Origin of the sequence: Acinetobacter sp. AOR12_HL (genome assembly GCF_027855275.1) — a bacterium.
GTDB classification, from domain to species: domain Bacteria; phylum Pseudomonadota; class Gammaproteobacteria; order Pseudomonadales; family Moraxellaceae; genus Acinetobacter; species Acinetobacter baumannii.
In genome coordinates, this window is record NZ_JAKTIJ010000010.1 from 1 (window position 1) to 115,343 (window position 115,343).

Below are 115,343 nucleotides of genomic sequence, written 5' to 3' on the forward strand. Positions count from 1 at the left end.
CAGGACCAGTTTGCCTTGGTGAGCCAACAACGCACCGCAAGCGCGCAAGCCAAAGGCTTTTTTTCTAAAGAAATCGTGGCAGTTGAAATCCCTCAGCGTAAGGGTGATGCTGTTGTGATTGATACTGATGAACATCCACGTGCATCAACCACCCTTGAAGGTTTAAGCAAACTTAAACCTGTTGTGAAAGCAGATGGCACAGTCACTGCGGGTAATGCTTCAGGTATTAACGATGGTGCAGCGGCTCTGCTGATTGCTTCTGATGATGCAGTTCAGGCCTACAATCTCAAACCACGTGCCAAGATCATTGCTTCAACAGCAGTGGGTGTAGAGCCACGTATTATGGGTTTTGCTCCAGCGCCTGCAATTAAAAAATTACTTAAACAAGCTAACCTGACTTTAGATCAGATGGATGTGATTGAGCTGAATGAAGCCTTTGCTGCACAGGCTTTGGCTGTCACCCGTGATTTAGGTTTGCCAGATGATTCTAACAAGGTAAACCCAAACGGTGGAGCAATTGCTTTAGGTCATCCACTGGGTGCATCAGGTGCACGTCTTGTAACGACAGCCCTAAACCAGCTTGAACAAACAGGTGGTCGTTACGCTTTGTGTTCAATGTGTATTGGTGTAGGCCAAGGCATTGCTTTGATTATTGAACGTGTTGAAGCACTTTAAGGAGAAACAAATGCCATCTTTTCAATCTGCCGATGCACAAATTAACTATCAAACTTTTGGCGAACCGTCGTCCCCTGCTCTGGTGTTTTCCAATTCTTTGGGCACCAATTATGGTATGTGGCAAAAACAGTTTAATGAGTTAAAAGATCAATTTTTTGTGATCTGCTATGACACTCGTGGTCACGGTTCATCATCTACGCCTGACGGTCCATATACTGTAGAGCAATTAGGTGAAGATGTTGTCCGTTTACTGGATCATCTGAATATTAGTAAAGCTGCTTTTTGTGGTATTTCCATGGGCGGTTTAACCGGTCAATGGCTGGCGATTCACTACCCTAACCGTTTTAGTCATGTCATTGTGGCAAATACTGCCGCTAAAATTGGACAAGAACAGGCATGGCTTGACCGTGCAAAATTAGTACGTGAGCAAGGTTTACAACCAATCGCAGCTACAGCAGCTTCGAGATGGTTTACAGATCCCTTTATCCAAAGTCATCCTTCAATTGTCAACAACCTGTGTAACGACTTAAGTGCTGGCAGCGCAATGGGTTATGCCAATTGTTGTGAGGCTTTGGCTAAAGCGGATGTCCGTGAGCAGTTAAAAGACATCAAAATTCCAGTATTAGTGATTGCTGGAACCCAAGACCCTGTAACGACAGTTGCAGATGGCGAGTTTATGCAGCAACGTATTCCGCAATCACATCTTGAAGAAATAGATGCCTCTCATATTTCTAATGTCGAGCAACCCGAAGCTTTTAATAAAATCTTAAAGGATTTTTTAGTGAACTAATTTCGCTATCAATAAACTTTATTCATCTCTAAAAAGGCCAATCATGGCCTTTTTTATTCTCTCAAAATAGAAAATTAAATAACTTGTTCGAGAAGGTATAAATATATACCTCAATTGTAATGGAAAATTACATGGATAAATAACAGTATTTAAACTTCATGAACAGGGCTGTTCATCTGTGACGTGAATCTAAGTTGATTCTTAAATCGCTCACTTCTATTCATAATGAAAGTAAGGATATCTAAATTGAACATATCTATGCTGAACTCTCGGCCTCACCCTACACGTCCTTTAATTAAATATGGAACATTACTTTTAGGTGTGCTTTTAGCGGGTTGTAATTCCTCATCAAGTTTAGCCCCCACACCGACACAAAAGCAGATCACAATTAAGCGCGATAAATTCGGTACACCACATGTATATGCAAATGATACCTATGGACTTTTTTACGGCTATGGATATTCGGTAGCGACTGATCGATTATTCCAGATGGAAATGTCGAAACGTACAGGACAAGGTACAGTTGCCGAGGTGCTCGGTCCCGACTATCTTCAATATGATATTGCAACACATAGCCGTTTTGACCCAGAAAATATTAAGCAACAACTCGCCGCACTCTCACCAGAAGACCGAGCAATTTTTGAAGGTTATGCCGCAGGTTTTAATAAGCGTGTTAAAGAGGTTTTAGCAGATCCAGCTCTTATGCCTAAAGAGTTCACAGATCATGGTTTTAAACCATCAACATGGCAACCGGAAGATATTGCTATGGTTTGGGTTGGCTTAATTTTAAATCGCTTCTTTTCAGCAAGTTCGGAAGTATCAAATTTAGATTTACTCACGCAACTGCAAAAAGAAAAAGGTCAAGAAGAAGGCCTTAAGGTCTATCAACAATTACGTTGGCTAGATGACCCAAGTGCCCCAACTATTATTCAATCTGCACAAAAAACTCAGCTTTTAGCACATCAACACCAAATACTTAAAGACATTAGCCCTATTTCAAATAAGGCAGCCAAAACCTATTTAGCTCAAGCTCGCATTGCTTTAGGCAAAAGTGTGGTAGATGGTGTACCTACCGCCAGTAATGCATGGGTCTTAAAAGGTGATAAGACTATTGAAGGCCAAGCTGTTTTATACAATGGACCACAACAAGGATGGTATACACCAGCAATTACTTACAGTATTGGTTTACATGGGGCTGGCTATAATTTGACAGGTATTACACCAGTTGGCTTGCCTGCAATTTTATTTGGAACTAATGGCAAAATCGCATGGGGTTCGACGGTAGGTTCACTCGATACTAACGATGTTTATCAACTCACCCTAAATCCAAGTAATTCAAAAGAATATTTATATAAAGGGGTTTATATTCCATTTGAACACAAGCAAGTAAAAATAAAAGTTAAGAATCAAGCCGACCATGTTTTAGATGTTTATAAGAGTAAACAAGGTTTTGTAAGTACATGGGATGAAAATAACCATACGGCGTATGCACAAAAACGTAGCTGGGAAGGTGTAGAAATTGAAACCTTATTAGGATGGGCAAATGCAGCGAAAGCCTCAAATTGGGATGAGTTTCTTGCTCAAGCCAAACGTGTCGCGGCCTCTATCACTTGGTTCTATGCCGATACTAAAAATAATATCGGTGTGGCGGCTTTAGGCCGTTTACCTATTCGCCCTGAAAACCAGCATATTCAGCTTCCAGCTAAAGGTGATGGTTCAATGGAGTGGCAAGGTTTTTATGACTTCTCACACAACCCTAAAGAATACAATCCGCAAAAAGGTTATGTCACAAGCTGGAATAACAAAGCCTATGCAGATTTACGCTCAGATTCGTCAAACTTTTCTTATGTAGATCGGGTCAATGAACTAATTGAACCTTTAGAAAGTAAAGCAAAACTGAGTCAGCAAGAAATTTGGGAAATTAATAAAACGGCTGCATGGTCTGATTTAAATGCGCGTTATTTTGTTCCTTATATGATTCAAGCTGCACAAAGTCCTAAGGCAACACCGTTAGCTAAAAAAGTCGCTCCCTTACTTGCCAATTGGGATCTTAAATTACGCCCTGATAGCGAGGCGAAATATTATCAAGGTGCAGCACCAGCAATTACACGTACATGGCTTAATCAAATGATTGAACTGGTACTCAAACCAAACCTTTCAGAAAATATTTATAAGCGTTATACCGATACGCTTTATCCGGTAAATAATGATCCACGAAGTGCACAGCCAGCGAGTGCATCAAAATTAATCTGGAATGCACTGCAAGGAAAACAGGCAAGCGTTCCTCAGAATGTTGATTTCTTAAAAGGACAAACAGCAGATGAGGTCGTATTAAAAGCTTTAGAAAATGCACTGACTGAACTTTCAAATCAATATCACTCTACCGACCCGAACGACTGGAAAATTCCGGTCGCAACCATGGGCTTTTCCAGCAAAAATTCGGTAGGCATTCCCTGGGCTGATCCATCGCATGAACAAAAGCTTAGTACTTATGGAAATACGGGAAGTGCTACTTTTAGAGTGGTCTTAAATCCAAATCAAGTCACCATGTGTTCGATTTTGGCCCCAGGACAAAGTGGTTTTATCAATCAAAATGGAAAACCTGATGCCCACTTTGCAGATCAGCTCTCTTTATTTGAAAGTTATAAATGTAAAGATGATGCGGTGAGTCAAAAAGAAATCGACCAATCAACTCAACAAAGCATCACTTTAAACTACTAACTTTTTAGCCCAATTTTTATGTTAAAAGACTGAGGTTTGTTATTTATAAAATGACAAACCTCTTTATTGGCTTAATACCGAATCATCACCGATTTTAATTCGGTGTAATCTTCGATAAATGCATCTGAAAACTCTCTGCCAATTCCTGAAGCTTTCACCCCACCAAATGGCACTGATGGGTCTAAGAACGTATGCATATTGACCCATAAGGTCCCTGCTTCAATTTTAGGAATTAAACGCAAAGCTTTCGATAAGTCATTTGTCCAGATACTTGCGGTTAAACCAAAGCGCGACTGATTCATAAGCTGAATAAGTTCTTCATCAGTGTCGAATGGCATTATCCCGACCACTGGACCAAAAGTTTCTTCTGAAAATAAAAGATCATCCGTATTTTTAAAGGAAATTAAAGTCGGTTGTACAAAATATCCGGTCTGATCTAAAGCCTCCCCCCCTGCAATAATCTGGTTGTTGGCTTTAGCCATATCTAAATAATGTTTCACTTTATTAAAATGTGGCTGATTAGAGAGTGGACCGAACATACTTCCCTCATCCATGGCCGAACCAATTTTGAAACCAGAGAGAGCTTTAGAGAGTTTTTCTACCAATTCATCATATTTTGTACGGTGTACAAAAAACCGTTCTGGAGATGCACAAACTTGCCCTTGATGCACAAAAGTTGCTTGCAACAAAGTCGGTAAAATCTCATCAATATTTGCATCGGCTAAAACGGCTATTGCATTTTTACCACCCAGCTCCAGACTTACACGGGTTAAATCACTGCTCATCGCGAGCTTACCAATCGCGATACCCGTTGGTACTGAACCTGTAAATGAGACTTTCTTAACGAGCGGCGACTCAATTAAATATTGCCCTGTATCGCCCTTACCTGTCACTACATTAATTACACCAGCCGGAATACCTGCCTCAATAGCAAGTTCAGCTAAACGTAATAATGATAAACTGGCGAACTCACTTGGTTTAAGCACAATGGTACAGCCAGTTGTTAAAGCTGAACCGATTTTCCAAACGCCAATCATCAGTGAAAAATTCCAAGGCACAATCCCTGCAACTACACCCACTGGTTGCCTTAAAGTAAAGGCCGTATATTTCTCACCTTGCATAGAAGGAATAGAAGGTTGCATGGTTTGACCATTAATTTTGGTTGCCCACCCTGCAAAATATCTTAAGAAAATAACGGATTGTGCGACCTCAAGATGACGGGAAATATTGATAAGTTTTCCTGTAGACAACGTCTCGAGCTGTGCAAGTTCTTCACCATGTTGCTCAATTAAATCTGCTAACTTATTTAGTTTAACGCCACGTTCATACGGCGTAGTTTCAGCCCAAGCATTTTGAAAAGCATGTTCAGCACTCTTGACGGCGCTTGCGACATCTTGTTGACTACCAATACTAATTTGAGCAACCACTTGTTCAGTCGACGGATTAACAATATCCACTTTATCTAAAAGCTCGGCAGCAACTAACTTTCCATCAATAAAATGTCCATGTTGACGTGCCATAAATTGCTGTACGCTTTGTAAAATCTTAACTTCACTCATTTTTTATTTCTCTCAATTCATTTAAAAGGATTTATTAATAGATGTATTGCAAAATTAACTGCGCATAGACATTGGTTTTGTCATCGTAGTTTTGAGTGCCGCCACTATGGATATCGTGTTTTGGTTTATAAAGTCCCACTAAAGGAATCACGTTGAATTTTTTATTAACTGACCAGACCGAAAAGACATCCAGCTCATGTCCATCTACATTAGTTAAAGATTTATTAACTGTTTTGAACTTATAGGCCAAAGCACCCAACATAAAATTTTCTTTCAAATTCATCATGTAAGAAAGTTGATGAATGTCGGCATTTTTATTGAATGGTCCAGCATAGTTTCCGGCAACTTCACCCTGAAACCATGTACCAAAGCCGACCGTATTTCCATAAAACATAGGGTCGTATTGGTCTGAAAAATGACTAAAACGGTACCCTAATGAAGGCGTATATTTTGAAGATAAAAAGTTATAGTTCAGCGCTAAGTAGCCAGCATTTTCGTCGCCATCTTTTTTATCTTGAACTACAAACTCAGTTTTAACTTGTAGTTCTGGTAAAGGTTGATAATTCAAGCGTAAAGCATAATTTTTAAGATCTTCGCGCCCTGAAACGTGTTCAGCATCTTCAAGGTCTAATACATTTAAGTAAGTAAATCCAACACCTTTATCTTTAAGCTGATACATCAGATCAGTCACAAACAGTTCTGGTGAAAATTGTGCTTTATTGTCCGATTTTAAATAAGCCAGTTTTAGCGTGGTATTCTCTTGCGGTTTGTACTGAAGCAAACTTGTAAAATCAAAGCTTCGACGGGCTGCCAGATAATATGCGCCGCCCCGATCGAGTGCACCATCCGCCGGCACTTTACCGAGGTTTAATGCATCACCCGCAATAAAGAACCCATCACCAATCATGATATTTTGTCGACCGATACTTAAATCATAGGTCGTTAACTCATCTTTATTGGTGCCGTCTTTAAAACCAATGACCCATTCATTTACATCTGTTTTGCGTTCTTTACCATTACTATTTTGGCCTGCGTCACCATCACCAAATGTAGCCGAACTAATACCACTCAAACTTGCATAGAGCTGATTGCCTTTAAAGGTATATTGTCCTTTAGCACCATATTTAAGATGGCCTTCTTGCCAATTGATTCTTTCATCCTCTAGGTTTTCGCCGTTATAGCTTTTACCGCTACTAAAAGCCCCAAAAGTTGCTTCAAAAGTTGGCTTAATTTCTAGCTCACTAGCATGCACAGTTGAAAAAAATGAGACAAAGAAAGCCCCTCTCATAACCTGAGAAAATAAATTTTTCATTGAGAAATTCCTTTTTGCGAACGGCCTAACCGTGCTCAGGTATGGGTAACTTATTCGTTACCCATCCTCGTCATGTTGGTCTTTAGTGATGGTCGTGCTGCGTACTTTGCCCTTCTTCACCCAAGTTTAAAGTCGGGGTGTTGTCAAAGAAGTTCCAAGGTTTGATTAGGGTATAAACCCATTCTGTCGGCATAATTGGCCATTCTTCAGCACGTGCCACATGGGTTGTGCCTGTTGTCATCCACACCACAAGGTCTTTATTTTCAATATTTTCGTTGTTGCCAATGAACTGTCCTAAGCCTGTATCATGAGTCGAACGGTTTGAATATTTCCCTTCAGGATAGCGTTCATCCGGATTGTATTGAGTCACCCAAATTTGCTTATCCATAAAGTTCAAACGTTTAAATAACCATTCATCTTTAGAAAAATTGGCTCCTTTCGCCACAGGGTGTGTTCCACCTGCAAAAGGAATGAGCTGGTAAGAAACCGGATTACCTAATTTATTTTCCTTGTTGAAATTCGTGAGTAAGCGAATGGTAGACGGATCAAATTTTTCAGCTGCATTTTGCTCATTGGTAATGACTTTACTGTCAATTTGCATTGAGCTTGTACGAACGCCACCTTTGTCATTGGCTTTCACCACAGGGTCCATATGCATAAAGCTGTTGTTTTCTCCATCGACATCCATGTCTAAGCGGAAGTTATAGATGTGCTGATGGGTTGTACCCACAATATTATGGTCAATTAAAGTTCCATATTTGGTGTCTTCTTTGGCGGTACTGTCATGCATGGTGCGTGATTTAACGCCTTTAACAGCTTCAATACCCGTTGCACCCGCATTAATTCCAATTACACCATTTTGGGCAAATACCCAGTCAAACATATAATCGTAGTTTCCAACCGTACTAATCCAGCGGATGACAAGTTCACGGCGGGCTTCACTGGCATCCTGATTGCCAAAAATTTCGTGATGTTTATATTCAGGTCCTGCATAACGTTCAAATACAGCAATGGCATTTGGAATTACTTGTGGCTGGCCTTTGTAGTCTGCAATCACGGCATCAAGTAAAACAGCGTTGTCGGGTGCATCTGTTCCCGGAATAATAGATGAGGTAAGTGTTCCCATACCATATTCGCCAGAGTCCAAATAAGATTTGAAGTACCAACCGATATCAGGGTCACCATATGGAACCACCATTCCACCCAAGTTACCTTCATACATGACTTTACGCTTCACACCTTTATCTTTATAGGTCACTGTTGAAAGCTGTAAGCCAACACGAGAATCTAACGCCACATGCAAACACCAGTTCCCCCAATGTATGGTTTGGCCAGTAATGCTAAAGTTCTTACCCTCAGGTTCAGTAATATTGAGTGGTTTTAACTTACTTGCTACGGGCTTATTCGACATATAAGGTCGATTTGCCATCGGCACAGGAATGATCGCACCTTCTTCAATCTTGATAATTTTTTCTTTATCTAAATCGACTACAGCAACTAAATTTTCAATTGGATGCGCCCAGTAGTTACCATCCCCAACATCGAGGTAAGCAACGACTTTTAATATATTGAGTTGTTTATCCAGACCATCTTTACCGCCAAAATATCCAACAGTTAGCGGAGTAGCGATCACTTTCTTCACATCGGTAATACCGCGTTTGCGTAACGCATCTTGATATTCTTTACTCGTCTCAATTACGCGCTGTACGGCTTCAAAATTATCAAGCAAAACCATACCGTGAGTATCTTTAAGTACATTCCATTTTGTGACTTGTTGAGTATTAAGATTAACTTCACCTTCAATCGCTTGATTGCCCTTTAATAAAATAAATGAGGCAATACGATCTTCTTTAAAATCTTTATGATTAATAAAGTAATCCCATACTTTGGCTTTTTCAGGTTCTTTAAGCTTTAACTCGGCAAAACGCATATTTTTATAGGCGTATTTCGAGCGATTAATCACATCAAATGTCTTTTTGATTTCGTCAGAATTTAAGCTATTGAGCGGGTGAAAGGTATTTTCAACTTTAAAAGTTTGATCTAACCCCGACTGGAAGACTTCGTTAAAAAAATCTTTTCCAATAACAGGTTTACCATCTTTGATTAATAACGGGACACTGAGTTTTAAAGGTTTGCCATTCACTAAAACCTGATTTGAGTTTGGCTTGGCTCTAACCACCATAGAGCCTTTGGTAATTGTATACGTATTGGTAAAATCGTCTTTGACAATTTTAGCGCCTTGCTCACTCATGTTTTGATAAAGTGAGACCATTTCGGCCTTTCCACCATGAGCAAACGCTTGAGTATTGAGTCCCCAAAAGCTTGCAGCGATTGATAAGTTAAGTGCCAGTATTTTTTGTATGTCATTCAATAATCGTTGTTTACGCATTGGTTTCATCCTTTTCATCTATCCCTGAACTATCTGAATCAGACAGTTAAAATGCACTTTCCTGTGAGTGAAATTCATTAGACCAACTTAATAGTTCTATGGTTATTAAGCTTATCTAACCTGCTCTGATGAATTTAATTTCAACACAGTTACATAGGGCTAGCTTGTTCAAGAATGACGTCGAATTTGTCTAAAAATGACATTAAAAGAAGAAGTATTTTAAACTGACATACCCTCTCTAAATTCTTTAGGAGAGATACCATAGGTCTTTTTAAAGATTTTTGAAAAATGAGCACCATCCCAAAAACCCCACTTTAAGGCAATTTGGGCAATCGAATTCTGTTTGTTCTTTTTATCGAGTAAATCTGCTTTGACTTTTTCTAGGCGTTTGAGCTGTATGTATTTGTTAATAGATAAATTTTCTTGAAGGAATAAACGGTAAAGATGTCGTAGTGATACTCCAATATGCTCTGCAATTAATTTAGGGGTTAAATCTGGTTTTGCTAAGTTCTCAATAATAAAACGCTCGGCTTTTTCCATCAGGTTATTTGAACTATTAATATTTTTATAATTGATTGTGGGTTTGATTAAAGCAATCAGCGCATCTTCAAAAGCATTACCATCTTCCGTTGCATACCAAAGTTTGATGTTTTCAGCAGACATATTTTTCAAAATATTCTTGAGTAAAAAACCACTCATATTTTGCGTAATCAGTTTTCCAAAATATTCGGTACTAATATTTTCTTTAAGTAATTTTTCACGCGACAGGTGCACTGAAATCTGACTCACCAAACCTTGCGGATACATCGAAATAGTTTCGACCGGGTCTACCAACACAATATCGCCTTCATTCAGACTTAGAGTCTCATTCTTATACTCGAGCAGCATTTTTCCCGAATACTGCAAAATCAAAAAACAAAAACGATTATTCACTCGATCTATTTCATCGGCTTTTCGGACAATTTTATTGGCATTATTTTTAATAAAAGCAATTTCGGTATCGCCCAATAAAAAGCACTGAACCTCACCAATGAATAAATTACGGGTTCCATCAAAATCGGTTTCAAAATTGCCGCACACATTTTTAATATGGTGCGTCCATGTGAGTAATGCATCACTTACATATTGGTTCATCCCTTACCTCTCTATACATGTGCCACCGCTCAAGATTTTGCGCTTGTGGTGGTTCACTGTCTTGGCATATTTGCAATCATGTTTTATTGATAAACAAATTGTGTGCCAAAAATTCCTTATCCGTGGAATTGTTTTGATGATAGTCAGCTAGATGTAAAGAAGCTGATAAATCAATTCAATTTATCAGCTTAATGGGGCTTATGCTACTCCCGCAAAATCTCGCAGCATGGTTATAAAAATATTCTTTTGTTCCTCAGAATACTTTTTAAACACCTCATTTTGGTGGCTATCGGCAATATCAAATAAATACTGCGCTGTTTGTTTGCCTTTTTCGGTCAGGGCGTACAAATTATCGTGATCGACTAGTAACCCTTCAAATTTTAGAATTTCAGCCGATCTTTCTACTTCTTGCATTGGCATAGCAATATCGCGTGGTAAATCTTCTTTACTTGAAGCAGTACCACTGGCTAAAACGAGCAAAAGACGTGATTCACTGGTACGGAAACCCGAAGCCATTTGCTTTGGAATATAGTCAGTTTGATAAGCTTTAAAAGCACGGCTCATTAAGTAGCAGACATTATTATATAAGTGCCCATAATGTGTTTGGTCTACGCCGTTCTGTTCCGTTTGTTTAACTTGAAGGCTTGGATGCGGCATGACACAAGAATATGCACCTTGATGGTAAACCAGCGGGCTTCGGCCTTGATCATGGAAACGAACCACTTTACCAATAATAATCCAGTGGTCACCACCTTCGATCACTTGATAACGTTCGCACTCAAACACCGCAGAACAATTTTCTAAAATAGGTGCGCATCCTGCGCCAAGTTGAAAATTTGTGTCGGCAAATTTATCAATATTGCGTCTCGAAAACTTATTAGACAGCTCAATTTGCGTGCCCGATAAAATATTGACTGCAAAATGTGTTGCTTCTTCAAATACTGAAAAACTTGACGATTTTTTATCAATGCTCCACAAAATAAGCGGTGGATCGAGTGATACTGAATTAAAACTATTTGCGGTTACACCGACTTTCTCACCTTGTGCATTTTGTGCAGTAACAATGGTAACGCCTGTTGCAAAATTTCCTAATGCTCGTCGGAACTGTAGTGGATCGACCGTAAACTCATCTATTTGTTGTAATACATTCATCATCTTTCTCCTAAACCTTCTCTTACATCCATATAAATCGCGAGAGCATTAGATATCTAAAACTAATCTCGGTGTTTTAGAGCGTGAACAGCACACTAATATTTGCTCATTGCTGGCTTTTTCTTCGTCAGTAAAATAAACATCTCTGTGATCTGGTTCGCCTTCAATCACATCGCACATGCAGGTTCCACATACGCCTTGCTCGCAAGACATTTCAATGTCGATGCCTTCTTTAGCCAAAGCCTGCAAAATGGTTTCGCCCGCTTCGACCATAATGATTTTTCCGCTTCGCTCAGCCACCACCTCAAATGAATCTCCTGACGTGTCAGTTTCGACTTGGAAATACTCTTTATGGATTTGCTGCTCAGGAAAATCATGAGTTGTGGCGAGGTTAATCACCCAATCCATGAAACCGACTGGACCACAGGTATAAATATGACTTTCAGGATTAATATCTTTAATGGCAGATTCAAAAAATGCTCTGTGGCTTGCGCCTTCAGATTTAAAATGGAAAGTTGTGTATTGTGCTAACACACCATTTTTAATTTCATCAACAAAAGCACATTTTTCAGGGCTAGCACCACAGTAGTGAAGCTCAAATGATGCGCCTTCATGTGCAAGTTGATATGCCATCGTGATTAACGGCGTAATCCCGATTCCACCGCCAATCAAGACACTGTGTTTGGCTTTTAAAAGTGGAAATAAATTTTTTGGCTCACTGACCTGAATTTGCATGCCATCTTTAATTTCATCAAATGCAGAAATTGAGCCGCCACGTGATTCAGGGTCACGTAAGATTCCAAGGCGAAACTTTCCTTCGTCATTTGGATTTTGGCAAAGCGAATATTGGCGTACCATACCATTCGGTAAGTGCACATCAATATGTGCACCGGGTTCAACCTTTGGTAATGCAGCAGAAGTTGCAGATTCAAACTCCATAACTGCAATATTTCCACCTTCCACATGGCGATTTTTAACGACAACATCATAAAGTGTAGTCATGATTTAGCTCCCTTTTCATGCCTAAGCGTGTGGCTTAACGCATGAATAAACCACCGTTAATATCCCATGTTGCACCAGTCACAAAACTTGCATTTGGACTCGCAAGCAACCCACAAGTTTCAGCAATAAAATGCATACTTCCTAAGGCTTTAACCGGAATATTCTGGATGAACTGTTCCATTTTTTCGTCTGGCACCACACTATGAACGATCGGGGACTCCATCGGTCCCGGTGCAATCGCATTGACCGTAACACCTTTTGCCGCAAACTCTTTGGCAAAAATTTTGGTTAACGTCACAATGGCCCCTTTGGTTGCCGCGTAGTGTGCACCCGTTGCAGTACCGCCGTTTTGTCCCGCTAAAGACGCCATATTAATGATGCGTCCATAACCTTTTTTGGCCATATATTGACCAATAATTTGACAAGCCTGAAAGGTGCCGCGTTGGTTAACTTGGGTCACCCAATCAAAATCGGCTGCGGTAATTTCTAATACAGGCGTTGCTTTGGTGACGGTGGCATTGTTAATCAACACATCAAGTTTAGAAAATTTCTCTTCAATCCATTGCACCGCTGCATGAAAATCTGCCTCGACCGAAATATCCAGCTTTAAAGGAAACATATTTTGGGCATACTGACTTTGTTCCTTAGCATTTTCGGCTTTTTCAAGCGTACTGGCTGACAAAATCACTTGATGGCCTTGGCTCGCAAAATATTCAGCAATGACATTACCGAGTCCAGAAGCAGCACCTGTCACTAAAACAACCTGTTTCATGTTACCGCTCCTAAAGAATGTAGCTAATACCAGCCAAGGTATCGGTTGAGTTAACCAAGTTAATGATTTTACGGTTAATTTTAAAACCAGTATCAGCATCACGGGTTAGATGGTACGTAATATCGGCTGTGTAATGCTTGAGGTTTTCTTTACGAAATTCACGTAGGTTTTGAGCACAGCGTAAAACGATTTCATCATCTTGATCTTGAACAATACGTATACGAGAAACACTACGCACAGTATTTGCTTTAGGCGCTGTAGAAATCGCTTCACCATTTTCGAGTCGTTCTACCCGTAACTTACGCATATGATTATCGTCATAGGCATAATTTAAGTTGTTTTCGTAGTCTGTGAGGTTCGGGTCAATCGGAATGATATAAACGCCCTTTTCATTCCATAAATTGAGCCATTCACGGTACTCGCTGTGGTCTAACATATCTGCTTCGGCCCAGATGAAAGCAGTGACTTCATTTAATAATTGCAGATTCATATTCATTGCTCTCTCCTTAAGCTGTCATCATCTTTTTCCATTGCTGATATGCTGCACGCATACCTGTTTCAGCACTGACATCACTTTTTAAGCCATCTTCAGTTTTAACTTCGCCCGGTAAACCGCGGTTGAGCATGATCCATAAATCATTACCGGCATTGGCACCGTGTTGCACGCGTTCCCAAGCCTCAGAATCATCTGGCGTACCAAAACCAAATGGGCCTTGGAAATGTTCATGCAAACGTAAGCGATATTGATTGGCAATTTGTGGACCACCATCCATCGTAATCACCGAGTGATGAATTTCTGTTTCAGCAACTGAAATTGGCTGTAACACACGGAAGAACGCCATTGAACATGCAATATTCGGGAATAAATTTAAGTTAAAGCCCGAACCACCAACTGCTCGAACAATACGGCGTACTTCTAATTCTTCATGCCCTTCGTCACGTAAAGCTTGAGCCAAGTCTTCGAAACGCTCTTGAATTGGACGCTCCATTAAGTCTTCTTCTAAATCGACCAGTTCAGGAATCATCACCATGACACTGTGACCGTTTCCTAAGTCTTCAACAAAGCCCGGCTGGTTTTCGAAGTTAAAGAGTTCTTCGGTTTTTTCATCGACAGAACTTAAGAATGACTTGTGTACCAACGGGAAGTGATATGCATCGGTGGTATTTTCAAGCTGGATTTTCCAGTTACCCGGGAAACGGAAACGGTGTTCGCCCAACACTTTAATTGGATAACCTGCGCCTTGTTTCATAAACAGATCAATCCATTTTTTCGCAGGCCCAAGGAACTCTTCAAGCGGTTGAATGTCTTCTTTAAATGAAGCGAAGATCATGCCGTTATATTCTTCTACCCGTAGACTCACCAGCGGTAATTCTGACTTATCTAAACAATCGCCGTAACTTTCCGGAGATGGCACGCCACGTAAACTGCCATCAAGTGCATAACTCCAACCGTGATATGGGCATACAAAACTGTTAGTTTTTCCTTTTTTATGTTCACATACGGTTGCTGCACGGTGACGGCAACGGTTCAAAAGTACATGGACTTTCTTTTTACGGTCACGCACCACTACAACAGGCTGTTTACCGATATTAATGGTTTTATAGCTTCCGGCTTCTGGAATTTCGCTAGCATGCGCAACCCACACCCAAGTGCTATAAAAGATTTTTTCCATTTCTTCATCAAAAATGCGTTCATCTTTATAAAGAGAAGTATGGGCACGGTCACTTTTAACTAAAGCATCGTAATCAATGCCAATGTTATGCGTTGGGATAATACTGTTCATATCAATAGTCCTTTTAAATATGTCCTGGGTCATTCCTGGGAAGGTACCGGCAACTCGGCTTCACTGTGCCAATGCGATACCGGACGACTGAAAATATTCTGTGTTTGGAAATTTTTAATTTTCCATGTTCCATCTGCTTGCTTCTGAAACTTCACCTTGAGCTTTGCCGCATTCAGATGACTACGGCCATCTTGAAAAGTTGAAGTTTGCAACATCAGCCATGAAGCATTTGCATCATTTTGATTTACATAAATTTGTTCTGAATTTACAAAGTGTGCATTCATGACAAAGTGAGATTCTTTTTGTGTATAGCGTTTGAACATGTCGTAAATCGACTGCCAAGAATCATAACGGCCAAAAGATTTGGCATATTTCTCACCAATACCTTCCCAAATACAGTCTTGATCAAAAAGATTCATCAACTCATAAAGATCTGTATTTGCATTGAGCTCGTCGCAGATTTCCATATAACGGTTTATGCAGTTACGAATGGCATTGTGTGCTTCCAACTGTTCTAGCCGTTCTATAATTTCTGCAATATTCACTTTGTCAGTCATTGCGGTCGCCCTAACGTTGAATAATCAATTCACGCCCAACACGAGCTTCAACTTTGCAATATTTCCAAAGTTTGTATGGCCCTTCACCCACCACGGTCGTTCTAAACAAGTTACAAGCTGCATGTACTGTCTCAATATCCGGAACATCTGCAAGCAAATAAGTGGTCCAAGGCCAGCCCGTACTTGCACCCACCATGCTTTGGTCATCATCAAGATTCCCAAAAATATGCACACCAGGTAGGTCATGAATGCCATTCCACATTTCACCAAATGCTGCCCAAACCGCTTTTGCTTCAGCAGGTTCTGCATCAAAAAAGTTCTGGTTAATACCCATGCAAAACAACACGCGTAATGGTTTTTTAGCTTCCATCTCAATATTCCTTTTTAAAATTTAAACTTATAGATAACCTGGGGCTGGCTTTAACCCGAAACTGACTAAACCTGCATTTTGTAAAGTTGCATCACCCATAAAGGCATGTTGGGTCACCACGTTGGTGTCATTTACAAAACGGCTAAATGGATTGTTGGTATAAATCGCTGTCATACCCGCGAGCATTTGCATTTTTCGGGTCACTTTGGCGCAAACGCGAGCTGCATGTGTACATGCCAGACGCATATCACTAATCTGTTCAGCAGTTGCTTCACGACCAGCAATAATTTCATTCCAGACAATATCCATGGTTTGATAAAACCAAGACTTTGCCGCCTGAAACTCTGCATCAGCTTGAGCAAACTCATATTGAGTCACTGGGCGGTTTGCAATTTCTGACCCACCCGTAATAGATGCTTTACCCGGTGCTAATTTTTCAAATTCTTCTAATGCGGCAGCTGCAACACCAATACCCACCACGGTTAATACTTGAGTCGCTAAAGACAGTGATGGATATTTAAAAAATGGCTCGCTGAGTTTTGAAGGCTCACCCCGTACAAAGGTCCATTTCTTTTCGACCAATACATCTTCAACCACCAAATCATGGCTTCCGGTACCTTTTAGGCCAACTGTGTCCCATGTCATTTCGATTTTGGCTTTGTTGGCAGGCATCACGGCCATGCGTGGTAAACCTTGCATTTCATTATTTTTAAGGGGTGAAATCCCCACGCCAACAATGTCAGCGCCCATACAGCCGCTTGAAAATTTCCAACGTCCGCGCACCACCACACCTTCATCGGTAATTTCGGCAGGCTGAGGTGGGAAAATACCTCCGGCAAATACAACATCTGGCCCGTTTTGGTACAACTCTTTCAGCGTTTCTTCCGGCAAACTTCCTAAATACGCAGGACTCATACCGAAACTTGCTACCCAACCCACTGAACCATCAGCTTTAGATAAAGTTTCGATCAACTCACAAAACTGCCGCGGTGACCATTCTTCACCACCAAAACGTTTAGGCACTAAGGCACGGTAAACACCAATTTTTTTAAGTTTTTCGATAATGTCTTGGCTCACATAGGCCTGATTATCAAACTCACCTGCACAGGCACGCTCACGAATTTCTTGGCACAAAGCATCTAAATCAACTGCTTTGTCTTGAGAAGCAAACTCCATTTTAGACAACTTATTCATCATCTAACTCCTTGTAATTTATTGCATTGCATCAACACAAAATTTAGCTATTGCACATAATTGCTCATCTTTTTGATGCTTTGATACGATCTGTAAGCCCACAGGCAAACCTTCACTGGTTTCAAGTGGCACTGAAATAGCTGGATGTCCTGATAAATTAAATGGTCGAACTAAACTGGTTAGGTTCAAAAAAGCGACCGTATTTTCAGCTTCAGAAACTTTTGGTGGAATTTGTGGAAGTGTCGGCAGAACCAATGCATCATATTTTTCTAATAAAGCATCGAGTTCCTTTGTCAGCTGCGCTTTCACAACTTCTGCTTGCTTTACTTGCTCTAAAGTGGTGTGGGCTGCTTTTAATAAACGATTATTTACATCAGAACCAATTAAGCCTGTTTGGGTTAATTCACCAAAAGCTTGCCAGTTTTCATAGTTAATAATCTGCATGCCTGCATCATAAGCTGCTTCAAAATGTTCAACCTTTTCTAAAACGGTCTCTAAATTTGCTTTTTGAAGTGCTTGATAAATACAGTTCCAAATAATCTCATCTGCACTTACATCTAAAACCGCAAGTTTTGGTGTATGCGTACATTCAGCCGGCTTAAAAGTTGGATCAATAATTTGCATGGCTTTTTCAATCATCTCGACTGAATTTGCAAAAGGACCAACGCAATCTAAAGAACTTGACGGCGGGTATACGCCTTGGCGACTTACCCGACCAAAAGTCGGTTTTAAACCAAAAACTCCGCAGCACGCAGCGGGCATACGGATAGAGCCACCCGTGTCTGTCCCTAAAGTAAAGTCAGCTTGTTTAGCTGCAACTGCTGCGGCTGAACCACTTGAAGAGCCACCCGGAATAAGTTCAGGATATTTAGGATTGATAGGTGTACCAAAAGCGTGGTTAATGCCTGTAATTCCAAAAGCCAATTCGTGCAAATTTGTCTTGCCAATAATTTCGCAATCAGCTTTTAAGATGTTTTTAACCACCTCTGCATCATCGTGCGCAGGTTCAACTTCTAATAAAGCTCTACTGCCAGCAATGGTTTTTAGACCTTGAATATCTATAGTGTCCTTCACCATCACCTTAAGTTTGCCGCTTCCTTTTTGCACACTTTGGCTAATAATATTCATTCACTTTTCCATGTATTTTTATCCATTAATTAAAATATCAGAAAATTTAATGGAATTGTCAAGTAATTTTTCTAATGTGTGTTCAAGGAAATATGCAAAATTTTGTTTATAATAGAATTACCCTTTTTTTACTAAGTTATTGCTTAGCTATGCTTGATCATTTAGAACAATTTCTTCCCAATAAAGAACCGTCGAGTATTCAAAACTTCCCCTTTTTCTGGATTTCCCAAGTTAATGGTAAATATTCACAACTTATTGAAAAATCTATAAAGAAACTTGGCATTGATAATACTCGCCGCAAAATTATTTTAAGTACCAATGCGCTTGGGGAAGCCAGTATCACTGACATTGCCAATCTTTCTACTTTAAAACTCACAACAGCAACAAAGGCTGTATATCGATTGGTAGAAGATGGCATTGTGGAAGTCTACTCTTCTACCGCTGATGAACGGATTTCGATGGTGAAATTAACGGCCAAAGGTGTTGAGCTGGTTGAACAGATTAACCAAATTAGTGTGGTTACCTTAGCGGGGATCCTCAATGCTTTTTCAGAAGATGAACTGCATAACCTAAATCATCAGTTAAAAAAATTATTTGATCTCATGCCATCAAGTTAATTATTTCCATCGACACTAAATTAACTGGGCTCTAGAGCAGTTAAAGCTAGTCTTAGCTGCTCACTATAAAAAATCTGCCATCAATAATAAAATTTATTAAATTCAAATATTTATAATAATTAAACCCTCCTAATAGCTCACTTAACATACTTTTTAGGTATCTAAACATACTCAACAAGTAATGGAATTTTACATATAAAAAGAAAATAATAATTCAATAATCTAGTCAGCATTACTATTTCCGTTTGTGTTAAGTCACCTTCTTTAAGGCCCCTTACCAAACCAAATTCAATCATTTCTAGCCGTTTCATTATTCATTTCAAATGGGGACGTATCAAAAATTTTGAGGATGAATAGAAGCTAGAGATCAATTTCTTTAAAGCGTTTTATACATAAGGATTAAGTGTATGAACCAAAGTAATATCGCTGTTGAAAGGACACAAAAGAAAACCAATGCATATGCATGGTATGTGGTCATACTTTGTATGTTGGCCTATATTTTTTCATTTATTGACCGTCAAATTCTGGCCTTGATGATTGAACCCATCAAAGCAGACCTTCAACTTTCAGATACTCAATTTAGCTTGTTACATGGCCTTGCCTTTTCACTATTCTACGCTGTGATGGGCTTACCATTAGCCTATATTGCCGACCGTTTTTCCCGACCAAAACTGATTTCAATCGGGATTATTGTCTGGAGCTTAGCAACAGCAACTTGCGGTTTAAGTAAAAACTTTATTCAACTATTCCTAAGCCGTATGGCTGTGGGCGTTGGTGAAGCAGCTTTATCTCCAGCGGCCTATTCAATGTTTAGTGACATGTTCAGTAAAGACAAACTAGGCCGCGCGGTCGGGATCTATTCAATTGGTGCTTTCTTAGGTGGAGGTATCGCCTTTTTAGTTGGCGGTTACGTGATTAACCTGCTTAAAGGCGTGACACTCATTGAAGTTCCTTTATTAGGTGCACTCAAGGCATGGCAAATTGCCTTTTTAGTGGTGGGGTTACCCGGCATTATTATTGGTTTGCTATTTATTTTGACAGTTAAAGATCCTGCACGTAAAGGACAGCAGCTCAACCAAAGCGGACAAGTTGACCAAGTTAAATTCACGCAGTGCCTTCAGTTTATCAAGAAACATGCAAAAACATTTGCTTGTCACTATTTAGGTTTTACCTTTTATGCAATGGCACTCTACAGTCTGACTAGTTGGACACCAGCATTTTATATTCGTAAGTTTCAACTCGCGCCGACTGAAACAGGCTATATGCTCGGCACTATATTGCTAGTTGCAAATACTTTAGGCGTGTTTTGTGCAGGATGGCTAAACGACTGGTTTATTAAAAAAGGACGCCAAGATGCACCGATGTTCACGGGTGTGATTGGTATTGTTGGCTTGATTATTCCAATTGCATTTTTTACCCAAACAGATCAACTCTGGCTTTCAGTAACTTTGCTCATTCCTGCAATGTTCTTTGCCTCCTTCCCACTTGTGATTTCAGCAACAGCATTGCAAATGTTAGCACCGAACCAATTTAGAGCACGCCTTTCTGCCCTCTTCCTCTTGGTAAGTAACTTAATTGGACTAGGTGTTGGTACAACATTAGTCGCAATTATTACAGATAAGGTTTTTGGCAATCCATTAATGGTGGGTTCTTCTTTATCTATTGTGGGTGGTTTGTCCTGTGTACTGGCTTTGGCTCTACTTTTTAAAGGCTGTAAATCCTTTAGTGAAAGCATGAAGCTTGAAAAATTACGTTAATTGAAGCAACAGCCACTTATAAAAACAGGAGTTCCCTTTAAACAATTTAGGGAACACCACACCAATATTTCACAATACGTAATGCCGAGGACTGGCATATATCTTGGAAATGGATTATGGAATTATTTCACCGTTTTAAACCACACACTTTAGCTGTTGCCACTTTATTTATTATGTGCAGCAGTTCTTGGGCTGCAAATCCAAATCAGCAAACTGAAGATGAGTGGAAATTCACTTTAAAAAATGCCTATATCAATCGTGATTTTGATAATGACGCCCTTAAAGATACCGGTAGTTGGTCTCAGGCAGCATCTTTATTTTATAAATCGAAAATGCATGACACTCCACTAGTTATAGCAGATAAACCTATTACGATTGGAGCTGATGCTTCCGTTCAATACGCCGTACGTTTGAGTTCAGACAAACATGTCGCAGATACTGTTTTGCCTTTTAATAAAGAAACGCAATCTCAAGCATCTGATTATCTAAAATACGGCGCGACTTTAAAACTAGGTTATGACAAAACACTTTTAAGTGTCGGTGAACTCTGGCTAGATTTACCTGTAACGGCTGTTGATGCTAGCCGCCAGTTACTCACCTCGTATTGGGGAACCAATCTTAAATCACAACTTTCAGATCAACTTTATGCCGAAATTGGCCGAGTGGAAAAAGTCTCGCCACGAAATGAAGAAGATTTTAAAAAGTTTTCGTTCACAGCAAATGGAATTACCAAAGAATCTGATGGTTTAAATTACATAGATCTGCGCTATCAATTCACGCCGTCTTTGAAGGGCGAATATTATTTTGGTAATTTAGAAGATCTCTACAATAAACACTATGTAGGGCTTGAGCATACGTGGAAACAACCAACTTTTGCCCTGACCTCCAAATTTAAATACTTTAATGCGAAAGATGACGGCAATACCTTTGATATTGATGCCCAGAACATTGGTTTACTTGAAACCGTCAAAGTAAAAAACCATACCTTTGGTTTGGGTTACCAACAAATTATTGGAGAGTCGGCTTACCCATTACCAGATGGCTTCTTACCAGAAACTTATTTCATTAACTGGAATGCCACAGGCTTTTTCAAAGAAGATGAAAAGTCTTACCATGTCATGTATGGCTATGACTTTAAAGATTACATTCCCGGCTTAAACGCAATGGTGAAATATGTTTACGGTCATGACTTTAAAGCTGCCAATGGCGAGAAAAACCACGAAACCGAGTCGAATGTGATTTTAAACTATGCCTTTCAACAGCCACTCTTAAAAGGCTTTGCCCTGCAATATATTCGAATTGATTACAACGTAAAACATGGTAATGACTTTGGTGAAGACCGTTTATTTGTTAATTACACCAAAAAATTCTAAATAAAAATTACCCCCTAAAATTTAGGGGGTAATTTTTTATCCTAATTTATTAACCAATCTCAAAGGTAAAACCTTCATGGCAATACTCATTGGTAACCATGGCCACTGTGGTACATACGCTTTCACAGGTTGTTTTTCGATAGCTTTTACTAAAGCTTTACATCCTGTTTTGGCGTCAACTTCAAAAGGTAAATGTTTAGCACCTTCATTCATTTCGGTACGGATGTAACCTGGGAAAATGGTTGAGACTTTAATTGGAGTATCTAGTAATTCAGCACGAATACCCTCAGCCAAGTGAGCAACTGCAGCTTTACTTGCCGCATAGGTCGATAAATGTTTTGGTAATCCGCGCATCGCGCTCATAGACGACATGACCACCAAATGACCTGCATTTTGCGCTCTAAAAATTTCAATCGCTGCCTCACACTGTGCTAAAGCAGAGATAAAGTTTGTTTCGGCCGTGGCTCTGTTAATTTCAAAATTACCTTTACCAATACGGCGACCATTTCCGACTCCGGCATTTACAATAATTCGGTCTAAATAGCCAAATTCTTGTTTAAAGGCGCGAAATACTTCAAAAACCTGATCATAATTGGTAACGTCCAGACTTTTCGCAATTACCTTAATACCGTACTCATTTTCTAGTTCGGTTTTTAAAGTCTCTAATCGGTCTAAACGGCGTGCACAAATCGCCAAGTTATAACCTTTTGCTGCAAATTCATGCGCCATACCTGCGCCTAAACCAGAACTTGCACCTGTAATTAAAATTGTCTTTGCCATGCTTTTATCCTTATTTTAAATCCATGTCAGTAAATCTGGACGCTCAGCTTTTATAAAATGATGTTCATTTAAACTTAAAACCTGAGCTTCATTTCCAACTAAACGTAAAGTCGTGAGGCTTGTATTGGTAATTGCCCAATTCAAAGCAAAAGTTCGATTTGGGCTCAGTTCAAGTAGCTTGCCAATTGCTACCGAAATCACACCACCCGAGGTAAAAACGACTGCATAACGAGGTTTGTTTTTTGCTAACTCATCACAAAGTTGCTGTAGCGCCGTTTCAACTCTGTTTTTAAAATGCGGCCAAGACTCATCATATTCATGATGAAAATCGCCATCGGTCCATCGTTCAATCGCACCTTCAAAGATTTTGGCAAGATACGCGCGAGGGTTATGCTCTTTTGCGACATCGGCTTTTAACAGTTCAGGCTGTTCAAAACGTGGCTCATAACGGGCAAAAACCTGTTGATGGTTAAACTCATTCCATAAATTATTATGATGAATTACCGCATCTGGAAAACATTCTTTTAGTGCAAGCTGTGCAGTTTGTTCATGGCGCTGCATAGTTCCTGCAACTACATAAGGTTGTTCTTTCAATATTTTCTTAAAATATTGGCCTAATAAAGTCGCTTGAGCTTCACCATTTTCAGACAACTCATCATAGTTACTTTTACCAAATGATGCCTGTCCATGCCTTACCAGATAAATTGTGGTCATCTTCTTAAAATACCCTGTATTTTCTGTAGAGATTGCTGAGCAAATTCCGATTCTTGCAGTTTTTGCTGGGCGATAAGTTTTAAAGCTCTGATATGTAGTGCATGGATCACTATCCAGAAATCTTTAAAAGCAGGGTTTCGGGTTTGTTTATGGTAATAACGGTAATAGATTTGCTGGGCGATTACTGCTAAACGGAATACACCGAAGACTTCATAAAAAGTCCAGTTTTGAGGCTCCAGACCAGTTTTTTGCAAATAATAGTCAACAACTTCTTTGCGAGAGAACATTCCCTTTAAGTGAGTAGGCTGACGGCGTGTCGATCTAAAAATCATATTATCCGTGGGCTCAACCCAATAGGCCAAAGCACTGCCCAAATCCATTAATGGATCACCCAAAGTCGCCATTTCCCAATCCAGCACCCCAATCACTTCAGTTGGATGTTTTGGATCTAAAATCACATTATCAAAACGCCAATCATTGTGAATAATACAAGTCGTAGAGTCTTGAGGGATATTATCGTTTAGCCATTTTCGAACATATTTAAAAGAAGGAACGTTGATTGTGCGGACTTTTTGATAGCGTTTATCCCAACCCTCAACTTGTCTACGGCAATATCCTGTACCTTTACCTAGTTCAGCTAAAGGCGTGTTCTCATAAGGAACTTGATGTAACTCAATCAATTTATCAATAACGTTTACACAAAGCTCATGAACATCTTCTTCAGTAAAGCCAAGCTCAGGCGGTAATTTTGCACGAGGAATAATTCCTTCAATGCGTTCCATGACATAAAAATCACAGCCAATGACCGATTCATCCTGACAAAGTGCAACCATTTTAGGAAGCACTGGATAATAAGGCGCAAGATTTTTCTGCACCATATATTCACGGGCCATATCGTGGGCCGACTTGGCTTTTGTTCCTTTTGGAGGACGACGCAAAATTAAATCGGTATTTTCATACTTTAAACGATAAGTCCAATTCGACGCCCCGCCCGTATATTGAGTAACGACTGCTGGACCAACTAGCTCAACACCTTGGTTCTTTAACCAGTTTTCAACTGCCCCAATATCAAGTTCTTCACCATCACGTACTTCACCGCCTACATCAATTACCGACATATTTACTTCCTTTAAACTTATACTTTTTTATGACGACCGAAATAACCACGCTTGGCCAACTCTAATTTGGCAATCATGCCTTTATGTACTTCATCTGGGCCATCAGCTAAACGTAAACTGCGTGCTTGGGCAAACAAACCTGTTAATGGCGTATCTCTTGAAACACCCGCACCGCCATGTAGCTGAATTGCCATGTCGACTACTTTTTCTAATACGCTTGGAGCGACTACTTTAATTGCAGATATTTCTGTTAAAGCGGCCATGTTTCCTAAAGTATCCATTTTATAAGCAGCATACAAGGTTAAAAGTCTAGCTTGATCTATGGCTACTCGAGCATCGGCTACACGCTCTAGGTTTCCACCGAGTTTTAGAATTTCTTTGCCAAACGCCGTTCTAGACATACCTCTATCAATCATAAGCTCTAGTGCTTTTTCAGCAGCTCCGATACAGCGCATACAATGATGAATACGCCCCGGCCCTAAACGACCTTGTGCAATTTCAAAACCTTGACCCGCTCCACCAATAAAGTTTTCAATAGGCACTCGAACATTATTAAAATGAACTTCACCATGTCCATGCGGTGCATCGTAGTCACCAAATACAGGTAACATACGTTGAATTTCAACACCTGCCGTATCAATCGGTACTAAAACCATAGAATGCTGATGATGGCGGTCTTTAGTTTCATCTGGTGTATGTGCCATAAAAATAATGACTTTAGCATTTGGATCACCTAAACCAGATGACCACCACTTTTTGCCATTTAAAACAATTTCATTACCATCTATAAGTGCAGTCGCTTGCATGTTGGTTGCATCGCTTGAGGCGACATCAGGTTCAGTCATGCAAAAAACCGAGCGAATTTTTCCGTCCAATAAAGGCTCTAACCATTGCTGTTTTTGCTGCTCACTGCCATAGCGCCATAACACTTCCATATTTCCCGTATCTGGTGCATTACAGTTAAAAACAGTGGGCGCCAATAAACTACGACCAGTCAATTCAGCAATATGCGCATATTCTTGAACTGATAACCCTGCACCGAATTTTTCATCGGGTAAAAACATATTCCAAAGGCCTGCCTGTTTGGCTTTAGATTTTAGAGTTTCTAAAAGCTCGGGCCACTGCCATTTTTTCCAGTTTCCATCTGGATTTAACTCATGAACTTCTTCCCAAAATTTTGCTTCGACAGGTTCTATTTCTTCTTGAATAAATTTTTTAGTTCGCTCAGCAAAATCCTGAGCTTTTTTTGAGAGTTCAAACATTCTTTTTCCTTTACATCATTATCTGGTCTTTACATCAACATAACTTGAAACTTAATATGAATGAAATGATTTTATTAAATAATGCATCATGAATAATATTCATAACCTACATGGTCTAGACTTAAGTTTTTTTCACCGAATTGATATTAATTTATATCCGCTTTTTATCGCGATTTATGAGCAAAAAAGTATTTCAAATGCGGCAAGTAGTCTCAATATTACGCAATCGGCAGCAAGTCATGCTTTGCAACGATTACGTCAACAACTAGAAGATGATGTATTTATACGAGTAGGTAATAAAATGTCTGCAACGCCTTTTGCAGAACAGATTTATCCAACTGTTAAGCAAGCACTTTTAACCATTCAAAATATTAGCCAACAGAGACATGTGTTCGACCCAACCAGTTTAAAAAGCTTAAAAATCGCCGTGCATGATGAAATTGAGCCAATTATTCTTCCAAGATTGGCTCAACATTTTCAAAATCTTAATTTAGATTTGCAGTTTGTCAGTATGAAGCTAGATCGAAAACATATTATGGCAGACTTAGCGACACAGCAGCTCGATTTCGTGATTGATCTAGAACAATACTTATCTCCAAAAATTACCTTTGATCATTTGGTCACAGATGAGTTCGTTATTTGCAGCCAACTTAAAGAAGTCGATTTAGCTAGTTATATTAGTGGACGGCACATTGGTGTTTCATCACGCCGTACGGGCGCTTTACTTGAAGATATTTATTTAAACCAACATCAAAAAATTTCAAGAAATGTATTTATGCGCTGTCAAAACTACTCAACGGCGTTACAAGTTTTGGGAGCCCAAGCCGACGCAATACTTACCATGCCCCGTATGATTTTGCAGCATTTATCTTATAGTCCTGAGATTCGGTTACATTCTCTACCTTTTGAGATGACCAATATTAAAATGGGTATGTTTTGGCACGAAGATTTAAGGGATAATTTAAGACATCAATTTTTGCGACATGAAATTATTAAACTTTTTCAGTAAAGCGAATTGATCTATTAAGCTTCTATCGTACAAGGACCAGTAATGAGTAAAGATGAACGGATAATCCAGAATCAGGACAACAAAAAAACGATTCGTCATGAAGATTACATTGCTGGCATCGGTAAAGGCATGGCGATTTTAGATAGCTTTAGTAGTAATCAACATCGTTTAAACATTTCTATGGCTGCTGAAAAAACCGGGCTCACCCGAGCTGCAGCAAGACGTCATTTATTAACTCTAGAATATTTAGGTTATCTTGAGTCAGATGGCCACTATTACTATTTAACCCCGAAAGTTCTTAAATTTTCAGGAGCTTATTTAGGTGCAGCACAGCTTCCAAAAGTATCCCAGCCTTTATTAAATCTTCTAACTAACCAAACCTCTCTCATTTATTCTGTGATGGTACTTGATGGTTATGAAGCCATTACGATTGCCCGTAGTGCTGCCCACCAACAAACCGACCGCGTAAATCCATATGGTTTGCATTTGGGTAACCGCTTACCTGCTCATGCAACCTCGGCGGGTAAAATTTTACTGGCACATTTAAGCCAAGAAGAACAATTGGACTGGCTCCAAAAATATCCACTCCAGCGTTTAACTAAATATACGCATGTCGAAAATGATAAATTTTTAGAGTTACTAAAAGAAATCCGAGAACAAGATTGGTGTTATTCACGTGAAGAGCACGAATTAGGTGTCCATGCGCTCGCCGTACCGATTTATGGACAAGACTTTAAAGTGGTTGCTGCTTTAAACATTGTTTCTCCAACCATGAGAACAACTGAGGAATATTTAATTCAACATATTTTGCCGCTATTGCAAGAGACTGCGCGGGATTTAAGGCAAGTTCTTTAAATCTCACTTAGGCTATTTACATAAGATTAATTTTTTGCTTAGGCTATTTGAATAAGTAAAACGATCAGAATGTATGCTTAGGCTATTTCTAAAAGTAATTAAATGGGATTTTTAAATAGCGGATGCCATTCGCTTCAAGTTCCGGAAAATTTCCACCGTTCATATTAATTTGAATTGAAGGCAGAATTAATTTTGGCATTGCCAAAGTAGCATCTCTTTCTTGACGCATTTTTATGAATGATTCTTTGGAAACTCGTCGATTTAAATGGATATTGCTTTGTTTTTGAGTTTTTATATCTGTTTGACAGATATATTCGTCACGGCCTTCAGGCTTATAGTCATGGCATAGAAACATACGCATGTCGTCGGGAAGTGTATAAAGCTTTTGTACCGAATCATAAAGTGCAGCAGCACTCCCTTTAGGAAAGTCGCATCTAGCCGAACCATAATCGGGCATAAATAAAGTGTCCCCGACAAAAACAGCATCACCAATCACATAGCTTAAACAAGCAGGTGTATGCCCTGGTGTAGGAATGTTATAGGCTTCTATCTCCCCTATTTTGAAATGTTCATAATCTTCAAATAAATAATCAAAAGGCTGATTTTCATTGAATTTCTTAAAATCAAAATTATAAATAGCCGAAAATGTTTCTTGTACTACCGAGATTTTTTGACTAATCGCAATTGTACCGCCCAATTTAGATTTTAAATATTGAGCCGCAGTCATATGGTCCGCATGTACATGGGTTTCTAAAATCCATTGTACTTTGAAGTTTTGCGCCAAGACATAATCGACGATCAGATCAGCATTAGTTGTTTTTGTAGTGGCCGAAGCAGCATCATAGTCAAGCACACTATCAATAATTGCACATTGACGGGTTGCTAAATCCGCAACAACATAGCTAAAAGTATTGGTATTTTCATCAAAAAAATCTTTTACTAGAGGTTGTTGCATATCTTTAATTTCCTTTATTTAAAATTCGGTAAATAAACATTCCTACTAACATCGCGACAATAAAATAAAGTGCTTCAAAATGCCCTAATCCAATAAGAGTTAAAGCGGGCGCTGGACATATACCTGCTATTCCCCAGCCTATACCGAAAATAAAAGCGCCTACAATTAACCTTTGGTCAATCTGTGTATTTGTTGGTAATTGAATTTGTTCATTAAAAATCGTTTTTGGTTTTTTAATAGCCCTTTGAAACGGAATAACTGCCACAGCAATAGCACCTAGCATCACAAACATTAAGCTAATATCCCATTGTCCAAAAATATCTAGAAACCCTAAAACCTTTGCAGGGTTAGACATACCAGAAATCATTAACCCCAATGAAAACAAACCACCAAATATAAAAGCAAAGATATTTTTCATAAGATTACCCCAACACATGACGAATGATATAAACAGTCAGCATGCCAGCAAACATAAAAATTGCGGTCGCTATTATTGAGCGTTTTGAGAGCCTGCTCATACCACAAATGCCATGCCCACTTGTACAGCCTGATCCAAGTCGTGTACCAAAACCAACAAGTAACCCTGCCAGAATAAGTACAAATGAATTGGCTTTAATTTCGATTTCAGGCTGATAGAAATAACCATATATGAAAGGTGTAATCACGAGTCCTGCAATGAACCAGGATGCAGAACTTTTAAATATATCTCTAGATGGGCTAATGAATTGGGCAAGCAAACCACTAATTCCAGCTATACGACCATTTATATATAAATACCCAACTGTTGCGACACCGAGTAATAAACCACCCACAAAGGCATAGACAATACTTGACATATAAGCACTCTTAACAATATATGTTTTTATAATCTGTATTATACGCTGATTCTTTTAGAAATACTTAATATAAAACTTTTAAGTTTATAATTCTTCTTAAAAAGAAAAAGCCCCAAGATTTTGGGGCTTTTATCATTAAATTAGATCTTTAATGCCTAATTGTTCAGGTAACTTTTCCATAACTTTATTTAATCTATTATTTGCTGGAGAGATACAACCTGTGTAATGGCTTAATTTTGTTTCTGTACCATTGGGTTGAATCCAGGTGATGTAATAGCTAGGCATATCGGTCGCAGTTTGCTGACAACCTGCAGTTTTAGATTGGGTTCCTGTTTGCGGGCGATAAGTTTTTAGTTCATCAGCAAGTTTTTGATAATCTTTTACGCTACCTTGAATTTCTTTAACGCCGATTGCTTTTGTATATTGCTTACCTTCAAAACGAATTAAACCTGTAGGTGTTACTTCTACTGAGTAAATTGGGCATGCGCCGAAACATGGACTAGAAGCATAACGAATGGTTTCTTGTGTATTAGGTGCTTGTTGAACAGAAGCACAACCCATTAAAGCCAAACCGGATAAAGTTGCAAGAACTAAAAATCTCATTACATCACCTATTATTATCAAGTGGCATTAATCTAACAAATCATATGCAAATTGTCATTAAAGACTCATTTTTCATAGTATTATTTGCTATTACTTAAGCTATTTTTAGTTATCAAGAAAATTAAAATATAAAGCACATAAAAAAAGGCCCATCGTTAGATGAGCCTTAAGCCAATTAAAGCTTAAATTCCTGAAATACAAATTATTACTGGGTAGTAATAACCTGCGCCAACCATTCTATCTTAATGCAATACATTATTTAAATATAATATAAGTATATATTTACGCTCGTTTTTCCAACAAAAAAAAACTGTTTTTTAGAGTTAAAAACTCAATAATGTTTATTTTTAATTAAAATTCACAACTTTAAGTTAAACAAAACTTAATAAATTTTGAAATTTTATTTATAGGTAAAACATTATAAAAAAATGCTTAATAGTTCGGCTATATCTAGTGTTCAGTATGAATCAATTATAAGAATATTTTAAGTTTAGCAATAACTTCAAGCACTTTTTTACCATTTGGTAAAGCTATCTCACTAAAATTACAGAATTTACGCAAATACTTTAATAGAAAAAAGATATTAAAGAAATAAGGGCAAAAGAAAATTTATCCTTTTGCCCTCTTTCATTACTTATCTAAACTATATGCGATCACATAATCACCATGGTCCGGAGACTGTCGTGCTCCACCTGCGGTAACAACCACATATTGTTTACCTGTTTTAGGTGAAACATAGCTAATTGGAGTTCCCTGACTACCTACTGGCATACGTGACTTCCACAGCTCTTTACCTGTAGATGAATCAAAAGCACGCAAGTAATAATCTTGAGTTGCAGCAAAGAAAACTAAACCACCTTGAGTTGCCATTGGTCCACCAATAGTTGGCATACCAATCGGTGCTTTCAAGCCCATCTTAATACCAAGTGGTCCAGTGTCCTCAACTGTACCAAGTGGTACTTGCCATGCAACCTGACGAGTTTTCATGTCAATTGCTGTCATGGTACCAAACGGTGGTTTTTGACAAGGAATACTTAAAGCGGACATAAAGCGGTTTTTATTCACTTTATATGGTGTACCTTTCATTGGTACAGCACCCATACCTGTATTTACTTTTTCGCCACCACTCGCCTGAATCTTAATGTCTTCAGGTGTTTGTTTAATGAGTTGAACCCATAAACCAAGACGCATATCGTTTACGAACATGTAACGATGTGTCGGGTCAAAAGCAATACTACCCCAGTTCATGCCACCTAAAGAACCAGGGAAGCTTAATGAAACATCAGTACCCGGTGCAGTAAATAAACCTTCGTAACGCATTGACTTAAAGTTAATACGGCACATGAGCTGATCAAACGGCGTCGCACCCCACATATCTGACTCAGTTAAAGTCTGATTACCAATTTGAGGCATTTCAACAGAACGTGGTTGAGTTAAACTGTATTGCTCACCCGGAATATTTGCCGCTTTCACTGGCTGTTCAATTACTTTAGTTAGCGGTTTACCAGTTACGCGGTCAAGGACAAAGAATTGACCTGATTTGGTTCCAATCACAACAGCTGGCTTAGTCGTACCATCTTTTAATGGAAAGTCGATTAGACTTGGTTGCATTGGTAAGTCAAAGTCCCATAAGTCATTATGAACAGTTTGATATACCCACTTTTCTTTACCCGTTGTCGCATCAAGTGCCAAAACAGAAGTATTGTATTTGTGATCTAACGGATTACGGTTACCACCCCAAATGTCGACAGATGAACTACCCATCGGTAGGAACACTGTATTCATTTGTGGATCATATGACATTGCAGCCCAAGAGTTTGCCGAACTACGTTTATAGGTTTCACCCGGTTTAAGAACATAGTTAGGGTTTGGATTACGCGGGTCAAATGCCCAGCGAAGTTTACCCGTAATCACGTCATAACCACGTATTACACCACCCGGCATATCTGCTGCCACGTTGTCGGCAATACGGCTACCCACCACAATAGTTGTTCCAGCAATAGTCGGTGCAGAAGTCACTTCAAAACGTGGAGCCTTAGTCCCACCGCCTAGGCCTTCGAGTAGATCAACCGTTCCATTTACACCAAAGTCCGCACAGCGCTGACCATTATCTGCATTGACTGCAATTAAACGACCATCTGGCGTATTGGTATATACACGGCGTGGACAGGCTGTGTTGCTGGTAACAGTATTGACCGGAGTTGCACCAGCTAAAGTTGGTTGCACCAGTGGTTTAGTTGAATCGAAGTATGCAACACCACGGCAGCGTTCCCAAGCATCGGCTTTTGAGTTCACCTCAGCTTTCCAGAGTTGTTTGCCCGAGTCGGCATCTATTGCAAAAATGTTGTTATATGGCGTACATAAAAAGACTTTATTTCCAACTTGTAGCGGGGTCATTTGGTCTTCAGCACCATTACCACTACCCGTTGTAAAATCACCTGTTCTAAAGCGCCATGCTTCTTTTAGTTTATGAACGTTATCTCGGTTAATTTGGTCGAGAGCAACAAAGCGACTACCACCCGCATCATTACCATAATTTTCCCAATTCACCTGTTTTTTTGCAGGGTCAACTGGTACTAAAGGTAGTTTTTCACCTGAACTTGCGACCGTTGGATGCGGTTGGAACATTTGATAGAGCGCAATCAACATACCCACAACAACTAAGCCACCTACTGCATAGGCTGAAGATGCCAAACTAGTTTGAAATTGGTAGCGTCGAATTGAAGGTAAGGTAAATAACAACGCAGCAAAAAGACCAGCAGGAAACATTAAGCGCGAGAATAACGGCCAAAATTCCCATCCAGCATCAATGAGTGACCAAATTACGGTACCAACAAAAACAGCCCCAAAAATCCAGACGCCCAGCGCTTTTTTTCGGAAAATACTAATTGCTGAAATGGTTATAAACAGTCCTGAGATAAGGAAATACCAAGAACCACCGAGAGATACTAGCTTTCCACCGCCCACGATATAAAAAATACCAGTAGCCAATAAAGCTAAACCTAAAATAAAACACCATATTTTGAATAAGATATGAAACTTAGAATCTGACTCAGACATAGATCCTACTCCACATATACTGAACCCGAATAGTTCAAGCATTTGGGCCAGTTAAACTATGTCTAACCAGCCATCAATATTATTAAAAATTAACTTTTACACTCAGGCCTGCCACCCAAGCATCATCGACTTCTTTCACACCAGCAGGTTGATGGATATATTGAATGTTTGGACGTAACATGACGGCCGGAGACCATTGATAGGTATAGTTCAACTCGACATTTAACTCGTCGTCTTGAATTGGAATATAGTCAGATGCAATCGAATCATAGCTATAGTATCCGCGGCTTTCGTTTGTCGCGATCTGTTTATCTTTAGCACGGTCATTGACTACATAATTGGCAATACCAAAACCAATCGAATCATTTGGACGGCTATCAAACGGTCCCTTATACCAAAGAGCAAGTTGTTGTGTACTTTGAACAAATGTCGTTGCTTTATCATTTACAACGCCATTAAAACTGACATATAAACCGCGTTTCGGATCTTGGCCGGCATGGCTAAGTTGTTGCTGTGCATTAATCCAGAAGCTTTGTTTTCCGTCATGCACTTTACCCGCAGTTTTAATATCATTTGCTTCTGCGGTTGAGTACAGCGCACCTACTTTATATTCACCCGGTAAACCATTAAAAGCAGCAAGTTTTGGTTTCCATGCAAGTTCAACTGGTATGGTAGCGCCCTTGACGTTATTCATATCCAGATTAAAACCATCACTGTTTGATTCGGTTTTAATATTGTCTGGATTGACCTCATACACACCAACACCTAAAGTCCACTCAGGTGCAAACTGATATTTAACGTTTGTAGCCCAAACACCGACTGGTGAGTTATACCAAATTGAACCAATTGATTTTCCTAACTGCCCACCGCAAAGCAATAAGTTCTGAAACTCACATTGAGAACTATTAAAGTCCTCTGACATTCCCATACGACCAAATTTGACCTGTACAGTATTATCAACAAAGCCCTTCTTCACCCATGCTTGGGATAAACGCCAAATTTTCCCACGACCATAAATTTCTTGCGCGTTACCTAATTGGCTAGAGCGTGGGTCTTTAATACGCTCTAAAGTAAGTGCATTACCATCACGTTTAGTCACAACGAGACTCGCTGTTGTATCTTTCCATCCAGCGATTTTTTCTAAATCAAAGTTTGCACCTAAAGAAAGCTGTGCAGCGTTTTCAAAAGTATTGCTGTCGTTATAACCACCATCTAAATTGGTGGCGCTTTGGCTCATAATTGAAGCAGTAAATTTATAGCCCTGTTGCTCTAATTGCTGGCGTTTTCCATTCCAATCACCAAGCAACCATTGACGGTCTTGTGACCACGGCTCATTTGCAAGTGCAAATTGGCTGCCCAATACAGCAATTGTTAGCACACTCAATTTCATTACATTTGGCATTTCAAGTCCCTTTTGTCTTTTCTGAAATGCGCCCCTGTTTTGAGGCGCTGTATTTTTTGTTATTTAACTTGCACAAACCCGAGCTCAGATGTAGCACCGAAGCGATCCGTCACATTTGCTGTAATTGAGGCAACTTTGACTGTTGGTTTCCAATTGGCTTTTGCTTTACCTTCGGCATCTGTAGCTACTGTTATTGTTCCTAAATATTGCTCAGCTTCTTTTGATGCTGCATTTTGGTTGCCAAAAAGCTCAACTTGATAGCGTTGATTTGGTAAGCCATTAACTTCTACTGTAACTGAACCTTTATTCGCTGTTAACTTAGGAGCTTTAATACCCTGATTCGGCTGAGCATTACAGTCCTGTTGATTTGGCTGAGTACATGTTTTTTGTTGTTTAGATGGGTCGACAACCACACCACCACCACGAGAACCTACAAATCCTGCATGCTCAAGTGCAGGTACTCCAAATACAATTGCCCCTAAACGCTGATCTGGTACACATGAACCACCTGCTTCACAACGTTTAATATCTTTACCATTGTCCCAAATCAGGTTTTTAGTCAATGTAATTCTTGCATTTGCATCTTTTTCAGAACGAATGGCTACACCAATACGGTTACCATGTACTTTATTGCTATCAAGAATGTTGCCATCACCCGTCATGTTGAAGCCAATCGAGTTATTGGTCATTTCGTTATAGGCGATATAGTTACGTTTGCCCCAGTTGATCTGTAAGCCATCTGAATAGTTTTCGAATTTATTACCAACTACGGCATTGTCATTACCCCACAAAATTTCAATACCTTGTGATGGTTCTGGATTTGCTTTTGTTGAAACAAAATGGTTATTCGCAATTAAGTTAAATGCTGCACCACGTGTCAGTTCTAAGCCATCACCATTGTCTTGGAAAATGTTATCTAAGACTTTGTTGTTATTAGTCGTGGTTGCAGTTGGGTTACCTTTACCATCATCACCCGTCAACATAACACCAGCACCGCCGTAGTTATTACTAATACGGTTGTGTTGGATGAGGTTATTGCTCGAGCGGTTAATCAATACCCCAATACAGAAGCGATGAATGTCTAAACCTTTTAAAGTGACATTGTTGACGTCACGCAATACCAACCCTGGTAAAGTCATAGTACGTACATTGGTGCCGTACTGCTCAGGGTTTGCACCTGGACAAGCTTTTGCACCTTCACCTTTAATATAGTTTGAACCATCAATTGCGATGTATTCGCCAGTTTTATCCCACTGAGTACCAATGATTTTGACGGGTGCTTTAATTTCAGGAAGTGCACTATTTAATTTAATCGCATAAGGCGCTTTGCCTACTGCTTGAATCAAAATGTCGCTAGCTTCGCTTGGGTTTGCATTGGCTTGTTCAATTGCCCAGCGTAAAGAGCCTTTATTGCTATCGTCTTGATAACGGTCAACCACATAAGTTTGAGCCGCAGCTATGCCTGAAACCATCAAACCTAATGCAAGAGTAGTTAAACGTAATGTATTCATTTCATCATATCCTTATGATTTATGGGTTTGTTGGTTGAACTGTTTGTAAAATCTGTTTGAGCTTAGTCACATCAATTTGACCCGGTGCAGAAGCCTGACCAATCATGCCAAAGCTATAACTTCCGCCCATATTGGCAGTCGCAACACGTGAAATCGTACCTAATTGCCCCATCGACATTGTCAATAATGGCTTAGTGGTTTGCTGGCTTACCTTTAAAGTTGCGTTCATTAAAGTGAAAACGTCTTGTTTAGATTTAGGCATTACAGCAATTTTGAGAACATCTGCGCCCATTTGATCTTGTTTTAACAAGCGTTTTTCAATTTCATCTTGGCTTGGTGTTTTTTGGAAGTCGTGATTAGACATGACAACGAGCACTTTCTTTTGATGTGCTTTTTGAACAATTTCTGAAACTACTTTTTGATCACGGAACATTTCAACATCTAACCAGTCCATGAAAGGATTCTTTAAATAAGCCTGATAAGTCTTACCATAATCAGCATCACTAATTTCAAGCTGGCCCCCTTCGTTTTTGGTACGAATAGTGGCAATCATTGGCTTACTGCCTAAAATCTTTTTCAGCTCATGACCTAAGGCAATGACTTGTTTTGTATCGCTGGCAAAGCTTAATAAATCGATACGGAACTCTGCTAAATCAGCATCTGCCGTATTTGCAATGACTTGAGCTTGTGCCAATGCTTGTTCTTTAGTTTTTGCGGTAATCGGAACAATCGTTTTAACGGCTGTAGCGGCAGGTTGTGCCTGAGCAGCTAAAGCAACAGGTTCAGCATTTACCTGTGCAGTAAAAAATGGGAGTGCAAGCAAACTTAGGCTTAATAATGTTTTCATGTTCATAGGTTCATCCTTAAAAAGGCTACACGCATCCTTGAATAATCAGGTGTAGCCTTAGGTGTTTCTTAAATATCAAAAAATACAGTTTCGTCATCGCCTTGAATACGAATATCAAAGCGGTAAACAACTTCACCATTTTCTTCAAAACGTTTCGCAATAAGTGTTTGGCGACGTGGTGCCCATTCAATGCTATTTAGAATTGGATCGTTAGCATTTGCCTCTGCTTCATCTTCAAAATAAACTCGTGTATGAAGACCCAAGTTAATACCGCGAGCGAAAATGACTAATGCAATATGAGGTGCTTGAGTTGAACCTTTACGGCCTGCTGTCGCGCCCGGCTTAATTGTATTAAAGCTCCAAACACCCGTTTCAAAGTCTGCACCTGTACGGCCCCAACCTTGAAATGCCGGATCAGCTTTTTGCTCACGCGTATCTGCCTGACTTGGATAAATACCATTTGCGTCGGCCTGCCAAATCTCAATGAGTACATCACGTAGCGGTAAACCTAATCCGTCAAACACTTGACCTTCAAGACGAATACGCTCACCTTTGGTTTGGTCTTGAACCAACTGGTTATTAAAGTTGTTTTCAAAAACTTCAATACCGGCCTGTTGTGGCAATAAACCAATGTGAACGTAAGGACCACCTGTTTGAGATGGAGTTTCTTTTAATTCCTGAAAATTCCAGTTGTTCATGCTCGTGCTCCCGATTAAGTCAAATCATTTTCGAAGTAAGTCGCTCGACGTCCACGTAAAGTGATGTCAAAACGGTAACAACGGCTATCTGCTTCGATAAAGTTGTTTTTATCTTCTAGTGCAATCAAGGCACGACGTTGATCTTCAGAAGGAATCGTTTTTAAGATCGGGCAAGTGTCAATGAGCGTATCTCCTTCAAAATAAAACTGCGAAATCAGACGCTGCGCCCAACCATCAGCAATTAAAGAGAAATGAATATGGGCAGGACGCCATTCATTAATACGGTTACGCCACGGATATGGACCTGGTTTAATGGTACGGAAAATATAAAAACCATTTTCGTCAGTTAATGTACGACCACAACCACCGAAGTTAGGATCCATTGCACCAATAAACTTATCGTTTGGATGACGATAACGTCCAGAAGCGTTGGCCTGCCATACTTCTAGAAGTGCATTTTTTACAGGACGACCAAATTGGTCACGAACATAGCCATGAACAATGACACGCTCACCAATTGGCAAACCATCTTTGGCATAGTTCAAAATCAAATCGTTATCTTTTGGACCAAACAAATTTGAAGAAAAATGCGGCGCAGTGACTTCAGTTAAAGTCTCATTAATTGAGATCAATGCATTTTTTGGCGAACGTAATACACTTGTTTTATAACCTGGCGTATACGCTGGTGGATGATCATCTGTATTACGTTGGGCGTAAGCACCCCAGCTATGTTGTGACATCTTTATCTCCTTAATCCTGTTCTTTCGCTGCAATTGGGTTTACTTCTATCCCCAACTCTTTAAAGACTTCTTCAGCCATATGCATTGCAGCGTTTGCAGCAGGTAAACCCGCATAGAGTGAACTGTGTAAGATCAGCTCTTTTAAATCTTCTTTAGTTACACCGTTGTTGAAACAAGCACGTAAATGCATGCGTAGTTCATCTTCGCGGCCCAGCGCCAATAAAATTGCGATAGTCACTAAACTACGGGTATGACGTGGTAAGCCTGGACGAGACCACACTTCCCCCCATGCATAACGGCTAATAAAATTTTGGAAATCTTGGTTAAAGTCATTTAGGTTCTGCAAAGACCGACCAACATGTTTTTCACCCAAAACTTCAGTCCGCACCTCAATGCCTTGTTTATAGCGTTGTTCATCATTCATTGTGATAGACCTCTATTAGGTTGCATCGGTATGCGCAACAATTGATTTAATAAATACCGCAACAGCAGCAGCGGTCGCTGGAATAAGTAATAAACTAAGAATGGCGGTAAACGACCAATCATTGCCGAGTAACACAGCTCCAATCCACGCACCAAATACCGCACCAAAACGCCCAATACCCGTCATCCAAGACACACCCGTTGCGCGGCACTGAGTTGGATAGAAGCGTGCACTTAACGCCGGCATCGAAGATTGCGCACCATTAATGGCGATACCCGCACAAAGTACCAATACTGCAAGTAAGGTTGAGTTGCCTAAGCTTTGACCGACAGCAATTGCAAATAGACCTGCGGCAAAGTAGAAAATGGCGATGACTCGGTTCGGGTTAAATTTGTCCATTGCCCAACCAATAAATAATGCGCTCACCACTCCACCGAACTGGAACAAACCGCCAATAAATGCAGCGCGCTCCATCGAAGCACCTGTTTCACGCATAAGTGTTGGTAACCAACTTGTTAGCAAGTAAACAACCACGAGTCCCATGAAGTAAGTCACCCAAAGCAAAACCGTACCTTTGGCATATGGCTTAGAAAACATAATTCCAAAGACATTTTTCTTTTGAACAACTTCTGTTTTTTCTTCAGGCACATGAAATGCTGTCGCATTTTGAATCTGTGCTGGTGCAATATGGTTTAAGATTTTGCGTACTTTTTCTGGATTCTTGCCTTTCACAATTAAAAAGCGGTAAGACTCAGGTAACACCAAAATCACTAAAATCATTAAAATTAAAGGTGACCAGCCGCCGAGCAAAAATAAACTATGCCAACCGTAGGTCGGGATAAGCCAACTGCTAATAAAACCACCTGTAGCCATACCCAAGTTGTAGCCACAGAACATACATGTCACGAGTAATGAGCGAATGCGGGTTGGACAGTACTCAGAAAATAAAGTGGTCGCATTCGGCATAGCTGCGCCAAGCCCAATACCTGTCAAAAACCGTAAAACGACAAGGCTATCCAAGTTGGTTGCATAAGCAGATGCCAAGGTGAACCCACCAAATACAAGCATCGAAAAGGCTAAAACAATTTTGCGGCCAAAGCGGTCAGCTGTCGGGCCAGAAACTAAAGCTCCAATAATCATTCCACCAAGTGCAGCACTCATCACTGGTCCTAACTGAGAGCGATCTACGCCCCAATCCTGAGCCAATGCTGGAGCGATAAAACCCATTGCAGCTGTATCGATACCATCAGTAAAAATAATTAAGAAACAGATGATTGCGATCATCCATTGATATTTACTAAGTGGAGCATCATTAATCAGTGCTTGAGCATCGATGCTTTTGCTTGGTGTAGCGTAATCCTGAGACGCCATATTTGCCTCCTTAAGGCCAATTCCTTTTAAATTACTAAGCGATTAGATTTGCTGAATAAATCTAGTCAATTCCTGAGTAAATCTTTGTGGTTGCTCAATATTAGAAAGATGAGATGCTTCGAGTTTTGCAAGCTGACTGTTATTAATCGCCTTCTGCATAAATTCGGCATCTGCTACCGTCGTTACCGGATCTTCTGTTCCTGCAATCAGTAGCGTTGGAATTTGGATTTGTGCAATTTCATCTCTTAAATCGGCATACGCTAAAGCGCGACATGCATTGGCATAACCTTGTGCTGGTGTGTTTGCGAGACTTTGAATCGTCGTTTGTGCAACCACGTTATGTTGATAGTCGAAGTTTTCACTAAACCAGCGGGTATGCGTGGTTTTTACCAACTCAGCTAAACCATTCTGTTCCACAGAATCAGCACGACTCAACCAAGCCTCTGCCTGACCAATTTTGGCTGCCGAGTTCGCAACAGTAATACTTAAAAAGCGCTCTGGATGATGAATACCCAACCAAAGCCCTGTAATTCCGCCCATTGATATGCCGCAAAAATGAGCTTTTTCAATATTCAAGGCATCTAAAATATCAACAACATCTTCAGCTAAGTTTTGCAATGAGGTGTCACTAATTACATCACTTCCGCCATGACCACGTGTGTCGTATGTAATGACATTAAAATGACTTTTAAGCTCATCTACTTGCGGCTGCCACATTCCATGGTCCGTTCCTAATGAATTAGAAAACACAAGCACAGGAGCATCTTTTAGACCATCTGTATAAACTGCTAACTGCTTTCCTTGACGATTGCTAATAGTCTGTTTCACTTTGACTCTCCTTGTGCTTCTTTCAAAACCGTATCAATCTGTTGCTGAATATTGCCTAAATAGTTTTCTGGTTTGAAAATATTCCTTATCTCATCTTGGCTAAACTGGCCTTTCACTTCGTCTAATTGGCTAACAACATCAAACAAATGCTGGTTTTGTGCTACCGCTGTTTTACATGCAGCTTCAACTAAATGATGAGCATTTAAACGACCAATTTTAGGAGCAAGTGCCATCATCACAGCTTCTGCCATAATCAACCCGTTGGTACACTCAAGGTTCTGCTGCATATGCTCAGCATTCACTTCGAAACCTTGTAAAACTTCACCAGTACGAGTTAATGCTCCAGCACAAAGCTGAAAGATTTCTGGAACTGCTAACCACTCTGCATGCCATGCACCTAAGCTACGTTCATGTTCCTGTACCATGCTTTGATAAATGCTAGACATCAGTGCTGGTACACGATTCGCCGCGGCCAATACGGATGCTGCCGCAACTGGATTACGCTTATGAGGCATGGTCGATGAACCACCACGACCCTTTGCGGTTGGCTCAAACAACTCTGCAATTTCAGTTTGCATCATGAGTGACCAATCCCGTGCCATCTTGCCCGTATTCCCGACAATCATGCCAAGCACACTTGCAATTTCTACAATACGGTCACGCTCACCATGCCATGTACTTGTTGGTACTGTCAGATTCAGTTGCTCCGCAAATGCACTGACCACAAGCGAACCTTGGTCTTGCAATGAAGCCAACGAACCCACAGCACCGCCTAACTGAGCAGTGAGCACACGTGATTTCATAGCTTGAATACGCTCTAAATCACGTTTAAATGCAGAAGCCCAACGAGCAAGTTTATGTCCCAACGTAATTGGTAAAGCTTGCTGTAACCATGTACGCCCAATCATGACTTGATGGCGATATTGCTTAGCTTGTTCTAACGCAGTGCTGTAGCACTGTTGAAGTTGAGCTTCAATAATGTTCAACGCATCACGACATTGCAAAATACAAGCTGTGTCTAAAATATCCTGACTGGTTGCGCCCCAATGCACATAACGTGAAGCATCTTCATCAATATCTTTAACAATTGCCGTAAGCTGTTTTACAAATGGAATTGCAATATTTCCAGCTAAGCCAGTTGCTACCGCCAAAGCGGAAAAATCAAACTTGTCTAGTGCATGCTCAGCTACTTGGGCAATGGTATTAGCCGCATTTTGAGGAATCACACCAACTTGTGCCTGTGCTTGCGCTAACGCAACTTCAACCTGAATCATGTAAGTGACTAAAGATGAGTCACTAAAGATGTCAGTGACGTCTTTTTGGTAAAACAAGCTGGCATATAACTGGCTCATGACTAGACTCTCTCAATAATCAATGCGATGCCTTGACCTACACCAATACACATTGAACACAAGGCATAACGACCGCCTGTTTGTTCAAGTTGGTTTAAGGCTGTGGTCACTAGGCGTGCACCTGATGCACCAAGTGGATGACCTAAAGCAATTGCACCACCATTTGGATTTACCTTGTCAGAGTTGTCTGGTAAGCCTAAATCACGGGTCACTGCCAAAGCCTGAGCAGCAAAAGCTTCATTGAGCTCAATTACATCCATCTGCTCTAAAGTTAGGTTGGCTTGTTTAAGTAATTTTTTAATGGCTGGTGCTGGGGCAAAACCCATAATGCGTGGTTCTACGCCCACGGCTGTTGAGGCAATGATCTTGGCACGTGGTTTTAGGTTATAAGCCTGAACTGCTTCATCAGAAGCAATCAGTAGAGCTGCCGCACCATCGTTAATGCCTGAAGCATTCCCCGCAGTGACCGTACCCTCTGCTTTAACTACAGGTTTAAGTTTGCTTAAACCTTCAAGCGTGGTTGATGCACGAGGATGTTCATCGGTATCAATCACAACAGCATCACCCTTACGTTGAGGGATTTCAACTGCCACGATTTCTTTAGAAAAAAAGCCTTTGGCTTGCGCGCTTGCGGTGCGTTGTTGGCTCACCAAGGCAAACTGGTCCTGATCTGCACGATTGACGTTGAACTGTTCAGCGACGTTTTCGGCAGTCTGGGGCATGGTGTCTACACCATACAATTCTTTAAGTTTAGGGTTAATGAAACGCCAGCCCATAGTGGTGTCTTCAATCTTCTGGCTACGGCCAAAGGCACTGTCAGACTTACCCATCACATAAGGTGCACGGCTCATGCTTTCCACACCACCTGCAATCACTAGATTCGCTTCACCTGCTTTAATGGCACGGGCAGCAATAGCAATGGCATCGAGTGATGAACCACACAAACGGTTAATGGTGGTTGCCGGCACCTGATAAGGTAAACCAGCAAGTAGTGCTGACATACGGCCGACATTACGGTTATCTTCACCAGCTTGATTGGCACAACCATAAATCACATCATCGACCTGTTCCCAATCTACACTTGGGTTACGCTGCATGAGTGCTTTAATAGGTACAGCGCCAAGGTCATCGGCACGGACGGGTGCAAGGCCACCGGCATAACGGCCGAATGGAGTACGGATGGCATCGATGATATAAGCGTTTTTTAATGTCATTTCCCTACTTCCTTACCCTTGAGTCGCATCAATCAAAGTTGCACCCGTTAAAGCCTGTAACTCATCAAAACTAAGGCCTTCCACCTTTTCAATCACCTTTAAACCAGCTTTGGTCACATCAATCACACACAGGTCAGTGTAAATACGGTCAACACAGTGCTTACCCGTTACCGGATAAGTCAGCTCAGCCACAATCTTCGGCTCACCTTGTTTAGTCACATGGTCTGTAGTGATAAATACTTTCTTGGCACCAACTGCCAAATCCATTGCACCACCAACAGCAGGAATCGCATCCGGTGCACCTGTGTGCCAGTTGGCCAAGTCACCATTGGCTGCCACCTGAAATGCCCCAAGCACCGCAATATCAAGGTGACCACCACGCATCATGGCAAATGAATCGCCATGGTGGAAAAAGCTGCCACCTTCAAGCATGGTCACGAACTCTTTACCCGCATTAATCAGTTCAGGGTCTTCTTCACCTGCCGCTGGTGGTGGGCCAAAAGCCAACAGACCATTTTCAGAATGTAGAAAGACATCTTTATCAGCAGGTAAGTAGCTGGCAATCTTGGTCGGTAAGCCAATACCCAAGTTGACATAGGCACCATCGGGAATATCTTGTGCCACACGTTGTGCAATCTGGTCACGGCTAAGTTTCTGGTAGCTCATGTTATTTCTCCTTATTGCTTACTGTGCGGGCTGTACTTGTACAACATGCTGTACAAAGATACCTGGGGTAATGATATGTTCCGGATCTAATCCACCTAACTCAACCACTTCAGAAACTTGAGCAATGGTGACATCAGCAGCCATGGCCATGATCGGGCCAAAGTTACGTGCAGATTTACGGTAAACCAGATTGCCCCAACGGTCGCCCTTGTAAGCTTTAATCAGGGCAAAGTCAGCCTTGATCGGATACTCAAGTACATAGTCTTTACCATCAATATGACGGGTTTCTTTGCCTTCAGCTAAAAGTGTTCCAAAGCCAGTTGGAGTAAACACCGCCCCAAGACCCATGCCTGCTGCCTGAATACGGCACGCCAGATTGCCTTGCGGTACCAGTTCAAGCTCAACCTTTCCGGCACGGTACAGTTCATCAAATACATAAGAATCTGACTGACGTGGGAAAGAGCAAATCACTTTTTTAATTGAACCGGCTTTGAGCAGTTTAGCCAGACCATAATCGCCATTACCGGCATTGTTGCTCACAATGGTCAGGTCCTTAACGCCAAGTTCAATCAGACCGTCAATGAGTTCAGCGGGTTGTCCTGCGGTACCGAAACCACCAATCAGAATGGTTGCACCATCTTTAATCTGCGATAAAACCTCGCTTAGTGAGGACTTACTTTTGTCAATCATTAGACAACTCCATTGTGCTCATTGAAGAAGAGAGAGGTAAGAGATTTAGGCACACTGAGGCGAGAAGAATAGATAAATATTTCACTCAATCCCGAGTGTTTCCCTTAGATTTCCCTTTTAAACATTTTTGATAATTTTCAGATTTTGATCTAGTCAGCTATATATAGTTTTGTTCGATTTAGGATTTTTTTGTTCGACTATCGAACATTATCTAAGTAAATTACTTATTCAATCTTACAAATACAAGTTGTAAAAAAATACTAATTATTTTGGATAGATATGTAGAAATACCATATTCACTTAGGCTATTTTATAAGTAAAAATTACCATCTATCCTGTATATAAAATCTTAATTTTGTGATTGTAAAATCAAGCGAGCAAGTTCTAAATCATCGGGGTAAGTAATTTTTATATTATCAGAACGCCCCATGACCACCTGTACACTCTCTCCTATAGATTCAAGTGCACTCGCCTCATCTGTAATAATCAAATTATTTTTTAGCGCTGTTTCTATTGCTTTTTTAAGAATTCCAATTTTAGCAATTTGAGGAGTTTGAGCTTGCCACAACAGCTCTCGACTCACAGTTTTATCAATTTGCTGTTCCTGATTTACTTGTTTTAGCGTATCGCGTACCGGAATTGCCAAAATAGCACTCTGATTAGTCTCAATTGCATTTTTAACAAGAGTATTCAAACATTCAAAAGTCACACAAGGCCTTGCTGCATCATGTACTAATACCCAATCATCCTCATCCGCAATCTGTGATAGATAATTCAGCGCATTTAATACCGAGTGCACACGTTCAACACCACCATTACAAAAATGCGCTTTATGCTTATCTTGAAAAGATAAAGTTGAGGCAAAAGTATCTTGTTTTCCAATTGCCAAAACATAACCCGTCAGCGGAAGCTGACTTAAACGCTTAACCGTATGTTCTATAACAGTAGCATCTTGAATATATTGGTATTGCTTTAATTCAGTTTTGGAAAACCGACTTCCTGAACCAGCGGCAGGGATAACTGCCCATAATTTAGTCTGGGATGTCTGGTGATGGAGGTGTCTCATTAGTTTCCAAATCTACTTTAGCGTTCGGGTCAATATAAATAGGTTTGTAATGGGTACTAATTGTACTCATTTGAACAAATGTCTCATGTGGCTTAACCAAACCTAGATCTAGGCGAGCATGCTCTTCTATCGCCTCCGTACCATTCTTTAGGTCGAAAACTTCAGCTGCCAAAATACGGTTTCGCTCTTTAAGCTCGTCATTTACTTCGGCTTGTTGTTGAATCTGCTGCATAAGCGCTTGATGAGGAAAATAACCACCCTCACCTAACCAAAACTGATATTGCAATATAGCCACTAAAACAATAACCAGTAGCAATATAAGTTTGCTTGAAGTGGAACGAAATACTTCTAACATAGCATTAAGAGCTTTAATTAAAAACTTTGATTAAGTTTTTGTATTGTATGACAATTTACAAGCAGCATGCAAAATTCCTGCAAAGTTCCTGCAAAACGATGAATGGTCATATTACTTTAAATTGACCATTGTGACATGTTTCATTTTGTCAAAATTCAACTCAATTGGAAAGGAAAATAATGTTTATGAACACAACTGCTTATAAATCAATCTATGTATATAAAAATACTTCTAATTAACAAAAAAGTGTCTCAATAAATATAAAAAAGCTCTCCTGAAAGATATAGAGAAATAGATTCTCTGAATATAAAGACTATCTTCTTACTACCAATGAGCAAAGTTTAAATATTGTATTACTTACAATGCTTGATTCCGGCCGTAGTTTTATTCAAGATGATAAATTAATAAAACAGAATTTTTTTTTAAAATTTAATAGTTGTATCGTCATTTTTTTCAAGCTCGGCCCTTCTATTCTATACATGAGTTTTATATCTTTTAATTTCATATAACAATACACATATATCAATTTTTTAACCAATAACCACTTAAAAAGTATATTTTTTTTAATTTTATTCTGATATGAATTTTAAATGTATTTTTTATACATATTTAAACAAGTGAGAAAAAGATGGATCTTTCTAATATTCTTATAGGTGACACAACGTGGTCCTTTGTTTTAGAAATTTTGGTCCGTTGTACCATCATGTTTATCATTATCATTAGTTTTCTAAGGCTATCTGGTAAACGTGGTATTCGGCAACTCTCCTTATTTGAACTTGCCATTATTTTATGTTTAGGTTCTGCTGCTGGCGATCCTATGTTTACTAAGGATTTACCGATTGCCCATGCATTGATAGCTTTTATCGCTATTCTTTCTCTATATCGTCTTGTCACTTGGGGCATGGTAAAACATAAAAAAATTGAAGACTTATTAGAAGGAAAAGCGCTCTGTGTCGTTAAAGAAGGCCTTTTAGTCTACAAAGATTTCCAAAAACAGACCTATTCTCATGATGAGTTTTTTTCGGAAATGCGCCAACAAAACGTTGAACATTTAGGCCAAGTCAGAACAGCCATGCTTGAATCAGATGGTATTCTGAGCTTGCTTTATTATGAAGATGAAGATGTCAAATGGGGACTTCCCTTATTCCCTGATGCTTATCGTAAAGCAGAAGTTCTTAAAATTAATACTTTTTATTCCTGTATGAAATGTGGCGAAACTAAAATTTTAAATAAGCTAGACCAAGAATGCTCTCGTTGTCATCACCACAGTTGGGCTGAATCTTTAAAAACCCGGCGCTTAGGGTAAATAAAAAAGTGCTATTTCTAACACTTAGAAATAGCACTTATATTTAAATATTAATTTTTCATCAATATTTAAATAAATAAAACTTTATTCAAAAGATTAGTTTAAACCTTTGAATTCAGCTTTACCGCGGTAAACTGCTTTAGTTAACTCTTCAATACGAAGCAATTGGTTATATTTAGAAACACGGTCAGAACGGCAAAGTGAACCAGTCTTAATTTGACCTGCTGCTGTACCTACTGCTAAATCAGCAATAGTTGAATCTTCTGTTTCACCAGAACGGTGAGAAATAACAGTAGTGTAACCATTTGCTTTAGCAAGGTAGATTGCATCTAAAGTTTCAGTCAATGTACCAATCTGGTTATATTTGATCAAAATTGAGTTACCAACTTTTTCATCAATACCACGTTGTAAAATCTTAGGATTAGTTACGAATAAATCGTCACCAACCAATTGGATTTTATCACCAAGAATTGAAGTTAAGTAACTCCAGCCTTCCCAGTCAGACTCATCCAAACCATCTTCAATAGAGATAATTGGATACTGCTTAACAAGACCAGCTAAGTAATCAGCAAATTGATTGCTTGTAAAAGACTTGTTGCCTTCACCTTCAAGAATATATTGACCATTCTTGTAGAATTCTGAAGATGCACAGTCAAGTGCAAGCATAATATCTGAACCAGCTTTATAACCAGTTTGCTCAATTGCTTGAAGAATTACTGTAATCGCTTCTTCATTTGAACGAAGGTTAGGCGCAAAACCACCTTCATCACCTACAGCTGTGTTCAAACCTTGTTTCTTAAGAACTGATTTCAAAGAATGGAATACTTCTGCACCAGCACGTAATGCTTCAGCAAATGAAGTGAAACCAACTGGCTCAATCATGAACTCTTGAATATCAACAGTGTTATCTGCGTGAGCACCACCGTTCAAAATGTTCATCATTGGTACAGGCATAGTCAAAGTAGTTTGACCACGTAAGTTAGCAATGTATTGGAACAATGGAAGTTTTTGTTCAGCTGCTGCTGCGTGAGCTGCTGCTAAAGATACTGCCAAAGTTGCATTAGCACCTAGTTTAGATTTGTTTTCAGTGCCATCAAAAGCAATCATTTTTTCATCAAGCGCTTTTTGTTCAAAAACACTTTGACCAACAAGCAATTCATGAATTGAGCTATTTACATTCTGAACAGCAGTACGAACGCCTTTACCTAAGTAACGAGATTTGTCGCCGTCACGAAGTTCTAAAGCTTCACGAGAACCAGTTGAAGCACCAGATGGTGCACATGCACGACCAACCACCCCAGATTCTAAGATGACGTCTGCTTCGATGGTTGGGTTACCACGAGAGTCCAAAATTTCACGTGCACGAATGTCAACGATTTGGCTCATGAACAATTCCTCAGTTGAATGAATAACGCGATGCAAATTCCTGCATCAATGAGTATCTAACTTTTTGAATCCTTTAACTAAAGTATCCAATTCTTTTAGTTGTGCCAAGAATGGCTCAAGCTGTGACAAGCGCAATGCAGATGGTCCATCACATTTCGCTTTATCTGGATCTGGATGAGACTCTAGGAATAATCCCGCTAAACCTGTTGCCATACCTGCGCGCGCTAAAGTTGTAATTTGAGCACGGCGACCACCAGCTGAATCTGAACGACCACCTGGAGTTTGTAAAGCATGAGTCACGTCAAAGAATACAGGTACATTCATTTCTTTCATGATGTCAAAGCCAAGCATGTCTACAACTAAATTGTTATAGCCAAATGCTGAGCCACGCTCACAAAGAATAAGTTTGTCATTTCCCGCTTCTAAACATTTATGCAAAATATGGCGCATTTCATGAGGAGCCAAGAACTGTGCTTTTTTAATGTTGATAATAGCTTGGGTTTTCGCCATTGCTTCAACAAGATCAGTTTGACGGCTTAAGAAAGCAGGAAGCTGGATAATATCAGCGACTTCGGCAACTGGCGCTGCCTGATATGGTTCGTGAACGTCGGTAATAATGGGTACATTAAAATGTTTTTTAATGTCGCCTAACCATTCAATACCTTTTTCAAGTCCAGGACCACGGAATGAATGCAAACTAGAACGGTTTGCTTTATCAAAACTCGCCTTAAATACATAAGGAATATCCAGGCGTTTACAAATATCAATATAAGTTTCAGCAATTTCAAAAGCTAAATCTTTTGACTCGAGTACGTTCATTCCGCCAAATAATACAAATGGCAAATGATTTGCCATTTGTATATCGCCTAAACGTACAACTTCTTGTGGTTTTAATTGTGACATTTAAACTTTCCCAGTTTATTTTAAAATCGCATTACTTACTTTTTTGATGCTGTGTTTTTGCAGCGTCAATAAAACTAGCAAATAATGGATGTCCATCACGTGGTGAACTTGTAAATTCCGGGTGGAATTGTACAGCAATAAACCAAGGATGTTCAGGAATTTCTACAGTTTCAACTAAATGTTGCGCTGAAGAATAACCAGAAATCTTCATGCCCGCTTGTTCAATCGCTTCAATGAAACGATTATTCATTTCATAACGGTGACGATGACGTTCGGTAATCTCAGCTTTTCCGTAAACTTCACGAGTTTTTGTGCCTTCAACCAATTCTGATTTTTGTGCACCTAAACGCATTGTTCCGCCTAAGTCAGACTCAAGGCTACGCTGTTGTAATTCACCGCGCTCATCTAACCATTCGGTAATTAAACCAATCAATGGATATTTTGTAGAACGGTTAAATTCTGTAGAAGAAGCTTCTGGCATACCTGCAACATGGCGAGCATATTCAATAACAGCCAACTGCATACCCAAACAGATTCCCAAGAAAGGAATACCATTTTCACGTGCGTATTGAATAGCTTTCATTTTGCCTTCAGTACCACGCTCACCAAAACCACCAGGAACTAAAATCGCATCAGCTGTTTTCAAAATAGAAACATCTTGACTTTCAAGCTCTTCAGCATTGACATAATCAATTTGTACTTTTACGCGATTTTTAATACCAGCATGTAACAATGCTTCGTTTACAGATTTATAAGCATCCGGTAATTCAACATACTTACCGACCATTGCTACACGTACTGTGTATTCTGGGTTAAGTAATGCTTCTACAACATTATCCCAATCAGTTAAGTCAGCTTCCGGTAAATCAGTAAAACCAAAACGTTCACAAATCAGGTCATCTACGTTTTGCTCATAGAAGCCACGTGGAATTTGATAGATCGTTTTCGCATCTTTACACACGACAACCGCACGAGCCTCAACGTTAGTGAATAACGCGATCTTACGTTTAGTGTCTGCATCAACATCATACTCAGTACGACAGATAAGAATATCTGGCTGAATACCGATTGAAAGTAACTCTTTTACAGAGTGCTGAGTTGGTTTGGTTTTTAACTCCGCTGCTGACTTAATATATGGCAACAAAGTTAAATGCATAAGCATGGTACGTTTATGACCAAGCTCAACCATTAACTGACGAACCGACTCCATAAACGGTAAAGATTCAATATCACCTACGGTACCACCGATCTCTACGATAGCAACATCATAACCTTCGCCTGCGCGGAGTACACGTTCTTTAATATTGTCGGTAATATGAGGAATAACCTGAACTGTACCACCTAAGTAATCACCACGACGCTCTTTATTTAAAACGTCTTGATATACACGACCACTAGTGAAGTTGTTTAGTTTGGTCATTTTCGCGCGACGTAAGAAACGTTCGTAATAACCCAGATCCAGATCTGTTTCTGCACCATCTTCGGTAACAAAAACTTCACCATGCTGGAATGGGCTCATTGTCCCTGGATCGACATTAATATAAGGATCCATTTTAACCATTGTGACTTTTAAGCCACGAGCTTCCAAAAGTGCAGCAACAGAAGCAGCAGAAATACCTTTACCTAGCGATGAAACCACACCACCAGTGACAAAAATAAAATGGGTCATTAAGTTTCTCGTACAATCAAGCCGAAATCGGCCTACAATGTTTGGCAATTTTACTGTACTCTGCCCCTATAAAGCAAAGTCAAACCGCATCAATTCAAAGAACAATAAACAACTGGTTATTCTATCAGCATTTTTAATAAAAAATTAGCTCAATCTGACATGATTTTTTCATAGCTATTTACTGTTATAATGCCAATTCCTCAATTAAATGTTGTTTAGGGCAATGGCAAATAAAAAACTTTTAATCTGTGCTGCAATTGCGGCTGGACTATTGTTAACCGCATGCGTTAAAAAAGAGACACCGAAAGAAGAAGAGCAAGACAAGGTTGAAACTGCTGTTTCAGAACCTCAACCACAGAAGCCTGCAAAATTTGAATCTTTAGAGAGTGTAGATACTCAAGAAGCTCAAGTTCAAGAGCAACCACAAGTTGAAGTTCATCGTGAAGAAACTGCTAACACGACAACTGAAATTCGCCGTGAAACTCGTCCTGCGCGTTCTGATGAATCTTCACAGACACAAGTTGCTGAACAACCTAAATCTGAGACACCAAAAGTAGAACCTAAACCAGAAAAAAAACCTGAGCCTAAAGCTGAACCTAAACCGGAAAAAGCTCAGTCAAAACCAGCTGCTAAGGCAACTGAGCCTGCGAACACAGAAGATGATGCCGTTGCTGCTGCTATTGCTGCTGCAACACCAGCACTTAAGAACTAAGCTTCTGTTCAAGAATGCCCAAATTATTTTTTTAATTTGGGCATTTATATAAATAGTCATAATATAAATAAATTTAATTTTATTACTTTTTGTCTTTAAAGCTCTCCTGTCTATCATTTTAGGACAATCTATTTTCAATCATTCGAAATTTATTGACTCCAATCTAGTCTGCTTATAATTTTTATTAACAAGTTCCTTTTTGGAACTTAATCTAAAAGAAGATTGGAGCAAGAAAATGAAAACAGCTTTAAACCGTACACTAGCCTCTTTTCCTGTCCGCCGCATGGACTACAATTTTGAAGATACTCCGCGCTATTGGTGCAATCATGAGCCTTCTCTCACCCACTATTTCACGGGTCTTTCAACTTTATTTCCTGAAGGTGAATCATACTTTGTTAGATCTGTCCGTGCTTTACGAGCTAAAGCTAAAGAGAATGAAATTCTAGATAGAGAAATAGGTGCATTTATTGGTCAAGAAGCAATGCATTCTAAAGAACATCATGCTTTCCATGTCAGTGCACAACAATATGGTTTAAATCCAGAATCACTAGAGAAAGCTACAGGTATTGTTCTTAAAGCTATTGAGAAAGTTTTTAGTAAAAAATGGAATTTATTGGTAACTGTTGGATTAGAACACTATACAGCTGTTCTGGTAGTCAGCATGATGCAATCCGTAAATGAGCTTATGACCGACAACACTATTCGCAACCTATGGTTATGGCACAGTGTAGAAGAAACCGAGCATAAAGCTGTTGCATTCGATTTATATCAACATCTATATGGCAACGGATTAGATGCATATATTCCACGTGTTGGCATTTTTACATTCAGTTTAGTTTTGATTACAGCCTTTTCAACTATTTACCATATTGTTCTAATGAAACGAGATAAGCAACTGACCAATTTCAAAACTTGGCGCAACTTTTTTAAGTTTGCGAGCAAACAATATAAAGTGTTGATTCCTAAATTTCTTGAATACTATCGTTTTGATTTTCACCCCAACCAGACAGATGAAAAAGCTTTAGTTGCCGCTACAAAAGTAAAACTTGGAATAAGTGATAGATCACCCCTCTTATCTTAAGGTATAAAAATAAAGCCCGAGATCTGGGCTTTATTTTTATTCAAAGATTATCTATTTATTATGTTCAATTAAAAAATAATCAGCCATGAGACGTGCTGCCCACGATGTACTGCGCCATCCCTCATAAAATGCACAATGACTTCCTTTTTTCGTTGTCACCACAGCAACATTGCTCATCTTCTGAATTGGCTCTTTATATGGCTCTAAATTTTTAATAGAACATACAGGGTCATCTTCAGCATTCAAAATCATTAAAGGAATTTTAATATTTTCGAATACATAAATCGGGTTAATAGATTTACAGTAAGTTTCATAATCTTCAAAACCCGCCATCTCGAAGTATTCTTTTTCAAATTCTTCTAAATTGGTTGCTGATAAAACTTTCTCTAAAGATGCAATCTGACTCCATGTATTTTGGTACGGATAAATAAAATACTTGAAGAGCTTCTTAGTCATCATTTTACTGTAAAAAGGATGGACATTTTTAAAACCAATTTCCGTGTTATAGCCCGGACACATCGCAAAAGCAGCTTTAAAAGGCGTATCTTCGCCTTGTTCACCCAAATAACGAACTAGCAGCCCCGTACCGGCCGAAGAACCTACCGCATATAAATCCGATGCCGGAAATAAACTTTGAATATGGTTAAGTTGTTCTTTTAAATCACTCGTAGAACCAAATAGAGAAATTTGCGGCACAGGCATTGGCAAACCTGCGTGACCACGGCGCAGGCATAATGCAATTCGCCAGCCTGTGTATTGATTTAAATCGCGTACCAATTCACGCATACTCTCAGGTGTACCTGTAATGGTATGCATAATTACAACTGTTGGTGTATCTGGCGGTAAGTTATAGCCATACCAAGCAATTGCGGTAATACCACCATCACTCATAGTGAGTTGATCAATTCGATCATATGCCAACTTTATTGTTTGTTTTCTAATAAGATCAAAATAAAGTAAGTGAACATGACTATTTGTGAGCCAAGGCGTAGGACGATATTTCTGTTTAAGTTGTGGCAACTTATCCAAAATATCTTTTATTTTTCCTTGAGGATGATAATAAACTTTTGGATGCTCAGCGCCCAACACTAAATCGAACAGCTCCGAACCGAAATCTTTAATTTTATTAAAAACAGATATGCCCATATCCAATAACTACCTATGACTATGAGTTAAATGATTGCCGCACTATGGCTGCAACCTGCCGTCCCCAAACTGCGTAAACTTCTTTACTTGGATGAAAACCGTCACTTGCCATAGGCAAGTTCATGGCTTGAAAAGTTTCAATATCATATTCAAGAAACTTAAAATGGCTTTGTGGTGCTAACCATTGTTGTAATTTTTGATTCATTTGCTCTGCATATTGCCCAAACAACCAAGCTAGTGGATTCGGTAAAGCCGGGAAATGTTGCATTGGAGGCACACCGGAAACGATAATCAACTTTGGCTGAAAACGTTTCTGTATATGCTCAAATAATTGCTTCTGTTGTTTAATCCATGATTTAGCAGAGATCAACTTTGTGACATCATTTACACCAATAGATGTCACAATCACATCATACTTCTGCTCTTCTAAATGCTGCAAAGCATTAAAAACTTGTCGAGTTGTATCGCCAGTTTTAGCATGAAGTTTCCACTGTAGGGAAAATTCATTTTGCAGTTCTTGAATAATAGCACCAGACAAAGCATCTTTCTGATTTTCTACACCAACACCTGCTGCGGCAGAATCCCCCAAAATAAGCAGAGATAAAGATTTACCTTGACCAGCTCTACCTTCTCGTTCACCTTTGGCTTCTGCTAAACGTGGTGTGTTCTTTCGAACTTTATGACCTTGTATGAACAATACGGGTAATAAAAAAAATGTTGAAAGTTTTAACCACATTTTTATATACCTCAATATTCTTTCTTAGGCTATTTAACAAAATTATTGAGGTTTAAATTGAGCTATTCGTATGCCCATTTGCTCAGCTAATGCAGCTAAACCGCTCAATGGACGAATCATTACTTCAAAATCAATAATTTTACCCTGCTCATTAAAACGAATCATATCGATACCTTTTAATGATTTATCTCCTACATTCGCACTAAACTCCAGCACTACATTTTCACCATTTTCCGTGTAAAACTCTCGATGATAGGTAAAATTCTGAAATACCTGAATTACATTGGTGAGAATAAAGAAAACAACTTGTCTTCCCTCATAAGGTTTATAAGCAACCGGTGAACGGAAAACGACTTCATCTGCCAGCAAATCATTTAAGTTCGATAAGTCATTTGATTGAATCATGTGATGCCATTTTTCTAATGACTGTTTAGTTATTTCGAGTGTCATTTTTATTTTTCCTTCAAATAGGTTTTAGTGATGAGCATTCTCTTACCCAAGACAATGCTCATTTAAGCCATTAAAGAACCGCTGCTAGTTCAGCACCTTGTCGAATAGCACGTTTAGCATCCAACTCACCTGCTTCTTTAGCACCACCAATCAAATGAACATTCTTACCATCTGCTTTTAATTGGTCATACATCGCAGTAAATGATTCTTGACCCGCGCAAATCACAACATTATCAACCTCAAGCACTGTTGGTTTGCCATCAACAGTAATATGAAGCCCTTGATCATCTACTTTGTCGTATTGCACACCTGCTAACATTTTCACGTTTCTGTTCTTAAGCCCGGTACGGTGAATCCAACCAGTCGTTTTACCCAATCCCGCACCTACTGAGGAAACTTTACGCTGCAACAAATAGATTTCTCGTTCAGAAGCTTCAACTTTTGGCTGCTTTAAACCTCCGACATGTTCATAGTGAGTATCAATACCCCACTCTTCATAAAATTTTTCTGGATTTAAACTGCCACTTTCACCTTCATGGGTTAGGTACTCAGCCGTATCAAAACCAATACCACCCGCACCAATAATGGCAACACGCTGACCTACTGGTGCACGCTCTTTAAGCACCTGTAAGTAGCTCAACACTTTTGGATGATCAATACCTTCAAATTGTAATTGACGAGGTGTTACACCAGTTGCAACTACTATTTCATCAAAGTCTGATTGGCTTAGCTCTTCATAAGTGGCTGGATGGTTTAATACAAGTTCAATGTTCGGGCGTAATTCAATTTGACGATTGAAATAACGCAATGTTTCGTAGAACTCTTCTTTACCTGGCACAGTTTTAGCGATATTAAACTGACCACCAATTTGATGACTTGCTTCAAAGATTTTAACTTGGTGTCCACGATCTGCCGCATATACAGCAAAACTTAAACCTGCTGGCCCGGCCCCAATGACAGCAATATTTTTCTGTTTTTGTGCTTCTTTAAAGATTAGTTCTGTTTCATAACATGCTCGAGGATTAACCAAACATGTTGCAATTTTCATAGAGAAAATGTGATCGAGACAAGCTTGGTTACAGCCAATACACGTATTAATTTCATCGCTACGGCCTTCACTTGCTTTTAAAACAAACTCAGGATCTGCAAGCATTGGACGTGCCATTGAAACCATATCCGCATGACCCGACGCTAATACATGTTCAGCCATTTCAGGTGTATTAATACGGTTTGAGGTAATTAATGGAACTGAAACTTCGCCTTTTAATTTTTCAGTGACCCAAGTAAATGCAGCTCTTGGTACTTTGGTAGCAATTGTTGGAATACGAGCTTCATGCCAGCCAATACCCGTATTAATGATCGTAGCCCCAGCTTTTTCAATCGCTTTAGCAAGTTGAATAACTTCTTCTAAAGTAGAACCACCTTCAACTAAATCAAGCATTGATAAACGGTAAATAATAATAAAGTTTTCACCTACTATTTCACGTGTACGTTTTACAATCTCAACAGGAAAACGAATACGGTTTTCATAGCTACCACCCCATTCATCATCACGATGGTTTGTTCTGGCTGCAATAAACTCGTTAATTAAATAACCTTCTGAACCCATAATCTCAACGCCGTCATATCCAGCGTATTGAGCAAGCTTCGCACAGTTTGCAAAATCATCAATCGTTTGCTGGACCTCAGCAGAAGTCATTGCTTTAGGCTTAATGGGATTAATAGGTGCCTGAATTGCCGAAGGCGCAACAATCTCTGGCTGATAAGAATATCGGCCCGTATGTAATATTTGTAATGCAATCTTCCCGCCAGCAGCATGTACAGCTTCGGTAATGATTTTATGTTTTTCGGCTTCTTCTGTGCTATCTAACTTAGAAGCATGAGCAAAGGTTAAACCTGCCTGATTGGGTGCAATACCGCCAGTAACAATGAGCCCAACATCACCTTTAGCACGTTCTGCATAAAAAGCTGCCATACGCTCATAACCACCAGGCGCTTCTTCTAGACCAACATGCATAGACCCCATCAATACGCGATTTTTTAATGTCGTAAAACCTAAATCTAATGGTTTTAATAAATGTGGATATAACGACATAACAACTCCTTGGCTTGCTAATCTGCTTGCTTAATGCAACTTGTTGCACAAATTTATAATCAAATTTTGACTTTTATGCAACATGTTGCATAATCTAATGAGTCACACTTTACTTTTGCTTACAAACGGATTGCCATGTCACTTCCTCATGTTTTATTGACCAGTTTACTAGAACGGCCAAGCACGGGCTTTGAACTCGCCCGCCGTTTTGACCGATCTATGGGCTTTTTCTGGAATGCCACACATCAGCAAATTTATCGTGAACTCAATAACATGCTTAAAAAAGGCTGGGTTTCCACTTTAGAAAATGAGATGGATAGTGGCCGAAAAAAAACTTATCAAGTCGAACAACTTGGCCGTATTGAACTCGCTTCATGGATGACACAGCAAAGCGAACCCGCACAGCTTAGAGATGACTTAATGGTAAGATTGCGCGCTGAGGCGCAATTGGGCAATAATCAAATATTACCCGAACTGTTACGACATCTTGGTCTACACCAAGAAAAGCTTAAGCTTTACCAAACTATTTACGATAAAGATTTTAAAGATAGCGATGATTTGAATAATCGAGTGTTATATATTCATAAAATGATCTTAGAACTCGGCATTACTATGGAAACTGAGTGGATCAAATGGTTGGAACAAGTCATCCCGCAATTAAAACTCTTTGCTCAAGATAATGTATCTGGAGAATAATCATGCCTTATTACACCATGCCCGATCAGGAAAGTTTATTTGTACGCCGTGTTGGTCGTGGTGAACCAGTATTAGTTTTATCCGGTTTAGGTATGCAAAGTTGGCAATGGCTACCTTTTATCTATGCAAATCGTAAAGAATACGAGTTTATTATTCCCGACTGGCGGGGCTTTGGCGGTTCAAAAAATTGTGCAATTCCCGAGCAAGATGCTATATCAAGCCACTGGCAAGATGTTGCTCACTTAATTGAGCAATTAAAATTAGATAAATTTATTTTAATGGGCTACTCAATGGGAGCCACCACTGCAATGCATGGCATGAAACATGCTCATCTCGCTCAGCAGTTAAAGGCCTATTTACATATCGATCAAACCCCTAAAATTTCAGTAGACGCTACATGGCAATATGGGTTATTTGGACCATTACATGCCCAATTTAAACAATTACTCAACGATATTTATCAGTTATTATCAACTCACAAAAATGCTAAATATCTGTATGAATTATCACTTCCGGACCGTCAAAAGTTGGTGCGTTTATGGGTAGATTTTATTGAATTGCAAAGTAGCAATCCATTTAGTCCTTTTGTTTTTAAAACTGCGTTAAAACAACCATTTTTACAAAAATATCTTCTTCCGATTCAACGTTTAGACTACTTATTTTGGTATGTCGAAAATTATCTTTTCCACAATGAAGATTATCGTGAAGCACTTCAGCAATTACAGTGCCCAACAACTTTCTTTATTGGCCGCAATTCGACACTCTATCCAGAAACGGGGCAAACCCTGATTGCACATAGTGTCGAACATGCAAAAACAATTTATTTTGAGCGTTCAGGCCACACGCCATTATTAACCGAGCCAAAAAAATTCGGGCATGAAATCACTACTTTTTTATCCGAACTTAAACATGCTTCTTAAAAAAAGGATCTGCTAAAACAGATCCCTTTTTAAATGTTTACATCATTAAGCCGAATGAGCTAATTCACTTGCTTTTAATTGTTTAGCAACATTTAACAAAAGCTGTTCAGTTTTATCCCACCCTAAACAACCGTCCGTTACCGACTGACCATAAGTCATTTCACATGAAATCTTCTGGTTACCATCAACTAAATGGCTTTCAATCATGACACCCTTTACCTGAGTTTTTAGACGTTCAGCAACGATTTGCTGCAAAACTTCTGGCTGACGTAAAGGATCTTTACCACTGTTGCCATGACTACAGTCAATAACTAAGGCAGGTAGGTTTTGCTTGTGCTTTTCTCTAATTGCCTGAATTGAAGCCAAATCATAATTAGGACCATGATTGGCTCCACGCAAAATCAAGTGTGGCAATGGATTTCCAGAACTCTGAATCACTGAAGGCAAACCTTGCTGATTCATACCTAAAAATTGATGCTCATTTTGTGCAGACTGAATAGCATCTAAAGCAATTTGAATTGAGCCATCCGTACCATTCTTGAAGCCAATACTGTATGGCATATGACTTGAGATTTCACGGTGAATCTGAGACTCACTAGTACGAGCTCCAATTGCACCCCAAGCCAATAAATCATCAAAATAGCCTGTTGCCATTGGGCTTAAAATTTCGCTCGCAATCGGCAAGCCTTTTTCAATAATTTGTAAATATAGCTCACGCGATTTTTCTAAACCTAATTGTAGATTAGATGAACCATCAAGATTTGGGTCATACATAAACCCTTTCCAACCTACTGTTGTACGCGGCTTTTCAATATAAGCACGCATCACAATGAAGATTTGATCTTTTACTTTTTCTTGTAATTTTTGCAATCTATCTGCGTATTCAAGTACAGCAACTGGGTCATGAATTGAACATGGTCCTGTAATAACCATTAAGCGCTGATCTTTGCCAGCAAGAATATTTTGAATAATTTGACGGTGTTCTGCAATTTGTCGTGCGAAGGTCTGCACAAGCGGATATTTAGCTTTTAACTGAACAGGTAAACTAACTGGTGTTTCTTTTGTATTGCTTTGAGTTAGTAAATTATTTAAGGCATTCATTGGTCTTTTCCTTTGGACTGAAACCTAATCAGTCCGATCATTTATTTGAGCGTTTTGGATCTATTCGTTGGCAAAGGTAGGCAAAAGTAAAACCAATAAAAGTTGCTAAAGTATGAATAAGTCATGTTGTTCATTTTGAAGTCCTCGATTTGAAAAAGATAAAGCATAAAAAAACCTGATCGGGGTTGCCGATCAGGTATTAACTGTGATGGGCAACTCTCGTGCCCGAATACGCTCAGGCAACTATCTAAATTGCCAGAAATAAAAGTAAGCGTTAGAATTCACAGATTGATTTAACATCTTTATCTCAAATATTAAAAAAAGTTCCTTAAATCTAAAATACGCATTGTTGATGACTTTGACAAGTATTTTTTGCGAAAAAATCTCTTATTTTTTTCACTTAAAATTTAATTGATCACTCTCAGAATTAACGGATTAATCCTTGTGGCTGTAAAATAATTAAACCTGCTCCACAAAGCACGATTAAACCACCTAAGATATCCCATCTGGTTAAAGCGACTTGATCTACAAAACGAAGCCACATAAGCGCAGTAAAAATATAAATACCGCCATAGGCTGCATAAATCCGTCCAGAAGCTGCAGGATGCAATGTCAGCAACCAGACAAACACGGCCAAACTCAGAGCTGTAGGTAACCATAGCCACGCAGACTTCCCTTCTTTTAAAATAAGATAAGGAAAGTAACAACCCAAAATCTCAGCGATTGCAGTAATAATAAATAACCCGAACACACTAAATATTCGGGTTATAGAAAGACTATCAATTAACATAAATTAAGCTGGTTCTGCCGTATGGTGATCTTCAAACACTTCAAGTTTTAGACCCACTGCTTTACCATCTTCTTTCTTCACTGATACCGCCACATTACCGCCATGATCTGCAAGTTCACCAAACAGAATCATTTCAGCTAATGGTTTCTTCAAGTGTTCTTGAATGAGACGTTGCATTGGGCGAGCACCCATTAAGCGATCATAACCATTTGTCGCCAACCAGTCGCGTGCACTTTGATCGACATCTAAAACTACGCGTTTTTCATCTAGCTGCGCTTGCAATTCTGTCAAGAACTTATCAACTACAGATTCAATCACTGTGGTTGGTAAAGCTTTGAATTGAATAACACCATCTAGACGGTTACGGAATTCAGGTGAGAATGCACGTTTCATGGCTTCTTGGTTGTCCGAACTATGGTCTTGCTCTGTAAATCCAATGCTTGCACGAGAAATACTTTCTGCACCAATGTTCGTCGTCAACACAATAATGACATTTCTAAAGTCTGACTTACGACCATTATTGTCTGTTAATGCACCATGATCCATGATTTGTAATAACAGGTTAAACACATCAGGATGTGCTTTCTCAATTTCATCCAGTAATAACACACAGTGTGGATTTTTATGAATCGCATCTGTGAGTAAGCCACCTTGGTCATAACCTACATAGCCTGGAGGAGCACCAATTAAACGAGAAACAGCATGACGTTCCATATACTCAGACATATCGAAACGAACAAGCTCTACACCTAAAAGTTTTGCTAATTGCTTCGTAACCTCAGTTTTACCTACACCGGTAGGACCAGCAAACACAAAGCTACCAACAGGTTTATCCGGTGATTTCAAACCAGCACGTGACAACTTGATTGCAGAAGCTAGTGCAGTAATTGCTTCATCTTGACCAAATACAACACGTTTTAGGTCACGCTCAAGATTTTCAAGTACAGATTTATCATCTTTAGATACAGTTTTAGGCGGAATACGCGCAATCTTAGAAACGATATCTTCGATGTTCTCTACAGTAATTAAGCTGTCTTCACTTTCTGCTTTTAGACGGCGCTGTGCACCTGCTTCATCAATGACATCAATCGCTTTATCTGGCAAGAAACGATCATTAATAAATTTCGCAGAAAGCTCAACCGCAGAAACCAAAGCTTTGTCGTCATACTGTACATGGTGGAAATCTTCAAACTTCGTTTTCAAGCCACGTAAAATATCAATAGTTTCAGAAATGCTCGGTTCATTTACATCAATTTTTTGGAAACGACGAGATAACGCATGATCCTTTTCAAATACCTGACGATATTCTTGGAACGTTGTTGATCCAATGCAGCGTAAAGTACCATTTGCTAAAGCTGGTTTGATGAGATTCGAAGCATCCATCGTACTGCCCATACTAGAGCCTGCACCAATGATCATATGAATTTCATCAATGAATAAAATCGCATTCGGATTTTTCTTCAAAGCGTTTAACAATTGTTTTAAACGTTTTTCAAAGTCACCACGATATTTTGTACCCGCAACCAATGCACCAATATCAAGGCTGTAAATTTCTGCATGGCTTAGCGGTTTTGGTGCTTTACCATTTACAATGAGCCATGCAAGGCCTTCTGCAATTGAAGTTTTACCTACACCCGGGTCGCCTACCAACAATGGATTGTTTTTACGACGACGGCAAAGAATTTGTGCTGTACGCTCAATTTCTTTCTCACGACCAATGAGTGGATCAGTTTTACCTTTTTGCGCTTCAACATTTAAATTGAGCGTATAAAGTTCTAATGGTCCGGCATTGCCTGAATTGCTTTCACCCTCAATGTCTTCAACTTCTTCTTCAACCTGAACTTCGTCTTTACGTGTCCCATGAGACAAGTATTGAGTTAAAGTCAATCGATTAATTTGATGACGTTTAAGCAGATAAACAGCAAAAGAATCACGCTCTGAATACATTGCGACCAAAACATCCGCACCTTCAACAGTACGGTCACCACCACTCGATTGAACGTGGAAAATTGCACGTTGCAAAATGCGGTCGAAACTTTCTGTTGGATGTGGAGCTTGCTCGCTATTTTCGCCAAGCTTAGGAGTATGTTGTTCTACATATTCTTCTAATTCTTTACGTAAAGAAACAATATCAGCTCCGCATGCTTTTAATGCATTCACAGCCGAATCGTTATCGAGTAAGGCTAATAGTAAATGTTCAACTGTAAGAAACTCATGTCTCTTTTGACGAGCCATGCTAACAGCCAAACGTAATGATACTTCTAATTGACGACTGAGCATGTGACCCCCTTATGCTTTAGGCTCAATCTGGCAAAGTAATGGATGACCTTGCGATCGAGCGTAATTATTAACAAGGTTTGCCTTGGTTTCCGCGATGTCTCTTGGATATACCCCGGCAGTACCTTTACCTTCATAGTGTACTGTTAGCATTACTTGAGTTGCTTGGTCAAGATTCATTGCAAAGTATTGTTGTAAAATTTCAATTACAAAGTCCATTGGCGTGTAATCGTCATTCAATAATACCACTGCATACAAGGGAGGACGCTTGAGTTCGGGAGGTGCTGTTTGCACAACAACCTCTCCGTCATGATCTTCGTTTTGCGAATCACTTAAGCGTGGATTGAAGTGCCAATCGACATAGCCAGACTGCTGAAAAGAAGCCTTAATATCTTTTAAATTTGTTTGACGCTTATTTGTTCGCATATGATGTTACTATTGTGAATTTGCTTCAGCTTGAGGAATTTCTGCAACAAAAGCAGAAGGTGTTTCGACAGGTTTACCACGCTGCCAACTAAAACGCTTAATAACCGGTGTATCAGAACCGCCTGTTAGACGCACTTCAATAAATTGAGGTGTGAACCCCTTAGGCATCGTCCATCGGCCAGTCAAACGCTCAAAATCAGTGAAGTTAAAGTTCTTATCTTCAAGTGGTACCACTAAAACTTCTGTATCTTTAATCAGTCTTATTTCAACTGAACCTGCAGCACGGCGTTTACTCGGGCTAACTTGTACCAGATCAAGCTGATATTCATAAGCATTTTCCGGTAACGGTTTTATCGCCAAATTCTGAATTGTTAAGCTTAAACCACCACGTTGTCTTAAAATTTCACGGTAGATGTTACTCATACCTTCTTGCTGCGTTTTATCAGCATTGGCTTGATTAAGTGCTTCAAACAAATCATTGGCATTTGTAACAGCAACATCACGCTCTTGTACAGCCGCATTCAAACTTTTGTTAACTGCATCTAATGCTGTTTTTTGTTTTTGCACTACCTCAACCAATTGCTCTGCATCTGCATCGTAACCAACAACAGTTAAACCTTGACGGTGCCCAATTGTATAGCCGAGCGCAAAACAACCACTCATTAAAATAGCGGCACCAATAAATAATGGTTTATTGGTGTTTAAAAATTTTTTCTTTTGCAACGAACTTTCTACAGAAGTCGTCTGTTCCGAGTTTTGCATCGTCATCTCAGTGTTTAAGATCAGAGTCAAGACACACATTTAAATCGAAATTTAAATGTGTGTGAAGCAAAAAAGAGTTTTTTATGGTAATAAACCAATCCCTTGTAAGCCTTCATCTTCATTAAAGCCAAACATAAGGTTCATATTTTGTACAGCCTGGCCAGATGCACCTTTTACAAGGTTATCTTGAGCCGCCAAAATAATGAGTTTATTTGGTTGTGGTTTATACAAAGCAATACGTAATTCATTTGCTCCGCGCACGCTGCGAGTTTCAGGTGAACTATTTGCAGGCATGACATCTACAAATTTTTCATTTGCATAGAAGTTTTCATACAAAGCTTGTAAGTCTGTTTGTTTACCTGCTTCTGTCAAGTCTACATAAATTGTACTTAACATACCGCGAATCATCGGTACTAGGTGCGGAACAAATAAAAGACCCTCAAAAACATCTTTCTTACCTGCAATATTTTCCAACGCCTCTACAATCTCTGGATGGTGGCGATGGCCTGCAACACCATAAGCTTTAAAGTTATCCGCATTTTCACTGTAAATCATGCCCAAACTTGCTTTACGACCAGCACCAGAAACACCAGATTTTGCATCAATAATAATATTCTTTGTTTCAATCAATGCTTGTGCTGATTTTAAAAGTGGAGCCAAGCCCAGTTGAACAGTCGTTGGGTAACAACCCGGATTACCAATGACTTGAGCTTGCTTAATTTTTTCACGATTTAACTCGGTTAAACCATAAACAGAATCTTTTAGTACATCTGGGCAAGCATGCTCCATACCATACCACTTTTCAAATTGTTCAAGATTCTGTAAACGAAAGTCAGCAGCTAAATCAATAACTTTGGTGCCTGCCGCAATCAAATCTTTCGCATGTTGCATCGCAACACCATGAGGAGTTGCAAAAAATACAACATCACACTCTTTTAATGCATCAATGTTTAAATCTGAAAATTGAAGATCTGTATGCCCACGTAAGTTTGGGAACATATCAGCAACTGGTTTGCCCGCTTCTGTACGTGAAGTCAGAACTCGAACCTGCGCTTTTGGATGTCGTAATAAAATACGTAATAGTTCAACGCCTGTATAACCAGTTCCACCAACAATTCCGACAGAAATCACGTGCATTACCTCAAATTTTGAATCTATACTTGCGGTAGTATGACAGGATGTCTAGGCTTACAAAACCATTTCATGCTTGGTAATTTTAATTTTTTTATTTTAAACGATAATTACATAGCACTTGCCGGCCTGTCAGTACCAAACAAATATCAGTAAATAAATACCAAATTTATTTTTGGAGAGCTAGGATGCTTGATCAATCAAAAGAAATAAAAGTGTGCACTTATCTCGGCCTCACCACTTTAATTTTAAGTGTAGCCCTTGTTGGGTGTGGTGGTGGTAGCAGTAGCGGAGGTTCATCTAACACGCCTAAACCGTCTGAACCCACTCCTGAAGTCATGACGGATATTACGCTTAAAACCCCTGTCGAAATGCGCAATGTTCAACTCAAGGTATATGATAATACCGACAATAGTATTTTGATTGATACCCAAGTTGCCAGTTTAACGAGTTACGATATTAAACTTCCAAGCACAAAACTAAATCGTCTTTATCGTGTTGAAGTCACGACCCAAGGCTCATCTCAAGTATTTGATCCAACCAAATCTGAATATCAAAATATTTCTGGTGTTTATCACGCTTTTATTACCCCAAGCTCGATAAGCAATAAAACACAATTGATCAGCCCAAGTTCAGAAGCAATTTATCAACGTGCTGTGATTCGTTCAGGTCAGTTGCCTAATGAGACAATTATCCCAACCCGTATTGAACAATTACATGTTGACTTAGCCTCTCAAGATGTCTACAGATCTCTTCTTAATGCGTTTAAAGATACCAATATTCCAAGTTTAAGTCCGGCAAGTACGCTTACAATTTTAAATTTATTGAAATACTCAACCACAAAGCCAAGTACTTATGTGGATAGTTATCTAAGCTTTGGTTATCTTCAATATTGGTCAAGCATCCATAATACGAATTCACCTTATCAAGATCTCACCCAAAGTCTCGCTACAGATTTAAAAGATGGATATTTAGACGGCAAAAAACTTATTGGGGACAAAACATCTTTTACCCCTATCTTCACCTCAGCCCCTGATAATATTGATCCAGCAAAAAACACACTTTTAGATATCGCAGCTAATCAAAAGGTAACACGTGATTATTTTGCCACTAATCTAAGAGCAGCCACCTTTAAACTAGCAGATTTGCAAGATCAATCCCATCTAGACCCAATAGGTTATGATCTACTGAACAAGAAACAATATTCGGGGATTATACCTGCTGGTAATACGTCTGAATTTTTCCGTATAGATGGTGCGGGAGATTACCGACGTGCTGTTGGCTTTAGTGGCATTACAGCGACCTGCAATGGCTCAGCTTACCCGTGTAAACAAGGTTTAACTAGCATCAATATTTCTGACCCAAAACTACCAGCTACAGACTATTTAGTTGGTCACTATGAAGACAGTACAACAGGCTGCCAACTTAACTTCCGTGCTAATGGTCAAATTGAATTAATTAAAGGCTCTCAAAGCTATCGCTCTGCCTTAAGCGCAGATAGTACAGATAACTTACTGCAAACCGACGCTGCAAGTTATAGTTATTTACTTAACTCAAGTTCATCCGAACCTAACAATTCAACACAGCAATATAATTTTATACAGCTACATATTAAAGCGAACAAGATTGTTAGTGCTCAAGCAGGCCTTGATAGCCGCAAAGCACCAGATGTCTTACAAACAACACAATTAGAGTGTAGCTTTAGCTAAGTTGTAACATACCACCATGCAGGCAATGGATTACCTTTTAATTGTCTGCGATGCTGCATATAGTTAGGGTCGAACTTTGCAACTTCGGCCCAAAATGCAGGACTATGGTCGAAGTGTTTGGTGTGTGCTAGTTCATGAATGCAAACATAACGGGTAATTTGAACAGGCATAAGAACCAGACCTGCATGCAGCATAATATTATGTTGACTACTGCAACTTCCCCAACGAGTTTTAGGACGTCGGATTGCACACTCTGCATAACTCAGCCGAGTTTTTTGGCTAAGCTCTGACAAAAGTACTGGCAACTCTTGTTTTGCATAAGCAATAACAGCACTTTGTAAAGCTTGATAGGGTTGTTGATCTTTAATAAATAAATAACTATTTTCCCAATCAAATTGAAAAATACGATGTTGCTTCTGCACAACAATTTGAAAAGGCTGTTCTCTATTAAAAAAAGAAATTTCTGAAGGAATTTCAAACGAAGTGGATTGAACGTGGTGCTGTTTATTCCACGTCTCGATTAACCATTGTTCAGACTGAGCTAAAAACTGCTGAATTTGTTTCTTACTACAAAATAACGGCACAGTAAGTCGTATAGACGCAGGCTCAACACGTAAGCGCAATTTTCTTGCCCTTACGTGACGAACAATTTTAATTTCTGGCATTTCCACAGACATTACTGTGCAGTACGCTCTTCAATACCATCATTTGTTGCAACAATTGCAATCGTTGCTGGATTTAACGCAAAAATACCGTTAGTCACAACGCCCGGAATATTATTAATTGTCTTTTCCAAATCAATTGCATTTAAGATGTTCAAATTAAATACATCTAAAATAACGTTTCCGTTATCTGTTACCACACCTTCACGATAAACCGGATCACCCCCTAAGCTTACCAATTTACGAGCTACAGCAGAACGCGCCATTGGAATCACTTCTACAGGTAATGGGAAATCACGACCAAGTTGATCAACCCATTTTGAATCATCAACGATACATACAAACTTTTTAGCAATTGAGGCTACAATTTTTTCACGAGTTAATGCTGCGCCGCCGCCTTTAATCATATGCATGTGACGATCAATCTCATCTGCACCATCAACATAAGCATCAAGGCTACCCACATGGTTCATATCAACCACTTCTATGCCTAATTTTTTAAGACGATCTGCTGTTGCTTGAGAACTTGCTACTGCTGCTTCTAATTGTAGTTCAGGCAATAAATCAATCAGGAAATTTACAGTACTTCCAGTTCCTACCCCCAAAATGCCACCTTTGGGTAAGTGTTTTAAAGCAGCTTTCGCAGCAGCTTGTTTCTTTTCATCTTGGGTTGCATATAGGCTCATTACATCACTCAACTATTTTTTGACATTTATGCGCCAATAAACGGCGCAAATGCACAAGGGTTTGCTACAATAATTTCCTATTTTAAACTGTTATAGGGAAGATGAACATGCTGTCTCGTGTGGTACGACAAATTTTACAAGCAACGGTTTATGATGTTGCAATTGAAACACCTCTCGAAGCAGCTCCACGAATTAGTCAAAAATTAAACAACACAATTCGTTTTAAGCGTGAAGATTTACAACCAGTTTTTTCTTTTAAATTACGCGGTGCCTATAACCGTATTAGCCAATTACCGAAAGAACAACTTGAACGTGGCGTGATTTGCGCATCTGCCGGCAACCATGCGCAAGGTGTAGCATTGTCTGGTCAACGTTTAGGTATTCCTGCAATTATTGTTATGCCAAGTACTACCCCTGACATTAAAGTTCAGGCAGTGAAGCGTTTGGGTGGCCAAGTTGTATTGCATGGCGATAGTTTTGATATTGCAAACAAATACGCTCAGCAACGTGCCGAAGCTGAAGGATTAGTTTTTATTCCACCTTATGACGACGAGTTGGTTATTGCGGGCCAAGGCACAATTGCGAATGAAATTTTACGTCAATGGCGTGATGTAGAATATGTTTTCGTTGCTGTTGGTGGTGGTGGCTTAATTGCTGGTGTAGCAGCTTACTTAGGTGATGTTGCACCGCATGTCAAAGTCATCGGTGTTGAATATGAAGAGTCAGCTTGTTTAAAAGCAGCGCTAGAAGCAAATGAACGTGTAGTCCTACCCCATGTAGGCTTATTTGCTGATGGTACAGCAGTCGCTCAAATTGGTGCTTTACCTTTTGATATCGTTCGTCTACGCAAGTCAGATAACTCTGGACCAATTGTTGAACCAGACATTGTTACTGTAAATACAGATGAGATCTGTGCTGCAATTAAAGATACTTTTGATGAAAACCGCAGCATCGTTGAACCGTCAGGTGCAATGGCCCTAGCAGGTATCAAAAAATATGTTGCCGAGCATAAAATTAGCGGCAAAAACATGGTATCGATTGTTTGCGGCGCCAACATGAACTTTGACCGCTTACGTTACATTGCAGAGCGCACCGAATTGGGTGAACAACGTGAAGCAATTTATGCAGTTACTCTTTCTGAAGAAAAAGGCGCATTCTTAGGCTTCTGCCGTGCTCTACAGGGCCGTAACATTACCGAGTTTAACTACCGTGCAAATAACACAGAAGAAGCACAAGTATTTGTGGGTATTAGCTTAAAAGGTGGTGACACTGAACGTCATGAAATTTTAGAACAACTTAAACAGCAAAATTATGTTGTAGATGATTTATCTGATGATGAAGTTGCCAAATTGCATATTCGTTACTTGATTGGTGGTCATGCCAATCTGGATGACGAAAGATTGTTCCGTGTTGAGTTTCCGGAACGTCCGGGTGCCTTACTCACCTTCCTAACTCGTTTAGGTCCAACCCACAATATTACGCTATTCCATTATCGTAACCACGGCGCTGCCGAAGGTCGTGTACTAGTTGGCTTACAAGCAACAGATGCTAAACAAAACCCAGATGGTTTAATTGAAACTCTGGAGCAAATTAGCTATCCATATGCAGAAATTACAGACAATGTGGGCTATAAACGTTTCTTGAAGTAACCTTTCATTTTGGTAAAAAAGCCGGCAAATATGTCGGCTTTTTTATCATTTAAGCTTATTATTTTTTATATTTACATTGCTTCTCTTTATCTCAAAGAAAATATCATTAAAAATAAAGCCCTAACTAAGTATAAAAGGACAACTATGGCACAGTTCGCGGTCATCGGCTTGGGAAGTTTTGGGGCAACTGTTGCTCAGGAACTTACGAGATTAAACCATGATGTTATTGGTATTGATACAGTCAAAAAGAATGTTGAGAATCTTGCCGATGTTTTAACTCATGCTGTCATTGCTGATGCTACAGATGAACATGTATTGGATGAATTAAACATTCAAAATTGTGATGCAGTAGTTGTAGCAATTGGTGAAGATATTGAAGCCAGTATTTTATGTGTGCTGAATTTAAAAAATCTGGGCATTGATAAAATTTGGGTAAAAGCAAAAACCAAAGCACATCATACGATCTTATCTCATCTAAATATCAATAAAATCATTCATCCTGAAGAAGACATGGGGGTACGTGTTGCTCAAGCACTAAACTACCCAATGGTGAGCCGTTACATGTCTTTAGATGATGAGCACTATATTGTAAAAATTGATATTCCAGAGAAGTTAAACGGCATTAATTTGTACGGAATTATGCAGCAAGCCCCTCAAGTAAAAACGCTTCTTGTAAAAAGACAACAGCAGATTTTATTTGAAACCGAAGAGACTTTTACTTTACAAACGCATGATATTCTTATTTTAGAAGGTCATTTACAGCAGCTAAAAAAACTCTCAAATTGTTTCATATAAGAAAACGAACCAGAAAATATGTCTCTTAAGCCTAAACCGCATAAAACACTAAATTTAAGCCCACCTTCTCTGTTAGCACTGGGCTTTCTGGGCTTTATTGTCTTTGGCACATTATTGCTTAAACTTCCTATTGCCAATAACGGACATGTTAGTTGGATGGATGCTCTATTTACGGCGACCTCGGCAGTCACTATTACAGGTCTATCCGTTTTAAATATACATGAATCTTTTACACTTTTCGGACAGGTCATTATTTTATTATTGATTCAGTCAGGTGGTTTGGGTTTTATGACTTTTGCTATTTTGGCAGCATTAAGTTTATCTCCTAAAGTTGGCCTTAAACAGCAAATGATGGCTCAAGATAGCCTTGGGCAGACTAGTCTTTCAAAGGTTACTTTTGTGGCAAAAGGTGTTGTTACTTACACACTTCTTTTTGAACTGATTGGAACAGTGATCTTAACTACCGCATTTACACCGATTTATGGCTTTGCTCGAGGACTGTATTATGCAGTTTTCTATAGTATCTCATCATTTAACAATGCGGGCTTTTCTCTATTTAGCAACAGTTTAGTTAACTTCCAAAGCAACTACCTTATATGTATTACGATTAGTTTGCTCTATACATTAGGTGGACTGGGATTTTTAGTCCTCATGGATATCAAACAAAATAAAAAATGGAAAAAACTTAGCCCAAATAGCAAACTCATCCTAACAACTATTGCGATTATTAATTTGGTTGCCTTTGTATTAATTTGGGTTTTGGAAGCACAAAATCCTCATACCTTAGGTCTGCTCAATGTAGGTGATCAAGCTTTAAATGCATGGTTTCAAGCGACTGTTCCACGTTCTTCAGGGTTCAATACTATTGATACCGGAGCAATGACCAACAGTAGTTCTTTACTAATGATGCTACTCATGTTCATCGGTGGAGGTTCACTCAGCACTGCTGGAGGTATAAAAGTCGGCACCTTTGTCATATTAGTTTTAAGTGTACTTTCCTTTTTAAGACGTACCGATGAAATCAGGGTGTTCAATCACTCTGTCTCTCACGAAACTACTTATAAAGCCTTAGCTGTCACCGCAATTACCAGTATTCTCATATTTATCGGGTTCTTTATACTTTTACTTTTAGAACCTAAAGCAGACTTTATGAACTTATTATTTGAAGTCGTTTCAGCAGCCTGTACTGTAGGCCTTTCTCGCGGTATTACGCCAGATTTACACAATGGTAGTTTATTTATTTTAAGCCTACTTATGTTTGCAGGCCGTTTAGGCCCCTTAACACTCGCCTATTTAATTGCTACTCCTAAAAAAAGCCGTCTCAAACATCCTCAAGCCAACATTCAAATTGGTTAATAAAAAAGCCGCTGTAAAAGCGGCATTTTTATAGGTCAAACTTAGTACCAGTTCATGAGTGAAACACCCAAGCCGGCATAAGTTGCACGATGGTTATAGTCAATTAAGCTTTCACCATAACCATTAAATAATTGGAAGTGTCCGCGCAGCTTGCCACTAATCGGGAAAGCCCAGTCAAACTGAACAGCACCATGAGAATCATCACCACCTTTTAAAGAGTGACGTAGCATTAATGAGAAGTCATTTTGCTTCCATTTATAAAAAGCAGTTAAATCACCACGACCGATGTAATCTTCCATATCTGGATTGTTATCATCTTTGCTGTCTTCTTCAAGGCGTATCCATGGACGAAGCATTAAAGCAAAGTTACCGCGTTCTAAACCCACATTAAAGATGACACGGTTCCAACTACGAGATAAAGGATCTGAACGTCCATTTGATTGGTGATTTAAAGTTACCCCAAGCAACCGACCATCTAAGCCAAGCAACTCATAGTTTGTTCTAAACATTAAACTTGCTTCTGGCTCATAGTTCGTTTCACGGAATGGACGAGACTCTTCAGCATTAAAGGTCTGCCAACGTGAAGATTGGGTATAACCTACCCACAGGTCACCATTGTTGCCAAAAATATTTTCCCAAGCTTTCGTTTTCAAAGAAATCTGAAATTTACTTTCAGTTGATTTAAGGTTTTGGGCCTCTGTCACCGTATTATTTGGGTTGGGACTGCTTGGAAACTCATTTTTATCGCTCGTCCAGAAAACTGGTAGCAAGTAAACAGGTTGATAAGCACGAATATTCCAAACACCCAGTTTGCTTTTTTCAGACAACTCCCAACGTTGATCTAGTAAAGACGTAGTAGGTTCAAGTGTAGGTGCCTTACCAATTACTTTGATATTACTTACCTTATCTACAACCTTTTCTTTAAATGTTTCAGGTTGAACAACAGGTTTATCAATTTTTTTAACAGGCTCTGGTACTACTGCGGCTTGAACAACTGGTAAGGCCGATGGTTTAAACACAGAGTCGTAACAAGCTAGGCGATCAGCATTCGAAGCAAGGGCAACACATGCATCTACACTCGCAGGTTTTACAGGGGCTAAGGTGTCGGCATATGCCACCGACGCACATAAACAGCTAAGCAGGGTTCCCATACTTAGCTGTAAAGATGTGCGTTCAAATTGTCTGAACGCCATGTTCATCTCCAATTTTTATTTTAATTAACTTGTTTGATCGTAAAGCCCAGTTGTTGCAATTCATCACGTTTTGCAAAAGGTGCAACGACAGCTTTTACAGGTGTTTGTTCAATTAAATATTGACGCGCAACACGTTGTAAATCTTCTAAAGTTACATGCAATAATCTTTCACGTAATGTACGACGGAAAGTCGGAGTTCTTGCATGCAACAATGCATAACACGCTGTTATTGCTTCACCTGCTGGTGAACCAGGTTTGTCCATACTTGCCACCAGACCAAGAATTGCTTCTTCAAGCTGATGAGGTTGCTGCTCTGTATTTAACAACCATTGCACACTCGCTTCAAAATCTTTAAAAGTCTCTGCTAAGCGTGGGTCACGGTAACTAAAGAAACGGAATGAACATGCATTTCCATCATAACTAGCACCACCACCATAAGCCCCCCCTTTTTCACGGATAGCACTGTGCAAGAAACCATTACGCAAGTAAGCTGCCAATACCATTAGAGGTGCCGCATCTGGATGAGATACTTCCACAGCTTGATATGCAGAGGCACAGAACTGAACATTGGTTTGAATTAACCAAGCTTCATGTTCATTATCATTTTCTTGCTCAACTTGGGTTAACTCAGCCGCTGCTGTATCAACGTTTAATTTATCCCAAACATTTTGTATTTCTTCAACTAAACGTTCTGACTGATGCTCTTCACATACGAGCAGGAACTGTTTAGGTGCTTGCAATAATTTTGTGTGAATATGCTTCAATTCAGTAATAAGCGCATCATAAGCAGCATCATCTTGGGTAATTTTAGTAACAAGCTCGCCTAACCAGTTCAACGCACCTAAGCCAGTGTTTTGATAGTCGCGTTGAGCTAACGCACTCATATTACGAGAAGCAATCTGCATTGCATAACTATGACCAGCACCAGATAAACGAGACTGCCAGCGTGTCTTACGTTGCTGCAATAACTCAATGATTCGCTCTTTTTCATCAAAACGGAGTTGTTCAAATGCTAATTTCAATAAATGAATTGCATCAAACTTTTGAGTTAGAGATTTGGTCGTTAATGTTAACCAAGCGCTAATTTTATCTTTATCATCAACTTTACTGCGTAAAGAAGCGCCCATTCCTAAACCGCCACTTACGGCTGTTTGTAAGTTTTGTAGTTCAAGATAGTCATACTCACCTGCACCAACCTCTCCCATTAAAATAGAAAGTAAATTGAAATATGGTGACTTAACCACATCATCAGGAATTTGAATAAGTACTTGTTGATAGTAAATGCCATTCGTTCCGGCATGATACAAATTCAACGGCGTATCCATTCGATTACAGATAATTTCACGCAATTGACCTTGTACAATATGCAAGTCAGCTGGCACGTCTTCTAGACCTACTTTTGGCAACAGTTCAAGATTATCTGGTGTATCTTGACGCTCTTGCAATGCCTTGGTTTTAGCGATGATCTCTGCTTTATCTTCTTCAGTTAGCTTTTCACCAATCGCAGCTAAACGTGCTTTTTCAGCTTCTTGCTCTTTCGCCGACTTGGTTGCATCCGGTACTAAAGTCATTTGCACGCGGTGCGGATTATCTAATAAATGCGTTTGAATCAGGTTAGATAACCACATTGGGTCTTGGAGTTCTTCTTTAACCTGAGCAATGGCACTATCAACATCCCAAATTTGAATCGGATCGTTATGGTGAATCGCACCACTTAACCCATTTAAAATTAGGCTTAAGCCATATGGTGTACCATCACCATTAATTTCACGTTGGTGTAACTCGATTTGATGCAAAATTGCATCAACTAACGATGAGTCAATTGGTTTTGCAGCTACTTCACGTAAAACGTTTAAAACACCATCTCTAAAGCTCTCTGCATGCTCTGGATTTGAACCTTGAACACCACAGTAGAACGTCATTTCAAAGTTACTATCGTCTACACCCATTAAAGGACCAGTCGACTGAGCATAGCCACAAGTTTCTAAATAATGACGAAGTGGTGAAGCTGAGTTTTCGAGTAAAACGCCTTCTACTAATCGCATACCCAGACGAAGTTTAATGTCACTTGCCTGAGGTAATAACCACGACAATACATGGTAAGTTTTGTCCTTTAACTCCTCGCCATCAACAGCATAAGTTTCAGTAACTTCAACAGGTGCTGTTAAGCGTTTTTCTGGTTTCGAATATAAAGTTGTACCAGCAGTGAACTTATGTAGAGCCAATTTTTCAAATTGCTCTTGTAATTCATAGGCGGTTTGGTTACCAAAAGTCATAAATACCGCATTACTCGGATGATAATGGGTTTTATAAAATTCAACCAATTGTTCATACGTTAAGTCAGGAATATCTTTTGGATCGCCACCTGAGTTGTAGTGATAAGTGGTTTCAGGGAATAAATGATGGGCCAACTGGTGGTAAAGCTGATCAGAAGGCGCACTCATTGCACCTTTCATTTCATTGAAGACTACGCCTTTGTATACAGGCTGACCATTTTCAAGTTCAATACGGATACCTTCCTGAGCAAAATCCAGAGGATTCAAATTTGCCGAGAAAGCAGCATCAAGATAAACAGATAATAAGTTTTGGAAATCTTTCTTATTTTGAGTTGCAAATGGATATGCAGTCCAATCTGCTGCTGTAAACGCGTTCATAAAAGTATTTAATGAACGGCGTATCATTAAGAAGAATGGGTCACGAACAGGAAACTTTTCAGAGCCACATAAAGCAGTATGCTCTAAAATATGTGCGGTTCCTTTAGAGTCCATAGGTTGTGTTCTGAACGCAACAAGAAATACATTTTCATCATAATCAGTTGCCAAGTGATAATGCACCGCACCTGTGACTTTATGCTTATATTCAGACACTAAAATATCTAATGCTTCAACATGGTGCTGACGTAGCAACTGAAACGCAGGGTGAACAGTTTGAGAAATGGTTTCAGTGACATCTACAGTCATGTGATCTCCTAACATATCGGATAAGTGAATAAGTCTCATTATAGCCTGAGTCGGCTTGAGAATGGCGAATAAAAGCCAAGCAAAACACTATGTTTTTGTTAAGTATTAGTTTTCATAGCCATAGCTTTAATATCAAGCACATAGCCCGCGTCGTTGTATCCTATCAGAACAAAACCTTTTAATACCATCTATATCCTACACGACAAATAAAAAAGCTCATCGAAATGATGAGCTTTTTAGAGTTTTTTTAATTAAAAACGATAGCGAAGTGCAACTTGAGCATTTAAAGGATCGCCCATCATGTTCGAATCATTTGCTCCACTATGACCTGACACAAAATAATCGCGATCAAACAAGTTATTTAGGTTCAAGTTCACATCATAACGTTCACTTTGATAACCTAACGCCGCATTTACAACTGCATATCCCGGTAAAACGTTTTTGTTGTCTGGCGCACTAAAACGTGATGATTCACCACGACCACCCACAGCTGCATACCAATGATCATTAATTTGATATTTTAACCATAAGTTAGCAGTATTGTTTGGCGTGAGCGCAGAATGATTGCCTGTAAATCCGATAGTCGATTTTTCAATCTTACCATCCATATACGAATAACCAGCCAATACTGACAATTGATCGGTCAACTGACCTGTTAATGAAAGCTCAACACCTTTGGTTTTTTGCTCACCTGCTAAAATTGCATTTGAACCATTAGGATCATTCGGGTCTTTATTTTGAATATTAGTTTGGCTCATTTCAAATAAAGCCAAGGTTACATTCAACTGATCATTTACATCCCACTTTGCACCGATTTCATAGTTTTCAGTTTTTGTTGGCCTTAAGTCATCACTGTTTTGATAAAAAACAAATGAATCAGCCAAAGGTTGGAAAGAGCGGTTATAAGAAGTATAAAGTGAGATATTATTTACTGGCTGATAAACTACCCCTATTCGTGGTGAATAAGTATTATCAGTACGATTTAAATCCAGATTCTTACTCGTTTTATCGTCACGATCTTGCGACAAATTGTCATAACGTAAACCCACTAAAACTTTAAGCTGATCTGTAACTGTCATCAAGTCCTGTACATATAAGCCATAATTTTCAAAGGTATTGCTATTATTATTACTTGCAACTGTTGTCCGTGTATTAATAGGTGCCCAATACTCTAATTTAGGGTTATATAAATCAGTGGTTGTTTTAGCACCTTGCCAAAGTATCTCATCTTTATGCTGCTTGCTATATTCAGCACCAATTAAGGTATTGTGCTTTAAAAACCCTGTATTAAATAAAGCGCTCAACTCTTGTTGAACATACACACCATCTTCATTACGTAAGCGTTTATTCTGGGTTAAAGTAATTTTTGACTTATCAGCAGCTGGATGTGAATCTACACTATATTGACGATCAAGTGAGTAGTTATAGTGGCGAACTGCGCCATGATATTTAAAATTATCATTAAACTCATGGTCTAAGCTGATAGTTTGGCTTGAGATTTCAGTGTCAACATCCCCAACCTCTTTACCATTTAAAGCGCCATAAAAAGTTTTAGGATTTGTTTTAACAGGTTTACCTGTAATCGGGTCTGTTGGGAAACCTTGATCTGCCAAACGGTTATCATGCAAATAGTCGACCTGAAGTAAAAGTTTGGTTTTATCAGTAATATCCCACTGTACAGATGGAGCAACCGCTTGACGTTTTAAAAAAGCCTGATCACGGTAACCATCTGAATCTTCAACTGCACCAGTTAAACGAACCTTAACATTCTCTGCGACTTTTTCATTTACATCGACTTCTGCGCGGCGTTGCCCTGTTGTACTACCAATCAGGCTCACTTCATGCAAGGATTGATCCATTGGTTTTTTATTAATCTTGTTAACTAAACCACCTGCTGAACCACGCCCATATAATACCGAAGCAGGTCCTTTTAAAACTTCGATCCGCTCTACATTTGACATATCGCGAAAATACAATGCGTCATCGCGAATACCATCTACATAGTTATCGGTGATTGCAGAGAAACCACGAATCATGACCTGATCACGTTGTCCATCTCCTACACTAAAGCTTAAACCTGCAACGTTTTGCAAGGCACCTTGCATAGAGGTAACTGTCTGTTCTCTTAAAACTTGTTTGGGTACCACGTTTACAATTTGAGGGACATCTTTTAATTGCATAAGTCCTTTAGTTGCACTTGATGCTTGCCCCACTTCTTGTTTTAAACTGCTTTCCTTATCAGCTTTGACTGAAATTGTTGGAAGGTTGGTTACTGCCTGTTGATCTGCTTCTAGAGCATATACATGGCTTGTCATAACCCCAACTGATGAAATAAATAAAACTGAACGCTTCATATAAGTTCGCTAAGAAAAATTTCAGGCGAAGTTTCAATGAAACAGTATAGATTTGTAAATATTAGCAAGAATCATTATTAATTGATAATATTTATTAAAAAGATTATTTCAATTGCTTAGGCAAACAATAAAACTCTGCGAGCCGCTGAATAACCTGAATTTTATTCAACAAACTACAGCAAATGTGAGCAATGGTGTAAACTTATCGATCTGATTTTTTATTCTGTGACAACACATATGGCAACTGTAGATCTTTTTGCAATTGGTAATGCATTAATCGACCAAGAATTTAAAGTGTCTGATGATTTTCTTAGTCAACAAGGCTTACAAAAAGGCACCATGCAGTTGTCTGACGGTGAAACACAATCTGCCCTTTATGAAAAATTAAAACAAACTCAAGACTACAAAGGTCAAGCAAGTGGCGGTTCTGCTGCAAATACAACTGTGGCATTTAGTGCATTAGGTGGTAGCGCATTTTATGGTTGCCGCGTTGGTCATGATGAATTAGGTAGAATTTACCTGCAAGGGCTAAATGATGCAGGCATCCAGACTACACCAAAGTCCATCAGTGAAGGTGTGACTGGTACTTGTATGGTTCTCATTAGTCCAGATTCTGAGCGTACTATGCATACCTATTTAGGTATTACCGCTGAACTCTCTCAAGACCAAATCGATTTTGAACCATTAAAAACAGCAAAATGGCTTTATATTGAAGGCTATCTTTCTACAAGTGAAACAGCACGTAAAGCGGTAAAACAAGCTAGAGAAATTGCAAAAGCTCACGGCGTTAAAATTGCCCTATCTTTATCAGATCCTGCAATGGTTCAATATGCCCGTGAAGGCCTAGAAGAGCTTATGGATGATGGTGTGGATTTATTGTTCTGTAATGAACAAGAAGCTTTAATGTATACCAATACCACTACTGTTGAAGATGCACTTACTCAATTACGTTTTAAAAACCATACCGTTGTGATTACACAAAGTGCAAAAGGTGCTTTAGTTGCAAATCCAACTCACCATTTTCACGTCGCAGGCCGTCATGTTGAAGCTGTAGATACAAATGGTGCGGGTGATGCTTTTGCAGGTGCCTTCCTCTACGCATTAAACCATCATGAAGATTTAACTGCTGCTGCACAGTTAGCCATCTTAATTTCAAGTGAAGTCGTGTCTCAATTTGGTCCTCGTTTAGCCATTAATGACTATGCTAAACTTCTCGAAAATTTTCAGAAGGAATGTGCTTGAAATGGAAAGGATCTGTATGACGGAAGAAGTTCCTGAGCGTGAAGCTAGAGCTTTTGACACTTTACAAGGAACTACTATTTTCATTACACAGCGTGATGGCTCTTTCTACGCCTATCAGAATTTATGCCCACATTTGCAAACCGAACTTGAATATCTAGAAAACCAATTTCTAGATCAAGACCAAGAATATATCCAATGCTCAACCCACGGTGCTTTATTTAACGTGGAGACTGGTGAATGTATTTCAGGTCCTTGTTTAGGTGAGTTTCTAAATAAAGTTGAGATTAAGGTGCATTCAGATGGCGGTATTTATATCGTAGACTGAGATCATCAACATTAGAGTTTCTACCATGGCTGATTTCTTTTTTAATTATTATCTTATGCCATTTCATTTAAGTGTTGTGGCTTTGATATTGCTCAGCGTGGTAGAAACTATTGGTATGTATGTTGGTTTACGACCAAGCCAGCTATTAAAAAAAATTGCGCCAGTTTGGCTTACCAATTCCCCTTTGCTCAATGTTAAATTTTCTAAAGCTCTAATTTTTGTTTTTTTACTCATCAATTTCAGTTTTGCTGGTTATTTTTTACAGCTTTCTTTCTTTGCTATACAGCATTACTTTATCACGCCGTTTTACTTAATCATCCCTGCACTGGTCATCGCGATTTTCTTTACCGTATTTATGATTCACTGCCTTGATCAAGTCATTAAGCCCAAGCTTACACATACCAACTATAACCTTTTAGGGCGTCTAGCAACTATTTCCAGTGGTAGTGCAAGACCTGGCTTTTCAGCACAAGCTCGTGTACGTGATGAGTTTGGACAACTGCACTATGTCCAGGTTGAACCTGAGTATGGTGAGTTAGAACTATATTCACAAGTCATTCTTATCAAAGTGCATAAAAGCCATTATGTTGCCAAGAAAATTTCTGTTTCGAATGACCTTTTCGCGCCTGATTAATTATTAATAATTCTTCTCGTCTTTAATTGCTTTTTAAAAGGTTTAATTATTGCCTTTATTTTACTGTTATTTTAATTGAATATTAAACCAACCATTTTAGTTAGAAATAAAAAAATACTTTATTATATCCAACCTTTTTAATCAGAATTAAATATAAATCAAACTATTTTAATCAACTTAATATTTTTATTTACAAGTGTTTTAGTTGGATTTAATAATTAATTCAAACTATTTTAGTCAGATATTTTATCAATAATTATTTAAACTATTAAACACATGATTTTTATTACAAAAATAATTAAGTTTTTATTTAAAATATATTTATTGTTTATTTTTAATATATTTTGATTAATAATGAAATTAATATGTATCGAGGTTTATTTTATGAGCCTTAAAAATCTAGATATTAACTCCCGATTAATTAGAGAAATCGCAATTATTCTAATAATTAAAGTCGCGCTTCTCTTAACAATCAAACATATTTGGTTTGACGCTCCCACTATCCCCAAAAATTTTGACAATCAGGTCGCCGAGCATATTGCAGGCGATAACTCTTCCCACATTAAGGAGACACGTTGATGATTTCTGAAAGCGTGGTTGATCTTTCGCGGTTCCAATTTGCCATGACCGCAATGTATCACTTTCTTTTCGTACCTTTGACCCTAGGCCTTGCGTTTATTCTGGCTATTATGGAAACCACTTACGTTATATCTGGTAAAGAGATTTACAAGGATATGACTAAGTTTTGGGGAAAACTATTTGGTATTAACTTTGCCTTAGGCGTAACTACAGGCTTAACCATGGAGTTCCAATTCGGAACAAACTGGGCATATTACTCTCATTATGTAGGTGATATATTCGGTGCGCCATTAGCAATTGAAGGCTTAATGGCATTCTTCCTTGAGTCTACATTTATCGGTCTATTCTTTTTTGGATGGGACCGCTTAAGTAAAGTTCAACATCTAGGAGTAACTTGGTTAGTTGCCCTAGGTTCTAACATGTCAGCGCTCTGGATTTTAGTTGCGAATGGCTGGATGCAAAACCCTGTAGGTGCAGCATTTAACTTCGAAACCATGCGTATGGAGCTTGTTGATTTCGGCGCACTTATTTTCAACCCGGTTGCACAGGTTAAATTTGTACATACTGTTTCTGCTGGATATGTAACAGGTGCGATTTTCGTACTCGCCATTTCAAGCTACTATCTACTCAAAAAACGTGACCTTCCTTTTGCACGTCGTTCATTTGCAATTGCTGCCATTTTTGGGCTTGCTTCTACACTTTCAGTAATTTTACTCGGTGACGAGTCGGGTTATGAACTAGGTGATGTTCAAAAAACTAAACTCGCTGCAATTGAAGCCGAATGGGATACTCACCCTGCTCCTGCTCCGTTTACTTTGTTTGGTGTACCAAACCATGAAGAAATGCGAACAGATTACGCAGTTAAAATTCCATACGCATTAGGCCTCATCGCCACTCGTTCAACTACCAAAGAAGTCACTGGTTTGAAAGACTTAATGCAACAGCACGAAGTTCGTATTCGTAACGGTATGCTTGCTTATGCTGAGCTTGAAAAATTACGTGCTGGTGATCGCTCACCAGAGTTATTAGCTTCATTTGAGAAAAATCAAAAAGACTTAGGCTATGGTCTACTTCTTAAGAAATATGCTCCGAATGTAGTCGATGCAAGCGAGCAGCACATTCAAGCAGCAGTAAAAGATACTATTCCGAATGTTACAGCTCTGTTTTTCTCTTTCCGTGCAATGGTTGCTTCTGGCTTCTTAATGCTGCTTCTTTTCATTTTAGCAACTTGGGCAGTAGCGAAAAGAAATGCTGAGAATAAACCTTGGCTACTTAAATATGCATTATTTGCCTTACCACTTCCGTGGATTGCTGCACAAACTGGTTGGTATGTAGCAGAGGGCGGCCGTCAGCCGTGGTCTATTGGTGAAATTTTACCTACGCACTTATCAGCTTCAAGTTTAAGTACGGGCGATGTGTGGGGCTCAATTCTCGCTCTAGCAGCGTTCTATACCGTACTTTTGATTATTGAAATGTACTTAATGATTAAGTTTGCTCGCTTAGGCCCAAGCTCACTTCACACTGGTAAATACCATTTTGAAAAACAAGAGCCAAAAGCAGCTGTTAATGGGGAGGCTTTATCATGATTGAATATGAACTCCTAAAAATCATATGGTGGGTGTTAGTTGGAGTCCTACTCATTGGATTTGCCCTAACCGATGGTTTCGATATGGGCTCAATGGCACTCATGCCTTTTGTTGGTAAAACTGATAACGAACGCCGTGCTGCTATTAATACAATCGCACCCCACTGGGATGGTAATCAGGTCTGGTTTATCACTGCTGGTGGTGCACTATTTGCAGCTTGGCCAATGGTATACTCGGTCGCATTTTCCGGAATGTATTGGGCCTTATTACTTGTGCTATTTGCCCTGTTCTTACGTCCTGTAGGTTTTGACTATCGTTCTAAACTTGAAAATACCCAATGGCGCAACTCTTGGGACTGGGGACTTTGTATTGGGGGTGCCGTACCAGCGCTTGTTTTTGGTGTTGCCTTTGGTAATTTATTCTTAGGTATTCCTTTTAGTTTAGACAGTACATTACGCTCGGAATATTCAGGTAGCTTCTTTGCTCTTCTTAACCCATTTGCTTTAGTTTGCGGTATTGTCAGCCTTTCTATGTTGTGTGCTCATGGCGGCGCTTGGCTTATGCTACGCACAGACGGCGCCTTGAAACAACGTTCTGCTAAAGCAACTCAAATTATGGCAGCCATATTTTTAGTTTGTTTCCTTGTAATTGGAGCATGGTTGTACTTTGGCCAAGTCCCGGGTTATAGCTATGCTGCTGCAGTTGATCCAAACGCAGCACTTAACCCTTTAGCCAAAGAAGTAGTCACAAACAATAACCCAGGCTGGATGAATAACTACAGCAGCTATCCGATTACAAAAGTAGCTCCTGTACTGGCAATTTTAGGGGCAATTATTGCCTTCTTTACAGCATCAAAAGCCAAAGCAGGTTTAAGTTTTGCTGGCACAAGCTTAATGATTGTAGGTGCGATTTTAACTGCCGGTTTTGCACTCTTCCCATTTTTATTGCCATCGAGTGTTAATCCAAACTCTAGCTTAACAATGTGGGATGCCGTATCAAGTCATCGTACTTTAGGGGTTATGACTGTTGCTGCATGCATATTCGTTCCGATCATTTTGATCTACACCAGTTGGTCGTATTACAAAATGTGGGGCGTTATTACTAACAAACATATCGAGTCAAACTCGCATAGCCTGTACTAATAAGGAGAAGCAAATGTGGTATTTCGCATGGATTCTTGGGATTTTGATGGCATGTTTCGCGGGTGTATTGAGCGCTCTTTATATCGAACATCATCAAAATTTAGATGAGGAATAAATCATGGCAACCGCAATGACAGCATCAAATCAACGAAAAGCTCAAGCATTCGCAATGGCCATTTCATTTCTGTTGGCATTGCCACTTGCTGTAATTTTACTGGTGCATCCTTCCCTCATGTTAGATGCAAACGGACACTACAATCATAGCCAGCTTATGCTAGTGATGGTGGGTATTTCCGGAGGCTTCATTTATGGGGTGGGTTTTGTGCCGCACTTCTGGTTATGGAAATGGTTGTTTAGTCCATGGATAGCTTGGCCTCTCATGCTTTTAGGCTATTACATCTGGTTTCTAACCTAAACAAAAAGGACCTCATTTGAGGTCCTTTTTCATTTCGATTAGTTTAATTGGTATAAGTGGTAATCCAACATTTGCGTCAAGCGGATATGGTTCATGATTACCTGTTTTTATATATCCGCGTCTTTCATAATAAGCAATTAACTCTGAACGCACATTTAAAACATACATAATTGCGCTGTCCAATTCAGGTACTTTGTGTAAAGCAAATTGTTCAGCATACTCCAAAACAGAACGCCCTATTTTCATATTCTGAACATGCGGATCTGTACAAAATGTTCCTATCTCAACTGTATTACTTTGAAATGTAAGTCCAATACATGTAACAACTTTTGAAGAATCTATTTCTCCAATTAATAATACTGAATTAGGTAATTCTAATTGATGTTTCAATTGCTCTTTATTAATACGTTGCCCTTTTACATATTCAACTTCAGTAGTCCAGCTTCTACCTTGTTGTTCTCTATATGACTGATTAATCAACTCTACTAGTGTTGGGATGTCACTAAATTCTGCTAAACGGAAATTTAATTTGATCATAAATATACTTAGGCTATTTAAAATATTCTAAAAATAAAGCCGATATTAAATCGGCTTTATTTTGAATAGCAATTAATTCGACTGCTCAGCTAACCAAGCCATAAACTTTTGACGCTCTGCTTTAGAAGATTTTTTCCAAATTTCTGCCAAACGCTGATCATTAGTTTGTGCTACACCAGTAGCAGGCATAGTTGTTGCAACAGGCGCATTAGCTTGAGTCGTGGTAGGTTTTGCCGCAGCATACACAGCGTCAGGTTGTTGTTTAGATGATTTAGTCGTGAAATCAGTAACCTTCCCTAGCAATCCCGATGCAAACCATGGTCTTGCCTCATTATTAGCACCAGTTTGTTGAACAATTAACTCATTATTTGAATTATATAAAGCCACTGTAGGTTGCTCAGCATATTTTTTGGCTTGTTCAAATTGTTTTGGAGCATCTACCATTGCAAGCTTATAAGTTTGTCCATCTTTGAGCGCTGGAGTTTGAATGGTAACCACTCCTGACTTAACAATATCGTGTTCGCCACTTAAATGCTCAAAATATTCTTGATAACGTACACTTAGGCTTGTCTCACCAGCATCGACTTTATAATTATTTTTAGAAGAACGGAATAATCCAGAGTTGACTTCCTGACCATTCACCGCAATGATTACGATTTCCTCTGGCGCTGTAATTGTAACTGCTGAAAATACTGAACCGCTGAGTAATAAACCCATCGCAGCGACACTTAATCTTAAAGTCATCTGTTCACGTCTCTGTAATATTTAATAGTTTGTAAAAACATGAGCAATATGCAATATGATTATGACGATTTTATGACAACCTCCTGTTTACAAAGCCGCCTCTCAAGCTTTTAAAATATTTTTTGAATTCTAATAAACATCTACTTTATTGATCATTAATTTCTAACTAACTTTAAAAGCATAAAAAAGAGTACCCTCTAGGTACTCTTTTCATCCACTCAATTTAGTTGAATGTTTTAAAACGATCTTCATCGCTAATAAATGCTTTTTCACCAGCTGGTGCTTCAACAGAACCAAATACAAGTTGAGCACGTAATTTCCAAGTTGCTGGAACATCAAATGCTTCAGCAGCATCAGCATCAACAATCGGGTTATAATGCTGTAACGATGCGCCTAAACCAAGTTCTGAAAGCGCAGTCCAAGTCGCAAACTGAGCAATTGCACTTGAATGTTCAGACCAAACTGGGAAGTTGTCTGCATATAACTCAAATTGTTCTTGTAAGCTTTTAACAACAGCTTGATCTTCATAAAATAGTACTGTACCAACACCAGCAACGAAGCTATCAATCTTTGCATTTGTACCGGCAAAGGCATCTGCAGGAACAATTTTACGTAATGCTTCACGAACTAAATTCCAGAATTTAGCATGTGATTCACCATAAAGAGTAACAACACGTGAAGATTGAGAGTTGAACGCTGATGGGCTATGTTTAACCGCTTCACGAATAGTTTCTTCAATTTTTGTGCGATCTAATGCAACATTTTTACCAATTGCATAAATAGTACGACGGTTTTTAATTTTATCTAAGAAAGTAGACATTTTTTATTTCCTACCTATTTAATTGACCATGGGCCGTTGTTTGGGAATGAATATAGTCTATGGAACTCATTTCTTATAATCAGCATTAAAAATATGACAGTTCGTTTTATTTTCGCAACAATAAAAAAAGATATGGATATAAAAAAACCTCACTATTTTGTGAGGTTTTTTTAAGTCTTGGCTAAAAATTATTTTTCAGTTTCAAATAGTGCTGCAACAAACGATTTCGCCGAGAATGGTCTTAAATCATCAATTTTTTCACCCACACCAATGAAACGAATTGGCACATGAGTACGACTAGCAATATTAAATAATACTCCGCCTTTTGCTGTACCATCCAACTTAGTAATGGTAATACCTGTTAAACCAACAGCCTGGTCAAATTCTTGTACTTGGTTGATTGCATTTTGTCCAGTACCCGCATCTACAACCAACATAATTTCATGAGGCGCTGTTGCATCAATTTTTTGCATAACACGCTTAACTTTCTTAAGCTCTTCCATCAAATTACTTTTGTTATGCAAACGGCCCGCAGTATCTGCAATCAGTACATCAATACCTTTAGCTCGCGCACTTTCAAAAGCATCAAAAATAACTGATGCACTATCGGCACCATGACCTTGAGCAACTACAGCAATATCGTTACGCTCACCCCAGATTTGCAATTGTTCAGTAGCAGCAGCACGGAATGTATCACCTGCCGCCAACATCACTTTTTTGCCTTCACCTTGTAAACGCTTCGCTAATTTACCAATTGTTGTCGTTTTTCCAACACCATTTACCCCAACCATTAAAATCACATAAGGTGATTTATTAGGGTCAATATGCAAAGGCTTCACACGTGGAGCAAGCAAAGCAACCAACTCTTCTTGCAAAGCTTTATAAAGTGAATGTGAATAGATCAAATCACCACGAGCAGTACGTTCAGTTAAGTTGGTAATAATCGTTTTTGTTGCATCAACACCAATATCTGCAACTAATAATTGCTCTTCGACTTCTTCAAGCAACTCATCATCAATTTCTTTCCCACCAATTAAGATATTAACCATCCCATCGGTGAAATTACGGCGAGTTTTGCTCAAGCCTTCTTTCATTCGTCCAAAGAAACCAGATTTTGGTTGCTCAGGTTCTGTAGAAGGTGAAGCCTCGACCACTTCTTCAGCTTTTACTTCTTGCTTAACAGGTGACTCAACGATAGGAACATCGATAGCAGGTAAATTAGGCAATGTGACATCGTCATCCCCGATCTCAGCATCTATCAAGAATTTATTTTGCATATTCGATTGTTGTTGCATGCCGATTCCTTGAAAAGCAGCGTGTTAAAAAACGGAAAGTTTAGCATAAATTCAAATTTTTGCCTGCTTCAATAGCGTGCAAAACCTTTTTGAAATAAAGACAATACTTATTGAGTATCTTCTTGCGCTAATGCAGGATATTGCTTGATATGATTATGTTCAAACTGATAAGCATGCATTAACTTTAAATACTCTGCTCTATGAATTTCTGATTGAGCCATAATCAACTCGGCCATATCTTGAGTTCTTGGATAAGTAGCCTGTCGAGAAAGTTGCACAATTCGTTGATACTGTTCTGAATTCACAGGACGTAGTAATGCCAAATAAGACAGCATAAAAATACAGCCAATGATAATAATCACAACCAGATTAAAACATTGATCTGCCTTTAACTCAGACTTTAATTTAAGAAAATTTTCTTTGAATGTGAGCATGACCTACCTCTAATGAATGTAGTGTAGGGTTCAATGCACTTCAGCACAAGGTCAAAATCCAGTAAGGCTATTATTCTTTAACCTTACTGGATGACAATTGCTAGCCCATTAAGGAACGAATTACAGAGAAGTATAAAATTGCAGCAATAATAACTAATACTAATAGCATAGCAAAAATACTTAAACCTTCTTCTGCATCTGCTGGGTGCAATTCATCTTCATCTGCAATTTTTCTAAGTTCACCATCATAAACTTGATAGAACCAAGCTTTTTGATTAGGGTCTAATTGACGAGCATAGTCGAAAACCCGTTTCCTTTGTGCTAAACAATAATCCCCTAAATGTATTTCTTGATGGAAAATTGCTTCGTCTAATAATTTACGATGGTAATGGGCAAGTTCTATGATTTGCTCCTCTTTAGGAGGATTATCAAAAACAAAGCCATCAATAGTATTTGTCATAGTTATTCTCCTTGTCTTTTATTCTCATATTGATTTTACTCAAAATTATTTGTGAATAATGTTTAATCATGTATCCTAATAGTGAACTAATTGATGCTTCTCAATAGTTGACAAATCCATTAATTTGTAATATTAGTTTAACAATTCTAAGTTAAATTAGTTCAAAGGCAGTGGCCTTTAGAAAAAGTAATCATAATTACAATAAGGAGTTTTATATGATTCAACGTATCTCTCATCATGATTTAGAACATGTATACGCAACTGCGGTTAACACAATTCAGTCTCAAATGAATTTCCAAGATGCAGTTGCACAGTTAGAAGAAGTTGCTCGTGCTGGTCACGGTAAAGCTGCTTTGTTCTTAGCAGAACTATACTACCAAGGTTTCCGTGTTGAACGTGATTCCATGAAAGCACAATACTGGCAGAAACTAGCCACGATGCAAGCATAAAGAAACGTCACTTAGGTGGCGTTTTTTTATGCCTGTAAAAAGTTCAATATAAATTAACCATAACTATGTTCATCTTGCGCTTCGCCAAAGCTTTAGTCGCTTTGTCTTGCTCAGGTGGCTTTTTTTTATACCTATACAAAACCAAAATTACCTATTTGCCTAAAGCTTTACTTCGCCACTTCAGTCGTGAATTAGAAAGTATCCCTTATCCAGCATTTATTTGTATAGATATTTCTACTCATCAATATTTGTTTACGATTTGACACCTGTTTAAACTGAAATGTCATGTGGTTCTCTTATAATAAGCAGGACAAGTTGAAAACCTTTAAATTTAAAATGAACAGTTTAAGTAATCTACAACCGGTTTCTAAAGACTTGATGATCAAGATTTATATTTTAAGAACCATGATGTACTGCGGGGTTCTGTGGGGACTATTTGATGAAGGCTGGGCCATTAAATCAGATCAGGAAGATTTTATTTTTCCGTTCTGGCTAAATGGAGTTCAAGCACATCGATATGCCAAAACTCATTGGCCTAATTACAAGCCAAGAAAAATTACCCCAAAAGACTTTCATGAATCTTTATTACCTACTTTAACACGGTTAAAAGTCACTCCTGCTTTATTTAACTCATCTCATCGCAAGTTGAAGTTATCTACACAGCAAATGCATCATTTCTTTTTTAATCATCCAAAATGGCAGGTAGCTTAAAGTATCTTTGAGCTACCCAAGATAGCGTGCTTTTTGAACGCTTAAGCATAAAACTTATATTTGAATGACCAGCAAGTCTTTGCATTTTTCAAAAATCGAGCTAATTTAAATCAAAATGATAAAACAACAGGACAGAAGAAATGACTATCGTTGCACAAGTAATTAAGAACAAATCTGAACAAGCCATTTTTACAATTTCACCCGAAGCAACTGTCCTCGAAGCAATTACGATTATGGCCGAAAAAGGTATTGGTGCTTTAGTCGTAGCAGAAGGTGAACAAGTTGTTGGAATCCTATCTGAACGCGATTACACACGAAAAGTAACACTTATGGAGCGCTCATCTTATAGCACTACTGTTGCTGAAATTATGACAGCAAAAGTGATCACGGTAGGTTTAAATAATACGGTTGAAGAATGTTTACAGCTCATGACCGATCGTCATTTACGTCACTTACCTGTATTAGATAATGGAAAATTGGTTGGTTTCATTTCAATTGGTGATTTGGTTAAAGCCGCTATGGAAGATCAGAAAGTTTTGATTGAACAATTAAAGCAATATATTTCAGGCTAAATACAAAAATAAAAATGGGCGATTAACGCCCATTTTTATTGTCCTTAAACTTAAAGATAATTCGTAATTAATGCGACTAAACGCTCTAGCAAAATATCAGCTTGAGCTTGTGTCATGTTAATTGGCGGTAATAAACGCACCACCGAACCTGCCGTAACGTTAATAATAAGTTTGTATTCATCACGAGCAATCGCAACGAGCTCAGCACAATCTTTAGGTAATTGGATACCAATCATCATACCGAAACCACGTACTTGCACATTCTTATCCGACAATTGGGCACGTAATTGGTCAACAATATAATTACCCACTACTGCTGCATTCTCTACTGCATTTTCCTTCTGGATCGTATCAATTACCGTGTAAACCACACGAGAACCCAATACTGTACCACCATAAGTAGAACCATGACTGCCAGGCCCTAACAAGCCTACTGCTTTACCTTGAGTCATTACAGCACCCACCGGAAAACCATTACCCAAACCTTTTGCTGTGGTCAAAACATCCGGAATAATATTCGTATGTTGATACGCAAAGTATTTACCAGTACGACCATTACCAGTTTGAATTTCATCTAGCATCATTAACCAGTTATGCTGGTTACAAATTTGGCGAACTTCTTCTAAATAGCTAAATCCTTGTGGTGCAGTATTAATACCACCTTCACCTTGAATTGGTTCAATTAAAATAGCAACGATATCGGGATGTTGTAAGGCAGCCTCTTGGATGGCTTCAATATCACCAAATGGCACTCGAATAAAGCCTTCCACTAAAGGTGCAAAACCGTCTTGTACTTTCTTGTTACCAGTTGCTGAAAGTGTCGCCAAAGTACGACCATGAAATGACTGCTCAGCAACAATAATCTTTGGCAAGCTTATACCTTGTTGAGTACCAAATTTACGAGCAATTTTAATTGCCCCTTCATTTGACTCGGCGCCACTGTTTGAAAAGAAAATTTCTTCCATACCTGAAACTTCAGCAAGCTTTTGAGCAGCCGCAGTTTGCCAAGGAATTTCAAACAAATTACTCGTATGCACGAGTGAAGCTGCTTGCTCTGCAATGGCCTCTGCAATAGCTGGATGAGCGTGCCCTAAACCACATACAGCAATACCAGTGAGTGCATCTAAATATTCTGTACCATCTTGTGTATAAAGATACGCCCCTCGGCCTCGAACAAAACTGATCGCTTGGCGACCATAAGTAGCCATTAAATGTGTTGGTTGATCAGGTTGTACTGGAGCTAGGGTAATATCAGTCATCACGAACTCTGTCTGTATGAGGTTTTAAGAAGGGTTTATATAAACAAAAACTTGCACTGATGAAAAGTCTCATCATTCATTTATCTAAAATTTCGTCTGCTTTTTGCTATCGCTTCGGTTTATACAATAAAATATTGAATATTCTGTGCAACTTTAAGCAACAAGGCGGTTTGCAAAGCGATGTGAACACCCCCTATAATGCTGCAAGATTAGTTGAGGATCTATTTATGACTGAACAAGCACGTGATACTGAAGCGTTAATTCGCGATCAAATTGCGAAGCATCCCGTTTTACTTTACATGAAAGGCACTCCACAGTTTCCACAATGTGGTTTCTCTGCACGTGCAGTAGAGGCGCTCAGTCAAATTGGTCGTCCATTTGCATATGTGAACATCTTAGAAAACCCTGATATTCGTGCAACTTTACCAAAAATTGCAAACTGGCCTACTTTCCCACAATTATGGGTAAACGGCGAGCTTATTGGTGGTAGCGATATCATGCTTGAAATGTTCCAAAATGGCGAATTAAAACCATTAATCGAACAATACAGCGCAGCTCCAGAAGCTTAATAATAAAAAAGCCAATCGAAAGATTGGCTTTTTTATACTTATAAATTTAACAATCACTTATACCGACATAACGAAATAGCCCATCTACACCAAGATCTGCTTTTAAAATAGTTAAATTTTTATATGGTGTAGTCGTTATCTCATCAAAAATATTCATGTTCGGATCTTCATGTAAATCATCTACGTTTTGATTCATAACTTCTTCAAAACGGTCAGCAACAAACTCAAATCCTAAGTCCATTGCAATAAATACTGTATGTTCACAAGGTTGAACATATTGCTCTTGTGTCCAATCAATAACAGCAAGCTTACAAATCGGGCAAATAATATTAGCGGTTGCGTTCTCTAATTCAACTAACTGGTAAGACATATTATTTAAAAAATCGAGAAAAGTATATTTTAGGAGAATTAGCCTATAAGCGCCATATTTGCTTATTAATTTAAGAAAATAAATTACAAAATAATTTCAATGTAATTACAATGAGATTTCAAATTATTTAGTCCTCTCTTTTATGGTTTATTTATAAGCTTTTTACAAAAAATTAAAATCAAACTTTATCGTTGCAAAAGTAATAATGTAAAATCTTTAGTGTTGCATAAATAGGATATTTTAATGCTCACAGATCTTGATGATTTTTATTGTTTTGCCCTTGTTGTTGAGCATGGTGGTTTTAGTGCCGCCGAACGTGTTACGGATATTCCAAAATCAAAATTAAGTCGTCGTGTTTATAACTTAGAGGAAAATTTAGGGGTACGCTTAATTCAGCGCAGTTCTCGTCATTTTGCAGTTACCGATATTGGTATGGATATTTATAGACATGCCCAAGTCATGATGAATGCCGCACAAGCAGCTCATGATTTGGTTGATCACTTAAGTATTCAACCTAGGGGAGTAGTCAAAGTAAGCGTTCCTGTAGACATAGCACAAAATCAGCTACCCAAAATTTTACCGGCATTTTTAAAAAAATATCCTGAAATTCGTTTACAACTTATTGTAAGTAATCGACGCGTTGATGTAATTAATGAAGGAATTGATATTGCTCTACGGGTCAGATCTAAACTAGATGATGACCCTAGTCTGGTACTAAGACAGTTTGCACTCATAGAACAAAGTCTCTTTGCAAGCCAAGCTTATTTAAATGAGTTTGGTAATATTAAGTCACCTGATGAGTTAAGTGATCATCGTATTTTAAGCTTGTCTGAAGAGCATTTAGATCAACAATTTATATTGCATGGCCCAGACAACCAACTGAAGAAAGTGAAAGTTAGTCCAACCATCATGGGAACAAATATTTATATGCTTGCCCAACTTGCAAGTCAAAATTGTGGTATTGCCTTGTTACCTGACACAGCAGCTGAGGATTTTGTAAAATCAGGTCAACTTGTACAAATCTTGCCAGATTGGAAAGCAGCCCACGGTATATTCCATGCTGTTTATCCGTCACGAAGAGGTTTACTGCCAGCTGTACGTGTATTTATTGATTATTTGGTAGAACATCTTTCAGAACATCCATAAAACAAAGCACCATAAAAAAGTTCGATAGATTATCGAACTTTTTTTATGCATATTAAATTTCTGGATAATTTCCCACACCTTCGGGCCACGGTGTTAATAATTCAAACCCTGTATCTGTAACAGCAACCATGTGTTCCCATTGAGCAGATAATGAATGATCTTGGGTAATTACGGTCCAGCCGTCATTTAGCTCTTTTACCTGAGGTTTGCCTGCATTAACCATAGGTTCAATTGTAAAGACCATCCCTTTTTTCAAAACAAGACCTTGGCCGCGTTGTCCATAATGCAGAATATTAGGTTGTTCATGATAAACTTTACCAATGCCATGCCCGCAATATTCACGAACAATGCTATATCCTTCGCGATGAGCGACCGATTGAATAGCGTAACCAATATCCCCTAAAGTCGCCCCTGGTTTAACTACATGTATACCAGCGACCATTGCTTCATAAGTAGTTTCAACTAATTTTTTAGCATGTGGATTTACGTTACCGACATAGTACATACGGCTCGTATCACCAAAATAGCCATCTTTAATAATTGCTACATCAATATTAATAATATCGCCATCTTTTAAAATTTTATTTTGAGAAGGGATACCGTGACATACCACTTCATTGACTGAAGTACATATTGTTTTTGTGAATCCATGATAACCCACATTAGCCGGTATAACTTTTAAAGTATTTACGATGTAATCATTACAAATATTGTCTAAATATTCAGTTGTTACACCTGGCTTAACATACTCCCCTATCATTTCTAAAACTTGTGCAGCCAAACGCCCAGAAACTCTTAATTTTTCTAGATCTTGTTCAGTTTTAATTGTAACAGTAGAAGCTCTCATTCAATTTTATCCTCGTAGGCACTGCTTTTACCACGCCCACAAAAATGTTAGTTAATTTAGAATATTTTAGAATGGATATAGGATAGGCGGAAAGCTTTAAATGTCCAAATATTCAACATTCATAATAGAAATTTATATTTTCATTTTTACACAATTTCTTTAAAAAGTCAGACCTAAAAAATGTTTTCTTTATTTCTTTCAATGAGTTTTCAAGTAGATAACTTAACCAGTTGATATTTTTAATATCTCTGGATGATTGATACGGCCTAAAAAAAAGCTTTTTCACATAAAATAGCGCTTGATCATGATCTCTTTTGCTCTAAAATTCTTTCTTTTTTGTTAAATTTAATTTATGCAACAGCTTCGTACCGGAGATATTATTGCCTTAGGTTTTATGACCTTTGCCCTCTTTATTGGGGCTGGCAATATTATCTTTCCTCCCATTGTCGCTCAACAAGCTGGTGATCATGTATGGCTAGCAGCTATAGGTTTTTTGATTACTGCCGTTGGCTTACCTGTAATTACCATTATGGCCCTCTCTCGTATGCAGGGTTCCATTGAAATTATTAGTTCACCGCTAGGTCGTATCGCAAGTCTAATCTTAACTGTAGTTTGTTATCTATCAGTTGGCCCTTTATTTGCTACACCCCGCACCGCAACAGTTTCTTATGAAATTGGTTTCTCATCTTATTTTGGAACGTCTAGCAGTAGCCTTTTAATTTACAGTGCAATTTACTTCGCATTTGTAACTGTCGTTTCTTTATATCCGAACAAGCTTTTAGACACAGTTGGACATGTTCTAGCTCCTCTGAAAATTATCGCTTTAGCAATTTTAGGTATTGCAGCGGTTATGATTCCTGCGGGTTATGTTCCTGCTCCAATTAATCATTACGTTAACTCTCCTGTTTCAGAAGGTTTCGTAAATGGTTATCTCACCATGGATACTTTAGGTGCCTTAGTATTTGGTATCGTCATTATTCAAGCGATCTATTCGCGTGGTGTTACTGATAACAAACTAGTGACCAAGTATGCAATTATTGCCAGCCTTATTTCTGGTGTAGGGCTTACTTTAGTTTACTTAAGCTTGTTTAAATTAGGTTTGGGTAGTCATGAAGTCGCTCCTAATGCAGCAAATGGTGCTGTAATCCTACATGCATATGTTCAACATGCTTTTGGGAATATGGGTTCACTCTTCTTAACAGGTCTCATTTTCTTAGCATGTATGGTTACTGCAATTGGTTTAACTTGTGCATGTGCTGAATATTTCGCTCAACTTACTAAGTTGCCATATAAGCTTTTAGTTTTCATCTTGGTTGGTTTCTCTTTCATTATTTCCAACCTTGGATTGACTAAGCTAATTGCCGTATCCGTACCTGTCTTGAGTGCAATTTATCCGCCTGCAATTGTAGTTATTATGCTCAGTTTCTTCTGGAAATTTTGGCATAAACCATCTTTTATTGTCGGTTCAGTAACAAGCATTGCTTTAATTTTCGGAATTATTGACGGGCTTAAGGTTGCAGGCTTTGGTGATTACCTCCCTAATTTCCTTCAACACTTACCGTTAAATGAACAAAACTTGGCATGGTTGATCCCATCTTTAGTTGTTCTTGTAGTGACTACTCTTATCGACAAAGTTAAACATAAAAGCATTTAATCTGATGTTTTTTTGAAATCGAGTTTTACCCAAACATGATTTTATATATTGAATAAAATGCTGCGTTTACCCAACCAGCATTTTATTTCTAACATCAGCATTTAGTGACAATTCAACTATAGATATAATTAATTTTTACTGTAATATTACACTAAAATAATTTTTAGCTTACTCAGGAAAGAAGAGCATAAATGAAAAGTAAATATTATTTAACATTAGCAGATGCTGAGTTTTTAATGGAAGAAGCTCAGAAATATGCAATTGAACACAACTTTAAAGTCAGTATAGCCATTGTTGATGAAACAAGCTCTTTATTACTTATGAAACGTCTAGATGGCGCTTCTCCTCTCACCACGCATCTTTGCTTAGAAAAAGCTAAATGCTCATCAATGAGCGGTCGTCCTTCAAAATTTTACGAAGAGCTTCTTCAAAATGGTCGTCTTGGTTTCTTGAGTATGCCAAGTGCTAAAGGTATGCTAGAAGGCGGAAAAGCGATTATTTATGAAGGCCAGATTTTAGGCGCGATTGGTGTTTCAGGTGTTCAATCTTTTGAAGATGCTGAAATTGCTCAACACGCTATTGATGTTTTTTTAAAAAAACAAAGTAGCTAAAGCAAATTTAAAGAACAGAGAAATTATTACACTTTTCATTTAAATAATTTCTCTGTTCTAAAAAAGTAATTATTTTATACAAAAATATTTAATATTTACTTTTTTAATACCTTAACCATTTATAAACATAGAAGTTTTTATAAAACTGTTCAAAAAATTTTCTATTGACTATTGAATTAAGCTAAAAATACAAGTACAACATTAAACTTATTCTTGACTAAAACATTCGGTTTTAGCGCAACCACAAGGAGGGATGGAGATGTTATCATTACATTTCAACAAACAAGTCTTCATTAACACTCTGAACAGCAAAGATTCAGTTGTTTATGGAGTAACGACGCTTGCTCTTATGCTGACTTTACTGTTTCAAGGTATGATTAAAGGGAATCTGAAACCCGAATACTTTATGTATGCCATGGTTGTTTCTTTTGTATTTTGTGTATGGGCCTTTGTCGACCACAAAATGCGAAAATTAGCTAAAAGACGACTTAGTCAACAGAAATAAGAATTCTAAAAATGGATGAGCGATCATCCATTTTTATTTGCTTAAAAACAATAAAATTGTCCCCATCACTAAAATAGCAGTTGCTAATAGCTCAGTAATAATTAAAGCGAACATCATAAACGTCATCAACCATGTAGGTAAACTGAAATGCCCTAACCTATGAGGTTGTTTAAACTGATTGGTCGTATCCTGCAAAAATCCGTGGATGATATAAACTAAAATTGAGAAACTAAAAAACAGTATATTTGCCAATACACACCATAAAGCAATATCTTCATTTAAAATCGTGAAATAGCTCAATACAGCCAGAATAAGTGTGGCTGCTGCATAAAGCAAACTGCTTCTATGTGCAATATCTACATAATAATGTGCACGGCTTAATTCGGAACGGCGTATTTGCGAATATTTCCATACTCCAGTTAACATTCCTATCCATAAAAAGACGCCACTAAAGACAATAGCCAGCTGTACAGCTTTTGATAAATCCATAATTTCCATTATTCGTTTTATTAAGATTTGTTGAGCTATATAACATAAATCTTGACTTTATAGTCACATTTTAATCAAGTTCCTTTTTAGAACTAATATATATTAAGATAAATGATTAGCCAATTAACTTTAAATCTATGGATAAGACTTTTGAATCTTTTTGGATTACCTGTAAAGATGGTTATCAGCTTGCAGCTCAATTTTATCCTGCTCAAGAAAAGAAAGCTGAATACCCTATCCTGATTTGTCCAGCAACAGGTATAACTAAAAACTTTTATCACTCTTTCGCAACGTGGTTAAGCCAACAAGGCTATGATGTATTGAGTTTTGACTTCCGTGGTATTGGCGAGTCCCTACATGGAGCTTTAAAACAAAGTACCGCAAGTATTACCGACTGGGGAACACTTGATATTCCTGCTGCAATTGATGCTTTATTAATAAAAACAAAAGCAAATCAAGTTATTCTTATTGGACATAGTGCTGGCGGACAACTACTAGGAGTCGTACCTAACTATAATAAAGTCGCAAAAGTGATAACGGTTGCAGGCTCAACTGGACATATTAAAGGCCTTAAAGGAAAAACCAAGGTTTTAGCGCCAGTTATGTTTAATCTTATCTTCCCTATTTCTAGTCTTGTTAAAGGTTATGGAGCAACTCAATTCATTGGTATGGGAGAAAACCTACCTAAAAAAGTTGCTCAACAATGGCGAGAGTTTTGTAGCCGTCCTGGATATGTAAAAAATGCCATAGGCAAGACAATTTTCCATGATTTTCATTTAGATATTCAATGTCCAATTACTGCTATTTGGGCTGATGATGATGAGATTGCAACCAAACGTAACGTACAAGAATTATTAAGTTTATATCCAAATGCAAATAAAAAAATGATTGAGCTTAGCCCAAAAGATTTAGGCTATAAATCAATTGGCCATATGCTGTTATTTAAAAAATCACATCAAAAACTTTGGTCTATTTTAGAACAAGAAATTAAACATTAATCACTGCTTTTATTTTCGCCTCTAAGTCAGTAATCCGGCTTAGAGGTTTTTTTGTATTAAAAACGAGCAGCTTTTTACTTAAATGCGTCGATATACCGTTAAAGTTCTGCTAAGGTAATTCATCTGAAGCTGTTGTCAAAAAACAGGTATATTTACTTGTTTAATGCAAACAGCTTCTTTTTTTCTGTTTTAGCTAAAGCCAAAGAAATTGTTCAAGGATAATTATGCTAGCACTAGAGCCTCAACATATTCATATGAATCAACATGCTGTTGATAAAACACATGCATTAAAGTGTCTAGTAGATATATTAGAAAAAGATGGGTTAGTTACGCCTGAATATATAACGGGACTCATCAATCGTGAACAACAAAGCGCGACTTATTTAGGCCAAGGCATTGCCATTCCTCACGGTACTCCTCAATCACGTGAATATATTTTAAAAACAGGGATTCGCTTAGCCCATTTCCCCGAAGGTGTGATCTGGGATGGAGAAAATAAAATTTATTTAGCTGTAGTGATTGCAGCAAAATCTGATGAACATTTGCAAGTTTTGCAAATTCTTACTCGTGCATTAATGCATGACGTCAGTGAACAAGTAAAGAATGCTTCTAAACCTGAGCAGATTATCGAATTACTACAAGCTCAGCCATTATCTTTAGCGCTTCATGAAAATCTTATTCAAACCGAAATCGACGCACAAGATATCGAAGATTTATTTTGGGCAGCTTCTCAAACACTCAAAAAACATAATTTTGTAAAATGTGGTTTTCTAAGTTCACTTGATCCAGAACAAGCCATTCAACTGCAAGATCAAATCTGGTCCATTTCTAGCAATCACTTTGTTCAGCAACCAGCTATTAGCATTACTAAACCATCACAGGCTTTAGAGCTAAATGGTAAAAAGCTGAACACCCTCGTTTGTATAGCAGCCAATGACCAACTCGATAATGAAAGATTTAATCGTTTAATTGATATTTTATTTAATCCTGAGCAAGTTGCCGAGCTAGATAAAACTCAAACTCCAAACGAAATTGCAAAAATTATTGGAGCTGACGTTGTTCCTGACTGGCCTCAACGTTCAGTAGTGCTGGCAAATGCACACGGCTTACATGCCCGACCAGCTACACACCTTGTCAATCTTACAAAAACCTTTCAAGGCGATATCCAAGTTGCAGTAGACGATGGTAGCTTTGTTTCTGCCAAAAGTTTAACTCGTCTTTTAGCATTAGGTTGTAAGCGTGGCCAAACTCTACGTTTTATCGCTGAGCCAGAAACCGATGCCGTAGAGGCTTTAGATCAAGTTATTTTGGCAGTGCAGCAAGGCTTAGGTGAAGAAGTTGAAGCGCTACCTGTAACCAGTGAAATACCTGACCAGCTCCCTGCCCAAACGGCAATATCAAATGCTACGACATTGGGTAACAATACGGGAATTGCAGCATCAAGTGGCTTAGCTTTTGGACCTGTCCATGTGATTAAACCAAAGGTTTATCAATATGAACGTATGGGTTCAGGCGTAAAAGTCGAGAAAGAAAATTTAGATATTGCCCTACATGCAGTAAAAAACAATATTCACCAAGTCATAGCCAAAGCCGATGCTTCTGAAATTAAACAAATCTTTCGAGCTCACCTAGAAATGCTTGATGATCCTGATTTAATTAATGGTGTATATCAAAAAATTTATCAAAATTTATCAGCACCAGCTGCGTGGCATGAACATATTGAAGCTGCAGCTAAAGCACAGGAAGCTCTACCAGATCGTTTACTCGCTGAACGCGCAACAGACCTACGCGACATTGGCGACAGAGTTTTAACCCAATTATGTGGTGAAGTGGTTATTGAAGAGCCTAAAGAGCCTTATATTCTAATCATGCATGACGTGGGGCCAAGTGATGTCGCTCGTCTCAACAAAGACCGTGTCGCAGGTATTCTAACTGCTATAGGTGGTGCAAGTGCGCATAGTGCAATTGTCGCACGTGCTTTAGGCATTCCAGCTATTGTTGGTGCTGGTGAACAAGTCCTAGAAATTGATCCGAAAAGCACTTTACTTATTAATGGTGATACGGGAACTTTTGTTTTAGATCCAAATGCGGCACAAATCGAACAGGCTAAGCAAGAGCGTGAGCAACAGCGTCAAATTCGTGAAGAAGCTGAACGTCATAGCCACGAGCCAGCAATTACCTTAGATCAACACCAAATCGAAATTGCAGCCAATTTGGGTAAAGTTCAAGCGACAGCACAAGCAGTAGAATGTGGTGCTGAAGCAATTGGCCTACTTAGAACCGAACTTGTTTTTATGTCTCATAGCAGTGCACCTAACGAGGCTGTTCAAGAAGCTGATTACCGAGTTGTATTAGATGCACTTGCAGGTCGCCCGCTTGTGGTACGTACATTAGACGTAGGTGGTGATAAACCTTTACCTTACTTACCAATTGCTGAAGAAGAAAACCCATTCTTAGGTTTAAGAGGAATCCGTTTAACTTTAAGACGCCCTGAACTTTTAAAACAGCAATTAACCGCTCTACTAAAAGCATCTGATAATCGTCCGTTACGAATTATGTTCCCTATGATTGGACGCGTTGAAGAATGGCGTGCTGCCAAGGCAATTCTTGACGAAGTAAGAGCCCAACATCCATGTGACAATTTACAAGTTGGCATTATGATTGAAGTTCCGTCTGCTGCTTTACTTGCACCGGTTCTTGCACAAGAAGTCGACTTTTTCAGTATCGGCACAAATGACCTGACACAATATACTTTAGCGATTGACCGAGGCCACCCAATACTCTCAGCGGAAGCAGACGGATTACATCCAAGTATTCTTAATTTGATTGATCAAACAGTGAAAGCTGCTCACAAACATGGTAAATGGGTAGGAATCTGTGGTGAGCTTGCAGCAGATCCTAAAGCTGTACCTATTCTCATGGGATTAGGTGTAGATGAACTGAGTATGTCCCCAAATAGCATTCCTTTGGTAAAAGCTCAAATCCGTACACTAAGCTATAGCCATGCTCAAAAGCTTGCGCAACAAGCTTTAATATGCGATAGCGCCCCTGCTGTGCGCCAGCTATCTGAACAAGACTTATAAGATTGGGAATAGTAATGGCTAAAATTTTAACAATTACTTTAAACCCTGCAATTGATGTAACCATTCAACTGAATGAGTTATTAGTAGGAGAAGTGAACCGACAAGAGTCGGTAGAAATACATGCGGCTGGCAAAGGCCTTAATGTTGCTCAAGTATTAAAAGACTTAGGTCATGATGTAATCGTAACCGGCTTTTTAGGTGAGCATAATCGACAAATTTTCGATACACATTTTGCACAGGCTCAATTTCAACCTGAGTTTATTTATATTGATGGTGAAACACGTCAAAATATAAAAATTGCAGAGCATTCTGGGCGGATGACAGATTTAAATGGCAAAGGTTTCTTTGTTTCTGAAACAGACAAACAAAGCCTATTTAATAAGATTGAAGCTCTGTTACCACAAGTCGAGGTTGTTGCAATAGCTGGTAGCCTCCCGCAAGGTTTTAGTATTGATGAGTTACAACAACTTATTCAACTGATCAAAAAAAATAATAAGAAAGTTGCCCTAGATACCAGTGGTAAAGCATTGGTTGCTGCAATTGAATGTCAACCTTGGATGATCAAACCGAATACCGATGAGTTGGTTGAAAGTTATCAACGTCCAGCAACAAGCTATGCTGAACAAAGAGAACTTTTTGATAGCTTAACCAATATTGAGCATGTGGTTATCTCAATGGGTGAAGATGGCGTAAATTGGTTACACGCCACTCACCCCTTACATGCTCAAGCACCAAAAGTTATCGTAAAAAGTACAGTAGGCGCTGGTGATTCACTCTTAGCCGGCATGATCCATGGGCTTGTTAACCAACTGCCTCCTGAAGAGACCTTAAAAACTGCGACAGCCATTGCAAGCCATGCTGTAACACAAATTGGTTTTCGAATCCCTACTTCTGAGGTTCTAAAACAATTAAAAGCACAAACTATTATCAATTCATTGAGTGAATCTGATGCAAACTGCTAAACATTTATTATTTGTCACTAATAGTCCGCAACAGCAAGTCAATGCTTTAATCTTGGCTCGTAAACTTGCTTTAGTCGCAACCCAACACGGCTATAAACATAGTGTCATTTCACTCGATGAGTTTGAATCAAGCGATCATTTTGATCATGTCATTATTATTGGACAGCAACCTAAAAATCTAAATATTTTTGGTCAAAACGCTTTATCTTTAGTTTCTATTGAAGATATTAAAGATGATGCAGACAAAGCACTTTTAACGGCACTTGAACACTCAAAACCAGCAAATGAGTGGGAACAAAAACCTAAGCAAGCTTCAAATACCGCAACTCATTTTGTTGCCATTACTGCTTGCCCAACTGGAGTTGCCCATACATTTATGGCAGCTGAAGCGTTACAACAAGGTGCAGAAAGACTTGGGTATCAAATCGATGTAGAAACTCAAGGTTCTGTAGGTGCGAAGAATATTTTATCACCTCAAGCGATTGCTGATGCCGATATTGTTATTCTTGCTACTGACATTGAAGTCAACACTGACCGTTTTGTAGGTAAGCGTGTCTATAGATGTAGCACTGGTTTTGCTTTAAAACAAACCGACAAGGCTTTTGCTGAGGCAATTGCTAATGCTCAGGTTTTAGAACAAGGTAAACAGCAAGCAACAACGGAAAATAAGGATAAAACTGAAAAAGTTGGTGTATATAAACACTTATTAACTGGTGTTTCTTATATGCTGCCTATGGTTGTTGCGGGTGGCTTGCTAATTGCACTTTCTTTATGTTTTGGCCTAAATGCAGCAGAACAAGCTGGTAGTCTGCCAGCCATATTAAAACAGATTGGCGCAGCAGCATTTACCCTCATGGTACCCATGCTGTCGGGTTATATTGCATATTCCATTGCAGATCGCCCCGGTCTTGCACCAGGTTTAATCGGGGGATTATTGGCAGCACAGTTACAAGCAGGTTTTTTAGGCGGTATTGTTTCTGGTTTCCTTGCAGGTTATATCGCGTTATTTATAGCTAAAAAAGTTAAGCTCCCAACTAGTTTAGAGTCTCTTAAGCCCATTTTGATTATTCCATTATTAGGAACATTATCTGTTGGGCTGATTATGTTCTATGTGGTAGGTCAACCTGTAGCGCATATTTTTGAGTTAATGAAAGATTTCCTCAACAATATGGGCACAACAAATGCTGTATTAATGGGAATTATTCTGGCAAGTATGATGTGTATTGATTTGGGCGGACCAATCAATAAAGCTGCTTATGCTTTTACAGTCGGACTACTTACTACCAATACCTATATGCCAATGGCAGCCACGATGGCAGGCGGTATGGTTCCTGCAATTGGGATGGCAATTGCAACTTTCCTCGCTAGAAATAAATTTAGTACTGGTGAAAAAGATGCAGGTAAAGCTGCATTTGTGCTTGGTTTATGCTTTATTTCAGAAGGTGCAATTCCATTTGCAGCAAAAGATCCAATGCGCGTTATTCCAACCTGTATTCTAGGTGGCGCAGTAACTGGTGCATTAGTTGCTTTATTTCACTGTGAGCTTGTGACTCCACACGGCGGTGTATTTGTACTACTGATTCCAAATGCAATCAATCATGCGTGGTTGTATCTTGCAGCAATTGCGGCTGGAAGTATCGTAACGGGAGTAAGTTATGCCATCATTAAAAAGAATCAAGAAGAAAAATTATTAACAAACTCATAATTTAAAAAGGGAGAATATAGATTCTCTCTTTTTATTAGTACTCAGTTTTATAGATTAATTTGAACGGCATGTGTCATCAGTTGTTCTAAAGTAAAACACTAAAAATTTAATTTGAAGCCACACTCATCTTTTAATTTCAAAATTTGTAGAACTACATTTGAATCTTTGAAAAATAATTACCCCTTATTCACACAAATAATTTTAACATTTAAAATCAACAACTTAAAGACAAATATTCATTAATTTTATAGATAATTCATCAATCATGTTAAATGTATGGTAAATTTTCATCTTCAAAAAATCAATTAAACATATGATTAATTTAAATATTTACTTATTGAATGGATTTATTTTTTTAAGTTATGACTTTGTAGACAAAAAATTTTGATAGAAATGTCACGTTCAAAACGAGTTTTTTTTTCTACGATTCTCATGCTAACAAATATCGTTCATTTTACGACCAAGCGAGTAGCCAAGTTCAAATAAACGGTAAGGAATAAGTTTTATTAGAAGAGGAAAATTTATAGTTTGTCCTTGTTAATCAAACAATATAAATTTTGCTCATGACTTAAAGTCCTGATATAACTTGCTTAGTGAAACTATATTTTTCCACTATTAAAATAAGTTTCATAAAATGCGATCCACCAAGGTATGGGGAAAAGTCAATGACAAAGAAGTATGCGCGTTTTTTACCTACAACAGAATCTTTCACTCTTGAAGATTTTCCATATTATTGGATTACTCAGGTCCATGCTCAATATGTACAAAATATTGATAATGCCCTCAAAAAATATGGCCTAGATAATTCACGTCGTCGTATTATGCTTGCGCTAAGTAGTAAACCTCACGCTAGCGTATCAGAGCTATCTAATATGATTATTTCAAAAATGTCGACTACCACTAAAATTGTTTATCGCTTAAAAGATGAAGGCTTAGTTGAAACCTATTCTTGTCAATCAGATGGTCGTATTACACGTGTATATCTTACCGAACGTGGTACAGAAATGATTAATAAAATTAATGATCTAACGAGCGTAGTACTTGAACAATCATTCGAAGGTATCACCCCTCTTCAACTAGAAAAAATGATGGAAAGCTTAAAATTGCTTTTAAAAAATCTTTCTCGATAATAGTTGTTTTTAACATTTTAAAACGATTAATTCTCAAGCTCTCTCATGAGAGCTTTTTTATTATTTTCTCTTATGTTTACAGGAATATAGACTTCATAAAGTAATCAATTAAACACTATGCTTGTTGACTTGTTCCTTCAACTCCAGTAGAAACTCTCTCTTAATATCTCTAACGTAATTTTAGGAAAAAATGGCTAAAAGAAAATATAAGAGTGATAAGTTTCAAGTACGTCGTATTAACCGTCAATGGTGGGTACTTGAAAAAGATTTAGAAACTAACTGTTACAGCAAGCATGAACAGGTAGCTACTAAGACATTAGCTAACAATTATGCTGACGATTATATAGAGCAGTATTATATGAACCTCTACATTCAACAACAGTTGAAAAAACCGGAAACCGTATAAAAAGCCTCCATGGCTTTTTTTATTTATAATTTAATAAGTTAAATAAAATTAAAATAATAAAATTTTGACATAAAAAAAACCTACATCTTGGGGAAAATGTAGGCTATAAAATGCACAAAAAGGAATTATATATCCTTTTTGATGAAAAGAATTCTACGATAATATAAGACCTTATTTTATATTACTTTTGTAAAGTTAATAGTATTTATTGTATTAACCTCTAATAACTTAAATGCTTTTTCTTTATAAATTTTTTCTCATACATATTTAAATTAATTAACTCTTCACGAGTTAAAATGTTTTTGATGTATGAGTTTTTTATAAAAAACGCTATTTGAATTTTATAAACAACTGTTTTAACAAGTTTTTTACAAAAATACGCATAATTTTTTCAAGTTAAAATTCTATATTTCATAATCTTTAGGAGATTAAAAGTTAATAAATAACATATGCATAGAGGATTAATAAAATTTTTATTTAAAAAAAAACTTTATTCGAGATGAAAAAAACATCAAATATTAATTTTTTATAGCTTTTGTGGTGACGACACAACTATTACAATACAGTTTATAAATAGTTTAACTCTTCAGCAGTTTTAGGCATGTTATGACTTCAATGTCGAACACTACCCAAAAGCATTTTATTGTTGAGCAGTTTCCTTTACCGACTTGGGTCAGTGATGAAAAAGGCTTAATTTTATACTGCAATACGGAGTGTACAAAGTACTGGCGCGATACTTCTCCTCCATTGTTTCAACAATGGCTAGATTTCGTGTACCCTGCCGATTTAGAAGAAGTTAAAAACAACTGGTTAGATGCGATACGACTCCGATCAAGAATTGAATTTAAATGCCGTCTTTTGCATAAAACCCATTATTATCGATGGTGTAAAATTTCTATTCAATTGTCGAAATACCATGAATCTTCTCAAGAAAATGAATGGTTTATTAGTTTTCTAGATATTGACCAAGATATACAAGAGCAGCAAAGCTTACGAAAAGATATCGATATACAAAATCAAATGCTCGATATCAGTGTCGATTGTATTAAGGTTTTAAATACAGATGGCACTGTATCTCATATGAATAAATCAGGATGCCTTGCATTAGGTATACCTGTAGATGAAAAAAAATTTGGCATGAGATGGTTAGATCTTTTACCCCCTCATATTCGTAAACGTGGAAGAGTTGCTTTAAAAAAAGCCCTACAAGGTAAAGTAGCCCGATTCGCCGGCATGAGTTGTTTACCAAATCAAGAGCCTGAGTATTGGGATAATATGCTCACCCCAATTCAACATACAAACGGCGAAATTATTCAGATATTGTGTGTTTCGCGAAATGTCACTCAACAGTATCTTACCGAAAACCGTCTAAGAGATATTAGCGAGAGAGATGAACTTACAGGATTATTTAATAGACGTTCATTTAAGCTACAACTAAAACGCACCCTAGCCTACTCAAGAGAAACCCAAACCAGTGTAGGGCTACTTTTAATTGATCTAGATCATTTCAAGCATATTAATGACACTATAGGTCATAGTGCTGGTGACCACTTATTAAAAATACTTTCTAAACGTTTTAATCAGTGCGTAGACCCTGAAAGATGTTCAGTTGCCAGATTAGGTGGTGATGAGTTTGCAGTTATTGTTAGCCATTTAGAAAATGAGAATGATGTTCGTGAACTTGCTGAAGTATTGCTTCAACAACTCAATCAACCCATTACATATGCTGGGAATGTGCTTAACGGCGGCATGAGCATCGGCTGCGCCATTTACCCTCAAGATGCAGTTGATCAATCGAGCTTATTAAGTTGTGCCGATATGGCATTACATGACTTAAAAGCCCGTGGTCGTGGCGGCATACGTATGTATAACCCAAGTATGATGCAGTTAACCGAGGCAATCGCCTCTCAACTCAACATTGCTCGCCAGCTTATTCGTCATCATACCATTCAGCCCTACTATCAACCCAAAGTCGATCTAAAAACTCATGCTGTAGTGGGCTTTGAAGCATTACTCCGCTGGCATACGACTTCGGCCCAAAGAGGTTTGCCTTCTCAGATTGCTGAAGCTTTTAAAGACTACGATTTAGCCAGTAAAATTGGTGAAATCATGCAACAACAAGTTTTGCATGATATTGCTAAATGGATAAAATTAGGTTTTGAGCCGCTTCCTGTTTCTCTAAATGCCGCACCAGTTGAGTTCTTAAGAGATAACTATGCTGAACGTTTATTAAAAAAGATTAATCAACTTGAAATTCCAACCTATTTAATTGAAATAGAAGTTACTGAACATATGCTGGGTGACCGTGGTTCTGAATATGTTATTCGCGCACTCAATAAACTAAAACAGCATGGAGTACGCATTGCTTTAGATGACTTCGGAACAGGTTTCTCTTCTTTAACACATATAAGAGACTATCCAATTGATTGCTTAAAAGTTGATTGTAGTTTTATACAAAAGATGCAACATGATCCATCCATTTATGCAATTGTTCAGGCAATTGGCTTACTTGCTCCAAATCTCTCACTCGGATTAATTGCAGAAGGTATTGAAACACCAGAACAAGAAGAATTACTTCTTCAATTTGGATACAACATAGGGCAAGGTTTTTTATTTGAATCAGCTATTGACGCTAATCAGGTGATCTCTATTCTTAAACAGGGTCAGGCTTATCTAGAAAGTCACTATTCTATGAATTAGTCATTTACCTTACACACTAAAAACAAACAATAAAAATTATAAAATTGGCGATAATATAACCATAACGATAACAAGTTTAGGTTCTTCAACAATAAATATTGTCACAAGACAATAAGGAGCAATATATGAGTTATCACCATATTTTAGTTCCGGTCGATGGTTCTCCTACTTCACTTATTGCTGTTAATCATGCTGCAAGTCTTGCTAAAGCCTTTAGTAGTAAAGTTACTTTGGTATATGCGCTCACTATTGATCCATTTATTTCAGTTGAAATTATTGATAGTACAGAAATTGCGCAAGATTATTTTAATAAAGCGAGAGCTTCGATTCAGAGCATTTTAGATCAAGCTAAAGAACAATTTAGCCAACATGGAATTTCTGTTGAAACCAAAATTGTTGAAGGTCAAACAATTCATACAGAAATCATCAAAGCAGCAACTGAGCTAAAAGCTGATTTATTAGTGATTGGTTCTCATGGGCGAAAAGGTTTTAAAAAGTTCTTCTTAGGAAGTGTAACTCAAGCACTCTTAGGAGAAATTCATGTGCCAGTATTGGTCGTAACTGAATAAATATAAACCTTTATATAAAAAACCCAGCTATATAGCTGGGTTTTTTGAAATAAGTTACTTACCGTTATATGTAAATTTAATGAGAGAACCAGGATTCTCTAAAGTATGAGTGACTGAACCATCATCTTTTTGTACATTTCCCGCTGTATCAGTCAGCACATATAAGGTATTACCTTCTGGACTAGCGATGACATCACGATAACGGTTATTGCTTTTAAACATTGGGATAGCATCATCCAAAGTCGTGCTATATGTCGGGTCCAATTTAATACGGAAAATCACCCCACGTTTTAAAGATGGGACCAATAATGTATTTTCCCACCCTGGAATCGCTTTTTTGCCTCCCGTATATACATATGCCGATGACGGAGCAACCGTTGGCCAGCAAATATATGCCATCTCACCACAAGTAGGGTCATTATAGTTATAGGTATCTTGTACTGTATATAAAGTTTTCAAAGGTGGCACAAAGTTTTTACCACTCCATTCAGACTCTTTAGTCACAGGAACACCTGTTGCTACTTTTATCCCGTTTTGAGCTAAATCTTTAATTTGTGATTTATTGGTTGCTGCCGAATAGTTTGCATAGGCATAACCACTGTCATCTTTATAACCAGCTACATTTGGCCAGCCATAGTTACCACCTTTTAATACAAGGTTAATTTCATCATCAGAATTTGGCCCTTGCTCAGATTGTAAAAGCTTTCCATTTGGAGCAAATGCTAAACCTTGTGGATTACGGTGCCCTAAAGTGTAGATATGACTCACTACGCCGTTAAAGCTTGGATTATCTTTAGGAATACTGCCGTCCAGATTTAAGCGTAATACTTTACCCATATATGTATGGTAGTCTTTACTATTGAGCTCTTGCTGAGTCGGAGTATGCTGTGCCTGATTCGGTAAGAACAGATAAGCTAACTGATTACGACCTTGGTCACCAATCGTATAGTAGATTTTTTGGTCTGGACCAATGACGAGACGACCAGACTGATGATCTTTTGATGACGGTAAACCTGCAATCAAATCAATAGGCTTTTCAAATGTATCTGTAGTTTTATTATAGGTATATCTACGAATAATCGTCTGATTAGGTAACTCTTTATCTGTAGAGTTTGAATTTTTAAAAGTGCCTGAAATATAGATATAAGGGTTATGTTTAAAGTCAGGATGAAAAGCAAAGCCTAACAAACCATTTTGCCCATCAGCATCACTCACAATTTCAGGAACCTGAAATACTATTTTCGCGCTACCAGATTCAGGATTTACTCTTAAAATTTTGCCAGTTGCCCGTTCGGTTAACCAAATTTGATTATCTGGCCCCCATAACAAAGCATGTGGTTTATTTAAGTTGGACAGAATCACTTTTTTGTCAAAATTTTCTGTTTTCGCTTTAGCGAATTGAGCAGGTGTCAGAGGTATATCTGCAAATGCCGTATGAAACGTAAATAGTTGCGCAGCACCTAAAAGAGTGATTTTTGCTAATAAATGTTTATTCATAGTTCCACCTTATAAAGTTTTCTAAAGAGCTACTTAAACCGCTGAAAACATTGGTTTGTATACGTTCTCTATATCTTTTGTATTATGATGATTAGCTCATTTATTAAAATCCAAATTTCTGCAAGGCTCTGTTGCATAAAAGTAGCTATTCAAAACAAATGAATATCTTATAAGTTGCCTTATAAATCATTGATCTCATTTTTAATGATAAATAATTTGAAAGAAAGCTTTAACAAAGTAATTGAAAAGTAAAATTTAATACTCAAATAGACAATTCAATCTATAAAAATATACATACCATACAGTTAAAAGATCCAAGCTAAAGGTTAAGGATCCTTACAAATCGAATTTCGTTATGTGTGCAAATTTTAAACCCCTTAAGAGAGAGCATTCTTATCAATTAGACTTACTTGAACCCACCTTTGATTACAAATCAGATGTCTATCCAAGTGATGATTGCCCAATAATCTTATCTCATCAAAATGAATGGGAATGGCGAAAAGTTAAATTTGGAATGTTGCCACCATATGCGAAAGAAGTTTCATTTAAATATGCAACTTATAATGCAAGAACTGAAACGGTTGATCACAAACGTTCATTTAAACATGCCTGGTCAAATGATCAATTTGGCCTAGTTCCTGTTGAAGCTATTTATGAACCGAAATATATCAATGGTAAAGCACATTGGTATGGCATCTTTCGTCAAGATGGAAAGCCATTTACGCTTGCAGCAATTTATGAAGAAACCATAATTGATGAGCAGAAAGTTAGAACAATGTCACTATTAACAATCAATGCAGATCGACATTCTTTTATGAAGCAGTTTCATAAACCTGACGATGAAAAACGTTCAATTATTGTAATACCTGACCATCTTAGAAAAGATTGGTTAAATTGCAAACACACCGACGCTCCTGACTTTTTCTTAGATATGCCATTAAATGAATTTACGTCTCTGCCTAAAGCAGAAATGAACAAATCATAAAATAGTTAGATGCCTAATAAGTGAAAGTAGCAAGCTTAAATGGCTCCCCCTAGAAACTTATGTTATCCTTCGTACCTCTTTAAAACTTCAAATTTTCATTATCCATGACACTTACGCCACCTTAAGTTTATTTACCCTTCTCCTTTGTAAATAACTCATCACTGTCTAGTGATATGGTGTAGTCGCTTGTGTGTTGGTATATCACATCACTAGCCTTTCTAAAATTTAAAATTCTAGGCTATTTCCATGTTAACGAATCTTCGAGAACAATGGTTCTCTAATGTCCGTGCAGATATTCTTTCTGGGCTTGTTGTTGGTCTGGCTTTAATTCCAGAGGCGATTGCCTTTTCAGTTATTGCAGGTGTAGATCCCCAAATCGGTTTATATGCGTCTTTTTGTATTGCGGTTATTATTTCTTTTGTAGGTGGCCGTCCTGCCATGATTTCGGCAGCAACGGGCGCTATGGCCTTAGTCATGACGACCCTAGTGAAAGAACATGGTCTTCAGTATTTATTCGCAGCTACTATTTTGACGGGTGTCATACAAATTATAGTAGGATATCTTAAGCTTGCTAAACTCATGCGCTTTGTCTCTAAATCGGTTGTGATTGGTTTTGTAAATGCTCTCGCCATACTCATTTTTATGGCCCAGCTTCCAGAACTAGTCAATGTAAGTTGGTACGTCTATCTATTAGTCGCTATTGGTTTAGCAATTATTTATCTATTCCCTTATGTACCAAAGCTTGGAAAAATTTTTCCATCTCCCCTTATATGTATTGTTATAGTCACATTACTTGCTATCTTTTTGGGCCTTGATGTGCGAACAGTTGGCGATATGGGAGCACTACCAAATACTCTACCTATTTTTTTAATTCCGGATATTCCTCTTAATTTAGATACACTTCTTATCATTCTTCCTTATTCATTGGCGTTAGCTGCAGTTGGCTTACTTGAGTCGATGATGACAGCCACAATTGTTGATGAAATGACAGACAGCCCGAGTAATAAATTTAAGGAATGTAAAGGTCAAGGTATTGCCAATATTGCCTCTGGTTTTATGGGTGGGATGGCTGGATGTGCCATGATTGGACAATCAATGATTAATGTTAAATCAGGTGGTCGCACACGCTTATCTACTTTATGCGCAGGCATATTCTTGCTGATTTTAGTAGTATTTTTAAGTGATTGGTTAAAATTTATCCCCATGGCTGCGCTTGTTGCTGTCATGATTATGGTATCAATAAGTACTTTTGAGTGGCGTTCACTTACCCAATTTAAAACTAATCCTAAAAGTAGCAATACCGTTATGATTGCAACGGTTGTTGTAGTCGTAGCTACTCACAATCTAGCATTAGGCGTATTGACGGGTGTACTACTTTCCGCGCTTTTCTTAGCCAATAAACTTGAAAATGATATACAGGTAATAACTTCATTAGAAGGCAACGCTCGTTTATATGATTTAAGAGGACAAATATTTTTTAGTTCTTCAGATAGATTCATGCAAGGCTTTAACTTTAAAGAAGATGTAAAAGAAGTCATTATTGATTTAACCCATTCACATATATGGGATGTCACTTCGGTTGCAATGCTTGATTCAGCAGTAGAAAAGTTCCAAAAGAATGGCATACAAGTTACTGTACGTGGTTTAAATGAAGCCAGTTCAATCATGATTGACAAGTATGGTACACATGCAAAAATTTAAAAAAAGGTCCTTCGGGACCTTTTCAATCATAGAGAATTATATTTTTATTAAGGAGATTTATATAACAAGCGGTTTGGGCTACCTGAAGGGTTTTTTACTACGTTACTGCTCGCTTGATTTAAAAGATTGGTAGAGATCGTTTGAGGTGAAGCCGTAGGTGTACTTTGAAGCATTTCAGCAACTACACCAGCAACATGCGGGGTTGCCATTGAAGTACCATTTAATATCTTGGTAGCTGTATTACTTCCAATCCAAGAAGAATTAATTTGGCTACCCGGTGCAAAAATATCAACACAGCTTCCATAATTAGAATAGCTTGCTCGAGTATCGGTATTATCTGTCGCAGCCACTGTAATAGCTTTACTTACTCTTGCTGGAGAAGATGTACATGCATCTGTATTTGAATTGCCAGCGGCTACGACCATGACATAACCATTATTATATAAATTTTCCACTGCACTATCTAAAGAAGAACTTGCCGCCCCACCTAAAGACATATTTACAACTGCAGGTTTTTTACCATTTTTCAATATCCAGTCTAAACCAGCAATAACATTACTTGAGGCTCCTGACCCATCACACCCCAAAATCCGGATAGGAACTAAATTGACATTTTTAG

General features: G+C 38.5%; 108 protein-coding genes and 2 pseudogenes (1 of these 110 running past the window's edge). 44 read left to right on the forward strand and 66 right to left on the reverse strand.

The window, feature by feature from the left end; genetic code table 11:
• From MKL36_RS03135 to MKL36_RS03145, 3 genes are all read left to right on the forward strand, one after another.
• The coding region (locus tag MKL36_RS03135) for an acetyl-CoA C-acyltransferase (RefSeq protein ID WP_086377673.1) at positions 1 to 675 on the forward strand (675 nt) is incomplete at its 5' end.
• Positions 676 to 685: 10 nt separating this feature from the next.
• Positions 686 to 1,465 (forward strand): 3-oxoadipate enol-lactonase, encoded by a 780-nt coding sequence (pcaD, locus tag MKL36_RS03140; protein WP_021511227.1) that lies wholly within the window; start codon positions 686 to 688, stop codon positions 1,463 to 1,465.
• Between the two features lie 258 nt (positions 1,466 to 1,723).
• Complete coding sequence (locus tag MKL36_RS03145) at positions 1,724 to 4,186, forward strand: penicillin acylase family protein (RefSeq protein WP_021511226.1); 2,463 nt, start codon at positions 1,724 to 1,726, stop codon at positions 4,184 to 4,186.
• Positions 4,187 to 4,257: 71 nt separating this feature from the next.
• On the opposite strand, the gene MKL36_RS03150 is transcribed toward MKL36_RS03145, so the two are convergent.
• From MKL36_RS03150 to MKL36_RS03210, 13 genes are all read right to left on the reverse strand, one after another.
• The gene (locus MKL36_RS03150; RefSeq protein WP_021511225.1) at positions 4,258 to 5,745 is read right to left on the reverse strand and encodes an NAD-dependent phenylacetaldehyde dehydrogenase; all 1,488 of its coding nucleotides are present in this window, start codon (positions 5,743 to 5,745) and stop codon (positions 4,258 to 4,260) included.
• A 34-nt stretch (positions 5,746 to 5,779) separates the two neighbouring features.
• A complete protein-coding gene (locus MKL36_RS03155) occupies positions 5,780 to 6,997 on the reverse strand; it encodes a hypothetical protein (protein WP_086374038.1) in 1,218 nt (405 codons plus the stop codon).
• A gap of 142 nt (positions 6,998 to 7,139) precedes the next feature.
• Positions 7,140 to 9,455: a primary-amine oxidase gene (gene tynA, locus MKL36_RS03160; RefSeq protein ID WP_086374034.1), complete on the reverse strand. Its 2,316-nt coding sequence runs from the start codon at positions 9,453 to 9,455 to the stop codon at positions 7,140 to 7,142.
• Positions 9,456 to 9,665: 210 nt separating this feature from the next.
• Positions 9,666 to 10,580: a transcriptional regulator FeaR gene (feaR, locus tag MKL36_RS03165; RefSeq protein WP_001077864.1), complete on the reverse strand. Its 915-nt coding sequence runs from the start codon at positions 10,578 to 10,580 to the stop codon at positions 9,666 to 9,668.
• Positions 10,581 to 10,778: 198 nt separating this feature from the next.
• A complete protein-coding gene (locus MKL36_RS03170) occupies positions 10,779 to 11,735 on the reverse strand; it encodes a p-hydroxyphenylacetate 3-hydroxylase reductase component (RefSeq protein WP_002036543.1) in 957 nt (318 codons plus the stop codon).
• A 45-nt stretch (positions 11,736 to 11,780) separates the two neighbouring features.
• On the reverse strand, positions 11,781 to 12,734 hold the full coding sequence (locus MKL36_RS03175) for a PDR/VanB family oxidoreductase (RefSeq protein WP_021511222.1): 954 nt from the start codon (positions 12,732 to 12,734) through the stop codon (positions 11,781 to 11,783).
• Between the two features lie 34 nt (positions 12,735 to 12,768).
• On the reverse strand, positions 12,769 to 13,506 hold the full coding sequence (locus MKL36_RS03180) for an SDR family NAD(P)-dependent oxidoreductase (protein ID WP_000815915.1): 738 nt from the start codon (positions 13,504 to 13,506) through the stop codon (positions 12,769 to 12,771).
• A 10-nt stretch (positions 13,507 to 13,516) separates the two neighbouring features.
• Complete coding sequence (locus MKL36_RS03185; RefSeq protein WP_001056939.1) at positions 13,517 to 14,002, reverse strand: aromatic-ring-hydroxylating dioxygenase subunit beta; 486 nt, start codon at positions 14,000 to 14,002, stop codon at positions 13,517 to 13,519.
• A 10-nt stretch (positions 14,003 to 14,012) separates the two neighbouring features.
• The gene (locus MKL36_RS03190) at positions 14,013 to 15,290 is read right to left on the reverse strand and encodes an aromatic ring-hydroxylating oxygenase subunit alpha (protein WP_001084464.1); all 1,278 of its coding nucleotides are present in this window, start codon (positions 15,288 to 15,290) and stop codon (positions 14,013 to 14,015) included.
• A gap of 29 nt (positions 15,291 to 15,319) precedes the next feature.
• A complete protein-coding gene (locus MKL36_RS03195) occupies positions 15,320 to 15,847 on the reverse strand; it encodes a nuclear transport factor 2 family protein (protein ID WP_021511221.1) in 528 nt (175 codons plus the stop codon).
• 10 nt (positions 15,848 to 15,857) lie between these two features.
• On the reverse strand, positions 15,858 to 16,217 hold the full coding sequence (locus MKL36_RS03200) for a hypothetical protein (RefSeq protein WP_021511220.1): 360 nt from the start codon (positions 16,215 to 16,217) through the stop codon (positions 15,858 to 15,860).
• Positions 16,218 to 16,244: 27 nt separating this feature from the next.
• Entirely contained in the window at positions 16,245 to 17,393 is a 1,149-nt protein-coding gene (locus MKL36_RS03205) for an acyl-CoA dehydrogenase family protein (protein ID WP_086263874.1), read from the reverse strand.
• A 36-nt stretch (positions 17,394 to 17,429) separates the two neighbouring features.
• The gene (locus MKL36_RS03210; protein ID WP_086374035.1) at positions 17,430 to 18,539 is read right to left on the reverse strand and encodes an amidase; all 1,110 of its coding nucleotides are present in this window, start codon (positions 18,537 to 18,539) and stop codon (positions 17,430 to 17,432) included.
• Positions 18,540 to 18,688: 149 nt separating this feature from the next.
• Here MKL36_RS03210 and MKL36_RS03215 point away from each other — a divergent pair, with 149 nt between their 5' ends.
• The 3 genes from MKL36_RS03215 (at position 18,689) to MKL36_RS03225 (ending at position 22,286) form a co-directional block, all read left to right on the forward strand.
• The gene (locus MKL36_RS03215; protein WP_000884019.1) at positions 18,689 to 19,156 is read left to right on the forward strand and encodes a MarR family winged helix-turn-helix transcriptional regulator; all 468 of its coding nucleotides are present in this window, start codon (positions 18,689 to 18,691) and stop codon (positions 19,154 to 19,156) included.
• A gap of 407 nt (positions 19,157 to 19,563) precedes the next feature.
• Positions 19,564 to 20,913: a spinster family MFS transporter gene (locus tag MKL36_RS03220; protein WP_001076619.1), complete on the forward strand. Its 1,350-nt coding sequence runs from the start codon at positions 19,564 to 19,566 to the stop codon at positions 20,911 to 20,913.
• 116 nt (positions 20,914 to 21,029) lie between these two features.
• Entirely contained in the window at positions 21,030 to 22,286 is a 1,257-nt protein-coding gene (locus tag MKL36_RS03225) for an OprD family outer membrane porin (protein ID WP_021511218.1), read from the forward strand.
• 36 nt (positions 22,287 to 22,322) lie between these two features.
• Here the strand turns inward: MKL36_RS03225 and MKL36_RS03230 are convergent, their stop codons facing one another.
• The 4 genes from MKL36_RS03230 to MKL36_RS03245 are packed head-to-tail and all read right to left on the reverse strand — an operon-like array spanning position 22,323 to position 26,160.
• The gene (locus tag MKL36_RS03230; protein WP_001140451.1) at positions 22,323 to 23,066 is read right to left on the reverse strand and encodes an SDR family oxidoreductase; all 744 of its coding nucleotides are present in this window, start codon (positions 23,064 to 23,066) and stop codon (positions 22,323 to 22,325) included.
• Positions 23,067 to 23,081: 15 nt separating this feature from the next.
• The gene (locus MKL36_RS03235) at positions 23,082 to 23,780 is read right to left on the reverse strand and encodes a histidine phosphatase family protein (protein ID WP_000208315.1); all 699 of its coding nucleotides are present in this window, start codon (positions 23,778 to 23,780) and stop codon (positions 23,082 to 23,084) included.
• Positions 23,777 to 24,898, reverse strand: coding sequence for a phosphotransferase family protein (locus MKL36_RS03240; protein ID WP_021511217.1), 1,122 nt, complete (start codon positions 24,896 to 24,898; stop codon positions 23,777 to 23,779). Before MKL36_RS03240 ends, MKL36_RS03235 begins: the two co-directional genes overlap by 4 nt.
• 17 nt (positions 24,899 to 24,915) lie before the next feature.
• Positions 24,916 to 26,160 (reverse strand): acyl-CoA dehydrogenase family protein, encoded by a 1,245-nt coding sequence (locus tag MKL36_RS03245; RefSeq protein WP_021511216.1) that lies wholly within the window; start codon positions 26,158 to 26,160, stop codon positions 24,916 to 24,918.
• An 88-nt stretch (positions 26,161 to 26,248) separates the two neighbouring features.
• On the opposite strand from MKL36_RS03245, the gene MKL36_RS03250 reads away from it, so the two are divergent.
• Both MKL36_RS03250 and pcaU read left to right on the forward strand, forming a co-directional pair.
• The gene (locus MKL36_RS03250; protein WP_002047611.1) at positions 26,249 to 27,169 is read left to right on the forward strand and encodes a LysR family transcriptional regulator; all 921 of its coding nucleotides are present in this window, start codon (positions 26,249 to 26,251) and stop codon (positions 27,167 to 27,169) included.
• A gap of 42 nt (positions 27,170 to 27,211) precedes the next feature.
• Positions 27,212 to 28,024, forward strand: coding sequence for an IclR family transcriptional regulator PcaU (pcaU, locus tag MKL36_RS03255; RefSeq protein WP_000030961.1), 813 nt, complete (start codon positions 27,212 to 27,214; stop codon positions 28,022 to 28,024).
• A gap of 88 nt (positions 28,025 to 28,112) precedes the next feature.
• On the opposite strand, the gene MKL36_RS03260 is transcribed toward pcaU, so the two are convergent.
• The 19 genes from MKL36_RS03260 to ftsB form a co-directional block, all read right to left on the reverse strand.
• Positions 28,113 to 28,979, reverse strand: coding sequence for an MBL fold metallo-hydrolase (locus MKL36_RS03260; protein ID WP_001187026.1), 867 nt, complete (start codon positions 28,977 to 28,979; stop codon positions 28,113 to 28,115).
• 4 nt (positions 28,980 to 28,983) lie between these two features.
• On the reverse strand, positions 28,984 to 29,397 hold the full coding sequence (locus tag MKL36_RS03265; RefSeq protein WP_000789135.1) for a DUF6691 family protein: 414 nt from the start codon (positions 29,395 to 29,397) through the stop codon (positions 28,984 to 28,986).
• A gap of 4 nt (positions 29,398 to 29,401) precedes the next feature.
• Positions 29,402 to 29,815: a YeeE/YedE family protein gene (locus MKL36_RS03270; protein ID WP_000095350.1), complete on the reverse strand. Its 414-nt coding sequence runs from the start codon at positions 29,813 to 29,815 to the stop codon at positions 29,402 to 29,404.
• Positions 29,816 to 29,950: 135 nt separating this feature from the next.
• Positions 29,951 to 30,418, reverse strand: coding sequence for a DUF6438 domain-containing protein (locus MKL36_RS03275; RefSeq protein ID WP_001211835.1), 468 nt, complete (start codon positions 30,416 to 30,418; stop codon positions 29,951 to 29,953).
• Positions 30,419 to 31,048: 630 nt separating this feature from the next.
• Complete coding sequence (locus MKL36_RS03280; protein ID WP_021511215.1) at positions 31,049 to 33,478, reverse strand: glucose/quinate/shikimate family membrane-bound PQQ-dependent dehydrogenase; 2,430 nt, start codon at positions 33,476 to 33,478, stop codon at positions 31,049 to 31,051.
• Between the two features lie 82 nt (positions 33,479 to 33,560).
• Positions 33,561 to 34,880 carry a carbohydrate porin gene (locus tag MKL36_RS03285; protein WP_001134243.1) on the reverse strand — a complete coding sequence of 440 codons (1,320 nt, stop codon included), beginning with the start codon at positions 34,878 to 34,880 and terminating at the stop codon, positions 33,561 to 33,563.
• Positions 34,881 to 34,939: 59 nt separating this feature from the next.
• A complete protein-coding gene (locus tag MKL36_RS03290; RefSeq protein ID WP_021511214.1) occupies positions 34,940 to 36,391 on the reverse strand; it encodes a right-handed parallel beta-helix repeat-containing protein in 1,452 nt (483 codons plus the stop codon).
• A gap of 19 nt (positions 36,392 to 36,410) precedes the next feature.
• Positions 36,411 to 37,238, reverse strand: a complete 828-nt coding sequence (gene aroD, locus MKL36_RS03295) for a type I 3-dehydroquinate dehydratase (RefSeq protein ID WP_171251854.1) — start codon at positions 37,236 to 37,238, stop codon at positions 36,411 to 36,413.
• A 68-nt stretch (positions 37,239 to 37,306) separates the two neighbouring features.
• The gene (gene pcaG, locus MKL36_RS03300) at positions 37,307 to 37,936 is read right to left on the reverse strand and encodes a protocatechuate 3,4-dioxygenase subunit alpha (protein ID WP_001067206.1); all 630 of its coding nucleotides are present in this window, start codon (positions 37,934 to 37,936) and stop codon (positions 37,307 to 37,309) included.
• A 14-nt stretch (positions 37,937 to 37,950) separates the two neighbouring features.
• Positions 37,951 to 38,676, reverse strand: a complete 726-nt coding sequence (gene pcaH, locus MKL36_RS03305) for a protocatechuate 3,4-dioxygenase subunit beta (RefSeq protein ID WP_000077912.1) — start codon at positions 38,674 to 38,676, stop codon at positions 37,951 to 37,953.
• Positions 38,677 to 38,686: 10 nt separating this feature from the next.
• A complete protein-coding gene (gene pcaC / locus MKL36_RS03310; RefSeq protein WP_000997505.1) occupies positions 38,687 to 39,100 on the reverse strand; it encodes a 4-carboxymuconolactone decarboxylase in 414 nt (137 codons plus the stop codon).
• Positions 39,101 to 39,115: 15 nt separating this feature from the next.
• Positions 39,116 to 40,471, reverse strand: coding sequence for an MFS transporter (locus MKL36_RS03315; RefSeq protein ID WP_000168125.1), 1,356 nt, complete (start codon positions 40,469 to 40,471; stop codon positions 39,116 to 39,118).
• A gap of 42 nt (positions 40,472 to 40,513) precedes the next feature.
• The gene (pcaD, locus tag MKL36_RS03320; protein WP_021511212.1) at positions 40,514 to 41,299 is read right to left on the reverse strand and encodes a 3-oxoadipate enol-lactonase; all 786 of its coding nucleotides are present in this window, start codon (positions 41,297 to 41,299) and stop codon (positions 40,514 to 40,516) included.
• On the reverse strand, positions 41,296 to 42,651 hold the full coding sequence (locus MKL36_RS03325; RefSeq protein WP_021511211.1) for a 3-carboxy-cis,cis-muconate cycloisomerase: 1,356 nt from the start codon (positions 42,649 to 42,651) through the stop codon (positions 41,296 to 41,298). Before MKL36_RS03325 ends, pcaD (MKL36_RS03320) begins: the two co-directional genes overlap by 4 nt.
• Positions 42,652 to 42,653: 2 nt before the next feature.
• Positions 42,654 to 43,865: a 3-oxoadipyl-CoA thiolase gene (gene pcaF, locus MKL36_RS03330; RefSeq protein WP_021511210.1), complete on the reverse strand. Its 1,212-nt coding sequence runs from the start codon at positions 43,863 to 43,865 to the stop codon at positions 42,654 to 42,656.
• Between the two features lie 12 nt (positions 43,866 to 43,877).
• Positions 43,878 to 44,531 (reverse strand): 3-oxoacid CoA-transferase subunit B, encoded by a 654-nt coding sequence (locus tag MKL36_RS03335; protein WP_004739108.1) that lies wholly within the window; start codon positions 44,529 to 44,531, stop codon positions 43,878 to 43,880.
• Between the two features lie 18 nt (positions 44,532 to 44,549).
• Positions 44,550 to 45,221: a 3-oxoacid CoA-transferase subunit A gene (locus tag MKL36_RS03340; RefSeq protein ID WP_000566012.1), complete on the reverse strand. Its 672-nt coding sequence runs from the start codon at positions 45,219 to 45,221 to the stop codon at positions 44,550 to 44,552.
• A 349-nt stretch (positions 45,222 to 45,570) separates the two neighbouring features.
• Complete coding sequence (gene ispD / locus MKL36_RS03345) at positions 45,571 to 46,287, reverse strand: 2-C-methyl-D-erythritol 4-phosphate cytidylyltransferase (RefSeq protein ID WP_001216216.1); 717 nt, start codon at positions 46,285 to 46,287, stop codon at positions 45,571 to 45,573.
• Positions 46,253 to 46,642, reverse strand: a complete 390-nt coding sequence (ftsB, locus tag MKL36_RS03350) for a cell division protein FtsB (RefSeq protein ID WP_000895054.1) — start codon at positions 46,640 to 46,642, stop codon at positions 46,253 to 46,255. The genes ispD and ftsB overlap by 35 nt, the downstream gene beginning before the upstream one ends.
• Before the next feature lie 628 nt (positions 46,643 to 47,270).
• On the opposite strand from ftsB, the gene MKL36_RS03355 reads away from it, so the two are divergent.
• Positions 47,271 to 47,948 carry a DUF421 domain-containing protein gene (locus MKL36_RS03355; protein WP_021511209.1) on the forward strand — a complete coding sequence of 226 codons (678 nt, stop codon included), beginning with the start codon at positions 47,271 to 47,273 and terminating at the stop codon, positions 47,946 to 47,948.
• Positions 47,949 to 48,044: 96 nt separating this feature from the next.
• On the opposite strand, the gene eno is transcribed toward MKL36_RS03355, so the two are convergent.
• The 3 genes from eno to MKL36_RS03370 are packed head-to-tail and all read right to left on the reverse strand — an operon-like array spanning position 48,045 to position 51,906.
• The gene (eno, locus tag MKL36_RS03360) at positions 48,045 to 49,334 is read right to left on the reverse strand and encodes a phosphopyruvate hydratase (RefSeq protein WP_000078452.1); all 1,290 of its coding nucleotides are present in this window, start codon (positions 49,332 to 49,334) and stop codon (positions 48,045 to 48,047) included.
• A 45-nt stretch (positions 49,335 to 49,379) separates the two neighbouring features.
• Complete coding sequence (gene kdsA / locus MKL36_RS03365; protein ID WP_000080538.1) at positions 49,380 to 50,237, reverse strand: 3-deoxy-8-phosphooctulonate synthase; 858 nt, start codon at positions 50,235 to 50,237, stop codon at positions 49,380 to 49,382.
• 31 nt (positions 50,238 to 50,268) lie between these two features.
• A complete protein-coding gene (locus MKL36_RS03370) occupies positions 50,269 to 51,906 on the reverse strand; it encodes a CTP synthase (protein WP_000148658.1) in 1,638 nt (545 codons plus the stop codon).
• Between the two features lie 223 nt (positions 51,907 to 52,129).
• On the opposite strand from MKL36_RS03370, the gene MKL36_RS03375 reads away from it, so the two are divergent.
• Positions 52,130 to 52,618 carry a hypothetical protein gene (locus tag MKL36_RS03375; RefSeq protein ID WP_001284535.1) on the forward strand — a complete coding sequence of 163 codons (489 nt, stop codon included), beginning with the start codon at positions 52,130 to 52,132 and terminating at the stop codon, positions 52,616 to 52,618.
• A gap of 235 nt (positions 52,619 to 52,853) precedes the next feature.
• Positions 52,854 to 53,699, forward strand: a complete 846-nt coding sequence (locus tag MKL36_RS03380; RefSeq protein ID WP_021511208.1) for a metal-dependent hydrolase — start codon at positions 52,854 to 52,856, stop codon at positions 53,697 to 53,699.
• Positions 53,700 to 53,750: 51 nt separating this feature from the next.
• Here the strand turns inward: MKL36_RS03380 and MKL36_RS03385 are convergent, their stop codons facing one another.
• The 4 genes from MKL36_RS03385 to MKL36_RS03400 all read right to left on the reverse strand — a co-directional run bounded on the left by MKL36_RS03385 (position 53,751) and on the right by MKL36_RS03400 (position 58,126).
• Positions 53,751 to 54,845, reverse strand: a complete 1,095-nt coding sequence (locus MKL36_RS03385; RefSeq protein ID WP_021511207.1) for a YheT family hydrolase — start codon at positions 54,843 to 54,845, stop codon at positions 53,751 to 53,753.
• A gap of 19 nt (positions 54,846 to 54,864) precedes the next feature.
• Entirely contained in the window at positions 54,865 to 55,581 is a 717-nt protein-coding gene (locus MKL36_RS03390; RefSeq protein WP_021511206.1) for an SGNH/GDSL hydrolase family protein, read from the reverse strand.
• 42 nt (positions 55,582 to 55,623) lie between these two features.
• A complete protein-coding gene (locus MKL36_RS03395; RefSeq protein WP_000171431.1) occupies positions 55,624 to 56,031 on the reverse strand; it encodes a nuclear transport factor 2 family protein in 408 nt (135 codons plus the stop codon).
• Between the two features lie 70 nt (positions 56,032 to 56,101).
• Positions 56,102 to 58,126 (reverse strand): NADPH-dependent 2,4-dienoyl-CoA reductase, encoded by a 2,025-nt coding sequence (locus MKL36_RS03400; protein ID WP_021511205.1) that lies wholly within the window; start codon positions 58,124 to 58,126, stop codon positions 56,102 to 56,104.
• A 135-nt stretch (positions 58,127 to 58,261) separates the two neighbouring features.
• Between MKL36_RS03400 and MKL36_RS03405 the strand changes: the two genes are divergently transcribed.
• The gene (locus MKL36_RS03405; protein ID WP_000056571.1) at positions 58,262 to 58,822 is read left to right on the forward strand and encodes a PadR family transcriptional regulator; all 561 of its coding nucleotides are present in this window, start codon (positions 58,262 to 58,264) and stop codon (positions 58,820 to 58,822) included.
• 2 nt (positions 58,823 to 58,824) lie between these two features.
• Positions 58,825 to 59,742, forward strand: a complete 918-nt coding sequence (locus MKL36_RS03410) for an alpha/beta fold hydrolase (RefSeq protein WP_001147225.1) — start codon at positions 58,825 to 58,827, stop codon at positions 59,740 to 59,742.
• Between the two features lie 45 nt (positions 59,743 to 59,787).
• Here the strand turns inward: MKL36_RS03410 and MKL36_RS03415 are convergent, their stop codons facing one another.
• The 6 genes from MKL36_RS03415 to argC all read right to left on the reverse strand — a co-directional run bounded on the left by MKL36_RS03415 (position 59,788) and on the right by argC (position 66,235).
• Positions 59,788 to 60,843 carry a 3-deoxy-7-phosphoheptulonate synthase gene (locus MKL36_RS03415; RefSeq protein WP_005128524.1) on the reverse strand — a complete coding sequence of 352 codons (1,056 nt, stop codon included), beginning with the start codon at positions 60,841 to 60,843 and terminating at the stop codon, positions 59,788 to 59,790.
• 427 nt (positions 60,844 to 61,270) lie between these two features.
• Positions 61,271 to 61,633: a YnfA family protein gene (locus MKL36_RS03420; RefSeq protein ID WP_002046863.1), complete on the reverse strand. Its 363-nt coding sequence runs from the start codon at positions 61,631 to 61,633 to the stop codon at positions 61,271 to 61,273.
• A 3-nt stretch (positions 61,634 to 61,636) separates the two neighbouring features.
• Positions 61,637 to 63,913, reverse strand: coding sequence for an ATP-dependent Clp protease ATP-binding subunit ClpA (gene clpA, locus MKL36_RS03425; RefSeq protein WP_000952702.1), 2,277 nt, complete (start codon positions 63,911 to 63,913; stop codon positions 61,637 to 61,639).
• A gap of 9 nt (positions 63,914 to 63,922) precedes the next feature.
• Positions 63,923 to 64,336 carry an ATP-dependent Clp protease adapter ClpS gene (gene clpS, locus MKL36_RS03430; protein ID WP_001260033.1) on the reverse strand — a complete coding sequence of 138 codons (414 nt, stop codon included), beginning with the start codon at positions 64,334 to 64,336 and terminating at the stop codon, positions 63,923 to 63,925.
• Positions 64,337 to 64,345: 9 nt separating this feature from the next.
• Entirely contained in the window at positions 64,346 to 65,104 is a 759-nt protein-coding gene (locus tag MKL36_RS03435; protein ID WP_085940527.1) for a DUF6776 family protein, read from the reverse strand.
• A 75-nt stretch (positions 65,105 to 65,179) separates the two neighbouring features.
• A complete protein-coding gene (gene argC / locus MKL36_RS03440) occupies positions 65,180 to 66,235 on the reverse strand; it encodes an N-acetyl-gamma-glutamyl-phosphate reductase (protein WP_000558176.1) in 1,056 nt (351 codons plus the stop codon).
• Positions 66,236 to 66,417: 182 nt separating this feature from the next.
• On the opposite strand from argC, the gene MKL36_RS03445 reads away from it, so the two are divergent.
• On the forward strand, positions 66,418 to 67,938 hold the full coding sequence (locus MKL36_RS03445; RefSeq protein ID WP_000886876.1) for a hypothetical protein: 1,521 nt from the start codon (positions 66,418 to 66,420) through the stop codon (positions 67,936 to 67,938).
• Here the strand turns inward: MKL36_RS03445 and MKL36_RS03450 are convergent.
• Entirely contained in the window at positions 67,935 to 68,615 is a 681-nt protein-coding gene (locus tag MKL36_RS03450) for a YgjP family zinc-dependent metalloprotease (RefSeq protein ID WP_002069951.1), read from the reverse strand. The two genes, MKL36_RS03445 and MKL36_RS03450, sit on opposite strands and share 4 nt — an antisense overlap.
• Positions 68,615 to 69,286 (reverse strand): ribose-5-phosphate isomerase RpiA, encoded by a 672-nt coding sequence (gene rpiA, locus MKL36_RS03455; RefSeq protein WP_000061059.1) that lies wholly within the window; start codon positions 69,284 to 69,286, stop codon positions 68,615 to 68,617. Before rpiA ends, MKL36_RS03450 begins: the two co-directional genes overlap by 1 nt.
• A 101-nt stretch (positions 69,287 to 69,387) precedes the next feature.
• On the opposite strand from rpiA, the gene ilvA reads away from it, so the two are divergent.
• From ilvA to MKL36_RS03470, 3 genes are all read left to right on the forward strand, one after another.
• Positions 69,388 to 70,935, forward strand: coding sequence for a threonine ammonia-lyase, biosynthetic (ilvA, locus tag MKL36_RS03460; RefSeq protein ID WP_001983729.1), 1,548 nt, complete (start codon positions 69,388 to 69,390; stop codon positions 70,933 to 70,935).
• 144 nt (positions 70,936 to 71,079) lie between these two features.
• Positions 71,080 to 71,730 (forward strand): potassium channel family protein, encoded by a 651-nt coding sequence (locus MKL36_RS03465; protein WP_001983728.1) that lies wholly within the window; start codon positions 71,080 to 71,082, stop codon positions 71,728 to 71,730.
• Between the two features lie 18 nt (positions 71,731 to 71,748).
• Positions 71,749 to 73,086: a TrkH family potassium uptake protein gene (locus tag MKL36_RS03470; RefSeq protein ID WP_000053917.1), complete on the forward strand. Its 1,338-nt coding sequence runs from the start codon at positions 71,749 to 71,751 to the stop codon at positions 73,084 to 73,086.
• A 41-nt stretch (positions 73,087 to 73,127) separates the two neighbouring features.
• Here MKL36_RS03470 and MKL36_RS03475 read toward each other — a convergent pair whose 3' ends face one another.
• The 3 genes from MKL36_RS03475 to MKL36_RS03485 all read right to left on the reverse strand — a co-directional run bounded on the left by MKL36_RS03475 (position 73,128) and on the right by MKL36_RS03485 (position 79,593).
• Positions 73,128 to 74,279, reverse strand: coding sequence for a phospholipase A (locus MKL36_RS03475; protein WP_021511204.1), 1,152 nt, complete (start codon positions 74,277 to 74,279; stop codon positions 73,128 to 73,130).
• Positions 74,280 to 74,299: 20 nt separating this feature from the next.
• Positions 74,300 to 77,239 (reverse strand): insulinase family protein, encoded by a 2,940-nt coding sequence (locus MKL36_RS03480; RefSeq protein WP_021511203.1) that lies wholly within the window; start codon positions 77,237 to 77,239, stop codon positions 74,300 to 74,302.
• 251 nt (positions 77,240 to 77,490) lie between these two features.
• Positions 77,491 to 79,593, reverse strand: coding sequence for a TonB-dependent receptor (locus MKL36_RS03485; RefSeq protein ID WP_021511202.1), 2,103 nt, complete (start codon positions 79,591 to 79,593; stop codon positions 77,491 to 77,493).
• 237 nt (positions 79,594 to 79,830) lie between these two features.
• Between MKL36_RS03485 and MKL36_RS03490 the strand changes: the two genes are divergently transcribed.
• From MKL36_RS03490 to MKL36_RS03525, 8 genes are all read left to right on the forward strand, one after another.
• A complete protein-coding gene (locus MKL36_RS03490) occupies positions 79,831 to 80,835 on the forward strand; it encodes an adenosine kinase (protein WP_021511201.1) in 1,005 nt (334 codons plus the stop codon).
• A gap of 16 nt (positions 80,836 to 80,851) precedes the next feature.
• Positions 80,852 to 81,160 carry a Rieske (2Fe-2S) protein gene (locus tag MKL36_RS03495; RefSeq protein ID WP_000134203.1) on the forward strand — a complete coding sequence of 103 codons (309 nt, stop codon included), beginning with the start codon at positions 80,852 to 80,854 and terminating at the stop codon, positions 81,158 to 81,160.
• 25 nt (positions 81,161 to 81,185) lie between these two features.
• On the forward strand, positions 81,186 to 81,794 hold the full coding sequence (locus tag MKL36_RS03500) for an OB-fold-containig protein (protein ID WP_000753036.1): 609 nt from the start codon (positions 81,186 to 81,188) through the stop codon (positions 81,792 to 81,794).
• A 384-nt stretch (positions 81,795 to 82,178) separates the two neighbouring features.
• Positions 82,179 to 82,373, forward strand: a complete 195-nt coding sequence (gene cydP, locus MKL36_RS03505; protein ID WP_000053889.1) for a cytochrome oxidase putative small subunit CydP — start codon at positions 82,179 to 82,181, stop codon at positions 82,371 to 82,373.
• Positions 82,373 to 83,959 carry a cytochrome ubiquinol oxidase subunit I gene (locus tag MKL36_RS03510; RefSeq protein WP_000622647.1) on the forward strand — a complete coding sequence of 529 codons (1,587 nt, stop codon included), beginning with the start codon at positions 82,373 to 82,375 and terminating at the stop codon, positions 83,957 to 83,959. Before cydP ends, MKL36_RS03510 begins: the two co-directional genes overlap by 1 nt.
• Positions 83,956 to 85,101 carry a cytochrome d ubiquinol oxidase subunit II gene (gene cydB, locus MKL36_RS03515; RefSeq protein ID WP_000575163.1) on the forward strand — a complete coding sequence of 382 codons (1,146 nt, stop codon included), beginning with the start codon at positions 83,956 to 83,958 and terminating at the stop codon, positions 85,099 to 85,101. Before MKL36_RS03510 ends, cydB begins: the two co-directional genes overlap by 4 nt.
• Positions 85,102 to 85,114: 13 nt before the next feature.
• Positions 85,115 to 85,216, forward strand: a complete 102-nt coding sequence (gene cydX / locus MKL36_RS03520; RefSeq protein ID WP_000270276.1) for a cytochrome bd-I oxidase subunit CydX — start codon at positions 85,115 to 85,117, stop codon at positions 85,214 to 85,216.
• Positions 85,217 to 85,516 (forward strand): cyd operon YbgE family protein, encoded by a 300-nt coding sequence (locus MKL36_RS03525; RefSeq protein WP_085916945.1) that lies wholly within the window; start codon positions 85,217 to 85,219, stop codon positions 85,514 to 85,516.
• A gap of 12 nt (positions 85,517 to 85,528) precedes the next feature.
• Here the strand turns inward: MKL36_RS03525 and MKL36_RS03530 are convergent, their stop codons facing one another.
• The 6 genes from MKL36_RS03530 to MKL36_RS03555 all read right to left on the reverse strand — a co-directional run bounded on the left by MKL36_RS03530 (position 85,529) and on the right by MKL36_RS03555 (position 89,806).
• Complete coding sequence (locus MKL36_RS03530; protein ID WP_002157656.1) at positions 85,529 to 86,053, reverse strand: GNAT family N-acetyltransferase; 525 nt, start codon at positions 86,051 to 86,053, stop codon at positions 85,529 to 85,531.
• Positions 86,054 to 86,125: 72 nt separating this feature from the next.
• Positions 86,126 to 86,797: a YccT family protein gene (locus tag MKL36_RS03535; RefSeq protein WP_021511200.1), complete on the reverse strand. Its 672-nt coding sequence runs from the start codon at positions 86,795 to 86,797 to the stop codon at positions 86,126 to 86,128.
• Positions 86,798 to 87,020: 223 nt separating this feature from the next.
• Positions 87,021 to 87,617, reverse strand: coding sequence for a nitroreductase family protein (locus MKL36_RS03540; RefSeq protein WP_000102943.1), 597 nt, complete (start codon positions 87,615 to 87,617; stop codon positions 87,021 to 87,023).
• A gap of 188 nt (positions 87,618 to 87,805) precedes the next feature.
• Positions 87,806 to 88,912 carry a signal recognition particle-docking protein FtsY gene (gene ftsY, locus MKL36_RS03545; protein WP_001187345.1) on the reverse strand — a complete coding sequence of 369 codons (1,107 nt, stop codon included), beginning with the start codon at positions 88,910 to 88,912 and terminating at the stop codon, positions 87,806 to 87,808.
• Positions 88,913 to 89,019: 107 nt separating this feature from the next.
• Positions 89,020 to 89,346 carry a hypothetical protein gene (locus MKL36_RS03550; protein WP_000955083.1) on the reverse strand — a complete coding sequence of 109 codons (327 nt, stop codon included), beginning with the start codon at positions 89,344 to 89,346 and terminating at the stop codon, positions 89,020 to 89,022.
• A gap of 100 nt (positions 89,347 to 89,446) precedes the next feature.
• Positions 89,447 to 89,806: a hypothetical protein gene (locus MKL36_RS03555; protein WP_000185571.1), complete on the reverse strand. Its 360-nt coding sequence runs from the start codon at positions 89,804 to 89,806 to the stop codon at positions 89,447 to 89,449.
• A 215-nt stretch (positions 89,807 to 90,021) separates the two neighbouring features.
• Between MKL36_RS03555 and MKL36_RS03560 the strand changes: the two genes are divergently transcribed.
• The 3 genes from MKL36_RS03560 to MKL36_RS03570 all read left to right on the forward strand — a co-directional run bounded on the left by MKL36_RS03560 (position 90,022) and on the right by MKL36_RS03570 (position 91,538).
• Complete coding sequence (locus MKL36_RS03560) at positions 90,022 to 90,255, forward strand: hypothetical protein (RefSeq protein WP_000616034.1); 234 nt, start codon at positions 90,022 to 90,024, stop codon at positions 90,253 to 90,255.
• A 336-nt stretch (positions 90,256 to 90,591) separates the two neighbouring features.
• The gene (locus MKL36_RS03565) at positions 90,592 to 90,966 is read left to right on the forward strand and encodes a DUF2750 domain-containing protein (protein WP_001087274.1); all 375 of its coding nucleotides are present in this window, start codon (positions 90,592 to 90,594) and stop codon (positions 90,964 to 90,966) included.
• A 140-nt stretch (positions 90,967 to 91,106) separates the two neighbouring features.
• On the forward strand, positions 91,107 to 91,538 hold the full coding sequence (locus tag MKL36_RS03570) for a CBS domain-containing protein (protein WP_000156920.1): 432 nt from the start codon (positions 91,107 to 91,109) through the stop codon (positions 91,536 to 91,538).
• 50 nt (positions 91,539 to 91,588) lie between these two features.
• Here the strand turns inward: MKL36_RS03570 and MKL36_RS03575 are convergent, their stop codons facing one another.
• Positions 91,589 to 92,797, reverse strand: a complete 1,209-nt coding sequence (locus MKL36_RS03575) for an aspartate aminotransferase family protein (protein ID WP_000129944.1) — start codon at positions 92,795 to 92,797, stop codon at positions 91,589 to 91,591.
• A 227-nt stretch (positions 92,798 to 93,024) separates the two neighbouring features.
• On the opposite strand from MKL36_RS03575, the gene grxD reads away from it, so the two are divergent.
• A complete protein-coding gene (gene grxD / locus MKL36_RS03580) occupies positions 93,025 to 93,366 on the forward strand; it encodes a Grx4 family monothiol glutaredoxin (RefSeq protein ID WP_000138830.1) in 342 nt (113 codons plus the stop codon).
• 46 nt (positions 93,367 to 93,412) lie between these two features.
• Here the strand turns inward: grxD and MKL36_RS03585 are convergent, their stop codons facing one another.
• A complete protein-coding gene (locus MKL36_RS03585) occupies positions 93,413 to 93,736 on the reverse strand; it encodes a hypothetical protein (RefSeq protein ID WP_021511199.1) in 324 nt (107 codons plus the stop codon).
• A gap of 243 nt (positions 93,737 to 93,979) precedes the next feature.
• On the opposite strand from MKL36_RS03585, the gene MKL36_RS03590 reads away from it, so the two are divergent.
• Positions 93,980 to 94,882 carry a LysR family transcriptional regulator gene (locus MKL36_RS03590; RefSeq protein WP_000954523.1) on the forward strand — a complete coding sequence of 301 codons (903 nt, stop codon included), beginning with the start codon at positions 93,980 to 93,982 and terminating at the stop codon, positions 94,880 to 94,882.
• A gap of 52 nt (positions 94,883 to 94,934) precedes the next feature.
• On the opposite strand, the gene map is transcribed toward MKL36_RS03590, so the two are convergent.
• Positions 94,935 to 95,729, reverse strand: a complete 795-nt coding sequence (gene map, locus MKL36_RS03595) for a type I methionyl aminopeptidase (protein WP_001202783.1) — start codon at positions 95,727 to 95,729, stop codon at positions 94,935 to 94,937.
• 352 nt (positions 95,730 to 96,081) lie between these two features.
• Here map and brnQ point away from each other — a divergent pair, with 352 nt between their 5' ends.
• The 3 genes from brnQ (at position 96,082) to MKL36_RS03610 (ending at position 98,499) form a co-directional block, all read left to right on the forward strand.
• On the forward strand, positions 96,082 to 97,383 hold the full coding sequence (gene brnQ, locus MKL36_RS03600) for a branched-chain amino acid transport system II carrier protein (protein WP_001186685.1): 1,302 nt from the start codon (positions 96,082 to 96,084) through the stop codon (positions 97,381 to 97,383).
• A 191-nt stretch (positions 97,384 to 97,574) separates the two neighbouring features.
• Positions 97,575 to 97,994, forward strand: coding sequence for a GlcG/HbpS family heme-binding protein (locus MKL36_RS03605; protein WP_000838063.1), 420 nt, complete (start codon positions 97,575 to 97,577; stop codon positions 97,992 to 97,994).
• Between the two features lie 259 nt (positions 97,995 to 98,253).
• The gene (locus MKL36_RS03610; protein ID WP_000949688.1) at positions 98,254 to 98,499 is read left to right on the forward strand and encodes a hypothetical protein; all 246 of its coding nucleotides are present in this window, start codon (positions 98,254 to 98,256) and stop codon (positions 98,497 to 98,499) included.
• Between the two features lie 33 nt (positions 98,500 to 98,532).
• Here the strand turns inward: MKL36_RS03610 and MKL36_RS03615 are convergent, their stop codons facing one another.
• Positions 98,533 to 98,988 (reverse strand): hypothetical protein, encoded by a 456-nt coding sequence (locus MKL36_RS03615; RefSeq protein ID WP_031222831.1) that lies wholly within the window; start codon positions 98,986 to 98,988, stop codon positions 98,533 to 98,535.
• Between the two features lie 137 nt (positions 98,989 to 99,125).
• Between MKL36_RS03615 and MKL36_RS03620 the strand changes: the two genes are divergently transcribed.
• The 9 genes and pseudogenes from MKL36_RS03620 (at position 99,126) to MKL36_RS03655 (ending at position 110,541) form a co-directional block, all read left to right on the forward strand.
• On the forward strand, positions 99,126 to 99,986 hold the full coding sequence (locus tag MKL36_RS03620) for an alpha/beta hydrolase family protein (protein WP_000361720.1): 861 nt from the start codon (positions 99,126 to 99,128) through the stop codon (positions 99,984 to 99,986).
• Positions 99,987 to 100,210: 224 nt separating this feature from the next.
• Positions 100,211 to 101,333, forward strand: a pseudogene (gene fruB, locus MKL36_RS19075) (fused PTS fructose transporter subunit IIA/HPr protein); the annotation flags it as partial.
• Between the two features lie 62 nt (positions 101,334 to 101,395).
• Positions 101,396 to 103,069: pseudogene (gene ptsP, locus MKL36_RS19080) on the forward strand (phosphoenolpyruvate--protein phosphotransferase); the annotation flags it as partial.
• A 14-nt stretch (positions 103,070 to 103,083) separates the two neighbouring features.
• Positions 103,084 to 104,031, forward strand: coding sequence for a 1-phosphofructokinase (pfkB, locus tag MKL36_RS03630; RefSeq protein WP_001062802.1), 948 nt, complete (start codon positions 103,084 to 103,086; stop codon positions 104,029 to 104,031).
• On the forward strand, positions 104,018 to 105,736 hold the full coding sequence (locus tag MKL36_RS03635; protein WP_001192477.1) for a fructose-specific PTS transporter subunit EIIC: 1,719 nt from the start codon (positions 104,018 to 104,020) through the stop codon (positions 105,734 to 105,736). The genes pfkB and MKL36_RS03635 overlap by 14 nt, the downstream gene beginning before the upstream one ends.
• A gap of 665 nt (positions 105,737 to 106,401) precedes the next feature.
• Positions 106,402 to 106,866 (forward strand): MarR family winged helix-turn-helix transcriptional regulator, encoded by a 465-nt coding sequence (locus tag MKL36_RS03640; RefSeq protein WP_021511195.1) that lies wholly within the window; start codon positions 106,402 to 106,404, stop codon positions 106,864 to 106,866.
• A gap of 190 nt (positions 106,867 to 107,056) precedes the next feature.
• The gene (locus MKL36_RS03645; RefSeq protein ID WP_001129188.1) at positions 107,057 to 107,272 is read left to right on the forward strand and encodes a hypothetical protein; all 216 of its coding nucleotides are present in this window, start codon (positions 107,057 to 107,059) and stop codon (positions 107,270 to 107,272) included.
• 606 nt (positions 107,273 to 107,878) lie between these two features.
• On the forward strand, positions 107,879 to 109,972 hold the full coding sequence (locus MKL36_RS03650) for an EAL domain-containing protein (protein WP_021511194.1): 2,094 nt from the start codon (positions 107,879 to 107,881) through the stop codon (positions 109,970 to 109,972).
• 125 nt (positions 109,973 to 110,097) lie between these two features.
• Positions 110,098 to 110,541, forward strand: a complete 444-nt coding sequence (locus MKL36_RS03655; RefSeq protein WP_000120225.1) for a universal stress protein — start codon at positions 110,098 to 110,100, stop codon at positions 110,539 to 110,541.
• A gap of 54 nt (positions 110,542 to 110,595) precedes the next feature.
• Here the strand turns inward: MKL36_RS03655 and MKL36_RS03660 are convergent, their stop codons facing one another.
• The gene (locus MKL36_RS03660; RefSeq protein WP_021511193.1) at positions 110,596 to 112,038 is read right to left on the reverse strand and encodes a glucose/sorbosone family PQQ-dependent dehydrogenase; all 1,443 of its coding nucleotides are present in this window, start codon (positions 112,036 to 112,038) and stop codon (positions 110,596 to 110,598) included.
• A gap of 355 nt (positions 112,039 to 112,393) precedes the next feature.
• On the opposite strand from MKL36_RS03660, the gene MKL36_RS03665 reads away from it, so the two are divergent.
• Together MKL36_RS03665 and MKL36_RS03670 are read left to right on the forward strand one after the other, a co-directional pair.
• Positions 112,394 to 113,023: an SOS response-associated peptidase family protein gene (locus tag MKL36_RS03665; RefSeq protein ID WP_031222815.1), complete on the forward strand. Its 630-nt coding sequence runs from the start codon at positions 112,394 to 112,396 to the stop codon at positions 113,021 to 113,023.
• 246 nt (positions 113,024 to 113,269) lie between these two features.
• Complete coding sequence (locus MKL36_RS03670; protein WP_021511192.1) at positions 113,270 to 114,724, forward strand: SulP family inorganic anion transporter; 1,455 nt, start codon at positions 113,270 to 113,272, stop codon at positions 114,722 to 114,724.
• Positions 114,725 to 114,771: 47 nt separating this feature from the next.
• Here MKL36_RS03670 and MKL36_RS03675 read toward each other — a convergent pair whose 3' ends face one another.
• Positions 114,772 to 115,343, reverse strand: the 3' portion of a protein-coding gene (locus MKL36_RS03675) for a S8 family peptidase (protein ID WP_021511191.1). 607 nt of this gene lie beyond the right edge of the window; 572 of the gene's 1,179 nt are visible here — the last part of the coding sequence; its start codon lies off the right edge, out of view; its stop codon occupies positions 114,772 to 114,774.

What these genes read in the sequence shown, in the direction of transcription:
- pcaD (WP_021511227.1), top strand. Translation starts at nt 686, where the DNA reads ATGCCATCTTTTCAATCTGCCGATGCACAAATTAACTATCAAACTTTT.
- MKL36_RS03145 (WP_021511226.1), top strand. Translation starts at nt 1,724, where the DNA reads ATGCTGAACTCTCGGCCTCACCCTACACGTCCTTTAATTAAATATGGA.
- MKL36_RS03150 (WP_021511225.1), bottom strand. Translation starts at nt 5,745, where the DNA reads ATGAGTGAAGTTAAGATTTTACAAAGCGTACAGCAATTTATGGCACGT.
- tynA (WP_086374034.1), bottom strand. Translation starts at nt 9,455, where the DNA reads ATGAAACCAATGCGTAAACAACGATTATTGAATGACATACAAAAAATA.
- feaR (WP_001077864.1), bottom strand. Translation starts at nt 10,580, where the DNA reads ATGAACCAATATGTAAGTGATGCATTACTCACATGGACGCACCATATT.
- MKL36_RS03170 (WP_002036543.1), bottom strand. Translation starts at nt 11,735, where the DNA reads ATGATGAATGTATTACAACAAATAGATGAGTTTACGGTCGATCCACTA.
- MKL36_RS03175 (WP_021511222.1), bottom strand. Translation starts at nt 12,734, where the DNA reads ATGACTACACTTTATGATGTTGTCGTTAAAAATCGCCATGTGGAAGGT.
- MKL36_RS03180 (WP_000815915.1), bottom strand. Translation starts at nt 13,506, where the DNA reads ATGAAACAGGTTGTTTTAGTGACAGGTGCTGCTTCTGGACTCGGTAAT.
- MKL36_RS03185 (WP_001056939.1), bottom strand. Translation starts at nt 14,002, where the DNA reads ATGAATATGAATCTGCAATTATTAAATGAAGTCACTGCTTTCATCTGG.
- MKL36_RS03190 (WP_001084464.1), bottom strand. Translation starts at nt 15,290, where the DNA reads ATGAACAGTATTATCCCAACGCATAACATTGGCATTGATTACGATGCT.
- MKL36_RS03195 (WP_021511221.1), bottom strand. Translation starts at nt 15,847, where the DNA reads ATGACTGACAAAGTGAATATTGCAGAAATTATAGAACGGCTAGAACAG.
- MKL36_RS03200 (WP_021511220.1), bottom strand. Translation starts at nt 16,217, where the DNA reads ATGGAAGCTAAAAAACCATTACGCGTGTTGTTTTGCATGGGTATTAAC.
- MKL36_RS03205 (WP_086263874.1), bottom strand. Translation starts at nt 17,393, where the DNA reads ATGGAGTTTGCTTCTCAAGACAAAGCAGTTGATTTAGATGCTTTGTGC.
- MKL36_RS03210 (WP_086374035.1), bottom strand. Translation starts at nt 18,539, where the DNA reads ATGAATATTATTAGCCAAAGTGTGCAAAAAGGAAGCGGCAAACTTAAG.
- MKL36_RS03215 (WP_000884019.1), top strand. Translation starts at nt 18,689, where the DNA reads ATGCTTGATCATTTAGAACAATTTCTTCCCAATAAAGAACCGTCGAGT.
- MKL36_RS03220 (WP_001076619.1), top strand. Translation starts at nt 19,564, where the DNA reads ATGAACCAAAGTAATATCGCTGTTGAAAGGACACAAAAGAAAACCAAT.
- MKL36_RS03225 (WP_021511218.1), top strand. Translation starts at nt 21,030, where the DNA reads ATGGAATTATTTCACCGTTTTAAACCACACACTTTAGCTGTTGCCACT.
- MKL36_RS03230 (WP_001140451.1), bottom strand. Translation starts at nt 23,066, where the DNA reads ATGGCAAAGACAATTTTAATTACAGGTGCAAGTTCTGGTTTAGGCGCA.
- MKL36_RS03235 (WP_000208315.1), bottom strand. Translation starts at nt 23,780, where the DNA reads ATGACCACAATTTATCTGGTAAGGCATGGACAGGCATCATTTGGTAAA.
- MKL36_RS03240 (WP_021511217.1), bottom strand. Translation starts at nt 24,898, where the DNA reads ATGTCGGTAATTGATGTAGGCGGTGAAGTACGTGATGGTGAAGAACTT.
- MKL36_RS03245 (WP_021511216.1), bottom strand. Translation starts at nt 26,160, where the DNA reads ATGTTTGAACTCTCAAAAAAAGCTCAGGATTTTGCTGAGCGAACTAAA.
- MKL36_RS03250 (WP_002047611.1), top strand. Translation starts at nt 26,249, where the DNA reads ATGAATAATATTCATAACCTACATGGTCTAGACTTAAGTTTTTTTCAC.
- pcaU (WP_000030961.1), top strand. Translation starts at nt 27,212, where the DNA reads ATGAGTAAAGATGAACGGATAATCCAGAATCAGGACAACAAAAAAACG.
- MKL36_RS03260 (WP_001187026.1), bottom strand. Translation starts at nt 28,979, where the DNA reads ATGCAACAACCTCTAGTAAAAGATTTTTTTGATGAAAATACCAATACT.
- MKL36_RS03265 (WP_000789135.1), bottom strand. Translation starts at nt 29,397, where the DNA reads ATGAAAAATATCTTTGCTTTTATATTTGGTGGTTTGTTTTCATTGGGG.
- MKL36_RS03270 (WP_000095350.1), bottom strand. Translation starts at nt 29,815, where the DNA reads ATGTCAAGTATTGTCTATGCCTTTGTGGGTGGTTTATTACTCGGTGTC.
- MKL36_RS03275 (WP_001211835.1), bottom strand. Translation starts at nt 30,418, where the DNA reads ATGAGATTTTTAGTTCTTGCAACTTTATCCGGTTTGGCTTTAATGGGT.
- MKL36_RS03280 (WP_021511215.1), bottom strand. Translation starts at nt 33,478, where the DNA reads ATGTCTGAGTCAGATTCTAAGTTTCATATCTTATTCAAAATATGGTGT.
- MKL36_RS03285 (WP_001134243.1), bottom strand. Translation starts at nt 34,880, where the DNA reads ATGCCAAATGTAATGAAATTGAGTGTGCTAACAATTGCTGTATTGGGC.
- MKL36_RS03290 (WP_021511214.1), bottom strand. Translation starts at nt 36,391, where the DNA reads ATGAATACATTACGTTTAACTACTCTTGCATTAGGTTTGATGGTTTCA.
- aroD (WP_171251854.1), bottom strand. Translation starts at nt 37,238, where the DNA reads ATGAAAACATTATTAAGCCTAAGTTTGCTTGCACTCCCATTTTTTACT.
- pcaG (WP_001067206.1), bottom strand. Translation starts at nt 37,936, where the DNA reads ATGAACAACTGGAATTTTCAGGAATTAAAAGAAACTCCATCTCAAACA.
- pcaH (WP_000077912.1), bottom strand. Translation starts at nt 38,676, where the DNA reads ATGTCACAACATAGCTGGGGTGCTTACGCCCAACGTAATACAGATGAT.
- pcaC (WP_000997505.1), bottom strand. Translation starts at nt 39,100, where the DNA reads ATGAATGATGAACAACGCTATAAACAAGGCATTGAGGTGCGGACTGAA.
- MKL36_RS03315 (WP_000168125.1), bottom strand. Translation starts at nt 40,471, where the DNA reads ATGGCGTCTCAGGATTACGCTACACCAAGCAAAAGCATCGATGCTCAA.
- MKL36_RS03325 (WP_021511211.1), bottom strand. Translation starts at nt 42,651, where the DNA reads ATGAGCCAGTTATATGCCAGCTTGTTTTACCAAAAAGACGTCACTGAC.
- pcaF (WP_021511210.1), bottom strand. Translation starts at nt 43,865, where the DNA reads ATGACATTAAAAAACGCTTATATCATCGATGCCATCCGTACTCCATTC.
- MKL36_RS03335 (WP_004739108.1), bottom strand. Translation starts at nt 44,531, where the DNA reads ATGAGCTACCAGAAACTTAGCCGTGACCAGATTGCACAACGTGTGGCA.
- MKL36_RS03340 (WP_000566012.1), bottom strand. Translation starts at nt 45,221, where the DNA reads ATGATTGACAAAAGTAAGTCCTCACTAAGCGAGGTTTTATCGCAGATT.
- ispD (WP_001216216.1), bottom strand. Translation starts at nt 46,287, where the DNA reads ATGAGACACCTCCATCACCAGACATCCCAGACTAAATTATGGGCAGTT.
- ftsB (WP_000895054.1), bottom strand. Translation starts at nt 46,642, where the DNA reads ATGTTAGAAGTATTTCGTTCCACTTCAAGCAAACTTATATTGCTACTG.
- MKL36_RS03355 (WP_021511209.1), top strand. Translation starts at nt 47,271, where the DNA reads ATGGATCTTTCTAATATTCTTATAGGTGACACAACGTGGTCCTTTGTT.
- eno (WP_000078452.1), bottom strand. Translation starts at nt 49,334, where the DNA reads ATGAGCCAAATCGTTGACATTCGTGCACGTGAAATTTTGGACTCTCGT.
- kdsA (WP_000080538.1), bottom strand. Translation starts at nt 50,237, where the DNA reads ATGTCACAATTAAAACCACAAGAAGTTGTACGTTTAGGCGATATACAA.
- MKL36_RS03370 (WP_000148658.1), bottom strand. Translation starts at nt 51,906, where the DNA reads ATGACCCATTTTATTTTTGTCACTGGTGGTGTGGTTTCATCGCTAGGT.
- MKL36_RS03375 (WP_001284535.1), top strand. Translation starts at nt 52,130, where the DNA reads ATGGCAAATAAAAAACTTTTAATCTGTGCTGCAATTGCGGCTGGACTA.
- MKL36_RS03380 (WP_021511208.1), top strand. Translation starts at nt 52,854, where the DNA reads ATGAAAACAGCTTTAAACCGTACACTAGCCTCTTTTCCTGTCCGCCGC.
- MKL36_RS03385 (WP_021511207.1), bottom strand. Translation starts at nt 54,845, where the DNA reads ATGGGCATATCTGTTTTTAATAAAATTAAAGATTTCGGTTCGGAGCTG.
- MKL36_RS03390 (WP_021511206.1), bottom strand. Translation starts at nt 55,581, where the DNA reads ATGTGGTTAAAACTTTCAACATTTTTTTTATTACCCGTATTGTTCATA.
- MKL36_RS03395 (WP_000171431.1), bottom strand. Translation starts at nt 56,031, where the DNA reads ATGACACTCGAAATAACTAAACAGTCATTAGAAAAATGGCATCACATG.
- MKL36_RS03400 (WP_021511205.1), bottom strand. Translation starts at nt 58,126, where the DNA reads ATGTCGTTATATCCACATTTATTAAAACCATTAGATTTAGGTTTTACG.
- MKL36_RS03405 (WP_000056571.1), top strand. Translation starts at nt 58,262, where the DNA reads ATGTCACTTCCTCATGTTTTATTGACCAGTTTACTAGAACGGCCAAGC.
- MKL36_RS03410 (WP_001147225.1), top strand. Translation starts at nt 58,825, where the DNA reads ATGCCTTATTACACCATGCCCGATCAGGAAAGTTTATTTGTACGCCGT.
- MKL36_RS03415 (WP_005128524.1), bottom strand. Translation starts at nt 60,843, where the DNA reads ATGAATGCCTTAAATAATTTACTAACTCAAAGCAATACAAAAGAAACA.
- MKL36_RS03420 (WP_002046863.1), bottom strand. Translation starts at nt 61,633, where the DNA reads ATGTTAATTGATAGTCTTTCTATAACCCGAATATTTAGTGTGTTCGGG.
- clpA (WP_000952702.1), bottom strand. Translation starts at nt 63,913, where the DNA reads ATGCTCAGTCGTCAATTAGAAGTATCATTACGTTTGGCTGTTAGCATG.
- clpS (WP_001260033.1), bottom strand. Translation starts at nt 64,336, where the DNA reads ATGCGAACAAATAAGCGTCAAACAAATTTAAAAGATATTAAGGCTTCT.
- MKL36_RS03435 (WP_085940527.1), bottom strand. Translation starts at nt 65,104, where the DNA reads ATGACGATGCAAAACTCGGAACAGACGACTTCTGTAGAAAGTTCGTTG.
- argC (WP_000558176.1), bottom strand. Translation starts at nt 66,235, where the DNA reads ATGCACGTGATTTCTGTCGGAATTGTTGGTGGAACTGGTTATACAGGC.
- MKL36_RS03445 (WP_000886876.1), top strand. Translation starts at nt 66,418, where the DNA reads ATGCTTGATCAATCAAAAGAAATAAAAGTGTGCACTTATCTCGGCCTC.
- MKL36_RS03450 (WP_002069951.1), bottom strand. Translation starts at nt 68,615, where the DNA reads ATGTCTGTGGAAATGCCAGAAATTAAAATTGTTCGTCACGTAAGGGCA.
- rpiA (WP_000061059.1), bottom strand. Translation starts at nt 69,286, where the DNA reads ATGAGCCTATATGCAACCCAAGATGAAAAGAAACAAGCTGCTGCGAAA.
- ilvA (WP_001983729.1), top strand. Translation starts at nt 69,388, where the DNA reads ATGAACATGCTGTCTCGTGTGGTACGACAAATTTTACAAGCAACGGTT.
- MKL36_RS03465 (WP_001983728.1), top strand. Translation starts at nt 71,080, where the DNA reads ATGGCACAGTTCGCGGTCATCGGCTTGGGAAGTTTTGGGGCAACTGTT.
- MKL36_RS03470 (WP_000053917.1), top strand. Translation starts at nt 71,749, where the DNA reads ATGTCTCTTAAGCCTAAACCGCATAAAACACTAAATTTAAGCCCACCT.
- MKL36_RS03475 (WP_021511204.1), bottom strand. Translation starts at nt 74,279, where the DNA reads ATGGCGTTCAGACAATTTGAACGCACATCTTTACAGCTAAGTATGGGA.
- MKL36_RS03480 (WP_021511203.1), bottom strand. Translation starts at nt 77,239, where the DNA reads ATGACTGTAGATGTCACTGAAACCATTTCTCAAACTGTTCACCCTGCG.
- MKL36_RS03485 (WP_021511202.1), bottom strand. Translation starts at nt 79,593, where the DNA reads ATGAAGCGTTCAGTTTTATTTATTTCATCAGTTGGGGTTATGACAAGC.
- MKL36_RS03490 (WP_021511201.1), top strand. Translation starts at nt 79,831, where the DNA reads ATGGCAACTGTAGATCTTTTTGCAATTGGTAATGCATTAATCGACCAA.
- MKL36_RS03495 (WP_000134203.1), top strand. Translation starts at nt 80,852, where the DNA reads ATGACGGAAGAAGTTCCTGAGCGTGAAGCTAGAGCTTTTGACACTTTA.
- MKL36_RS03500 (WP_000753036.1), top strand. Translation starts at nt 81,186, where the DNA reads ATGGCTGATTTCTTTTTTAATTATTATCTTATGCCATTTCATTTAAGT.
- cydP (WP_000053889.1), top strand. Translation starts at nt 82,179, where the DNA reads ATGAGCCTTAAAAATCTAGATATTAACTCCCGATTAATTAGAGAAATC.
- MKL36_RS03510 (WP_000622647.1), top strand. Translation starts at nt 82,373, where the DNA reads ATGATTTCTGAAAGCGTGGTTGATCTTTCGCGGTTCCAATTTGCCATG.
- cydB (WP_000575163.1), top strand. Translation starts at nt 83,956, where the DNA reads ATGATTGAATATGAACTCCTAAAAATCATATGGTGGGTGTTAGTTGGA.
- cydX (WP_000270276.1), top strand. Translation starts at nt 85,115, where the DNA reads ATGTGGTATTTCGCATGGATTCTTGGGATTTTGATGGCATGTTTCGCG.
- MKL36_RS03530 (WP_002157656.1), bottom strand. Translation starts at nt 86,053, where the DNA reads ATGATCAAATTAAATTTCCGTTTAGCAGAATTTAGTGACATCCCAACA.
- MKL36_RS03535 (WP_021511200.1), bottom strand. Translation starts at nt 86,797, where the DNA reads ATGACTTTAAGATTAAGTGTCGCTGCGATGGGTTTATTACTCAGCGGT.
- MKL36_RS03540 (WP_000102943.1), bottom strand. Translation starts at nt 87,617, where the DNA reads ATGTCTACTTTCTTAGATAAAATTAAAAACCGTCGTACTATTTATGCA.
- ftsY (WP_001187345.1), bottom strand. Translation starts at nt 88,912, where the DNA reads ATGCAACAACAATCGAATATGCAAAATAAATTCTTGATAGATGCTGAG.
- MKL36_RS03550 (WP_000955083.1), bottom strand. Translation starts at nt 89,346, where the DNA reads ATGCTCACATTCAAAGAAAATTTTCTTAAATTAAAGTCTGAGTTAAAG.
- MKL36_RS03555 (WP_000185571.1), bottom strand. Translation starts at nt 89,806, where the DNA reads ATGACAAATACTATTGATGGCTTTGTTTTTGATAATCCTCCTAAAGAG.
- MKL36_RS03560 (WP_000616034.1), top strand. Translation starts at nt 90,022, where the DNA reads ATGATTCAACGTATCTCTCATCATGATTTAGAACATGTATACGCAACT.
- MKL36_RS03565 (WP_001087274.1), top strand. Translation starts at nt 90,592, where the DNA reads ATGAACAGTTTAAGTAATCTACAACCGGTTTCTAAAGACTTGATGATC.
- MKL36_RS03570 (WP_000156920.1), top strand. Translation starts at nt 91,107, where the DNA reads ATGACTATCGTTGCACAAGTAATTAAGAACAAATCTGAACAAGCCATT.
- MKL36_RS03575 (WP_000129944.1), bottom strand. Translation starts at nt 92,797, where the DNA reads ATGACTGATATTACCCTAGCTCCAGTACAACCTGATCAACCAACACAT.
- grxD (WP_000138830.1), top strand. Translation starts at nt 93,025, where the DNA reads ATGACTGAACAAGCACGTGATACTGAAGCGTTAATTCGCGATCAAATT.
- MKL36_RS03585 (WP_021511199.1), bottom strand. Translation starts at nt 93,736, where the DNA reads ATGTCTTACCAGTTAGTTGAATTAGAGAACGCAACCGCTAATATTATT.
- MKL36_RS03590 (WP_000954523.1), top strand. Translation starts at nt 93,980, where the DNA reads ATGCTCACAGATCTTGATGATTTTTATTGTTTTGCCCTTGTTGTTGAG.
- map (WP_001202783.1), bottom strand. Translation starts at nt 95,729, where the DNA reads ATGAGAGCTTCTACTGTTACAATTAAAACTGAACAAGATCTAGAAAAA.
- brnQ (WP_001186685.1), top strand. Translation starts at nt 96,082, where the DNA reads ATGCAACAGCTTCGTACCGGAGATATTATTGCCTTAGGTTTTATGACC.
- MKL36_RS03605 (WP_000838063.1), top strand. Translation starts at nt 97,575, where the DNA reads ATGAAAAGTAAATATTATTTAACATTAGCAGATGCTGAGTTTTTAATG.
- MKL36_RS03610 (WP_000949688.1), top strand. Translation starts at nt 98,254, where the DNA reads ATGTTATCATTACATTTCAACAAACAAGTCTTCATTAACACTCTGAAC.
- MKL36_RS03615 (WP_031222831.1), bottom strand. Translation starts at nt 98,988, where the DNA reads ATGGATTTATCAAAAGCTGTACAGCTGGCTATTGTCTTTAGTGGCGTC.
- MKL36_RS03620 (WP_000361720.1), top strand. Translation starts at nt 99,126, where the DNA reads ATGGATAAGACTTTTGAATCTTTTTGGATTACCTGTAAAGATGGTTAT.
- pfkB (WP_001062802.1), top strand. Translation starts at nt 103,084, where the DNA reads ATGGCTAAAATTTTAACAATTACTTTAAACCCTGCAATTGATGTAACC.
- MKL36_RS03635 (WP_001192477.1), top strand. Translation starts at nt 104,018, where the DNA reads ATGCAAACTGCTAAACATTTATTATTTGTCACTAATAGTCCGCAACAG.
- MKL36_RS03640 (WP_021511195.1), top strand. Translation starts at nt 106,402, where the DNA reads ATGACAAAGAAGTATGCGCGTTTTTTACCTACAACAGAATCTTTCACT.
- MKL36_RS03645 (WP_001129188.1), top strand. Translation starts at nt 107,057, where the DNA reads ATGGCTAAAAGAAAATATAAGAGTGATAAGTTTCAAGTACGTCGTATT.
- MKL36_RS03650 (WP_021511194.1), top strand. Translation starts at nt 107,879, where the DNA reads ATGACTTCAATGTCGAACACTACCCAAAAGCATTTTATTGTTGAGCAG.
- MKL36_RS03655 (WP_000120225.1), top strand. Translation starts at nt 110,098, where the DNA reads ATGAGTTATCACCATATTTTAGTTCCGGTCGATGGTTCTCCTACTTCA.
- MKL36_RS03660 (WP_021511193.1), bottom strand. Translation starts at nt 112,038, where the DNA reads ATGAATAAACATTTATTAGCAAAAATCACTCTTTTAGGTGCTGCGCAA.
- MKL36_RS03665 (WP_031222815.1), top strand. Translation starts at nt 112,394, where the DNA reads ATGTGTGCAAATTTTAAACCCCTTAAGAGAGAGCATTCTTATCAATTA.
- MKL36_RS03670 (WP_021511192.1), top strand. Translation starts at nt 113,270, where the DNA reads ATGTTAACGAATCTTCGAGAACAATGGTTCTCTAATGTCCGTGCAGAT.